At 51.8% G+C, this 115,343-nt stretch carries 107 protein-coding genes; 59 read left to right on the top strand and 48 right to left on the bottom strand.

Features of this window, described 5'->3' with window-relative positions:
- Window positions 1-15 precede the first annotated feature (15 nt).
- The gene (locus tag NR177_RS17135; RefSeq protein WP_063877658.1) at window positions 16-369 is read right to left on the bottom strand and encodes a YijD family membrane protein; all 354 of its coding nucleotides are present in this window, start codon (window positions 367-369) and stop codon (window positions 16-18) included.
- Between the two features lie 14 nt (window positions 370-383).
- Window positions 384-1,031 carry an HTH-type transcriptional repressor FabR gene (gene fabR / locus NR177_RS17130; protein WP_063877659.1) on the bottom strand — a complete coding sequence of 216 codons (648 nt, stop codon included), beginning with the start codon at window positions 1,029-1,031 and terminating at the stop codon, window positions 384-386.
- A 193-nt stretch (window positions 1,032-1,224) separates the two neighbouring features.
- On the opposite strand from fabR, the gene sthA reads away from it, so the two are divergent.
- Window positions 1,225-2,625 carry a Si-specific NAD(P)(+) transhydrogenase gene (sthA, locus tag NR177_RS17125; RefSeq protein WP_096011088.1) on the top strand — a complete coding sequence of 467 codons (1,401 nt, stop codon included), beginning with the start codon at window positions 1,225-1,227 and terminating at the stop codon, window positions 2,623-2,625.
- Here sthA and oxyR read toward each other — a convergent pair.
- The 5 genes from oxyR to argC form a co-directional block, all read right to left on the bottom strand.
- Window positions 2,608-3,525, bottom strand: a complete 918-nt coding sequence (oxyR, locus tag NR177_RS17120) for a DNA-binding transcriptional regulator OxyR (protein WP_063877661.1) — start codon at window positions 3,523-3,525, stop codon at window positions 2,608-2,610. The two genes, sthA and oxyR, sit on opposite strands and share 18 nt — an antisense overlap.
- Window positions 3,526-3,888: 363 nt before the next feature.
- Complete coding sequence (gene argH / locus NR177_RS17115) at window positions 3,889-5,262, bottom strand: argininosuccinate lyase (RefSeq protein WP_063877662.1); 1,374 nt, start codon at window positions 5,260-5,262, stop codon at window positions 3,889-3,891.
- Window positions 5,263-5,351: 89 nt separating this feature from the next.
- Entirely contained in the window at window positions 5,352-6,569 is a 1,218-nt protein-coding gene (locus NR177_RS17110; protein ID WP_063877663.1) for an argininosuccinate synthase, read from the bottom strand.
- 24 nt (window positions 6,570-6,593) lie between these two features.
- Window positions 6,594-7,370, bottom strand: coding sequence for an acetylglutamate kinase (gene argB / locus NR177_RS17105; protein WP_063877664.1), 777 nt, complete (start codon window positions 7,368-7,370; stop codon window positions 6,594-6,596).
- 14 nt (window positions 7,371-7,384) lie between these two features.
- Window positions 7,385-8,389, bottom strand: coding sequence for an N-acetyl-gamma-glutamyl-phosphate reductase (gene argC / locus NR177_RS17100; protein ID WP_063877665.1), 1,005 nt, complete (start codon window positions 8,387-8,389; stop codon window positions 7,385-7,387).
- A 168-nt stretch (window positions 8,390-8,557) separates the two neighbouring features.
- On the opposite strand from argC, the gene argE reads away from it, so the two are divergent.
- The 3 genes from argE to NR177_RS17085 all read left to right on the top strand — a co-directional run bounded on the left by argE (window position 8,558) and on the right by NR177_RS17085 (window position 14,711).
- A complete protein-coding gene (gene argE, locus NR177_RS17095; RefSeq protein ID WP_096011090.1) occupies window positions 8,558-9,706 on the top strand; it encodes an acetylornithine deacetylase in 1,149 nt (382 codons plus the stop codon).
- A 350-nt stretch (window positions 9,707-10,056) separates the two neighbouring features.
- The gene (gene ppc / locus NR177_RS17090) at window positions 10,057-12,705 is read left to right on the top strand and encodes a phosphoenolpyruvate carboxylase (protein WP_063877667.1); all 2,649 of its coding nucleotides are present in this window, start codon (window positions 10,057-10,059) and stop codon (window positions 12,703-12,705) included.
- 368 nt (window positions 12,706-13,073) lie between these two features.
- Complete coding sequence (locus NR177_RS17085; RefSeq protein ID WP_256853289.1) at window positions 13,074-14,711, top strand: methyl-accepting chemotaxis protein; 1,638 nt, start codon at window positions 13,074-13,076, stop codon at window positions 14,709-14,711.
- 148 nt (window positions 14,712-14,859) lie between these two features.
- On the opposite strand, the gene metF is transcribed toward NR177_RS17085, so the two are convergent.
- The 3 genes from metF to metB all read right to left on the bottom strand — a co-directional run bounded on the left by metF (window position 14,860) and on the right by metB (window position 19,562).
- The gene (gene metF / locus NR177_RS17080) at window positions 14,860-15,756 is read right to left on the bottom strand and encodes a methylenetetrahydrofolate reductase (protein WP_172896834.1); all 897 of its coding nucleotides are present in this window, start codon (window positions 15,754-15,756) and stop codon (window positions 14,860-14,862) included.
- A gap of 207 nt (window positions 15,757-15,963) precedes the next feature.
- Window positions 15,964-18,399, bottom strand: coding sequence for a bifunctional aspartate kinase/homoserine dehydrogenase II (locus NR177_RS17075; RefSeq protein WP_063877670.1), 2,436 nt, complete (start codon window positions 18,397-18,399; stop codon window positions 15,964-15,966).
- A 2-nt stretch (window positions 18,400-18,401) separates the two neighbouring features.
- Window positions 18,402-19,562 (bottom strand): cystathionine gamma-synthase, encoded by a 1,161-nt coding sequence (gene metB, locus NR177_RS17070; protein WP_256853288.1) that lies wholly within the window; start codon window positions 19,560-19,562, stop codon window positions 18,402-18,404.
- 271 nt (window positions 19,563-19,833) lie between these two features.
- Between metB and metJ the strand changes: the two genes are divergently transcribed.
- Window positions 19,834-20,151, top strand: coding sequence for a met regulon transcriptional regulator MetJ (gene metJ / locus NR177_RS17065; protein WP_013027687.1), 318 nt, complete (start codon window positions 19,834-19,836; stop codon window positions 20,149-20,151).
- A gap of 72 nt (window positions 20,152-20,223) precedes the next feature.
- Here the strand turns inward: metJ and rpmE are convergent, their stop codons facing one another.
- Complete coding sequence (gene rpmE / locus NR177_RS17060; RefSeq protein ID WP_006121308.1) at window positions 20,224-20,439, bottom strand: 50S ribosomal protein L31; 216 nt, start codon at window positions 20,437-20,439, stop codon at window positions 20,224-20,226.
- Between the two features lie 225 nt (window positions 20,440-20,664).
- Between rpmE and priA the strand changes: the two genes are divergently transcribed.
- From priA to rraA, 6 genes are all read left to right on the top strand, one after another.
- Complete coding sequence (gene priA / locus NR177_RS17055) at window positions 20,665-22,860, top strand: primosomal protein N' (protein WP_145395117.1); 2,196 nt, start codon at window positions 20,665-20,667, stop codon at window positions 22,858-22,860.
- Window positions 22,861-23,024: 164 nt separating this feature from the next.
- Complete coding sequence (gene cytR, locus NR177_RS17050) at window positions 23,025-24,059, top strand: DNA-binding transcriptional regulator CytR (RefSeq protein WP_063877674.1); 1,035 nt, start codon at window positions 23,025-23,027, stop codon at window positions 24,057-24,059.
- A 156-nt stretch (window positions 24,060-24,215) separates the two neighbouring features.
- A complete protein-coding gene (gene ftsN / locus NR177_RS17045; RefSeq protein ID WP_172896832.1) occupies window positions 24,216-25,199 on the top strand; it encodes a cell division protein FtsN in 984 nt (327 codons plus the stop codon).
- Between the two features lie 88 nt (window positions 25,200-25,287).
- The gene (hslV, locus tag NR177_RS17040; RefSeq protein WP_063877676.1) at window positions 25,288-25,818 is read left to right on the top strand and encodes an ATP-dependent protease subunit HslV; all 531 of its coding nucleotides are present in this window, start codon (window positions 25,288-25,290) and stop codon (window positions 25,816-25,818) included.
- A gap of 10 nt (window positions 25,819-25,828) precedes the next feature.
- Window positions 25,829-27,166, top strand: coding sequence for an HslU--HslV peptidase ATPase subunit (gene hslU, locus NR177_RS17035; RefSeq protein WP_063877677.1), 1,338 nt, complete (start codon window positions 25,829-25,831; stop codon window positions 27,164-27,166).
- A gap of 161 nt (window positions 27,167-27,327) precedes the next feature.
- Window positions 27,328-27,813 carry a ribonuclease E activity regulator RraA gene (rraA, locus tag NR177_RS17030; RefSeq protein ID WP_063877678.1) on the top strand — a complete coding sequence of 162 codons (486 nt, stop codon included), beginning with the start codon at window positions 27,328-27,330 and terminating at the stop codon, window positions 27,811-27,813.
- A gap of 53 nt (window positions 27,814-27,866) precedes the next feature.
- Here rraA and zapB read toward each other — a convergent pair whose 3' ends face one another.
- A complete protein-coding gene (gene zapB, locus NR177_RS17025; protein ID WP_063877679.1) occupies window positions 27,867-28,106 on the bottom strand; it encodes a cell division protein ZapB in 240 nt (79 codons plus the stop codon).
- Window positions 28,107-28,523: 417 nt separating this feature from the next.
- Here zapB and NR177_RS17020 point away from each other — a divergent pair, with 417 nt between their 5' ends.
- The 3 genes from NR177_RS17020 (at window position 28,524) to glpX (ending at window position 32,019) form a co-directional block, all read left to right on the top strand.
- Window positions 28,524-29,372: an MIP/aquaporin family protein gene (locus NR177_RS17020; protein ID WP_063877681.1), complete on the top strand. Its 849-nt coding sequence runs from the start codon at window positions 28,524-28,526 to the stop codon at window positions 29,370-29,372.
- A 30-nt stretch (window positions 29,373-29,402) separates the two neighbouring features.
- Window positions 29,403-30,914, top strand: a complete 1,512-nt coding sequence (glpK, locus tag NR177_RS17015) for a glycerol kinase GlpK (protein ID WP_109718192.1) — start codon at window positions 29,403-29,405, stop codon at window positions 30,912-30,914.
- Between the two features lie 94 nt (window positions 30,915-31,008).
- Window positions 31,009-32,019 (top strand): class II fructose-bisphosphatase, encoded by a 1,011-nt coding sequence (gene glpX, locus NR177_RS17010; RefSeq protein ID WP_063877683.1) that lies wholly within the window; start codon window positions 31,009-31,011, stop codon window positions 32,017-32,019.
- Here the strand turns inward: glpX and emrD are convergent.
- Entirely contained in the window at window positions 32,009-33,202 is a 1,194-nt protein-coding gene (gene emrD / locus NR177_RS17005) for a multidrug efflux MFS transporter EmrD (RefSeq protein ID WP_063877684.1), read from the bottom strand. The genes glpX and emrD overlap by 11 nt on opposite strands.
- Before the next feature lie 271 nt (window positions 33,203-33,473).
- On the opposite strand from emrD, the gene fpr reads away from it, so the two are divergent.
- The gene (gene fpr / locus NR177_RS17000; RefSeq protein WP_241568463.1) at window positions 33,474-34,220 is read left to right on the top strand and encodes a ferredoxin--NADP(+) reductase; all 747 of its coding nucleotides are present in this window, start codon (window positions 33,474-33,476) and stop codon (window positions 34,218-34,220) included.
- Here fpr and NR177_RS16995 read toward each other — a convergent pair.
- Entirely contained in the window at window positions 34,211-34,645 is a 435-nt protein-coding gene (locus NR177_RS16995; RefSeq protein ID WP_063877686.1) for a DUF805 domain-containing protein, read from the bottom strand. The two genes, fpr and NR177_RS16995, sit on opposite strands and share 10 nt — an antisense overlap.
- A gap of 99 nt (window positions 34,646-34,744) precedes the next feature.
- On the opposite strand from NR177_RS16995, the gene NR177_RS16990 reads away from it, so the two are divergent.
- Window positions 34,745-35,335, top strand: coding sequence for a DUF1454 family protein (locus NR177_RS16990; RefSeq protein WP_256853287.1), 591 nt, complete (start codon window positions 34,745-34,747; stop codon window positions 35,333-35,335).
- Between the two features lie 120 nt (window positions 35,336-35,455).
- Complete coding sequence (tpiA, locus tag NR177_RS16985) at window positions 35,456-36,223, top strand: triose-phosphate isomerase (protein ID WP_063877688.1); 768 nt, start codon at window positions 35,456-35,458, stop codon at window positions 36,221-36,223.
- A gap of 31 nt (window positions 36,224-36,254) precedes the next feature.
- Here tpiA and NR177_RS16980 read toward each other — a convergent pair whose 3' ends face one another.
- The 6 genes from NR177_RS16980 to cpxP form a co-directional block, all read right to left on the bottom strand.
- Entirely contained in the window at window positions 36,255-37,028 is a 774-nt protein-coding gene (locus NR177_RS16980; RefSeq protein WP_256853286.1) for a CDP-diacylglycerol diphosphatase, read from the bottom strand.
- A 108-nt stretch (window positions 37,029-37,136) separates the two neighbouring features.
- A complete protein-coding gene (locus NR177_RS16975) occupies window positions 37,137-38,126 on the bottom strand; it encodes a sulfate ABC transporter substrate-binding protein (RefSeq protein WP_063881059.1) in 990 nt (329 codons plus the stop codon).
- Between the two features lie 146 nt (window positions 38,127-38,272).
- Window positions 38,273-39,235, bottom strand: a complete 963-nt coding sequence (gene pfkA, locus NR177_RS16970) for a 6-phosphofructokinase (RefSeq protein WP_006121288.1) — start codon at window positions 39,233-39,235, stop codon at window positions 38,273-38,275.
- Between the two features lie 206 nt (window positions 39,236-39,441).
- Window positions 39,442-40,344 carry a CDF family cation-efflux transporter FieF gene (gene fieF, locus NR177_RS16965; protein ID WP_063877690.1) on the bottom strand — a complete coding sequence of 301 codons (903 nt, stop codon included), beginning with the start codon at window positions 40,342-40,344 and terminating at the stop codon, window positions 39,442-39,444.
- 240 nt (window positions 40,345-40,584) lie between these two features.
- A complete protein-coding gene (locus NR177_RS16960; RefSeq protein WP_028723167.1) occupies window positions 40,585-40,749 on the bottom strand; it encodes a KGG domain-containing protein in 165 nt (54 codons plus the stop codon).
- 428 nt (window positions 40,750-41,177) lie between these two features.
- Window positions 41,178-41,687 (bottom strand): cell-envelope stress modulator CpxP, encoded by a 510-nt coding sequence (gene cpxP, locus NR177_RS16955; RefSeq protein ID WP_256853285.1) that lies wholly within the window; start codon window positions 41,685-41,687, stop codon window positions 41,178-41,180.
- Window positions 41,688-41,835: 148 nt separating this feature from the next.
- On the opposite strand from cpxP, the gene cpxR reads away from it, so the two are divergent.
- From cpxR to trmL, 3 genes are read left to right on the top strand one after another with little or no spacing between them, the layout of a single operon-like run.
- Window positions 41,836-42,534, top strand: a complete 699-nt coding sequence (cpxR, locus tag NR177_RS16950) for an envelope stress response regulator transcription factor CpxR (protein WP_063877692.1) — start codon at window positions 41,836-41,838, stop codon at window positions 42,532-42,534.
- Entirely contained in the window at window positions 42,531-43,910 is a 1,380-nt protein-coding gene (gene cpxA / locus NR177_RS16945; protein ID WP_063877693.1) for an envelope stress sensor histidine kinase CpxA, read from the top strand. The genes cpxR and cpxA overlap by 4 nt, the downstream gene beginning before the upstream one ends.
- A 35-nt stretch (window positions 43,911-43,945) precedes the next feature.
- The gene (trmL, locus tag NR177_RS16940; RefSeq protein ID WP_096011103.1) at window positions 43,946-44,419 is read left to right on the top strand and encodes a tRNA (uridine(34)/cytosine(34)/5-carboxymethylaminomethyluridine(34)-2'-O)-methyltransferase TrmL; all 474 of its coding nucleotides are present in this window, start codon (window positions 43,946-43,948) and stop codon (window positions 44,417-44,419) included.
- On the opposite strand, the gene cysE is transcribed toward trmL, so the two are convergent.
- The 5 genes from cysE to NR177_RS16915 form a co-directional block, all read right to left on the bottom strand.
- A complete protein-coding gene (gene cysE / locus NR177_RS16935; RefSeq protein WP_063877695.1) occupies window positions 44,416-45,237 on the bottom strand; it encodes a serine O-acetyltransferase in 822 nt (273 codons plus the stop codon). The two genes, trmL and cysE, sit on opposite strands and share 4 nt — an antisense overlap.
- Window positions 45,238-45,304: 67 nt before the next feature.
- Window positions 45,305-46,321 (bottom strand): NAD(P)H-dependent glycerol-3-phosphate dehydrogenase, encoded by a 1,017-nt coding sequence (gene gpsA, locus NR177_RS16930; RefSeq protein WP_181377168.1) that lies wholly within the window; start codon window positions 46,319-46,321, stop codon window positions 45,305-45,307.
- Complete coding sequence (secB, locus tag NR177_RS16925; protein ID WP_063877697.1) at window positions 46,321-46,791, bottom strand: protein-export chaperone SecB; 471 nt, start codon at window positions 46,789-46,791, stop codon at window positions 46,321-46,323. Before secB ends, gpsA begins: the two co-directional genes overlap by 1 nt.
- A 38-nt stretch (window positions 46,792-46,829) precedes the next feature.
- Window positions 46,830-47,084, bottom strand: coding sequence for a glutaredoxin 3 (gene grxC, locus NR177_RS16920; protein ID WP_063877698.1), 255 nt, complete (start codon window positions 47,082-47,084; stop codon window positions 46,830-46,832).
- Between the two features lie 16 nt (window positions 47,085-47,100).
- The gene (locus tag NR177_RS16915; RefSeq protein ID WP_256853284.1) at window positions 47,101-47,532 is read right to left on the bottom strand and encodes a rhodanese-like domain-containing protein; all 432 of its coding nucleotides are present in this window, start codon (window positions 47,530-47,532) and stop codon (window positions 47,101-47,103) included.
- A 252-nt stretch (window positions 47,533-47,784) separates the two neighbouring features.
- On the opposite strand from NR177_RS16915, the gene envC reads away from it, so the two are divergent.
- The gene (envC, locus tag NR177_RS16910) at window positions 47,785-49,086 is read left to right on the top strand and encodes a murein hydrolase activator EnvC (RefSeq protein WP_096011137.1); all 1,302 of its coding nucleotides are present in this window, start codon (window positions 47,785-47,787) and stop codon (window positions 49,084-49,086) included.
- Complete coding sequence (locus NR177_RS16905; RefSeq protein WP_096011106.1) at window positions 49,087-49,998, top strand: divergent polysaccharide deacetylase family protein; 912 nt, start codon at window positions 49,087-49,089, stop codon at window positions 49,996-49,998.
- A 97-nt stretch (window positions 49,999-50,095) separates the two neighbouring features.
- Here the strand turns inward: NR177_RS16905 and tdh are convergent, their stop codons facing one another.
- Window positions 50,096-51,124: an L-threonine 3-dehydrogenase gene (gene tdh, locus NR177_RS16900; protein WP_063877701.1), complete on the bottom strand. Its 1,029-nt coding sequence runs from the start codon at window positions 51,122-51,124 to the stop codon at window positions 50,096-50,098.
- Between the two features lie 9 nt (window positions 51,125-51,133).
- Complete coding sequence (locus tag NR177_RS16895; protein ID WP_063877702.1) at window positions 51,134-52,330, bottom strand: glycine C-acetyltransferase; 1,197 nt, start codon at window positions 52,328-52,330, stop codon at window positions 51,134-51,136.
- Between the two features lie 228 nt (window positions 52,331-52,558).
- Here NR177_RS16895 and rfaD point away from each other — a divergent pair, with 228 nt between their 5' ends.
- Genes rfaD through NR177_RS16865 form a run of 6 tightly spaced genes read left to right on the top strand, consistent with a single transcriptional unit; the run spans window position 52,559 to window position 58,931 of the window.
- Window positions 52,559-53,491, top strand: a complete 933-nt coding sequence (rfaD, locus tag NR177_RS16890) for an ADP-glyceromanno-heptose 6-epimerase (protein ID WP_063877703.1) — start codon at window positions 52,559-52,561, stop codon at window positions 53,489-53,491.
- Window positions 53,492-53,508: 17 nt separating this feature from the next.
- Window positions 53,509-54,567 carry an ADP-heptose--LPS heptosyltransferase RfaF gene (gene rfaF, locus NR177_RS16885; protein ID WP_063877704.1) on the top strand — a complete coding sequence of 353 codons (1,059 nt, stop codon included), beginning with the start codon at window positions 53,509-53,511 and terminating at the stop codon, window positions 54,565-54,567.
- Entirely contained in the window at window positions 54,555-55,523 is a 969-nt protein-coding gene (gene rfaC / locus NR177_RS16880; protein WP_256853283.1) for a lipopolysaccharide heptosyltransferase RfaC, read from the top strand. Before rfaF ends, rfaC begins: the two co-directional genes overlap by 13 nt.
- Window positions 55,520-56,689, top strand: a complete 1,170-nt coding sequence (locus NR177_RS16875; protein WP_256853282.1) for a glycosyltransferase family 4 protein — start codon at window positions 55,520-55,522, stop codon at window positions 56,687-56,689. Before rfaC ends, NR177_RS16875 begins: the two co-directional genes overlap by 4 nt.
- Window positions 56,686-57,942, top strand: a complete 1,257-nt coding sequence (locus NR177_RS16870; protein ID WP_256853281.1) for an O-antigen ligase — start codon at window positions 56,686-56,688, stop codon at window positions 57,940-57,942. The genes NR177_RS16875 and NR177_RS16870 overlap by 4 nt, the downstream gene beginning before the upstream one ends.
- On the top strand, window positions 57,942-58,931 hold the full coding sequence (locus NR177_RS16865) for a glycosyltransferase (protein WP_172896819.1): 990 nt from the start codon (window positions 57,942-57,944) through the stop codon (window positions 58,929-58,931). The genes NR177_RS16870 and NR177_RS16865 overlap by 1 nt, the downstream gene beginning before the upstream one ends.
- On the opposite strand, the gene NR177_RS16860 is transcribed toward NR177_RS16865, so the two are convergent.
- On the bottom strand, window positions 58,912-59,901 hold the full coding sequence (locus tag NR177_RS16860; protein WP_256853280.1) for a deacetylase: 990 nt from the start codon (window positions 59,899-59,901) through the stop codon (window positions 58,912-58,914). The genes NR177_RS16865 and NR177_RS16860 overlap by 20 nt on opposite strands.
- A 330-nt stretch (window positions 59,902-60,231) precedes the next feature.
- Between NR177_RS16860 and NR177_RS16855 the strand changes: the two genes are divergently transcribed.
- Complete coding sequence (locus tag NR177_RS16855) at window positions 60,232-61,317, top strand: glycosyltransferase (protein ID WP_256853290.1); 1,086 nt, start codon at window positions 60,232-60,234, stop codon at window positions 61,315-61,317.
- A gap of 152 nt (window positions 61,318-61,469) precedes the next feature.
- On the opposite strand, the gene NR177_RS16850 is transcribed toward NR177_RS16855, so the two are convergent.
- The gene (locus NR177_RS16850) at window positions 61,470-62,507 is read right to left on the bottom strand and encodes a glycosyltransferase family 9 protein (protein WP_256853279.1); all 1,038 of its coding nucleotides are present in this window, start codon (window positions 62,505-62,507) and stop codon (window positions 61,470-61,472) included.
- A 176-nt stretch (window positions 62,508-62,683) separates the two neighbouring features.
- On the opposite strand from NR177_RS16850, the gene NR177_RS16845 reads away from it, so the two are divergent.
- From NR177_RS16845 to coaD, 6 genes are all read left to right on the top strand, one after another.
- The gene (locus NR177_RS16845; RefSeq protein WP_096011114.1) at window positions 62,684-63,673 is read left to right on the top strand and encodes a glycosyltransferase; all 990 of its coding nucleotides are present in this window, start codon (window positions 62,684-62,686) and stop codon (window positions 63,671-63,673) included.
- A 73-nt stretch (window positions 63,674-63,746) separates the two neighbouring features.
- Window positions 63,747-64,823: a putative lipopolysaccharide heptosyltransferase III gene (gene rfaQ, locus NR177_RS16840; protein WP_109718205.1), complete on the top strand. Its 1,077-nt coding sequence runs from the start codon at window positions 63,747-63,749 to the stop codon at window positions 64,821-64,823.
- Window positions 64,816-65,952 (top strand): glycosyltransferase family 4 protein, encoded by a 1,137-nt coding sequence (locus NR177_RS16835; RefSeq protein WP_145395137.1) that lies wholly within the window; start codon window positions 64,816-64,818, stop codon window positions 65,950-65,952. The genes rfaQ and NR177_RS16835 overlap by 8 nt, the downstream gene beginning before the upstream one ends.
- Window positions 65,953-66,042: 90 nt before the next feature.
- Entirely contained in the window at window positions 66,043-67,317 is a 1,275-nt protein-coding gene (waaA, locus tag NR177_RS16830; protein ID WP_063877714.1) for a lipid IV(A) 3-deoxy-D-manno-octulosonic acid transferase, read from the top strand.
- Entirely contained in the window at window positions 67,317-68,096 is a 780-nt protein-coding gene (locus NR177_RS16825) for a glycosyltransferase family 2 protein (RefSeq protein ID WP_109718207.1), read from the top strand. The genes waaA and NR177_RS16825 overlap by 1 nt, the downstream gene beginning before the upstream one ends.
- Entirely contained in the window at window positions 68,093-68,572 is a 480-nt protein-coding gene (gene coaD, locus NR177_RS16820) for a pantetheine-phosphate adenylyltransferase (RefSeq protein WP_063877716.1), read from the top strand. Before NR177_RS16825 ends, coaD begins: the two co-directional genes overlap by 4 nt.
- Here coaD and mutM read toward each other — a convergent pair.
- From mutM to radC, 4 genes are all read right to left on the bottom strand, one after another.
- The gene (mutM, locus tag NR177_RS16815) at window positions 68,569-69,378 is read right to left on the bottom strand and encodes a bifunctional DNA-formamidopyrimidine glycosylase/DNA-(apurinic or apyrimidinic site) lyase (RefSeq protein ID WP_096011118.1); all 810 of its coding nucleotides are present in this window, start codon (window positions 69,376-69,378) and stop codon (window positions 68,569-68,571) included. The genes coaD and mutM overlap by 4 nt on opposite strands.
- Window positions 69,379-69,447: 69 nt before the next feature.
- On the bottom strand, window positions 69,448-69,615 hold the full coding sequence (gene rpmG / locus NR177_RS16810; protein ID WP_001051798.1) for a 50S ribosomal protein L33: 168 nt from the start codon (window positions 69,613-69,615) through the stop codon (window positions 69,448-69,450).
- 20 nt (window positions 69,616-69,635) lie between these two features.
- Window positions 69,636-69,872: a 50S ribosomal protein L28 gene (gene rpmB, locus NR177_RS16805; protein ID WP_006121249.1), complete on the bottom strand. Its 237-nt coding sequence runs from the start codon at window positions 69,870-69,872 to the stop codon at window positions 69,636-69,638.
- A 238-nt stretch (window positions 69,873-70,110) separates the two neighbouring features.
- Window positions 70,111-70,797, bottom strand: coding sequence for a DNA repair protein RadC (gene radC / locus NR177_RS16800; RefSeq protein ID WP_082875154.1), 687 nt, complete (start codon window positions 70,795-70,797; stop codon window positions 70,111-70,113).
- A gap of 150 nt (window positions 70,798-70,947) precedes the next feature.
- Here radC and coaBC point away from each other — a divergent pair, with 150 nt between their 5' ends.
- The 3 genes from coaBC (at window position 70,948) to slmA (ending at window position 73,327) form a co-directional block, all read left to right on the top strand.
- Window positions 70,948-72,174 carry a bifunctional phosphopantothenoylcysteine decarboxylase/phosphopantothenate--cysteine ligase CoaBC gene (coaBC, locus tag NR177_RS16795; RefSeq protein WP_063877719.1) on the top strand — a complete coding sequence of 409 codons (1,227 nt, stop codon included), beginning with the start codon at window positions 70,948-70,950 and terminating at the stop codon, window positions 72,172-72,174.
- Window positions 72,152-72,610 (top strand): dUTP diphosphatase, encoded by a 459-nt coding sequence (dut, locus tag NR177_RS16790; protein ID WP_256853278.1) that lies wholly within the window; start codon window positions 72,152-72,154, stop codon window positions 72,608-72,610. Before coaBC ends, dut begins: the two co-directional genes overlap by 23 nt.
- A gap of 120 nt (window positions 72,611-72,730) precedes the next feature.
- A complete protein-coding gene (gene slmA / locus NR177_RS16785) occupies window positions 72,731-73,327 on the top strand; it encodes a nucleoid occlusion factor SlmA (protein ID WP_063877721.1) in 597 nt (198 codons plus the stop codon).
- Between the two features lie 29 nt (window positions 73,328-73,356).
- Here slmA and pyrE read toward each other — a convergent pair whose 3' ends face one another.
- Window positions 73,357-73,998: an orotate phosphoribosyltransferase gene (gene pyrE / locus NR177_RS16780; protein WP_063877722.1), complete on the bottom strand. Its 642-nt coding sequence runs from the start codon at window positions 73,996-73,998 to the stop codon at window positions 73,357-73,359.
- Window positions 73,999-74,045: 47 nt separating this feature from the next.
- Window positions 74,046-74,762, bottom strand: a complete 717-nt coding sequence (rph, locus tag NR177_RS16775) for a ribonuclease PH (RefSeq protein ID WP_013027743.1) — start codon at window positions 74,760-74,762, stop codon at window positions 74,046-74,048.
- A gap of 154 nt (window positions 74,763-74,916) precedes the next feature.
- Between rph and NR177_RS16770 the strand changes: the two genes are divergently transcribed.
- Complete coding sequence (locus tag NR177_RS16770; RefSeq protein ID WP_256853277.1) at window positions 74,917-76,101, top strand: NupC/NupG family nucleoside CNT transporter; 1,185 nt, start codon at window positions 74,917-74,919, stop codon at window positions 76,099-76,101.
- 35 nt (window positions 76,102-76,136) lie between these two features.
- Here the strand turns inward: NR177_RS16770 and NR177_RS16765 are convergent, their stop codons facing one another.
- On the bottom strand, window positions 76,137-76,589 hold the full coding sequence (locus tag NR177_RS16765; protein ID WP_096011121.1) for a DUF3574 domain-containing protein: 453 nt from the start codon (window positions 76,587-76,589) through the stop codon (window positions 76,137-76,139).
- Window positions 76,590-76,746: 157 nt separating this feature from the next.
- Between NR177_RS16765 and NR177_RS16760 the strand changes: the two genes are divergently transcribed.
- From NR177_RS16760 to NR177_RS16730, 7 genes are all read left to right on the top strand, one after another.
- Complete coding sequence (locus NR177_RS16760) at window positions 76,747-77,610, top strand: YicC/YloC family endoribonuclease (protein ID WP_063877724.1); 864 nt, start codon at window positions 76,747-76,749, stop codon at window positions 77,608-77,610.
- Window positions 77,611-78,057: 447 nt separating this feature from the next.
- Window positions 78,058-78,867, top strand: a complete 810-nt coding sequence (locus tag NR177_RS16755; protein ID WP_256853276.1) for a DUF3289 family protein — start codon at window positions 78,058-78,060, stop codon at window positions 78,865-78,867.
- Window positions 78,854-79,300: a DUF943 family protein gene (locus NR177_RS16750; RefSeq protein WP_256853275.1), complete on the top strand. Its 447-nt coding sequence runs from the start codon at window positions 78,854-78,856 to the stop codon at window positions 79,298-79,300. The genes NR177_RS16755 and NR177_RS16750 overlap by 14 nt, the downstream gene beginning before the upstream one ends.
- A gap of 962 nt (window positions 79,301-80,262) precedes the next feature.
- The gene (locus NR177_RS16745; RefSeq protein ID WP_063877727.1) at window positions 80,263-80,538 is read left to right on the top strand and encodes a hypothetical protein; all 276 of its coding nucleotides are present in this window, start codon (window positions 80,263-80,265) and stop codon (window positions 80,536-80,538) included.
- Window positions 80,539-81,060: 522 nt separating this feature from the next.
- Window positions 81,061-81,984, top strand: a complete 924-nt coding sequence (lpxP, locus tag NR177_RS16740) for a kdo(2)-lipid IV(A) palmitoleoyltransferase (protein ID WP_063877728.1) — start codon at window positions 81,061-81,063, stop codon at window positions 81,982-81,984.
- Window positions 81,985-82,761: 777 nt separating this feature from the next.
- On the top strand, window positions 82,762-83,406 hold the full coding sequence (locus tag NR177_RS16735) for an oligosaccharide flippase family protein (RefSeq protein WP_256853274.1): 645 nt from the start codon (window positions 82,762-82,764) through the stop codon (window positions 83,404-83,406).
- A gap of 447 nt (window positions 83,407-83,853) precedes the next feature.
- Window positions 83,854-84,471 carry a trimeric intracellular cation channel family protein gene (locus NR177_RS16730; RefSeq protein WP_109718212.1) on the top strand — a complete coding sequence of 206 codons (618 nt, stop codon included), beginning with the start codon at window positions 83,854-83,856 and terminating at the stop codon, window positions 84,469-84,471.
- Here NR177_RS16730 and ligB read toward each other — a convergent pair.
- Window positions 84,385-86,154, bottom strand: a complete 1,770-nt coding sequence (ligB, locus tag NR177_RS16725; protein WP_256853273.1) for an NAD-dependent DNA ligase LigB — start codon at window positions 86,152-86,154, stop codon at window positions 84,385-84,387. The two genes, NR177_RS16730 and ligB, sit on opposite strands and share 87 nt — an antisense overlap.
- 240 nt (window positions 86,155-86,394) lie before the next feature.
- On the opposite strand from ligB, the gene gmk reads away from it, so the two are divergent.
- The 7 genes from gmk to NR177_RS16690 all read left to right on the top strand — a co-directional run bounded on the left by gmk (window position 86,395) and on the right by NR177_RS16690 (window position 95,515).
- Complete coding sequence (gene gmk / locus NR177_RS16720) at window positions 86,395-87,018, top strand: guanylate kinase (RefSeq protein WP_063877732.1); 624 nt, start codon at window positions 86,395-86,397, stop codon at window positions 87,016-87,018.
- Window positions 87,019-87,072: 54 nt separating this feature from the next.
- Window positions 87,073-87,348: a DNA-directed RNA polymerase subunit omega gene (gene rpoZ / locus NR177_RS16715; protein WP_063877733.1), complete on the top strand. Its 276-nt coding sequence runs from the start codon at window positions 87,073-87,075 to the stop codon at window positions 87,346-87,348.
- 20 nt (window positions 87,349-87,368) lie between these two features.
- Entirely contained in the window at window positions 87,369-89,477 is a 2,109-nt protein-coding gene (gene spoT, locus NR177_RS16710; protein ID WP_063877734.1) for a bifunctional GTP diphosphokinase/guanosine-3',5'-bis pyrophosphate 3'-pyrophosphohydrolase, read from the top strand.
- Window positions 89,478-89,480: 3 nt separating this feature from the next.
- Complete coding sequence (gene trmH / locus NR177_RS16705; protein ID WP_063877735.1) at window positions 89,481-90,182, top strand: tRNA (guanosine(18)-2'-O)-methyltransferase TrmH; 702 nt, start codon at window positions 89,481-89,483, stop codon at window positions 90,180-90,182.
- Window positions 90,179-92,257, top strand: a complete 2,079-nt coding sequence (recG, locus tag NR177_RS16700) for an ATP-dependent DNA helicase RecG (protein ID WP_256853272.1) — start codon at window positions 90,179-90,181, stop codon at window positions 92,255-92,257. The genes trmH and recG overlap by 4 nt, the downstream gene beginning before the upstream one ends.
- Window positions 92,258-92,343: 86 nt before the next feature.
- Window positions 92,344-93,717 carry an NCS2 family protein gene (locus NR177_RS16695; RefSeq protein ID WP_241568479.1) on the top strand — a complete coding sequence of 458 codons (1,374 nt, stop codon included), beginning with the start codon at window positions 92,344-92,346 and terminating at the stop codon, window positions 93,715-93,717.
- A gap of 118 nt (window positions 93,718-93,835) precedes the next feature.
- Complete coding sequence (locus tag NR177_RS16690; RefSeq protein WP_256853271.1) at window positions 93,836-95,515, top strand: AsmA family protein; 1,680 nt, start codon at window positions 93,836-93,838, stop codon at window positions 95,513-95,515.
- A 33-nt stretch (window positions 95,516-95,548) separates the two neighbouring features.
- On the opposite strand, the gene fabY is transcribed toward NR177_RS16690, so the two are convergent.
- The 5 genes from fabY to typA form a co-directional block, all read right to left on the bottom strand.
- Window positions 95,549-96,496, bottom strand: coding sequence for a fatty acid biosynthesis protein FabY (gene fabY / locus NR177_RS16685; protein WP_026020958.1), 948 nt, complete (start codon window positions 96,494-96,496; stop codon window positions 95,549-95,551).
- Between the two features lie 59 nt (window positions 96,497-96,555).
- Window positions 96,556-96,993 carry a D-aminoacyl-tRNA deacylase gene (dtd, locus tag NR177_RS16680; RefSeq protein ID WP_063877738.1) on the bottom strand — a complete coding sequence of 146 codons (438 nt, stop codon included), beginning with the start codon at window positions 96,991-96,993 and terminating at the stop codon, window positions 96,556-96,558.
- Entirely contained in the window at window positions 96,990-97,859 is an 870-nt protein-coding gene (locus NR177_RS16675) for a virulence factor BrkB family protein (protein WP_096011127.1), read from the bottom strand. Before NR177_RS16675 ends, dtd begins: the two co-directional genes overlap by 4 nt.
- Before the next feature lie 3 nt (window positions 97,860-97,862).
- Entirely contained in the window at window positions 97,863-98,459 is a 597-nt protein-coding gene (gene yihX, locus NR177_RS16670) for a glucose-1-phosphatase (protein ID WP_256853270.1), read from the bottom strand.
- Between the two features lie 223 nt (window positions 98,460-98,682).
- Entirely contained in the window at window positions 98,683-100,506 is a 1,824-nt protein-coding gene (gene typA / locus NR177_RS16665; RefSeq protein WP_063877741.1) for a ribosome-dependent GTPase TypA, read from the bottom strand.
- A 432-nt stretch (window positions 100,507-100,938) separates the two neighbouring features.
- Between typA and glnA the strand changes: the two genes are divergently transcribed.
- The 3 genes from glnA (at window position 100,939) to glnG (ending at window position 105,008) form a co-directional block, all read left to right on the top strand.
- Window positions 100,939-102,348 carry a glutamate--ammonia ligase gene (gene glnA / locus NR177_RS16660; protein WP_063877742.1) on the top strand — a complete coding sequence of 470 codons (1,410 nt, stop codon included), beginning with the start codon at window positions 100,939-100,941 and terminating at the stop codon, window positions 102,346-102,348.
- Window positions 102,349-102,541: 193 nt separating this feature from the next.
- Window positions 102,542-103,591: a nitrogen regulation protein NR(II) gene (gene glnL / locus NR177_RS16655; RefSeq protein ID WP_063877743.1), complete on the top strand. Its 1,050-nt coding sequence runs from the start codon at window positions 102,542-102,544 to the stop codon at window positions 103,589-103,591.
- 7 nt (window positions 103,592-103,598) lie between these two features.
- The gene (glnG, locus tag NR177_RS16650; RefSeq protein WP_014332989.1) at window positions 103,599-105,008 is read left to right on the top strand and encodes a nitrogen regulation protein NR(I); all 1,410 of its coding nucleotides are present in this window, start codon (window positions 103,599-103,601) and stop codon (window positions 105,006-105,008) included.
- A 39-nt stretch (window positions 105,009-105,047) separates the two neighbouring features.
- On the opposite strand, the gene hemN is transcribed toward glnG, so the two are convergent.
- Together hemN and yihI are read right to left on the bottom strand one after the other, a co-directional pair.
- Window positions 105,048-106,421, bottom strand: coding sequence for an oxygen-independent coproporphyrinogen III oxidase (gene hemN / locus NR177_RS16645; RefSeq protein ID WP_063877744.1), 1,374 nt, complete (start codon window positions 106,419-106,421; stop codon window positions 105,048-105,050).
- Between the two features lie 234 nt (window positions 106,422-106,655).
- Window positions 106,656-107,177 carry a Der GTPase-activating protein YihI gene (gene yihI, locus NR177_RS16640; RefSeq protein WP_256853269.1) on the bottom strand — a complete coding sequence of 174 codons (522 nt, stop codon included), beginning with the start codon at window positions 107,175-107,177 and terminating at the stop codon, window positions 106,656-106,658.
- Between the two features lie 551 nt (window positions 107,178-107,728).
- On the opposite strand from yihI, the gene yihA reads away from it, so the two are divergent.
- Window positions 107,729-108,364: a ribosome biogenesis GTP-binding protein YihA/YsxC gene (yihA, locus tag NR177_RS16635; protein ID WP_096011138.1), complete on the top strand. Its 636-nt coding sequence runs from the start codon at window positions 107,729-107,731 to the stop codon at window positions 108,362-108,364.
- Between the two features lie 398 nt (window positions 108,365-108,762).
- On the opposite strand, the gene polA is transcribed toward yihA, so the two are convergent.
- The 4 genes from polA to NR177_RS16615 all read right to left on the bottom strand — a co-directional run bounded on the left by polA (window position 108,763) and on the right by NR177_RS16615 (window position 113,892).
- Window positions 108,763-111,549, bottom strand: coding sequence for a DNA polymerase I (polA, locus tag NR177_RS16630; protein WP_256853268.1), 2,787 nt, complete (start codon window positions 111,547-111,549; stop codon window positions 108,763-108,765).
- 380 nt (window positions 111,550-111,929) lie between these two features.
- A complete protein-coding gene (gene dsbA / locus NR177_RS16625) occupies window positions 111,930-112,559 on the bottom strand; it encodes a thiol:disulfide interchange protein DsbA (RefSeq protein WP_063877747.1) in 630 nt (209 codons plus the stop codon).
- Between the two features lie 25 nt (window positions 112,560-112,584).
- The gene (locus NR177_RS16620) at window positions 112,585-113,571 is read right to left on the bottom strand and encodes a serine/threonine protein kinase (RefSeq protein WP_096011133.1); all 987 of its coding nucleotides are present in this window, start codon (window positions 113,569-113,571) and stop codon (window positions 112,585-112,587) included.
- A gap of 45 nt (window positions 113,572-113,616) precedes the next feature.
- Window positions 113,617-113,892 carry a YihD family protein gene (locus NR177_RS16615; protein WP_256853267.1) on the bottom strand — a complete coding sequence of 92 codons (276 nt, stop codon included), beginning with the start codon at window positions 113,890-113,892 and terminating at the stop codon, window positions 113,617-113,619.
- Between the two features lie 54 nt (window positions 113,893-113,946).
- On the opposite strand from NR177_RS16615, the gene mobA reads away from it, so the two are divergent.
- Both mobA and mobB read left to right on the top strand, forming a co-directional pair.
- Window positions 113,947-114,519: a molybdenum cofactor guanylyltransferase MobA gene (gene mobA, locus NR177_RS16610; RefSeq protein WP_109718222.1), complete on the top strand. Its 573-nt coding sequence runs from the start codon at window positions 113,947-113,949 to the stop codon at window positions 114,517-114,519.
- Window positions 114,519-115,031 (top strand): molybdopterin-guanine dinucleotide biosynthesis protein MobB, encoded by a 513-nt coding sequence (gene mobB, locus NR177_RS16605; protein ID WP_256853266.1) that lies wholly within the window; start codon window positions 114,519-114,521, stop codon window positions 115,029-115,031. The genes mobA and mobB overlap by 1 nt, the downstream gene beginning before the upstream one ends.
- Window positions 115,032-115,343: the final 312 nt, after the last annotated feature.

The raw sequence follows: 115,343 nt of genomic DNA, 5'->3' as shown, positions 1-115,343 counted from the left end.
TTCCCGTTTTCGTTATTACCGATTGCGGTTGCGCTTGTAACGCAGGGCAATCCAGAACACCAGCCCGACCATCAGGATGGTCGGGATAAAATTAGAACCGATTTCCGGGTATTCAGCCCTGACCAGCGCGCTATACACCAGAATGCCCAGCAGGAAAAAAGCGGCTGCCAGGCCTGGTACGCCATCCGGCATGCTTTTGTTCAGATAGCGCTGATGCAGGCACCAGGCCGACAGCCCCAGCGCAATCAGTGGGAAAATAGAAAAAGGGACAAAAGCACTAAACAGCACGGAGAACGAGCCGTTCATAGCAAGGCCGGTAATAAAAGCCAGCAACATCGTGCCTTTATCACGGGAGCTTGGGTGGGTCATGTCGGGGTCCTTATTCATAACTCTTCAGGTTTATCCAGGGTTACCGCCAGACGTTCTTGCTCCCGGCGATACCAGTAATAAGCGCCTTTGGCGATCATACGTAACTGCAGTACCAAACGATCTTCCAGCTTACGTCGCTGTTCAATATCGATGTCCACCGCTTCGGCACCCGCGCTGAAAACGATAGTGACCATCGCTTCAGCCTGCGCTTCGGTAAAACTGCGCGGCATGCGATTTTCGACCTCAAGATAATCAGCCAGTTCAGCAATAAAATGTTGAATTTCACGTGCCACGGCCGCGCGAAAGGCAGCAGAGGTTCCGGAACGCTCACGCAGCAGCAGACGAAACGCGTTAGGGTTATTCTCAATGAACTCCATGAACGTCGCGATGGAGGTTTTAATGATGCTGCCGCCTTTGGCGATACGCTGGCGCGCCTGGCGCATCAGCTGGCGCAACATCAGCCCACTTTCGTCGACCATCGTCAGACCCAGCTCATCAACATCTTTAAAATGCCGATAAAAAGAGGTGGGTGCGATACCGGCTTCACGGGCGACCTCACGTAAACTCAGGCTGGCAAAACTGCGTTCGGCGCTGAGCTGGCTGAAAGCGGCTTCGATGAGTGTACGCCGTGTACGTTCTTTTTGTTGCGCTCTGACGCCCATTCTGTCTGCCTTGTGAGGTTCTGAAACAGCACTATAACAAAATATTCAGCGTACAGTCGGGCAAACTTTGTGACGGCTTGTTAAACACCACTGAAAGGCAAAACGTGATGAAAATCGCTGTTAGAATTTAGAAGTGCGCGGCGAGATGTTAGAATCTCGTTGTAAAAATGTATAAATAATAGGACGTATCGGTATGCAAAAGTCTTACGATTACGATGTCATAGTGATTGGCTCAGGACCGGGCGGCGAAGGTGCGGCGATGGGACTGGTCAAGCAAGGCGCACGCATCGCGGTTATCGAACGCTATCACAACATTGGCGGCGGCTGTACTCACTGGGGAACCATTCCCTCAAAAGCCCTCCGTCACGCCGTTAGCCGCATCATCGAATTCAACCAGAATCCCCTTTACAGCGACCATACCCGACTGCTTCGCTCATCCTTTGCCGATATCCTCAATCACACAGAAAGCGTGATCAGCCAGCAAACGGCGATGCGTCAGGGCTTTTATGAGCGCAACCGCTGTGAACTTTTTCAGGGCGATGCCCACTTTGTTGATGCCAATACTGTTGAGGTGGAACATCACGACGGGACACGCGAAAAACTGACCGCCGAGAAGTTTATTATTGCCTGCGGTTCACGCCCTTATCATCCCCATGACGTCGACTTTACGCATCCACGCATTTACGACTCCGATTCGATTCTCAACCTGCATCATGAACCCGGCCACGTCATTATTTATGGCGCTGGCGTGATTGGCTGCGAATATGCGTCAATTTTCCGTGGGCTCAATGTCAAAGTTGATCTGATTAACACCCGTGACCGGTTGCTGGCGTTTCTTGATCAGGAGATGTCCGATTCGCTGTCTTATCACTTCTGGAACAGCGGTGTGGTGATTCGTCACAACGAAGAGTTTGAGAAGATTGAAGGCGTTGATGACGGCGTGATCATGCACCTTAAATCGGGCAAGAAAGTGAAAGCGGACTGCCTGCTTTACGCGAACGGTCGTACCGGTAATACCGACTCACTGTCGCTGGACAATGTCGGTCTGGAAGCGGACGGACGTGGCCTGCTGAAAGTGAACAGCATGTACCAGACAGCACAGCCGCATATCTATGCAGTGGGCGACGTGATTGGTTATCCAAGCCTGGCGTCAGCCGCTTACGATCAGGGCCGTATTGCCGCGCAGGCGATCATGAAAGGTGAAGCCTCGGCGCATCTGATAGAAGACATCCCGACCGGTATTTATACCATTCCGGAAATCAGCTCTGTAGGTAAAACCGAGCAGCAGTTGACCGCGATGAAAGTCCCCTATGAAGTCGGTCGGGCGCAGTTCAAGCATCTGGCGCGTGCGCAAATCGTCGGGATGAATGTGGGCAGCCTGAAGATTCTGTTCCATCGCGACACCAAAGAAATCTTAGGGATTCACTGCTTTGGGGAACGTGCGGCGGAGATCATTCACATCGGCCAGGCGATTATGGAACAAAAAAATGGTGGCAACACAATTGAGTACTTTGTGAATACCACCTTTAACTATCCGACTATGGCCGAAGCCTACCGCGTTGCTGCATTAAACGGCTTAAACCGCCTGTTTTAACGTCGTGTCGAAATAGCCTTGCATGTGCGTTCGGATTGCCTCTGCCAGTTGTTCATAACGACTGCGCAGGGGTGAACCGGGACGGTACACCAGCGCGATAGTACGTTGTGGTACTGGCTTGTAACACGGCAGGTAACAAACACCGTCGCGAATGCGCTGCTGGGGCACGGCTAATGCTGGCAGTAGCGTAATCCCGCTTCCCGCCGCGACCATATTGCGCAATGTTTCCAGACTGGTGGCACGGAAATGCGTATCTTCGTCCGCGCCCGCTTCAAAGCAAAAGCCCATCGCCTGATCGCGCAGGCAGTGACCGTCTTCCAGCATCAGCAGTTTTTCGCCGGCCAGATCGGACATCGGTACGCGGTCACGATCACGCCATGGATGATCCTCATAGACCGCCAGCTTCATCGGCTCATCAAACAGCGGAACTTCAATAAAGGCTTCGCTCTCTTTGACCAGCGCCAGAATCGCGCAATCCAGTTTACCGCTGTCGAGTTGAGCCAGCAGCTGCTGCGTTTGCGCTTCATGCAGATACATTTCCAGCTTTGGAAAGGTCTGATGCAGCATAGGAATGATTTGCGGGAGCAAATAAGGACCGGTCGTGGGGATAAGCCCAATATGCAGTGGCCCTGACATCGCTTCACCTTGCTGACTGGCCATCTCTTTCAGCACTTTGACTTCACGCAGAACGGTACGCGCCTGGTCGACCAGCAACAGGCCAGCCTGAGTAAACAGCACTTTGCGGCTGGTGCGTTCCAGCAGCATGACACCTAATTCGTCTTCTAATTTACGGATCTGTCCGCTCAACGTGGGCTGACTGACATGGCAGGCATCCGCAGCACGTCGGAAATGACGATGTTCAGCAAGCGAAACCAGATATTCAAGATCACGGATATTCATTATTACCCTCCATTCCACGATAGCTCGTGGCGATAGATAGAATAGCAACCAACGATTGGCCCTATCAAGAGCGGATGGGAATAATGCCCGCATCAAATTCAGAATCATGGCCACCCAGGGAAATGTATTTCTGAACGTTGAAGGCAGTGCTTATCCCTGTTTTCAACGCGCGTGAAACCTTCTGCAAAACGCAAAAAGACAGAAAGCCTTATCCGGCTTTCATACAACAGGCAGAGGATAAACGTAACGAATCTGAGCATCGGCCGGGAGCGCCGCTGTTCTGATGATGTGCCTAAAATAAAAGTAGTTTTTGAAGCTAGAGGTTGGCGGGCATTTGATGCCCGCTCTTTTTTTGCCTGCCGTTTACGCTAAACGCGTTTTGGCTTCTGCAATAGCACGGGCAACCTGTTCGGGCGAAACGCCACCCTGCGCATTACGCTTATCCAGACAGGATTTCAGGGCCAGAACAGGATAAACATCGTCTTCAATCGCAGTGCTGAACTGCTTCAACTGCGCCAGCGTCAGTGCTTCCAGTGCTACGCCCTGCTTAATTGCCTCAACGACCGTTTCACCCACAATATGGTGCGCTTCACGGAAAGGCACGCCTTTGGCAACCAGGTAATCAGCCAGTTCGGTTGAGTTGGCATAGCCCTGCTCTGCCGCTTCCTTGCAGCGTGGACGTTTTACCTGCAGGCCATCAAGGACCAGTACCGACATATGCAGGCAGTCCAGCCAGGTATCAAGCGCATCAAAGAGCCCTTCTTTGTCTTCCTGCATGTCTTTGTTGTAGGCAAGCGGCAGACCTTTCAGCGTCATCATCATGCCGGTTAATGCGCCCTGAACACGACCACACTTGCCGCGGATCAGCTCCAGCGCATCGGGATTTTTCTTCTGTGGCATCAGGGATGAACCTGAGGTGACTTTATCCGCGAGTTCGATAAAGCCAGCTTCGCCCGTGTTGAAGAAAATCATGTCTTCCGCAAAGCGCGACAGATGTACCATACCGATTGACGCATCAGAGAGCAGCTCCAGAACATGGTCGCGATCGGACACCGTATCCAGGCTGTTACGCGTGGCAGAGGCAAAGCCTAACCAGCCAGCTAACTGCTCACGGTCAATATCATAAGCGGTTCCGGCCAGCGCGCCACAACCCAGCGGACTGACGTCAAGACGCTTTAGCGTATCCTGCAAACGGCTTTCATCGCGCGCCAGCATTTCAACATAGGCGAGGCACCAGTGAGCAAAGGTCACCGGCTGCGCACGCTGCAGATGCGTATAGCCCGGCATCACCGCATCCTGGTTCACTTCCGCGGTGGCCACCAGCGCCTGCTGCAGTTCACGCGTAGCGCCCAATAACGCGGCAACCTGCTCTTTACACCACAGTTTCAGGTCAGTCGCCACCTGGTCATTACGACTCCGACCGGTATGCAGTTTTTTGCCTAACGCGCCGACTTTATCGATCAACTGGCCTTCAACCCAGCTGTGAATATCTTCGGCATCGCTTTGCAGAATTTGCTCAGGATTAGCACGTACCTCTTCCAGTAACGCGTTGAGCGCCGCTTCCAACTGCTGCTGCTCATCACGGGTCAGTACGTTGACGGTCACCAGCGCTTTGGACCAGGCCACAGAGCCAATGATGTCCTGCTCAGCCAGGCGATAATCAAAGCGCAGCGAGTCGTTGAACTGTTTGAAACGTTGATCTGCTGCCTGGGTAAAGCGTCCACCCCAAAGTGCCATGTGAATCTCCTTCAAGTCGTTAAACCAGGGGCGGCATAATAGCCGCCCCTGATGTCATACCGAGAGGCGAGGCGATCCTCGCCTGCTTATTACTTCTTCTGCTCGTTCAGTGCGCGGATGCGTGAAGAGAGCGAGAACAGACGGATAAAGCCGCCTGCATGACGATGATCGTACACTTCATCTTCGCCGAAGGTCGCGAACTCTTCAGAATACAGGCTGTTGGCTGAACGTTTCTGGGTCGCGGTAGCCTGGCCTTTGTAGAGTTGCAGTACCACTTCGCCGTTCACCTCTTCTGCCAACGACTCTGCCGCCGCCTGAATAGACTTACGCAGCGGTGCAAACCAGCGACCATCGTAAACCACATACGACATTTCATGGCCCAACTGCTCACGCCATTTAAAGCTGTCACGATCCAGAACCAGCTGTTCAACTGCACGCAGCGCGTTAACCATAATGGTGCCGCCCGGGGTTTCGTAACAGCCGCGTGATTTAATGCCTACCAGACGGTTCTCAACGATATCGATACGACCCACACCGTGTTTAGCGCCCAACACGTTCAGTTTTTCCAGGCACTGGAACGGACTCAGTTTCTCGCCGTTCACTGCGACTACGCGGCCTTTTTCAACGGTCACGGTCACGTCTTCTGGCTGATCGGGGGCTTCCAGTGGATCAACGGTCCAGACCCAGCAATCTTTGTTTGGTGCATTAGACGGGCTTTCCAGCACGCCACCTTCGGTAGAAATATGCCAGGCGTTTTCATCACGGCTGTAGATTTTTTCCAGCGAGGCGGTGGTAGGGATATTGCGTTCTTTCAGATAATCCAGCAGCGCTTCACGTGAACGCAGGTTCCACTCACGCCATGGCGCAACGACTTTCAGCTGAGGGGCCAGTGCGGTATAGGTGGTTTCAAAACGGACCTGGTCATTGCCTTTACCGGTCGCACCGTGGCACAGGGCGTCCGCACCCACTTTCAGCGCCAGCTCAACCTGCGCTTTAGCGATGATAGGACGCGCCATTGAAGTGCCCAGCAGGTAAGTTCCTTCATACAGCGCACCGGTCTGCAGCACCGGATAAACGTACTCGCTGATAAACTCTTCACGCAGATCAACAACGTGACATTCTGATGCACCCGACTGCAGCGCTTTCTTCTCAACGCCTTCCAGATCGCTGCGTTCCTGACCGATATCAGCCACAAACGCGACCACTTCACAGCCGCCATAGTTTTCTTTCAGCCATGGAATAATGGCGGAAGTATCCAGACCACCAGAGTAAGCCAGAACGATTTTTTTGATGTTTTGCGTTTGCATTTCGTAATCCTTGAATCTGAGTCGTTAAGCGAGAATCCGGGTGCCAATGGACACACCGTTGAAAAGGTCAGGCAGTTGCTCGGCATGACGCCAACTGGCGATATCGACCGGGCGGCCCAGTGTGCGCGCAGCATCCAGCGCGGCGTTCACTTTCACAATCATGCCATCGGTAATGATGCCCTGCGCAATCAACTGCTCTGCTTTGTCAGCGGTCATTTCTTCAATGCGCTGGCCTTTACCGTCAAGAATGCCACTGACATCCGATAACAAGACTAAATCAGCACCCAGCGTAGATGCCAGCGCCGTTGCGGCCTGATCGGCATTGACGTTCATTAACTGGCCGTCATCGGTGATGCCGATTGAGCTGACCACAGGCATATATCCCGCAGCCAGCAGCGTGTTGACCAACGCAGGATTACCCGGTGTGGCATGACCGACATGGCCCAGCGCTTCATCCAGCTGCGTCACATTCACCAGGCCCGCATCACCCAGGCAAAGGCCAACCGCATGAATGCCATATTTTTTTGCCCATGCCAGCAGGGTTTTGTTTGCCGTACCCGCCAGCGCACCGGTAATGATGTCAATCTGGTCGGCAGGCGTCACGCGTAAGCCGTTCTTTTTTTGCACTGGCAGCGCCAGTTTTTTCATCAGTTCATCAACCAGGCAGCCGCCGCCGTGAACGACGATCAGTGGGCGCTGATGCGCTGAGCGATAGGCCAGCAACGCGTCAAATAAACGGGCCAGCGCTTCTTCGCTGTCTAACAGCACGCCGCCCAGCTTGATAATCAATGGATTGGTCATGGTTTACTCGTCCGTTAAATCAGTGACTGCGTTTCAGGGAAACCGAAACGAATATTAAGGCACTGCACCGCCTGGGAAGCCGCCCCTTTGAGCAGGTTATCTTCTGCAGCCACGACAATCAGATGTTCGCCCTGAACGGCAAAACCGATATCGCAGTACGGCAGTCCGACCACTGCCTTCAGTGCCGGCACGCCCTGTTCGTAAACGCGTACCAGCGGCTTATCGTGGTAGGCATTGTGAAAAGCTTCAGCCACATCATCACGGCTTACACCAGCCTTCAAACGGCAGGTGACCGTCGCCAGAATCCCACGCGGGAAACTGCCCAAATGCGGCGTAAAAATCACCGGTGTGCCCAGGTGCGCCACAATTTCAGGATAATGACGATGATTAAAAATACCGTAAGGTTGCAGGCTGACTTCGCAGAAGCTGGTGCCGATGTTGGCTTTACGTCCCGCACCACTCACGCCGCTGGTGGCGTTAATCACCGGCCACTGCGCGTCATTCAGCAAACCCGCATCTAACACGGGCTTCAGCGCCAGCTGGGAGGCGGTTGGGTAGCAGCCCGGCACGGCCACCAGCTGGGCTTCTTTGATTTTTTCCTGCTGAAACTCTGCAAGGCCGTAAACGGCTTTATCCAGCCAGTCACCATGCTGGTGAGTGAAGCCATAAAACTGCGTGTAAAAGTCGCCATCGTTGACGCGAAACGCGCCTGACAGATCGAACACCACACAGCCAGCTTTGAGAAATTCAGGGGCCAGATCGTGACTGACTTCGTGGGCGGTCGCCAGAAACACCACATCCACTTTGTCTGCCCATTCGGCGGCATTGCTCAACGGCTGCAGTGGCAAATCCACCACGCCTTTCAGCTGTGGATGAAGATCAGACAGGCGCTTACCCGCATCGGGACTTTGCGCAGACACCGCCAAAGCGGTTATGTTGATATGTGGATGGCGATTAAGGAAGGTGGCAAGCTCTACGCCAGCATAACCACTGGCACCAACGATCAGCGTATTCAACATCAGGCTGTATACCTTTATTACAGTCACACGTTCCGGGTCGCGGCCTTGCCCCGTTGCCCACGATGTCGTTTGCAGCGATTTAAGGTTCACATGCACACGACGTTAATGTATTTTTATTCACTATTAATGCATGAATATTGATACATCCTAACTCAAGGACCGTCAACAGTGAAGACAAAATTACCGCCTTTTATCGAACTATACCGCCAGTTGATCGCAACGCCGTCAATCAGCGCAACCGATGCCGCGCTCGATCAGAGCAATGAAACTTTAATCAATTTACTGGCGGGCTGGTTCCGCGACCTGGGTTTTACTGTGGACGTGCAGCCCGTACCGGGAACGCGTCATAAATTTAATATGCTGGCCCGTACGGGAAGCGGTGCGGGCGGCCTGCTGCTTGCCGGACATACCGATACGGTTCCGTTTGATGATGGTCGCTGGACCCGCGATCCTTTTACCCTGACCGAGCACGACAATAAGCTTTACGGTCTGGGCACCGCCGATATGAAAGGCTTCTTTGCGTTTATTCTGGACACACTCCGTGATGTGGATGTGACAACCCTGAGTAAGCCGCTCTATATTTTGGCGACCGCAGATGAAGAAACGACGATGGCGGGCGCAAAATACTTTGCAGAATCCACACAGCTCCGTCCCGACTGCGCCATCATTGGTGAGCCGACCTCGCTGAAGCCGGTACGGGCGCACAAAGGCCACATTTCCAATGCAATTCGTATTCAGGGGCAATCAGGCCATTCGAGCGATCCCGGACGCGGCGTCAATGCCATTGAGCTGATGCATGAGTCGATCACCGAACTTATGCAGTTGCGTAATACGCTCAAATCACGTTATCACCACGATGGCTTTGCGATCCCCTACCCAACCATGAACTTTGGTCATATTCACGGCGGCGATGCGGCAAACCGTATTTGTGCCTGCTGCGAGTTGCATATGGATATCCGACCACTACCGGGACTGACCCTGAGCGATCTCGACGGCCTGTTAAATGAGGCACTGGCTCCCGTTAGCGAACGCTGGCCGGGACGGATTACCATTGAAGAGCTGCATCCACCGATCCCCGGCTACGAGTGCCCTGCTGACCATAAACTGGTCAAGGTCGTCGAAACACTGCTGGGTATCCAGACGGAAGTGGTCAATTACTGCACCGAAGCGCCTTTTATTCAGCAACTGTGTCCGACGCTGGTGCTGGGCCCGGGTTCGATCAATCAGGCCCATCAGCCAGATGAATTTATCGATACCGCATTTATTAAGCCAACACGCGCACTGATAAGCCAGGTTGTGCAGCATTTCTGTCACTAATTGTCATCAATCGGGGCATTTCACTGAATTAACAGCAAAATGCCCCGCCATTCTGCGGGATTTAATAATAAGAATAACTTATCCCACTTCTCCCCCATCAAATTCCATGAATTTCCGGCAGTTAGCTGCACGTTTCCTTCACTTTAAGTCAATTGACGAACGGAAGATTACGTGGCTAGATAAAAGACGATGTTATACCCGCAGGGCAATCATCCCACTTTATTCAGCTTGCGACAGGCAGCAACTGAAGAACCTCGGTCAGAGCCGAGAGGACAACGTTGCTGGCTTTTGTGCTGCCTGAAAAGGCCGGGTATAGAGGTTTATCAAGACGATAAGGGTGTCAGGGTCACATGAACGAACAATATTCCGCAATGCGAAGTAATGTCAGTATGCTCGGCAAACTGCTCGGGGATACGATCAAGGATGCGCTGGGAGAGAATATCCTGGACCAGGTGGAAACCATCCGTAAGCTCTCTAAATCATCCCGTGCAGGCAATGACACTCATCGTAAGGAGTTGCTGAACACACTGCAAAACCTGTCAAACGACGAGTTATTGCCCGTGGCACGTGCATTCAGTCAGTTCCTTAACCTCACTAACGTGGCGGAGCAGTATCAAACCATTTCCCGCAGCGGCGACGGCGCAAACCATCCCGAACTGTTGAAAAAGACCTTTGAAACGCTCAAACAAAACAATCTCAGTGAAAGTGCCATTCACGCCGCGATTGAATCACTGTCACTGGAGTTGGTGCTGACCGCCCATCCTACCGAAATCACCCGTCGTACGCTGATTCATAAACTGGGTGAGGTAAACAGCTGTCTTGAACAACTCGACCACAGCGATATTTCTGATTACGAACGTAACCAGATTATGCGCCGCCTGCGCCAGTTGGTTGCTCAGGCCTGGCATACGGATGAGATCCGTAAATATCGCCCAACGCCTGTGGATGAAGCCAAATGGGGCTTTGCCGTGGTTGAAAACAGCCTGTGGGAAGGCGTACCTGCATTTTTGCGTGAGCTGAATGAGCAGGTCGAAGAGACATTTGGCATCAAGCTGCCAGTGGATTTCGTGCCAGTGCAGTTCACCTCCTGGATGGGCGGTGACCGTGACGGCAACCCAAATGTCACCGCATCCATTACCCGCCATGTGATGCAGCTCAGCCGCTGGAAAGCCACTGACCTGTTCCTGCGTGACATTGGCGTCTTAATTTCAGAACTGTCGATGTCTGAATGCAGTCAGGAAGTGGCCGATCTCAGTGGCGATCCTGAAGCACTGGAACCATATCGGGTGATTTTAAAGCGTCTGCGTAGCCAGTTGATGACCACACAGGCTTACCTGGAACGTCGCCTCAAAGGCGAACGTTTACCGCGCCCTGCTGACTTACTGGTTTCTAACGCTCAGCTTTGGGAGCCACTGTACGCGATCTATCAGTCCCTGCAGCAGTGTGGCATGAGCATCATTGCCAACGGTCAGCTGCTGGACACGCTGCGCCGTGTGAAATGCTTTGGTGTTCCGCTGGTCCGTATGGACGTTCGTCAGGAAAGCACCCGTCATACCGAAGCGATTGCGGAAATTACCCGCTATCTGGGGCTGGGAGATTATGAAAGCTGGTCAGAAGCCGACAAGCAGGCATTTCTTATCCGTGAGCTGAACTCTAAACGCCCGTTGCTGCCGCGTAGCTGGGAACCCAGTGATGAAACCCGCGAAGTGCTGGAAACCTGCAAAGTCGTCGCCGAAGCACCGCAGGGTTCTATCGCTGCCTATGTGATTTCGATGGCCAAAACGCCGTCAGACGTGCTGGCAGTGCATCTGTTACTGAAAGAAGCCGGCATTCCTTTTGCGATGCCGGTCGCCCCGCTGTTTGAAACGCTTGATGACCTGAATAATGCCAATGACGTGATGAGCAAGCTGCTTAACATTGACTGGTATCGCGGTTTTATCCAGGGCAAACAGATGGTCATGATTGGCTATTCAGACTCAGCAAAAGATGCCGGGGTGATGGCCGCCAGTTGGGCGCAGTACCAGGCGCAGGACGCGCTGATTAAAACCTGTGAGAAAGCCGGGGTTTCCCTGACGCTGTTCCACGGACGTGGCGGCACTATTGGTCGCGGTGGCGCGCCGGCACATGCTGCGCTGCTGTCTCAGCCGCCAGGCAGCCTGAAAGGCGGCCTGCGCGTTACCGAGCAGGGCGAAATGATTCGCTTTAAGTACGGCCTGCCGGAAGTGACCATCGCCAGCCTGTCGCTCTATACCGGTGCGATACTGGAAGCTAACCTGATGCCACCACCGGAACCTAAACCGGAGTGGCGTAGCATTATGAATCAGCTTTCCGCCGATTCCTGTGCCATGTACCGTGGCTATGTGCGCGAAAATCCCGACTTCGTGCCCTACTTCCGTTCAGCGACGCCAGAGCAGGAACTGGGCAAGCTGCCACTGGGTTCACGCCCGGCCAAACGTCGTCCTACCGGCGGTGTGGAATCTCTGCGCGCCATCCCGTGGATCTTCGCCTGGACACAAAACCGTCTGATGCTCCCGGCATGGCTGGGTGCGGGTGCTGCACTGCAGCAGGCAATGCTGGCAGGTCATCAGGATCAGCTGGAAGCGATGTGCCGCGACTGGCCGTTTTTCTCCACCCGTCTCGGTATGCTGGAAATGGTGTTCTCCAAAGCCGACCTGTGGCTGGCGGAATATTACGACCAGCGCCTGGTGGATAAGTCGCTGTGGCCGCTGGGTAAACAGCTACGTGAACAGTTAGATGCGGATATTAAAGCGGTACTCACCATCGCTAACGATTCCCACCTGATGGCGGATCAGCCGTGGATTGCCGAATCCATTGCCCTGCGCAACGTGTATACCGATCCCCTCAACGTGCTGCAGGCTGAGCTGCTACACCGTTCACGTGCGCAGGAAGCGCGCGGCGATGAGCCCGATGCCCGCGTCGAGCAGGCGTTAATGGTGACCATTGCCGGCGTCGCGGCGGGTATGCGTAATACGGGCTAAAAACCCGCCAGGGCGGTTGCGGTTGCTGCGTGACCGCCCTTTTTTACGATGGCCTTAAACGGGCAAACCACACTGCAGGTTACTCTTACGTTCGTGTTCACCTTACTTCTCTGATATGCCCCGCGAAGCCCAGGCCACCTTTCAGTATCAACAGAACGTTCTTACCTGAGATTTTAACTCAGCAATTATTACAATTTAATTACAACTCAAATATAAACCTTCCTGCTTTGAGGTCGTTACTCTTTCTACGGGTTAAAAAACACCCGTTCGATGAATAAATACCAAAACATTCTTTACAGCCCTCTCTGTTGAGGGCTGAACAGGTGTCGTAGCTTCTCCATGCTGGCGATTAATATCAGGAAAAAATTATGAATAACATCAGAATAGGTATAAGGCTCGTGGCAGCATTTGGCTTCATGGGCATGCTCGTCATCTTCATGGTCCTGATTGGCATTACGAAAACAAGTTCGCTGGGAGATGCAAACAGCGAGATCGCCGGAGGGTTGTACTCAAAAGCCTCGGCCTCTGCTTTACTGGGCTTTTATACACAGGACATGAGCCGTCTTGCGCGCATTGCGGTGCTCCAGCAGGATGATCCCGCGCAGGTAGAAAAGACCGTCGCCAGCTATCAGTCACAAAGAAACAAAGCCAACAGTCTTATTCAACGGCTTGATAAAGAAGTCGCCTCAGCCTCCGGCAGACAACTTTTTACACAGCTGCAGTCCCACGCTGCGCTTTATCAGCCTTTTATGGACAAGGTTGTCGCGCTTGCCCAACAGGGTAAAAAAGAGCAAGCGGAGAAGCTGCTGTCGGACTCTGGAGACACGATTCAGAATGAATATATGGCGTCGTTGCAGGCATTAAAACAGCATCAGGAAACGCGGATGCAGGTTGCTGAACAAACGTCCCATGAAGACAGGACCGACGCGCTGAGGTTACTGACGGGTGCCGGTGCGATTGCTCTGGTACTGGCCGGGTTATCCGCCTGGCTCATCACCCGCAGCATTACACGGCCGATTAATATGGCGCTGGTTGCCGCACAGCGCGTGGCGCGCGGTGACCTTAGTGAGCCCGTACTGGTGACTCACAACGATGAGACGGGCAAGCTGCTGTCGGCGATACGTGATATGCAGGATGCACTGGTTCAAACCGTCAGTCTGGTCAGATCCAATGCGGAGAGCGTTGCCTCTGCCAGTAACCAGATAGCCCAGGGCAATGCCGATCTGTCGCAGCGAACAGAAGAACAGGCCAGCGCGCTGGAACAGACTGCCGCCACGATGACGGAGCTGGGAATGACGGTGAAAAACAATGCCAGCAACGCACAACAGGCAAGCCAGCTTGCGACTAACGTCCGTAATGTCGCGCACAAAGGCAACGAAGCGACAGAAGCTATCACTGGCACGATGCGAACAATCAAAGACAGCTCGGGAAAAATCGCGGAAATTACCACGGTTATTGACAGTATCGCTTTTCAAACCAATATTCTTGCCTTAAACGCTGCGGTTGAAGCTGCGCGAGCAGGTGAGCATGGCAAGGGCTTTGCCGTGGTGGCAAGCGAAGTCCGGACGCTGGCTCAACGTAGCAGCACCGCAGCTGGCGAGATTCGTCAGTTAATTGAGGCTAATGCTCGCAGTGTGGGACAGGGCGATGAGCTGGTTGCCAATGCCTCCGCAACGATGCAGAGCATTGTGACTGCCGTTGGGCATCTCAGTGACACCGTAGAAGAAATTACGTCTGCCAGCGCTGAGCAGGCCAGAGGTGTGGAACAAGTAGGCATTGCCGTAACCGAGATGGACAGTACGACGCAGCAGAACGCCGCGCTGGTTGAAGAGTCCGCATCGGCCGCTAACAGCCTCAGGGAACAGGCCAAACAGCTGTTGCAGGCGGTTTCTGTTTTCCGCCTCAACTACGATCAGAAGCGAGTTCATGTCCCGCAAACGAGTAAAACACCAACATTGCCAAAATCGAATCAGCCATTGACTGATGAGGGCTGGACGCATTTTTAATGCACGGCACTCGCGGTGGGAGACACTATGAATAAAAGACGGCCATCGGTTCTGCCCGTCTTTTATTCATACCTTAATGCGGTTTATCTCTCTGTTGCTGCCTTTCTAAACCGACGCACCCGCGTCGTTTTGTATGCGTCTGCCACTATCAGGCCGCCAGTGTAGGACGTACACCTAACGTATGACATATGGCATAGCTCATTTCTGCCCGGTTGAGAGTATAGAAATGGAAATCTTTTACGCCTTCGCGTGACAGAATTTTCACCATGTCCATGGCGATATTCGCCCCCACCATTTTGCGCGTTTCAGGATCGTCATCCAGCCCTGCAAACATCGCATTCATCCAGCCCGGCACACGCACGTTAGTCATGGTGGCGAAGCGCTGCAATTGTTTGAAGTTAGAGACGGGCAGAATGCCCGGCACAATCTCGACATCAATACCGGTGGAAACACAGCGGTCACGAAAACGCAGGTAGCTTTCAACATCAAAAAAGAACTGGGTGATGGCACGGTTAGCGCCAGCATCGATTTTGCGTTTCAGGTTGATCAGGTCGGCCTGCGCACTCTTCGCTTCCGGATGGACTTCCGGGTAGGCTGCAACGGATATATCAAACTCCCCCACGTCTTTGAGCAGAGACACCAGATCGGAGCCATACATGTCCGGCTTGCCGCTGCCCGGAGGCAGATCACCACGCAGCGCAACAATATGGCGAATGCCGTTGTTCCAGTAATCCTGAGCAATATCACGTAGCTCATCGCGGCTGGCATCAACACAAGTCAGATGCGGTGCCGCTTCCAGGCCGGTACGATCTTTAATGCCTTTGATAATGCTGTGCGTGCGGTCGCGCTCACCCGAGTTCGCACCATAGGTCACGGAGACAAATTTGGGTTTCAGGCTGCTCAGGCGATGGATGGAGTTCCACAGCGTTTCTTCCATTTCGCTGGTACGTGGCGGAAAAAACTCAAAAGAGACATTAATCCGACCATTTAGCTCTGCCAGGCTCTGATTGAGTGCCTCGCGCTGATTGGCATGAAAGAAACTCATCCTGCTACCTCCGACCACATCGGTTAACTATTCACCCGAACACATCTATACGTTTAGACGTCCAGACATTCAAAATGAACGATTCACGCATTAGCGTCAACATATAAATCATCACTGCAGGTGACAAATCTTCACGCAACGTGAAAAGGCTTCATGTAGGAGGATTCATTGCAGGACAGGCGCCGAAGCGCCTGAAGAAAAGTGGGGTCAGAGCAGGTGTGCGAGGCGATTAATATCAGACTGGATAGCGCCGGCAGTGACATCACGGCCCGCACCAGGCCCGCGAATCACCAACGGGTTATCGCGGTACCAGCGGCTGTCGATGGCAAACACATTATCGCAGGGCAGTAATGCGGCCAGCGGATGCTCCAGGCGCACCGCTTCGACGCCCACGCGTGCTTTGCCGTTGGCATCAAACCGCGCCACGTAACGCAGAACCAGCCCCATTTCCTGCGCGGCTTCAAACCGTTGCAGCATCTGTTCGTTCAGCTCATCCGCATTCTCGAAAAAGTGATCGACTGATTCACCTTCGCAATTCTGTGGGACCAGCGATTCGACGCGCACCTGATCCGGCTCGATGTTATACCCGGCCTCACGGGCCAGAATAACCAGTTTACGCATCACGTCCTGACCCGACAGATCGACGCGCGGGTCCGGCTCTGTTAATCCCTGCTGCCACGCCTGATCCACCAGCTCGGTGAACGGTACCGTGCCATCAAACTGTAAAAACAGCCAGGACAGGGTGCCGGAGAAAATGCCGCTAATCGACAGAATGGTATCGCCGCTTTCACGTAAATCGCGCACCGTATGGTTTATCGGCAGCCCGGCTCCCACGGTGGCGTTATACAACCAGTGACGACCGGTTTTTTCAAAGGCATCCCGAATCTCACGCCAGGTTTGCGTATCCGATGCGCCCGCCACCTTATTCGCGCTGATCACATGAAACCCATGGCTGGCAAAATCCAGGTACTGCAGTGCCAGCGGCTGACTGGCCGTCACATCCAGCACCACCAGGTCATCATACGGATGGGCCCGCATCCACAGAAACAGCGATTCTTCATCGCGCGCTTCGGCTTCATCGTCAAAGAAGGCCAGTGCACGGCTGGCATCCAGACCGTCATAGCTCAGCAGGCTGCGTTGACTGTCCACGACACCTGCCAGCACAAACTCAAAACCGGTGCGTGCCGACAACGTTTCCTGCTCACGGGCAAACAACTCCAGCCAGCGTGAACCGATATTGCCCTTGCCGAACAGCATCAGGCCAATGCGTTTTTCCGCACGAAACAGCGAGCTGTGCAGCCCCTGAATGAGATGCTGAGTGGGGCCAACGCGCAGCACCGCAACCACGCTGATGTGCTCCGGCGACTGGCTGATGAATTCCACTGGCTGATCTTTCAACTGCTGCCAGAAACGGTGCGTGTGCAACGGATTGCGGGTAACGCCAGCTCCGACCAGGGCGACCAACGCTAAACCCTCGCGTAACTGCAAATGTCCGGGCAAGCCTGCATCCTGCAACAGGGCAAAGGCACTGTTTACCACTTCAGAGGTGTAGCAAAGTTGCAGCAATTGACGGTCAGGATGGATGCCCATCGCCAGCGGCCGCATCTGCGCGCGCGTCAGGAGTTGATCGATCTCTTTTTTGAAGAGAGCAAAATCGTGCTGCCCGGGAAGCTGGATCTCAACCAGGCACACATCGTCGTGACTGGTGACAATGCGGGCACCCGTACCGGACGCAAGGACGCGCTCGATGCGGGTTGAGCCTTGCTCAGGCTGATAGCTACAGCGCAGTTGCAAATCAATATCACTGCCCGAAACTGGTTGTAAGGTGCGGGTGTGCAGCACTGGCGCGGCAAGGCGCGCCAGCTCACTGGCCTCATCCAGACGCAGCAGCGGCAGCAGACAGGCATCAGAGACTTTGCGTGGATCGGCGCTGTAAACGCCCGCCACATCACTCCAGATAGTGACGCGTCCCACGCCCGCCAGCGCGCCAATCTGAGTGGCTGAATAGTCAGACCCGTTGCGCCCCAGCAGGACCGTTTCACCGGCATCGTTGCCGCTGATAAAACCGGTCACCACGATGCGTTTATGCGGATGCTGGGCCAGCAGCGTTTGTAACAAGGGCCAGGATTTACCTTCGTCCACCTGAGGCTGCGCGGCACGTTCCGCCCGCAGAAAATCGCGCGCGTCCAGCCAGCAGGCATGGAGATCCTGCTGGTTCAGCACCGCTGACATTAAACGTGCCGACCAGATTTCACCATGCCCAACCACTTCCGCATACACCGCTTCTGTGATGTCACCATCCAGTAGCGCGGCCAGTTTTTCGAGATCGCGAATAAAGGCGGTAATTAAGGGCTCGGCTATTTCAGCAGGCAACAGTGCACTGATTAGCTCACTCTGATAGCGACGTAATGTCTGCTGCACCTGATGTGCGGACAGGCGGTCACTTTGGCTCAGTTTCAGCCAGCTAATCAGCTGATTGGTCGTCGACCCTGCGGCCGATACCACCATCATATCGCCAGGCTGGCTGTAATCCGCCATGATGCTGGCAACACGCTGATAGCAGCGTGCATCTGCAAGGCTGCTGCCACCAAACTTGTGGAGCTGTCTGTTGTTTGGCGTTCCTGCGCCTGCTGAAATCGTCATGATCAATCCTCGGCTGCGATCCGGAATGCATTATCCAAATCGGCAATTAAATCGTCGTGGTCTTCAATACCTACTGAAATACGGAGCAAGGTTTCAGAGATACCTGCTGCGGCACGGGCCTCTGCAGACATGCCTGCATGCGTCATGGTCGCAGTATGTGAAATTAAGCTCTCAACGCCACCCAGCGATTCCGCCAGCGTAAACAACTCAAGTGCTTTAAGAAAACGGCGCAACCGGGCTTCGTCACCCTTCAGCTCAAAGCTGAGCATGGCACCGAATCCGCGCTGCTGACGCGCGGCGAATTCATGACCCACGTTTTCAGGCAGTGACGGATGATACAACTTTTTCACCAGTGGCTGTTGCTTGAGATAATCAACAATGGCTAACGCATTACGCTGCGCGGCTGCCATACGCGGCCCCAGGGTGCGCATTCCGCGCAACAGCAGATAGCTGTCAAAGGCGGAACCGGTGACGCCAATGTTATTTGCCCACCAGGCTAAATCAGTCGCCACTTGCGGATCTTTGGCAATCACGGCACCGGCCACCACATCGGAATGACCATTTAAGTATTTAGTGCAGGAGTGAATCACCAGATCGGCACCCAGTGCCAGCGGATTTTGCAGGGCCGGGCTCATAAAGGTGTTATCCACAACGCTGACGGCACCCGCAGCCTGCGCAGCTTCGCAAATCGAGGCAATATCAACGACGCGCAACAAAGGATTGCTGGGACTTTCAATCAGCACCAGTTTAGGTTTCTCGTCCAGCGCCGCCTGCAGTGCGGCTTTATCGCCTTGATCGACAAATTTCACCCGGTAGGCACCGCGTTTGCTCAGACTGTCGAACAGACGATAGCTGCCACCATAGCAATCGTGTGGCGCAACCAGCAGATCGCCTGGCTTCAGGAACACCGTGGTGACCAGATGAATGGCCGACATGCCGGTATTAGTGAGTACCGCCCCCGCTCCGCCTTCCAGTTCTGCCAGCGCGCGTTGCACCACATCGCGCGTTGGGTTACCGCGCCGGGAATAATCATGGGCACGGGGTTCATTGAAGTCATGAAAGTTATAGGTGCTGGAAAGGTGGATGGGCGGGACAACGCAGCCGTATTGCTCGTCGTCATTCAAACCGCTGCGCACTGCGATGGTTGCCTGTTTACGCGTCATAGGGCTAACTGTTCCTGAAGTGTGAAATAATCTGACGACAGGATATCACCTTGCTTTTAGACGTCAATACATCTGGACATCCAAATGTCTTTGCGTATAGATTGAGCATCGTCGCAATAACCGCTAAAATTATGCGCCCATACTTGGCGTTCAACCACATTTGTCGCAGAAGTTGAACGAAGAAACCCGCCAGAGAAGGGGTCAGGTAGAAGAAAATCAGGCATAATCGGCTGATTTCGTAACTTTTAACATTTATTGATTAAGGTATCCCATGGCTGAATGGAACGGCGAATATATCAGCCCGTACGCTGAGCACGGCAAAAAGAGCGAACAGGTTAAAAAAATTACGGTGTCAATTCCGTTAAGCGTGCTGAAAATTCTGACTGACGAACGCACACGTCGTCAGGTCAATAACCTGCGTCACGCAACGAACAGTGAACTCCTGTGCGAAGCCTTCTTGCATGCTTTTACCGGGCAACCGTTACCCAATGATGTCGATCTTCGTAAAGAACGTAACGATGAAATACCGGAAGCTGCGAAAAAAATCATGCGCGACATGGGCATCGACCCGGATACCTGGGAATACTGATTTTCAGACATAAAAAAACCCAGCCTGAGCTGGGTTTTTCTTGCCGCCGAACAGATGTTCGAATGCCGTTTCTTATTTTTTGGTGCCTGGCACGCTGAAACGCTTGTTGAAGCGGTCAACGCGGCCACCAGTGGCAACTTCACGCTGCTTACCGGTGTAGAACGGGTGGCACTTACCACAAACGTCCAGGTTCAGTTCGTGAGTCAGCGTAGAGCGAGTGTGAATCACGTTGCCGCAAGTACAGTTGATGGTAACTGCTTCGTATTTTGGGTGAATACCTTGTTTCATGGGAAACCTCATATAAGGCCGTGTCGCTCTCCGCGCCAGGATTTGAACCTGCGCAGCACCACACGCGATTGAACATTAATGGTGTACTCCGGCAAGGTCTTTCTTACCGAAGGCGGCATATTATACAGGCTAATGTTTGATGCTGCAAATGTCACCTGAGATACACCCCGCGCGTGCCAGCGTGTACACTAACCGCCCTGCTAGATGAACCGGAAAGAGATTGCTATGCCCGTTGTTCAGGTTGCCCTGCCCGTTCCCCTTCCTCGCCTGTTTGACTATCTGCCTCCTGACGGCGTGCAGCCAGTCATCGGTGGTCGGGTGATCGTGCCTTTTGGCAACCGAAAAATGACCGGCATTGTGGTCGCGTTACCTGACAAAAGCGACCTGCCGGCAGCACAGCTCAAGCAGGTCATTGCCGTACTGGACAGCGAATCGCTATTTCCGCCCTCGCTGTGGCGGATTCTTCACTGGGCCGCGAACTACTATCATTCGCCTCTCGGCGAGGTACTGAGCCATGCCATACCGGTGCTGCTGAGGCAAGGTAAACCCGCTCAGGATAATCCTTTATGGCGCTGGGAAATTACCGAGCAGGGCCGCGCCACCGCGCCGGAAAGCCTTAAGCGGGCGCCTAAACAACAGCAAGGGCTTGCAACGCTCAGACAGCAGCCGCTTTATCGCCACGAAGTGAGTGAGCATGACCTTACCGATGCTGCCATGCAGGCACTGCGCGCCAAAGGATTGTGTGAACTGCATGAGCATCAGCCACAGATGCATGACTGGCGCAGCAGCTTTGCCGTTAAAGGTGAACGTCTTCGGCTGAACACCGATCAGGCGACGGCGGTCGGCGCGATGCGAAGTGAAGATGAACACTATGCGGCCTGGCTGCTGGCAGGGATTACCGGTTCAGGTAAGACCGAAGTGTATCTCAGCGTACTGGAAAACGTGCTGGCCAGAGGCAGGCAGGCGTTGGTGCTGGTACCGGAGATTGGGTTGACGCCACAAACGATTGCCCGTTTCCGCGAGCGTTTTGATGCCCCGGTGGATGTGCTGCATTCCGCCCTGAATGACAGCGAGCGCCTTTCTGTATGGTTGCGGGCGCGCAGGGGCGAAAATGCCATCATCATTGGCACACGTTCAGCCCTGTTTACACCGATGGCACGTCCGGGCGTGATCATTATTGATGAAGAGCACGACAGCTCTTACAAACAGCAGGAAGGCTGGCGCTATCAGGCACGCGATCTGGCCGTGTTCCGCGCCCATGAAGAAAATATTCCTATTATCATGGGGTCCGCCACACCGGCGCTGGAAACACTGCATAACGTTCGTAACGGGAAATACCGTCAGCTTGACCTGATGAAACGCGCCGGTAATGCCAAACCTGCTCTGCAGCAGCTTATCGATTTGAAAGGCGCACAACTGGTCGGCGGCCTCGCACCTGCCTTGATCGCTAAAATGCGTCAGCACCTGAAAGCAGATAACCAGGTATTGCTGTTTCTTAACCGCCGTGGTTTTTCACCAGCGCTGCTCTGCCACGATTGCGGTTGGATTGCTGAGTGCCAACGCTGCGATCGCTATTACACCCTGCATCAGCATCATCGCCAACTGCGCTGCCACCATTGCGACAGCCAGCGGCCGTTGCCCAATCAGTGCCCACAATGTGGTTCCACCCATTTACTCCCCGTGGGCGTCGGGACGGAACAGCTTGAGCAACAATTGGGAACATTATTCCCCGGCGTGCCGGTTTCGCGTATCGATCGTGATACCACCAGCCGTAAAGGCGCGCTCGAACAGCATCTGGCCGATGTGCATCGCGGCGGCGCGCGTATTCTCGTGGGGACGCAGATGCTGGCAAAAGGGCATCATTTTCCTGATGTCACCCTGGTGTCGCTGCTGGACGTGGATGGTGCACTGTTTTCCGCTGACTTCCGGGCCGCGGAACGCTTCGCTCAGCTCTATACTCAGGTTGCCGGCCGCGCAGGGCGAGCCGGTAAGCAGGGCGAGGTCTTGCTGCAAACTCACCATCCTGAGCACCCGCTTCTGCAAACCCTGCTTCACAAGGGTTACTTCGCTTTCGCACAACAAACCCTGCTGGAACGTCAGTCGGTGTTTTTACCACCGTGGACGCATCATGCCCTGTTCCGTGCAGAAGATTTAGATAATCATCAGGCTGCAGAATTTCTGCAACAGCTACGCAATATGCTGGAATCCAGCCCGCTTAAGGACGCGTCAATGTGGTTCATGGGGCCGCTGCCTGCGCTGCAACCTAAGCGAAGTGGCCGCTGGCGTTGGCAGTTACTGGTACAACATCCGTCCCGGAAACGCCTGCAACAGCTGTTGAGCAGTTCGTTACCGCTGATAAGTACGTTACCTGCATCGCGCAAGGTAAAGTGGACGCTGGATGTTGATCCGACCGAAAGCTGAGTCCGGTGAGGTTGTGAGAGGGATCGAAATACGTCGCATAAGTCACAATTTTTATGCAAATTAAGTAACGGCCCTGCCGCCCAATCGATAACAATAGTGCCAGGCTTGTTTTCACATCAGACGATACGAACGTTGAATGCGCGATTACGCATCAGGAGCATGTGTTGGATCAGAATCAACCGTCGGCCGCCGCCACGATGAAAGACGTCGCAGAAAAAGCCGGCGTCTCGACCGCCACCGTGTCGCGTGCGCTAATGAATCCGGAAAAAGTCTCTTCGGCGACGCGTCAGAAAGTCGAACAGGCCGTCGCTGCCGTCGGTTATACCGCTCAGAGTGTAACCCGCAATGCCCGACGCAACGACACACAAACTATTCTGCTGATCGTCCCCAACATCTGCGATCCCTTTTTTAGTGAAATTATTCGGGGCGTCGAGATAGCCGCGTCGAAGGCCGGCTATCTGGTGCTTATCGGCGACTGTGCTCATCAAAAACCGCAGGAATGGACGTTTTTAAACCTGATGCTGACTCGTCAGATCGACGGCATTGTGCTGCTCGGCGCGCAGTTACCTTTCGATGTGAGTCCTGATGAACAGCGCAATCTCCCACCGATGGTGATGGCGATTGAATTTGCGCCCGAAATGTCATTGCCAACAGTCAATATCGACAACCTGACGGCCTCGTTTGTAGCAGTCAATCATCTGCTGCAGCTTGGTCATAAACGTATTGCCTGTCTGACCGGCCCGGAAGACGTTGCGCTCTGTCAGTATCGCCTGCAGGGCTATGTACAGGCGTTACGCCGCAGTGGGATCAGCGTGGAACCGACTTATATCGTCCGAGGCGACTTCACCTTTGAATCGGGTGTTGCCGCCATGAATCAGCTGCTGGCTTTACCGCAACCGCCGCGCGCCCTGTTTTGTCATAGCGATATCATGGCCATTGGCGCTATCAGTCAGGCAAAACGCATGGGCCTGCGCGTGCCCGAAGACCTGTCGGTAGTGGGTTTTGATGATATTGAACTGTCGCGCTACTGCGAGCCACCGCTCACCACGGTGAAACAACCGTGTTTTGAAATTGGTCGTGAAGCCGTACGGCTGTTACTGAATGAATTACAGGGTCATGGCGTTCACAATGGTTCGACATTGCTGGATGCTGAACTGGTGGTCCGTGGTAGCACAACATTGGCAAAAAAGGATGAGTGATAAGTAAAATGTTCCGCTATTTTCAGGGGATTCTTAAGGCTATCATTGCTGGTCAAAGTTCCAGCCCTTAAGTAACATGGCGGGCTCCTTGCCGGGCGTGCAGTAACAACGGATTCGCCTACGTGGCATCATATTTTCAAGGGTATCAGGACGAGAGTGGCACAAAAAGATTATGTAGGCCGCGGGCGTTCAACAGGGACGCGTCGCAAAAAAAGCCCCAGCCGTGGCAAAAAAACAAAAAGCGGTTCAGGCACCTCTAAAATAATGATTGTACTGGCGGTTGCTGTATTAGTGACCTTTGCCGGTGGTTTATGGTTCCTGGCGCATCATAAAAAAGAAGATGTGCCGGTTATTACGGATCATAAAGCCAACGGGAATGGCTTACCGCCAAAGCCTGAAGAGCGCTGGAAGTACATAAAAGAGCTGGAAAACCGCCAGGTCACTGTACCGACGCCAAGTGAACCGACCTCCGGTGGCGAAGTGCAGTCACATACACAGCTCACCGATGAGCAACGCCAGCTGCTTGAACAAATGCAGGCGGATATGCGCCAGCAACCCACCCAACTGAATGAAGTGCCGTGGAACGAGCAGACGCCTGCACAACGTCAGCAAACGCTGCAACTCCAGCGACAACAGCAACTTCAACAGCAGCAACTGCAGTCGCAGCAGCGTCAGCAGCAGATACAACAACAGCAGCAGCAACGCCAGCAGCAGGTACAACAACAGCAACAACAACGCCAGCAACAGGTACAGCAGCAGCATCAGCAGCCGTTGCAGGAACAGCATACTCAGCGTCAGCAACAGCCCACGCAGAACGTGCAACAGACACAACCTGCTCCTGTCACGCGTGAACCTGCCGCTCAGCCTAAAACGCAGGAAACCGCGAAAGCGAAACCGGCCGAAAAAGCCGCTACGCAGCGCTGGATGGTGCAGTGTGGCTCTTTCAAGGGAACAGAACAGGCGGAATCGGTGCGCGCTGCGCTGGCGTTTGAAGGTTTTGAAAGCCGTCTGACGTCCGGCGGCGGATGGAATCGTGTCGTGGTAGGGCCCTTCAAAGACCGCGCCAGCGCAGACAGCACGCTAAAACGTCTGCGCGCTTCAGGACATTCCGGCTGCATTCCGCTCGCCGTTGGGGGTTGAAACCCGTCAAACCTACCCCATATCTGTCTGCATGATCCTCCGCGCCTTGGGCGCGGAGCTTTTTTCCGACAGTAAAAGGGGTCTGCCCGTGACAACAATAGTAAGTGTTCGACGCAACGGCCAGGTAGTGATTGGCGGTGATGGCCAGGCTACGCTCGGTAATACCGTAATGAAAGGCAACGTCAAAAAAGTGCGTCGTCTTTACAACGATAAAGTGATTGCCGGCTTTGCTGGCGGCACCGCAGATGCCTTTACCCTGTTTGAACTCTTCGAACGCAAACTTGAAATGCATCAGGGCCATTTGGTGAAAGCAGCCGTTGAGCTGGCCAAAGACTGGCGCACCGACAGAATGTTGCGCCGTCTGGAAGCCCTGCTGGCAGTGGCGGACGAATCGGCATCACTGATTATCAGTGGTAACGGTGACGTCATTCAGCCTGAAAACGACCTTATTGCTATCGGTTCTGGCGGTCCCTTCGCCCAGGCAGCTGCGCGTGCGCTGTTAGAAAACTCTGACTTAGGCGCACGCGACATCGTTGAGAAATCGCTGAATATCGCTGGCGATATTTGCATCTACACCAACCACAACGTTAATTTTGAAGAATTAACGTCCAAGTCGTAAGGATCTAAACATGTCTGAGATGACTCCACGCGAAATCGTCAGCGAGCTGAACCGCTTTATTATTGGCCAGGACAGCGCCAAGCGCGCCGTGGCTATTGCCCTGCGTAACCGCTGGCGCCGTATGCAGCTGGACGAAGAGCTGCGTCACGAAGTGACACCCAAAAATATTCTGATGATCGGCCCGACCGGTGTCGGTAAAACCGAAATCGCCCGTCGTCTGGCGAAGCTGGCCAACGCGCCGTTTATCAAGGTTGAGGCCACGAAATTCACTGAAGTGGGTTACGTGGGTAAAGAAGTTGATTCCATTATTCGTGACCTGACTGACTCCGCCATCAAAATGGTGCGCAGCCAGGCTATCGAAAAGAACAAATACCGTGCAGAAGAAATGGCGGAAGAACGCATCCTTGATGTGCTGATTCCACCGGCTAAAAACAACTGGGGACAAGCCGAACAAGCCAGCGAGCCCTCTTCTGCTCGTCAGGCTTTCCGTAAAAAACTGCGTGAAGGCCAACTCGACGACAAAGAAATCGAGATCGACTTAGCCGCAACCGGCCCTGGCGTTGAAATCATGGCACCGCCGGGAATGGAAGAAATGACCAGCCAGTTGCAGTCGATGTTCCAGAATCTGGGCGGTCAGAAACAGAAGCCGCGTAAGCTGAAAATCAAAGAAGCCTTGAAGCTGCTGATTGAAGAAGAAGCCGCCAAGCTGGTGAACCCGGAAGAGCTGAAACAGGATGCTATCGACGCGGTTGAACAGCACGGCATCGTCTTCATTGATGAGATAGACAAGATCTGTAAGCGCGGCGGACAAAACGCGGGCGGCCCGGATGTATCTCGTGAAGGTGTACAGCGCGATCTTTTGCCACTAGTGGAAGGCTGTACCGTATCGACCAAGCACGGCATGGTCAAAACTGACCATATCCTGTTTATCGCGTCGGGTGCGTTCCAGGTTGCCAGCCCGTCAGATTTGATTCCTGAGCTGCAAGGCCGTTTACCGATCCGTGTTGAACTCCAGGCGTTGACGGTTAATGATTTCGAACGCATCCTGACCGAACCTAATGCCTCGGTTACGGTACAGTACAAAGCACTGATGAATACCGAAGGCGTGAGTATCCATTTCACGGATGACGGTATCCGCCGTATCGCCGAAGCGGCATGGCAGGTAAACGAAACCACCGAGAATATCGGTGCACGTCGTTTACATACCGTGCTGGAACGCTTGATGGAAGACGTCTCCTATGACGCCAGCGATCGTAGCGGCGAATCCGTCACCATCGACGCAGAGTACGTCGGCAAGCATCTGGATGAACTGGTGGCAGATGAAGATTTGAGCCGCTTTATTCTGTAACGCTCGCCTGTCCATGTGTTGTATCAAGGCCCAGCCCGTTTGGTTGGGCTTTTTTCTGCATGCGCTTGATGCAATACAGGTCTTTTAAAGCTGATGATTTTGCCAACAATTGACATAAAGCGATATACTTAGCGCTCCTGTGGCAAACAGACGAAACCCTTATGAAATACGATACTTCTGAACTCTGCGACATCTACCACGAAGACGTGAATGTTGTTGAACCGCTTTTTTCAAATTTCGGTGGGCGGACCTCATTCGGCGGTCAGATAACCACAGTGAAATGTTTTGAAGACAACGGTCTGCTTTACGATCTGTTGGAAGAAAACGGTCGGGGCCGCGTGTTGCTGATTGATGGCGGTGGTTCGGTACGCCGCGCCTTAGTGGACGCACAACTTGCCCGGCTGGCGACGCAAAACGAGTGGGAAGGCATCGTGGTTTACGGTTCAGTGCGTCAGGTGGACGAGCTGGAAGAGCTGGAGATTGGCATTCAGGCTATCGCCGCTATTCCGGCAGGCGCTGCAGGTGAAGGCATTGGCGAAAGCGATGTGCGCGTCAATTTTGGTGGCGTCACCTTCTTCTCAGGCGACCATCTCTATGCCGATAATACCGGTATGATTTTATCGGAAGATCCGCTCGACATAGAATAATGTCGGCAAACGAAAACGGGTGCTTAGCACCCGTTTTTCGCATTAGTTGAGGCTTATACCTCTTCCATTTTTCCCAACAGCGCACGCAGGCGTTCTTGCCAGACATGCTGCTCCTCTTTCAGATGCTGATTTTCGCGCACCAGTGCTTCATGGTTGCCAGCAGCATTCTGCGCGTCGTTACGCAGGTTGTTGTTCTGCTCTTTCAGCTCTTCAATTTCCATCTGCAGCAAGGTGATAGTATCAATCGCCTGCTGTACTTTTGCTTCCAGTTTCTCAAACACTTCAAATGACATCTTTCTGACCTCTCCTAAAATCCTGCAAGGCGTTGATGATGCCAGCTTTCGCACAAAAGGCGTTTACCAGCAACGTTGTCCCGATTGTATGTAGCCTCATCACGCAAGTCCAGCAACGCGGGCCTGCAGACCGCCGTCAGTAACATTTTTCAGCCTATCCCTAAAATGTTCCTTTTCCGTACGTTTGCTTAGCGAAGCCGGAATAACGCTGCTGAAAACGGCCTGAATGGCGCTTAAGGAAAACCAAAACACGCGAAAACGCGCATTTTTTTGACAGACCACACAAAAATCGATTTCGCTATTTCTCGTTTATGCTCGTTAACGATAAATTAACATCAGCCCTACATTAAAGATGGGCGGCTCAAGGAATGAGAACAAAAACTGATAAAATTTAACCTCGCTTCAGGAACAACTATCATGAGTCAGACTACAACCACACTCAAAGGTCAGTGTATTGCCGAATTTCTGGGTACCGGTTTGATCCTGTTTTTTGGCGCGGGTTGCGTTGCCGCGCTTAAGCTGGCTGGTGCCACGTTTGGCCAATGGGAAATCTGTATCATCTGGGGGCTGGCCGTTTCTATGGCGGTTTACCTCAGCGCAGGTGTGTCAGGTGCCCATCTCAACCCCGCCGTTACTGTCGCACTCTGCCTTTTCGCGAATTTCGAAGGTCGTAAGGTATTGCCTTATATCCTGTCTCAGGTTGCGGGTGCCTTCTGTGGCGCGGCGCTGGTTTACGGACTTTACTACAGCTTGTTTATCAATTTCGAACAAAGTCATAACATGGTACGGGGTTCAGTTGAAAGCCTGAGCCTGGCGGGCATTTTTTCTACCTACCCTAATCCACAGATTGGCGTAGGTCAGGCCTTCCTGGTAGAGATGGTGATCACTGCTGTCTTGATGTCCGTGATTATGGCGCTGACCGATGATGGCAATGGCGTACCGCGTGGCCCGATGGCACCGCTGTTGATTGGCCTTCTGGTTGCCGTTATTGGCGGCTCTATGGGTCCCCTGACCGGCTTTGCCCTTAACCCGGCACGTGACTTCGGTCCGAAAGTATTTGAGTGGCTGGCTGGCTGGGGCACCATTGCCTTCACTGGCGGTCATCAGATTCCTTATTTCCTTGTGCCAATTTTTGGCCCACTGGTCGGTGCTTGCCTGGGTGCCTTTGGTTATCGCGCCCTGATTGGCCGCCATTTACCGGGTGCGGTGATCGCCACACCAACCAGTGACAAACCGATTGCGTCCGCGCATGAACGTAAAGCGTAAGTTACACTTTTTATCATCAGGAATGAATTTATGACTACCACCGATAAAAAATACATCGTCGCTCTCGATCAGGGCACTACCAGTTCACGTGCTGTTGTGCTGGATCATGACGCGAACATTGTGGCGGTATCGCAACGCGAATTTACCCAAATCTATCCGAAAGCGGGCTGGGTAGAGCACGACCCAATGGATATCTGGGCATCACAGAGTTCTACACTGGTTGAAGTCCTTGCCCATGCCGATATTCGTTCTGATGAAATTGCGGCCATTGGTATTACGAACCAACGTGAAACCGCCATTGTCTGGGATAAAGAAACCGGTAAGCCGGTCTACAACGCCATCGTCTGGCAGGACCCGCGTACTGCTGACTACTGTAATAAGCTTAAGAAAGAAGGTCTGGAAGAGTATATTCAGAAAACCACCGGTCTGGTGATTAACCCTTACTTCTCCGGCACCAAAGTTAAGTGGATTCTGGATAACGTTGAAGGCGCGCGTGATCGTGCAAAACGTGGCGAGCTGCTGTTTGGTACGGTTGACACCTGGCTGGTGTGGAAGATGACCCAGGGCCGTGTCCATATCACCGATTACACCAACGCCTCACGTACCATGCTGTTCAACATCCATAAGCTTGAGTGGGATGAGCGCATGCTGGAGATCCTTGATATTCCGCGTGAGATGCTGCCAGAAGTGAAATCCTCGTCTGAGGTTTACGGGCAGACGAACATTGGTGGTAAAGGCGGTACGCGTATTCCTATCGCGGGTATTGCAGGCGACCAGCAGGCGGCGCTTTACGGCCAGTTGTGCGTCCAGCCGGGTATGGCGAAAAACACCTATGGTACCGGTTGCTTTATGCTGATGAATACCGGCACCGAAGCGGTCACCTCAACGCATGGCCTGCTGACGACTATCGCCTGCGGTCCGCGTGGCGAAGTCAACTACGCACTGGAAGGCGCGGTCTTTATCGGTGGCGCGGCCATTCAGTGGCTTCGCGATGAGATGAAGCTGATCAGCGATTCCGCTGACTCTGAATACTTTGCAATGAAAGTGAAAGATTCTAACGGTGTGTATATGGTTCCCGCCTTCACCGGCCTGGGCGCACCTTACTGGGACCCCTATGCACGTGGCGCGCTGTTCGGCCTGACTCGTGGTGCCAATGCTAACCACATCATCCGTGCAACGCTGGAGTCCATTGCTTACCAAACGCGTGACGTCCTGGAAGCCATGCAGAATGATGCCAACACGCGCCTGCAGGCACTGCGTGTGGACGGTGGTGCGGTTGCCAACAACTTCCTGATGCAGTTCCAGTCAGACATTCTTGGTACACGCGTTGAGCGTCCTGAAGTGCGTGAAGTGACTGCACTGGGTGCCGCGTATCTGGCGGGTCTGGCCGTGGGCTTCTGGCAGGATCTGGAAGAAGTCCGCGCCAAAGCCGTTATTGAGCGCGAATTCCGTCCAACCCTGGAAACCACAGAGCGTAACTTCCGTTATGCTGGCTGGAAGAAAGCGGTTGCTCGCGCGCAAGCGTGGGAAGAACAAGAGTAATACGCACTACGCCCGCGACGTCCACCGTCGCGGGTCTTTTCCCCGCCTCCTCCCTCCGCTAAACTGCCAGCCTGTTTTTTGTCAGGTACATGCAATGAAACGAGAACTTGCCATTGAATTTTCCCGCGTAACCGAAGCTGCTGCACTGGCTGGTTATAAATGGTTAGGGCGCGGCGACAAGAATGAAGCCGACGGTGCAGCCGTCCACGCCATGCGCCATGTTTTAAATACCATCCAGATCGACGGCCAGATTGTGATTGGCGAAGGGGAAATTGATGAAGCCCCGATGCTCTACATCGGCGAAAAAGTCGGTACCGGCCAGGGCGATGCGGTGGATATTGCCGTTGATCCTATTGAAGGCACCCGTATGACGGCCATGGGACAGGCGAATGCGCTTGCCGTTATGGCTGTCGGGGACAGAGGCAGTTTTCTTCATGCGCCTGACATGTATATGGAGAAGCTTATCGTCGGCCCGGCGGCGCGCGGTCATATCAATCTGGATCTGCCGCTTGAGATCAATCTGCGCAATATTGCCATCGCCATGAATAAGCCGTTGTCACAGCTCACCGTGTCCATTCTGGCGAAGCCGCGCCATGACGCCGTTATCCAACAGCTTAAGCAGCTGGGCGTACGGATATTCGCTTTCCCGGATGGGGACGTGGCGGCCTCCATTCTTACCTGTATGCCCGACAGTGAAGTTGACGTGATGTACGGCATTGGCGGTGCGCCTGAAGGCGTGGTGTCCGCTGCGGTGATTCGTGCGCTGGATGGGGATATGCAGGGCAGATTACTGGCCCGGCATGATGTAAAAGGTGACAGCGAAGAGAACCGGCGGATTGGGGAATATGAGCTGAAGCGTTGTGCCGGCATGGGGATTGAAGCCGGCAAGGTGCTGCCACTCCAGGCGATGGCGCGTAACGATAACGTGATCTTTGCCGCCACCGGCATCACCAGCGGCGACCTGCTGAAAGGCATTACCCGTCAGGGCAATATGGCCACCAGCGAAACCCTGTTAATTCGCGGCAAATCGCGCACGATTCGCCGCATCCAGTCAGTGCATTATCTTGACCGCAAAGATCCCGCACTGCACCCCTTTATCCTGTAACCGCATGATTTTCGCCGGCTGGCTGCCGTGAAAGCGGGAGCCAGCATAGCAACATCACCAGGGCAGTAATAAACATCAGCATGCCAAGGCTGAACTGATCGCGCTGTGGCATGAGCGCCGACAGCGAAGCCACCAGCCCGGAACCCAGGTTCTGCAGACCACCAATCAATGCGCCCGCGCTTCCTGCCAGCCAGGCATAAGGTTCCATTGCGCCGGATGTCGCCAGGGGAAACAACATACCCGCACCAAAGAAGAACAGCGATGCCGGTACCAACAGTGTCCAGATAGTCATGATGCCAAACCAGGCCGGTACCCACATGAGCACCGCCGCCAGCAGGCAACTGTTTACCCCAAACCACATCAGGCTGTGCCAGGAACGCTGCTCGCGCCCGGCGAACCAGGCACCAAAGAAGGCGGCCGGGATAGGCAAGATAAACAAAATACTCACGGTGAAACTGTTCAGGCCAAGCACGCCACCGAGAAGTACGCCACAGCTGGCCTCAAATACGGCAATGCCCGACAGCGCGCCAACCAACAGCAGCAGATAGCGAACGAAATTCGCATCGCGTAACAACCGGATATAGCGCGTAAAGAACGGCGTGACTTCGGTAGTGACGGGGCGCGTTTCCGGTAGCCAGCGCGCCATAGCAATCGTCACGATCAGACACAGCACCAGCAGAAAAGCGAAACAGGCATGCCAGCCAAACAGCTGCGTTAACAGCGCGCCAATAACCGGTGCGACTAAGGGGCTGGCGAGCACGCCCATGTTGAGCCAGCTGTTCGCCTGACGTAAGGCATGACCGTTATAGAGGTCGCGCGGCATAGTACGCGCCATCACGCCAGCCACGCCGGTGCCCGCGCCCTGAATCGCACTGCCGAGCACCAGCATATCCAGCGACGAGGCCATCATGGCGGTGATCGAGCCGATCATAAAGATCGCCATTCCTGCTAGGATCACCGGGCGACGTCCAACGCTGTCAGACAGCGGTCCGTAGATCAGCTGCGATCCGCCATAGGTGATTAAATACGCCGCCATCACATGCTGCATCATGCCATTACGCACCTGCAGCGCATCCGCCATCGCCGCCATGGCGGGCACATAGATGGTCTGCGCCATTTGCCCTACTGCAACCAGCGCAATGAGCATGACCAGCAACGGACGATTTTCTATTTTTTTCATCATGATTGAACAAAAGGTCTGTATGAACATGAACGTTTAAGCAGCACAAATAACGGCTGAAACGGGTTGTGGCAGGAAAATATCAGGATTTCATGACAAAGCGAGTCATTAATGAAAAGTGAGTGTTCAATTCACGTCAATAATGGCTACCAGGTTGTAAACTTAACAATACAGTTTGTCGATTAGAGCCTTTGCAGCCTGACACACTGGTAATCTGCCAGTGCAGTAGAGAAGATGCTTATTCGCCTGACGATTCAACGCTGAAGGAGTAACCATGGCCGAGTGGATCAATGCTCAAGTAAAGGAAGTGAAAAACTGGACCGACGCGCTGTTTAGCCTACGGATTAAGGCACCCATTGCTCCGTTTAGCGCTGGCCAGTATGCAAAGCTGGCGCTGGAGATCGAGGGCGAACGCGTGCAACGTGCCTACTCTTACGTCAATGCACCGAATGACGACCTGCTTGAGTTCTACTTAGTCACCGTGCCTGACGGTAAGCTAAGCCCCCATCTTCAGGCGCTGCGTCCCGGCGAGCAGGTCATGATTACCAAAGATGCTGCGGGCTTTTTTATCCTGGATGAAGTGCCGGACTGTCAGACCTTATGGATGCTGGCAACCGGTACGGCCGTCGGTCCTTATCTGTCGATTTTGCAGCAGGGCGAAGGTCTGGATCGCTTCGATAACATCGTGTTAGTGCATGCCGCGCGTTACGCAGCCGACCTCAGCTTTTTGCCCCTCATGCAGCAACTTCAGCAAATCTACAACGGCAAGCTGCAGGTAATTACGGTCGTCAGCCGTGAAGAAAGTATGGGCTCATTGACCGGTCGTGTGCCGGCATTAATCGAAAGTGGCGAGCTGGAGCGGGCGGCCGGTTTACCTATAGAGGCAGAAACCAGCCACGTGATGGTCTGCGGCAACCCGCAGATGGTACGTGACACGCAGCAGTTGTTGAAAGAGACACGTGGCATGCGCAAGCACCTCAAGCGCAAGCCCGGTCATATCACCAGTGAGAACTACTGGTAACTCGCACGTTTCAGACGTAAAGGCACCGGCGTGGCACCAAAGCGGTTGTCGCCAGCGGTGCCACGAAACACGCCCAGGTCCAGAATGAATCCTGCCAGAATGATAAAAGGCAGCACGCGCCCGATCACCCACTGCAGGATATCGCCGGTCATGCTCCAGTTGCCCGCCATCAGCAGCCAGGCGGCAATCAGTAACAGCGCCCAATAACCCCGGCGATCGCGATCGTGCAGGCGCTTAACCAGGATGGCGCTGGCGGGCCACAATAAACACACGATGCCAAACGCGGCCATTTGTGTATCCACCAGATCGTTACCGGCCAGAAAAAACAGCACGCTGGTTAACAATAACCAGATCGCCTGCCAGAGCCAGAAATCCCGGCGCCCGATGCGGCCCCGAAAAGAGAAAAACCATTGCTGTAATATCATGCACGTTCCTCCAGACAAAATTTTACGCTGCACGCTTTTGACCTTGAAGGTAAAAACCGTTCTAATTTGATATCGAGTTTATTGGTCAGGGCCGACAACATGAAGAATTTGCCAGGCGTACTGTTGCTGAGTCTTGCGCTAACGGTTCCGGTTTTTGCTGCCGATCCGTCACCCCTCGACAAGGCAGAACATATGCCTACCGCGCCCTACCTGTTAACGGGTGCGCCCACGCTGGATATGACTATCGGCCAGTTTCGTGAAAAATATAATCTGGCGAATCCACAACTGCCGCTGCTGGAGTACCGCGCCATTGATTCCCGCGATGAAAAAACCGATCTGACGCGGGCAGCCACCAAGATTAACGAAACGCTTTACTCTTCCACGGCGCTTGAGCCTGGCACGGGTAAAATTAAAACGCTGCAGATCACCTGGCTCCCGGTACCTGGCCCTGATCAGAGTGCGTCCCAGGCCAAAGCCATGGATTATATGACCGCTCTGTTACGTTTTTTTGTGCCGGGACTCACGCCAGAAGAGGGACGTAAAAAGCTGGAAACGCTGCTTAAATCGGGCAAAGGCTCACGATACTACGAGCACGTTGAAGGTGCACTGCGTTTTGTGGTTTCCGACAACGGGGATAAAGGATTAACCTTTGCCATTGAGCCGGTAAAACTTGCGCTCGCCGCGCCCTGATGGTCGGGGCAAAAATGACGAAAAGCAAAGCCACGACGTTATTTGATCTCTATACTGTCTGGCAGACAACGTTGCCCCGGGGCAGCGCCATTTCATGTATCGCGTTATGCGGAGGATAGAATGCGACATCCACTGGTTATGGGTAACTGGAAGTTGAATGGCAGCAAGCATATGACAGCCGAACTGATCGACGGTCTGCGTAAAGAACTGTCGGGCGTTGAGGGTTGTGGCGTTGCTATCGCCCCGCCCGCGCTCTATCTTGATCAGGCGAAACATGCCATCTCCGGTAGCCACATCGCACTGGGTGCTCAAAACGTTGATGTGAACCTCTCTGGCGCATTCACCGGCGAAGTGTCCGCTGAAATGCTGAAAGATATCGGCGCGAAATACATCATCATTGGTCACTCAGAACGTCGCACTTATCATAAAGAAAGTGACGAGTTCATTGCGAAAAAATATGCCGTGTTGAAAGCGACGGGCCTGGTGCCGGTTCTTTGCATCGGTGAAACCGAAGCAGAAAACGAAGCGGGCAAAACGGAAGAAGTCTGTGCACGTCAGCTTGATGCTGTGCTGACCACTCAAGGCGCTGAAGCGTTTAAAGACGCGGTCATCGCTTACGAACCGGTATGGGCGATCGGTACCGGGAAGTCAGCCACACCTGCTCAGGCGCAGGCGGTTCACAAATTTATTCGTGACCATATTGCCAAAAAAGATGCTGCCATCGCTGAGCAAGTGATTATTCAGTACGGTGGTTCAGTTAACGATAAAAATGCTGCCGAGCTGTTTACTCAGCCGGACATCGACGGTGCACTGGTTGGTGGCGCGTCACTGAAAGCCGATGCGTTTGCCGTAATCGTTAAAGCCGCTGCGGCGGCTAAACAACGCTAACCGGCGATTGAGCACAGCATAAGCGGCCTCATCAGGCCGCTTTTTTTATGGGTTGTAGCAGGGCGCAGTCGTGATCCTGCACCTCCTCTGCCGATCCCTTATTCAGCAAAAGCCAGTTGCGCTCTACCGCCATCAGCACCAGACGACCATCTGATAAGCCGGTCAGTGCCATGCCGAATTTCCCCATTGCATTCTTAGCATCCGGGACTTCAGACGCTAACCGGATAAAGACACTCTGTTGATCCAGTTCCGCCTGACTGAGCACCCGCACAATATAGTGATGGTTCAGAAAGGTAACATCCTTCCACTGCGCATTGAGAGTCGGTGCCAGTGCATCCAGTTGCTGACGGACATCGGGCCGTAAGCAGGAAATATGAATATGCAGCTGGTTTTGGGTACGCCCGTATTCGGAATTGATCGCCAGCGACAGCACAGTGTCTTTAATGGGCGAACCGAATTTCTGCGCCACTACGCCTCTGTCCTGCCAGGCAAAGCTGAAAAAATTGGGTGTGGCTGTGCTGAGCAACCGCGGGCTTTCGATGCCGGTTATCTTATCAACGGGAATTAACAGGTATTGCAAGGGGCCGTTACGGTCTTTGAGCAGTGTATAACGCTGCTGCAGATCGACTCGCTGGCAAGGCGCGGGTTGCCCGTTATTCTGCTGATTGGGTACGCACTTTTCGCTGACGATCTGCCAAAGCGCATCGGCATTGCCTTTAACATGAAGGGAAGCTATCCCCATTCCTGTCACGACAAGCACCAGCAGAAACGCAATGATGATGAAGGCCCGACGATTTGCCTGCATAGTTACCCTCTCCATACTGAATCAGTCAGCATCCTCGCCTGACAGTGCCGGAATGTCACGCATAAAAAAACCAGCGTTTCCGCTGGCTTAGATTGTGTCAGTCAATCGTTACGGCTTCATGACCTGGTCATAGGTGCCGCCGTCCGCGAAGTGGGTTTTTTGTGCTTTAGCCCAACCCCCGAATTTGTCGTCCACGGTAAACAGTTTTACAGGGGCAAAGGTGCTGGCGAACTTCTTCGCAACCTCAGCATTGCGCGGACGATAGTAGTTTTCGGCGGCAATCGTCTGTCCCTCGGTCGAGTAGAGGTACTTCAGATAGGCCTCAGCCACGGGACGAGTTCCCTTCTCATCAACCACCTTATCCACCACGGAAACCGTTGGCTCTGCCAGAATAGACTCGCTTGGGGTGACGATCTCAAATTTGTCTTTGCCCAGCTTATTCACGGCCAGGTACGCCTCATTTTCCCAGGCGATGAGAACATCACCGATGCCGCGCTCAACAAAGGTGTTGGTCGCGCCGCGCGCACCGGAGTCCTGGACTTCGACATTTTTAAACAGGGCTTTCACATAGCTCAGTGCTTTTGCCTGATCGCCGTTGTTGTGATCCAGCGCCCAGCCCCAGGCTGCCAGGTAATTCCAGCGAGCACCACCTGAAGTTTTGGGATTAGGCGTGATGACGGAAACACCGGGTTTAATCAGATCGTTCCAGTCATGAATCCCTTTGGGGTTGCCTTTACGAACCAGGAACACAATCGTGGATGTATAAGGTGCCGAATTATCCGGCAGACGCTTAATCCAGTTCTTATCAATACGACCGCGTTCAGCAATGGCATCGATATCAGACTGCAGCGCCAGCGTCACAACGTCAGCGCGAATGCCGTTTATGACGGATGTCGCCTGTTTGCCTGAACCACCATGCGACTGGCGGACCACCACGTCATCGCCCGTTTCCTGTTTGTAGTGCGCACTGAAGGCCTTGTTGTATTGCTCATACAGTTCACGGGTGGGATCGTAAGAAACGTTTAACAGCTGGATATCCTTCGCCAGAACACTGCCTGATGCCAGTAACAAGCTAATACCAATGGCCCATTTATTCATTACGCACTCTCCCAGTTCATTATGGGACAAGCGTGACATAAACTTTTTCAGAGCTAAAAGAATTAAAAATAAGCGGTTATAACTTTGGGGAATATAGGAAAGGCGTAAGGGCATACCGTTAAGCATGCCCGTTAAGGCTGAGAAAATCAGTAAAGCTGTTTCGCCGTATCCATCCAGTCACGCTTGAACGGACGCTTCATGTTCTCAATCGCATCGATGATATCGTGATGAACCATCTTGTCGTTCTGGATACCTACGCAACGGCCACCGTAGCCCTGCATGAGCAGTTCGATGGAATAGGCACCCATACGGGACGCCAGAATGCGGTCATAGGCACAAGGCGCGCCGCCACGTTGAATGTGGCCCAGAACCGTGGCGCGCGTTTCGCGTTTGGTTTCAGTCTCAATAAAGCGCGCCAGATCGTCGATGTCACAAATGTGCTCAGTGATGGCAACAATCGCATGCTTTTTGCCTTTCGCAATACCGGCTTTAATTTCTGCCACCAGCTCTTCGCGGGTGTATGGAATTTCTGGCAACACAATAAATTCGCACCCGCCGGCAATGGCGGCAGCCAGGGTCAAATCACCACAATAACGGCCCATCACTTCGACGATGGAGATACGCTGGTGTGATGAAGAGGTATCGCGCAGGCGGTCAATGGCTTCAACCACCGTCTCCAGTGCCGTAAAGTAGCCAATGGTGTAATCAGTACCGGCAACATCATTATCGATAGTGCCTGGCAGGCCAATACAGGGGAACCCCATCTCGGTCAGTCGCTTCGCCCCCATATAGGAGCCATCTCCGCCAATAACGACGAGCGCATCAATACCGCGTTTTTTCAGGTTTTCAATGGCCACCTGGCGAACATCATCATTACGAAACTCAGGAAAGCGCGCTGAACCCAGAAAAGTGCCGCCGCGATTAATCATATCGGACACGCTGTAACGGTCGAGATTGATCATGCGATCTTCGTACAAACCCTGATAGCCGTCATAGATACCAAAAACTTCCAGCCCTTCACTTAATGCGGACCGAACTACGCCGCGAATGGCTGCGTTCATGCCTGGGGCGTCACCGCCGCTGGTCAGTACACCAATTTTTTTGATCATGACAACCTCTGGATTGTTCAAAGCTAAGGGTTAATCCGGCCTGTTCAACGCTGATAAACACGATTGTGATGAGCGCGACATATGATGGCAGATAGTATATCAAAGGCCTGCGGCTGAATTGATTCAGGTCAGACAACTTTTCACTAATTTTTTGCAGTAATGTTAACGATATGCCGTTTCCATTTTGTTAACTTAATTCATGTAAGTTAAAAGTTAAAAGAATCCTGCTTTTCAAACGGTACCACAGAACAGGGATCCTGATGAATAATGACATCCGAACCGGGAAAAGCTTTTCGCAGCGCTTTCTCTACCTGATCGGCGATACGATGTGCCTGGACGAGCGGTAGTTGATCTTCGAGCTCAACGTGAAGCTGGATGAACTTTGTCGGGCCAGACTGACGCGTTCGCACATCGTGTATCCCCTGCACGCCCGGCCAGTTGGATGAAATCGAAATGATTTGTTGCCGCTCTTCGTCGGGTAAGGCTCTGTCGAGTAACGACTGTACCGCCTCATAACCCATACGCAATGCACTAAAAAGAATATAGACACCAATGCCGAGCGCAAACAGCGCATCGGCACGCGTGAAACCGTAGCTGCTTAATATCAGCGCCACCAGAATAGCGCCGTTCATAAACACATCGGACTGATAGTGCAGCATATCTGCCCGAATGGCCTGGCTGCGGGTTTTTCGCACGACCCAGCGTTGAAAGGTGACCAGAAATAACGTCGAAACCAGAGCCACCAGGGTCACAATGATCCCGATGCCGGGCGAGCGCAGTTCATTGGGGGACGCGAGATGCTGAATACCGGTGAGAAAGAGGAAGAGTGCTGAACCCGAAATAAACATGCTTTGTGCCAGTGCCGCCAGTGATTCGGCTTTACCATGACCAAACGTATGGTCCGCATCGGCAGGCTGTAAGGAATAACGCACCACCAGCAGGTTAGTAAGAGAAGCGGCGATATCAACCAATGAATCCACCAGCGCTGCCAGCAAACTCACCGATCCGGTGTACCACCAGGCAAAAATCTTCACGATCAACAGGATGGAAGCAAGCAGCGTCGCCGCAACTGCCGCAGATTGTATTAACTTTCCGTACGAAGCCTGCATGCCATCACTCCATGGACATCATTACTGAGAACGTAAAGCAGAATGAGAGAAGGGATAAGTTTAACACCATAGGCAGCGTCGCGCCTGACTGTTCAACTGCCATGGAGAGTCATGAGGAAGGTGTATTTCGGAAGGGAATTAGCCTGGTACTTCGCCCCATCCTGATGTAAGACGGGGCGAATTGCCTGTCTGAACAGGCGCCAAATCAACGTGCAGATTTGGTTCAGTGCTTAGCAGCCGTTACTTTTTGCCGCCTTTCTTGCCCGCTTCGGAGGCTTTTTCGGGGTTATTTTTGAAATTACCGCCGCCGCCATTGCCGCTGCTCTTACCGCCTTTCTTACCGGCTTCAGACGCTTTTTGCGGGTTGTCTGCGAAATTACCTGAACCACCACGATGCTCTGCCATAATTTACTCCGTTAATAGATTAATTCGGACTACATGATGTGGTTGCTGCTCTCCGTTAATTTCGTAAGTACATCGGCGTCCATGCTGAGACAATTTAAGTGTAGGTGGGGGCAATTAACGTGCAAGCGGAACGGGATATTTCCAGCTAATTGAAATATAAATGAAATTAAATCGAATTCGAAAATAACACATAAATATCAGCAAGTTGAAAACTTTAAAGAAAAATGAAATATGCGCACTGAGGGAAAGCAGCAAAAAGCGGAATGAATAAAAAACAGGAAGAAAACCAAAGGCATTTCATATTTACCCGGTTCGGGGCAGGAATTGTAAGTTTATCGTAAATGATAAATAACAGATAAAAAAACCCCCTCATCATGAGGGGGAAGACAGGGATGTGTCTATGGCAAGGAAAACAGGGATACTATTTACTACTGGTTACTACTGGTACGACTCACGGGTTGCAGCGATGATGCTGGCTGCAGATTCGAGAGCTTGCGTAATGTGTTTAAACGCTGCTCGTAATTCTTCTGTAACGCGGCTTGCTGCTCAGGCGTTAACAGGCGATACATCTGATTGCGGACCCGCGCCATCTCAACCTGCTGTTCGACCTGAACTCTGGCAATGGCTTCGGCTTTATTGCGGATGGCCGCTTCGTTAAATTTATCTGCAGTCACCAGATCGTGCATGGCTGCGATATCATCAATGTTCGTTGCAGGACGCTCATGTCGGGCTTGCTGCATAAGGTCACGCATCTGCTGTCTTTGATGTTCCGTCAACTCAATGCCGTCGAACATGTGACTTTGCGAATTTTGCGTCATACTGCCTGTCGTAAATCCGCCGTGATGCACCTCATCAAGCGCCATCGACTCTGCTGCTCTTGCGCTGGCGTTACAGAGAACCATCGCTGAGGCAATAACGACGGCGGTTAATTTGCGCATCGTTTACTCCAGTTCGTTCTGTTTTGCGATTCAACGATAGCCAGTGTACGGCGACAGCTGCAAACATCCGTCAGGGGGTGTAAAAGTACGTAAAGCGATGGATTGGTATCATAGGAACACGCTATTTTGCCTGCGGAGGGCTACAAAAATGAATAAAATCCTGTTGGTAGATGATGACCGCGAATTAACTTCGCTTTTGAAAGAGCTGTTAGAAATGGAAGGGTTTGAAGTTGTGGTCGCCAGTGATGGTGAGCAAGCGTTGAACCTGCTCGATAACTCAATTGATTTGCTTTTACTGGACGTCATGATGCCGAAGAAAAACGGCATCGACACCCTGAAAGAATTACGCCAGCAATACCAGACGCCCGTCATTATGCTCACCGCACGTGGAAGCGAGCTGGATCGCGTGCTGGGCCTTGAACTGGGTGCTGATGACTATCTGCCAAAACCCTTCAACGATCGTGAGCTGGTCGCGCGTATCCGCGCTATCCTGCGCCGCTCGAACTGGAGTGAACAACAGCAGCAACACGACAACAGTTCACCGACGCTCGAAGTTGACTGTCTGCGCCTGAATCCGGGTCGTCAGGAAGCCAGTTTCGACAGTGAAACGCTGGATCTCACCGGCACGGAATTCACCCTGCTTTATCTTTTGGCACAGCATTTGGGCCAGGTTGTCTCTCGCGAGCACCTTAGCCAGGAAGTTCTGGGTAAGCGCCTTACGCCTTTTGACCGCGCCATTGATATGCACATCTCCAACCTGCGTCGTAAGCTTCCCGAACGCCGTGACGGCCACCCGTGGTTTAAAACCTTACGTGGCCGCGGCTACCTGATGGTTTCTGCATCATGATAGGAAGTTTGACTACCCGCATCTTTGCTATCTTCTGGCTGACGCTGGCGCTGGTATTGATGCTGGTGCTCATGGTACCCAAGCTCGACTCACGTCAGATGACGGCGCTACTGGAAAGCGAGCAGCGTCAGGGGACGATGATAGAGCAGCACGTTGAAGCAGAGCTATCGCGCGATCCCCCGAATGATTTGATGTGGTGGCGGCGCTTATTTCGGGCTATTGAGAAATGGGCACCGCCCGGTCAGCGCTTGCTGTTAGTCACCAGCGAAGGCCGGGTCATTGGCGCGCAGCATAATGAAATGCAGGTTATCCGTAACTTTATCGGTCAATCAGATAATGCCGACCATCCGCAGAAGAAAAAGTATGGTCGGGTCGAGATGGTCGGCCCCTTCGCTGTACGCGATGGGGAAGATAATTATCAGCTCTATCTGATCCGTCCCGCCAGCAGCTCTCAACTGGACTTTATTAACCTGCTGTTTGACCGGCCTCTACTGTTGCTTATCGTTACCATGCTGATTAGCTCACCGCTTCTGCTCTGGCTGGCATGGAGCCTGGCGCGTCCAGCGCGAAAACTCAAATACGCGGCGGATGAAGTCGCCAGCGGCAACCTGCGCCAGCATCCAGAACTGGAATCTGGCCCGCAGGAGTTTCTGGCCGCGGGCTCCAGCTTCAACCAGATGGTCAGTGCGCTGGAACGTATGATGAACGGTCAGCAACGCTTACTGTCCGATATCAGCCACGAATTGCGTACGCCACTGACGCGATTACAGCTGGCTACGGCTCTGCTGCGTCGCCGTCATGGCGAAGGCAAAGAGCTGGAGCGCATTGAGATGGAAGCTCAGCGACTGGATGGCATGATTAATGACCTGCTTGTGCTGTCGAGAACGCAGCACAAGAATGCGCTGGTGAGCGAAGCCATGAAGGCGAATCAACTCTGGAACGACGTGCTGGAAGATGCCAGGTTTGAAGCGGAGCAAATGGGTAAAACCCTGGAGATTCCTTATCCTCCTGGCCCCTGGCCGCTTTACGGTAATCCGCATGCGCTCGAAAGCGCCCTGGAGAACATTGTGCGTAATGCTTTACGCTACTCACATACGCATATCAGCGTCAGTTTTTCAGTCGATATTTCGGGCATTACGGTGCACGTTGATGACGATGGTCCTGGCGTGAGCCCGGAAGATCGCGAGCAGATATTCCGCCCTTTCTACCGAACGGATGAAGCCCGGGACAGGGAATCCGGCGGCACAGGTCTGGGGCTGGCGATTGTGGAAACGGCCATACAGCAACATCGTGGATGGGTCAAAGCGGATGACAGCCCACTCGGTGGCTTGCGTCTTACTATCTGGCTCCCACTCTACTCCTCTGCAAGGCAATAATTTGCTATGCTTCGGCCCTCGTTATCGGGGGCCTTATGCTTAACATCGTATTATTTGAACCAGAAATCCCACCTAACACAGGCAATATTATTCGCCTGTGTGCGAATACCGGTTTCCAGCTCCACCTGATTGAGCCGCTTGGCTTTGCCTGGGACGATAAACGTCTTCGCCGTGCGGGGCTGGATTACCACGAATTTACCGCCATCAAATTTCATGCTGATTATCCGGCTTTTCTCGCAACAGAGCAGCCTGAGCGCCTGTTTGCGCTAACCACGAAAGGCACACCGGCACACAGTGCGGTCAGCTATCAGCGAGGTGATTATTTGCTGTTTGGCCCGGAAAGCCGTGGGTTACCTGCAGAGGTGTTGCAGGCATTGCCTGCAGAGCAAAAAATACGCATTCCCATGATGGCGGAAAGCCGCAGCATGAACCTGTCTAATGCGGTATCGGTTGTGGTGTACGAAGCGTGGCGCCAACTCGACTATGCTGGCGCACTGATCAAATCCTAAATGCCATCACCAAACTGGAAGCCGGCACCATTGCCGTTAAAGTGTTGATCCATATCCATTGACGGCTTTTCACTGCCGGGCTTACCGACGATGCGGGCAGGGACACCGGCAGCAGTCGTATGCGGTGGAATAGATTGCAATACGACAGAACCGGCCCCAATTTTGGCACCGCGCCCTACCTCGATATTGCCCAGGATTTTTGCACCTGCACCAATCATCACGCCTTCACGAATTTTCGGATGGCGGTCTCCGCTGGTTTTACCGGTGCCGCCAAGCGTGACTGACTGCAAAATTGAGACATCGTTTTCCACAACGGCTGTCTCACCGATCACAATGCCGGTCGCATGATCCAGCATGATCCCGTGACCGATTTTTGCAGCCGGATGAATATCCACCGCAAACGAGACAGACACTTCGTTCTGCAGATAAACCGCTAAGGCGCGTCGACCTTCATTCCACAGCCAGTGTCCAATGCGATGTGCCTGAAGAGCATGAAATCCTTTCAGATAAAGCAGTGGCGTGGAATATTTATCAACCGCGGGATCGCGCAGACGTACCGCCTGAATATCACAGGCCGCAGAGGCAATCATTGAGGGATCTTCACGGTATGCTTCTTCGACCACTTCACGAATCGCGATAGCAGGCATAATTGGATTAGCCAGTTTATTCGCCAGCATATAGCTCAGGGCACTGCCAAGATTCTCGTGCTTGAGCAATGTCGCGTGGTAAAAGCTGGCCAGCATCGGCTCGCAGTCTGCCAGCGCTCGTGCTTCTGCCTTGATATTATTCCAGACCAGTTCTAACTCATCAGACGACATGCTGTTTTCTCCCGATAAAAAAAGCGCCTTAACCGGCGCTACAGGTGATGATGCCTGGCTTCCTGCTTTAGTTTGTACTGTTTTCGTCCTTCCTTGAACGCCCCAGCAGGCTTAATGCTGCATCTCGTGCCGGTTTTCCGCAATAGAGCACCTGATAAATCTGTTCGGTAATCGGCATTTCGACCCCGACGCGTGCGGCCAGTGCTTTGACTTCTTTGGTGTTTCTGTAACCTTCTACAACTTGTCCGATAATGCGCTGCGCACCATCAACATCTTCGCCCTGTCCGAGCATCATGCCAAAACGGCGGTTGCGCGACTGATTATCGGTACAGGTTAGCACCAGGTCACCCAGACCGGCCATGCCCATAAACGTCGTCGGATCGGCACCCAGCGCCGCGCCAAGACGACTCATCTCAGCCAGTCCGCGGGTGATTAAGGCTGTTCGGGCGTTTGCGCCAAAACCGATGCCATCTGACATCCCGGCACCAATCGCAATCACGTTTTTCACTGCGCCGCCCAGCTGAACCCCAATAAAATCGGGATTACTGTATACGCGAAAGCTTTTGCCGCAGTGCAGTCGCGCCTGCAAATCATCCGCAAATTGTGAATCGGTGGCCGCCAGAGCAATCGCCGTCGGTAAACCCGCAGCCAACTCTTTCGCAAACGTTGGGCCGGAGATCACCGCCAGTGGAATCGCCTCACCCAGGATTTCCCGTGCAACATCCTGCAGCAGACGACCGGTTTCTTTTTCCAGCCCTTTCGTCGCCCAGACAATGCGTGAGTCATCGCGCAAACCGGGTTTGATCTGCGTCAGCACATCGCCAAAAACGTGGCTGGGCACGACAACCAGCAGATCGCGGCTGGCAGCGATGACACTCGCCAGATCGGGTTCAACAGTCAGATTATCGGGAAAAGGAACATCAGGCAGGAAAGCAAGATTGCAGCGGTCGGACTGCAGTTGTGCCATATGAGCGGGATTGTGGCCCCACAACAACACCGGATGGCCATTGCGGGCCAGCGTAATCGCCAAAGCGGTGCCGTATGAACCGGCACCGATGACGCTAATCGAAGCGTGAGTACTCATCAGGCATCCTGATGTTGCGCAGCACCTTCTTCGCCTTGCTGCTGCTGCAGATAGTTCATGAACAGCGCATCAAAGTTCACTGGCGCAAGGTTGAGTTGCGGGAACGTTCCACGGGAAACAAGGCTGGTGATACATTCACGGGCATACGGGAACAGGATATTCGGACAGTAAGCGCCCAGGCAATGCGCCATCTGAGTACCGTCAATGCCGCCGATGGTGAAAATACCGGCCTGCTGAACTTCACACAGGAAAGCGGTCTCTTCGCCAACGGTCGCGGTTACGGTCACACGCAGCACCACTTCATACACTTCATCAGCCAGCTGCGAAGAAGCAGTATCCAGATCCAGCTTAACGTCTGGTTCCCACTCTTTCTGAAACACTTGTGGCGCGTTCGGCGCTTCAAAAGAAATATCTTTCGTGTAAACGCGCTGAATCTGGAATTGCATTTCGTTAGTGTTATGTTCTGACATGTGACTAAGTCCTGTAAGTTAAAATGTCTGGCGTAAAACTACGCCTGAAGTAACGGATCTAAACCTTCACGATCGTTCAGCGCCATCAGATCGTCGCAGCCACCAATATGCTGACCGTCGATAAAAATCTGCGGGACGGTAGTCCGGCCACTGCGCTTAATCATCTCTTCGCGTTTTGCCATGTCCCCATCGATGGGAATCTCCTGGAACGCCACGCCTTTTTGACTCAGTAGCGCTTTTGCCCGGTGGCAATAAGGACAGGTTGCTTTAATGTAAATCTCAACGTTTGCCATAGGGACCTCAGGATGATTATTTACCGCGAACCAGCGGCAGATTTTCGCCGCTCCAACCGCTGATACCGTCTTTCAGAACGGACACCTGGTTGAATCCGGCCGCACTCAGATTTGCAGCAGGTTCGGCTGCGCTTTGTCCGGTTGCACATACCACAATTATGGGCTGTGGTTTGTGCTTTTCCAACTCACCCAGGCTGCCTTTCTTGATATCTGCGGCAGCCACATTAATCGCGCCCGAAATATGACCCTTGCGGTAATCGTCACGCGAACGCACGTCTACTACCACCGCGTCCTCTTTGTTAATAAGTCGGGTTGCTTCACCTCGACTGATCGTTTTTACTTTAGAGAACATTCCTTTAACGGTGGTCACAATCACCAATATAAGTAATACGACCCATGCCAGACTCAGGACGGGGTGATTGCTTGCAAACTGCATAATTTCTTGCATGAGGGGTAACGACTCCAGACCGGGCTAATAAGCTAAAACAAGGCTTCTGAGTATACCTGCGCCACTTCGCATGTACAGACGCTAAGCGGACAGAGTGAAGATTTGTGCGTCATTTTCCAAAAAAATGAGCGGAATGGCAAAAATGACGTGACGCTGGTGCCTTGTCCTGATGAAAATGGATCACTCTGGGAAAGCAAAAGCCGGTCGGCAATGCTGGTAAGCAACTGTTCATCGTGGAATAATCATCGACCTATGAAGGGAAAGATAACCGTTCTACCAACATGGACTCGTTACAACGGTCGCATCCTGCCGTTGTTCACCCGCTTGTCCGCCCTGTCTTTTAGCCTGCTTTATGCGGGCCTGTTGCTTTTCCCTGCGCCCGGCGTAGCCGCAGATGACAATAAAGCGCAACTGAAATCTATTCAGCAAGAAATTGCAGAAAAAGAAAAAAGCGTAAAAGCGCAAAAAGTTCAGCGTAGTCAGTTGCTCAATCAGTTGCAGAGTCAGGAAAAAATCATTGCTCAGGCAAGTCGACAGTTGCGGGAAACCCGTAACAGCCTGTCGGCCCTGAATGGTGAAATCACGCAGGTCACCGCCTCGGTTTCCCGCCTTGAGAAACAGCAGGCTCAACAGGAAAAGCTGCTTGCAGAACAGTTGGACGCGGCTTTCCGCCAGGGCCAGCATAAAGGCCTGCAACTCCTGTTAGGGGGCGAAGAGAGCCAGCGCAGCGAACGTATTCTGGCTTACTTTGGTTATCTGAATACCGCACGCCAGGAAAATATCACCGCCCTGCAAACCACCCGTCAGGAATTAGCCCAACAGCGCGCGTCACTGGAACAAAAGCAGCAGCAACAGAAATCGTTGTTAACACAGCAGCAAGAACAACAAGACAAACTCCAGCAAGCCAGCGCAGCCCGTAAAAAAACCCTGACCTCTCTGGAAAGTGCCCTGCAGAAAGATCAGGCTGACCTGGTTGAGATGCGTCAGAACGAAAGCCGTCTGCAAGATAAAATTGCCCGTGCCGAACGTGAAGCCCGTGAGCGCGCAGCCCGTGAAGCACGCGAGGCAGAAAAAGTGCGTCAGCGTCAGGTGCAGGCTAAAGCCAAAGGCTCCAGCTATCAGCCAACACAAAGCGAGCGCGAACTGATGGCGCGAACAGGTGGACTGGGCCGTCCCAACGGTCAGGATATCTGGCCAGTACGGGGCCGCGTCGAGCATCGCTTTGGCGAGGAGCTCCAGGGTGAATTACGCTGGAAAGGCCTGGTCATTGCCGCCCCAGAGGGCACAGAAGTCAAAGCCATTGCCGATGGTCGTGTGTTGATGGCCGACTGGTTGCAAGGTTATGGCCTGGTCGTGGTCATCGAGCATGGTAAAGGGGATATGAGCCTGTATGGTTATAACCAAAGTGCGCTGGTCAGCGTGGGTGCCCAAGTGAAAGCAGGCCAGCCTGTTGCGCTGGTCGGCACCAGCGGTGGTCGCGGAACGCCTTCGCTCTACTTTGAAATCCGACGTCAGGGCAAGGCGGTCAACCCCATTCCGTGGTTAGGGAAATAAGTGCTACATCATCGTCATAAGATCACCGCGTTGTTGTGCGGCTTGCTGCTCAGTTGCGCGGCCCAGGCTGCTAAGCTCGCCATCGTTATTGATGATTTCGGCTACCGGCCAACGGAAGAGAATAAAGTACTGCAAATGCCGCGGGCGATTTCTATTGCCGTGCTTCCCGATGCGCCTTATGCCCGCCAGATGGCGACCAAAGCGCATAACGGCGGGCGTGAAGTGCTGATTCACCTGCCTATGGCACCGTTAAGTAAGCAACCGCTGGAAAAAAACACCTTAACGCCCGAAATGAGCAGCGCGGAAATTGAGCGCATCATTCGGAGTGCGGTGAATAATGTCCCCTATGCGGTGGGGCTGAATAACCATATGGGCAGCAAAATGACTTCCAGCCTGCCCGGTATGCAAAAAGTCATGCAGGTGCTTAATCAGTACAACCTGTATTTCCTCGACAGCATGACGATTGGTAACAGCCAGTCACTGCAGGCCGCGCAGGGAACGCACGTCAGAGTACTCAAGCGCCGCGTATTCCTGGATGACAGTCAGGACATCAATTCTATTCGTCAGCAATTTAGCCGGGCAGTCAAGCTAGCCCAGCGGGATGGCTACGCTATTGCGATCGGTCATCCGCATCCTAATACCGTGCGTGTGCTGCAACAAATGTTGCCCTCCTTGCCGGCGGATATCACCCTGGTGACACCGGGTCAGTTACTGAATGAGCCGATGCGCAACGGCAACACCTCGCCGACTAACACTCCGCCACGCAGCAAGCCATCGCAGGGTTTCCAGCCGCCGGGTGAATGTAAAGTGAAGCAGCCGCTGGCGCCCGTACCGGCTACGCGCGCGCTGGGCGTGATTGGAGAAAGCATCACAGAAAGTCCGCTTTATCACCGGCTCGATGAACTCTTCTGAAATATGCTGCACCCGGCATTAAACCGGGTGCAGCATATTTACACTACGCAAACTTACGTCATCTCACCCTGTGTTTGATGAGCACTCGCGGGCTCAATTATGCCCAGTTCAAAATCACCTTTCCCGACTGCCCCGAGCGCATTTCGTCGAACCCCTGCTGGAAATCATCGATAGCATAACGATGGGTAATGATTGGTGTAAGATCTAACCCTGACTGAATCAGTGCAGCCATTTTATACCAGGTTTCAAACATCTCTCGTCCGTATATCCCTTTGATAAACAGCCCTTTGAATATCACCTGGTTCCAGTCAATGGCCATTTCTCCGGGAGGAATGCCCAGCAAGGCGAGCCGACCGCCGTGATTCATCACCTCAAGCAGGGTTCGAAAAGCAGGTGGTGCGCCTGACATTTCTAATCCCACGTCGAAGCCTTCTTTCATATCCAGTGACTGCATGACCTCACGCAGATCTTGTTTTGCGACATTGACTGCACGGGTTACACCCATTTTGCGGGCCAGCTCAAGGCGATAATCATTAATGTCCGTAATCACGACATTACGCGCACCGACATGCCGGCACACGGCCGCGGCCATAATACCGATAGGGCCGGCACCGGAAATAAGCACGTCTTCTCCGACCAGGTCGAAAGATAAAGCGGTATGTACCGCGTTGCCGAAAGGATCAAAAATCGCCGCCAGTTCGTCGGAGATATTGTCAGGGATTTTGAACGCATTAAAGGCGGGAATAACCAGATATTCAGCAAAACACCCTTGCCGGTTAACGCCCACGCCTTGAGTATTGCGACACAGATGGGTACGACCGGCACGGCAGTTGCGACAGTGCCCGCACGTTATGTGGCCTTCGCCAGAAACCCGATCGCCAATGTTAAATCCCTTGACCTCCTGACCAATAGCGACGACCTCGCCCACATATTCATGGCCGACAATCATAGGCACCGGAATCGTTTTACGTGACCAGTCGTCCCAGTTATAGATATGTACGTCAGTCCCGCAGATGGCGGTTTTGCGAATTTTTATCAATAAATCGTTATGACCCGGCTCGGGAACCGGCGCATCAGTCACCATCCAGATGCCCTGCTCTTTTTTCAACTTAGCCAGTGCTTTCATGGTCAATCCTCAGGCGATGACGCCAAGTTGTTTACCAATACGCGTGAAAGCCGCCACCGCCGTTTCCAGTTGCTGCTGGCTGTGTGCTGCTGAAATTTGGGTTCGGATTCGCGCCTGACCTTTTGGCACAACCGGATAGAAAAACCCGGTAACATAGATACCTTCATGTTGTAACAGCTGAGCAAATTCCTGCGCGACGCTGGCTTCTCCCAGCATGACGGGAATGATGGCGTGATCGGCACCAGCCAGCGTAAAACCTGCCGATGTCATTTTTTCACGGAAGAAGCGTGCGTTGTCCCACAGGCGCTGACGCAGACCGTCGCCTTCGCTTAATAAATCCAGTACGCGAATAGAGGCCGCCACAATCGCCGGTGCCAGGGAGTTAGAGAACAGGTAAGGTCGTGAGCGCTGGCGTAACCATTCCACTACCTCTGCTTTTGCCGCGGTGTATCCGCCCGATGCACCGCCCAGCGCCTTGCCCAGAGTGCCGGTGATAATGTCTACCCTGCCCATGACCTCGCAATACTCATGGGTTCCACGACCGGCGTTACCCACAAAACCCACCGCATGGGAATCATCCACCATGACCAGCGCTGAATATTCGTCTGCCAGATCGCAAATGGCTTTCAGATTGGCGATCACGCCGTCCATTGAAAACACACCATCCGTCGCAATCATCACTGTCTGCGCACCGTTATCCCTGGCTTCCTGAAGGCGGGCGCGCAGTTGGGTCATGTCATTGTTGGCATAACGATAGCGCTGTGCTTTGCACAGGCGGACACCATCGATAATCGACGCATGATTAAGCGCATCTGAGATGATGGCATCTTCCGCGCCCAGTAAGGTTTCAAACAGCCCACCGTTGGCATCAAAACAGGAGGAATAAAGAATGGCGTCCTCCATGCCAAGAAAGTCAGCCAGTTTTTTTTCCAGTTGTTTGTGCATATCCTGCGTACCGCAGATAAAGCGCACCGACGCCATGCCAAAGCCGTGTGAATCCATGCCCTCTTTAGCGGCCTGGATTAAGGCTGGATGGTTAGCCAGGCCAAGATAGTTATTGGCGCAAAAGTTAATGACAGGATGGTTATGTCCGACCTCAATCTCCGCCTGTTGCGCGGAGGTAATGATGCGTTCTTTTTTAAATAAACCTTCACGCTGGGCGGCGTCGAGTTGCTGTCGGATATGTTGGTAAAAATGCACTGGCATTATTCTGCTCCTGATAAGGTAGGAATTAGGCAAATATTACTGAACATATCGCCTTTCTACGCTTAATCGACCAACAGAATGTTAATTTTGCAGCATAGTTCACGTCGTTAAGAGGTATGAGTAACGCCTTACAGAGTCATCTGGCTGTCTGTGACGGGATGAAATGTTATGATGTAAGCAATACGTGTGAAACGTCCCGTTTCACCCCAAAACTTCAAAGGTAACAGTATGATTATCGTCACCGGTGGCGCAGGAATGATCGGCAGCAATATCGTTAAAACGCTGAACGATCGCGGTCACAACGACATTCTGGTCGTGGATAACCTGAAAGATGGCACCAAGTTCGTGAATCTTGCCGATCTGGACATCGCTGATTACATGGATAAAGAAGAATTTTTGACCTACATCATGTCCGGTGAAGACCTCGGTCCGATTGAAGCGGTTTTCCATGAAGGTGCCTGCTCAGCCACCACTGAGTGGGATGGCAAGTACATGATGGACAACAACTATCAGTACTCTAAAGATCTGCTGCACTTCTGTCTGGAGCGTGAAATTCCGTTCCTTTACGCGTCGTCGGCCGCCACCTACGGCGGACGTAACGAGAATTTTATTGAAGAGCGTCAGTATGAGCAGCCGCTAAACGTTTACGGCTACTCCAAAATGCTGTTCGACCACTATGTTCGTCAGATCCTGCCTGAAGCCACCTCGCCGGTATGCGGTTTTCGCTACTTCAACGTTTACGGCCCGCGTGAAGGTCACAAAGGCAGCATGGCAAGCGTGGCATTTCATCTGAACACGCAGATCAGTAATGATGAAAATCCAAAACTGTTTGAAGGCAGCGACAGCTTTAAACGTGATTTCATCCATGTTGATGATGTGGTGTCCGTGAATTTGTGGTGCTGGGAGAATGGGATTTCCGGCATTTATAACTGCGGAACAGGCCGTGCCGAATCCTTCCAGGAAGTGGCCGATGCCGTGCTTAACTTTCACCAGAAAGGCCAGATTGAATACATTCCATTCCCTGACAAATTGAAAGGCCGCTACCAGGCTTACACACAGGCCGACCTGTCAAAATTACGCGCAGCGGGTTATGACAAACCGTTTAAAACCGTGGCACAGGGTGTGTCTGAATATATGGTTTGGTTAAACCGTAACGTCTAAAGGAACGGATACCCGCGATGAAAATTCTGGTGATCGGCCCATCGTGGGTCGGCGATATGATGATGTCGCAAAGTCTCTATCGTACGCTCAAGGCCGAACATCCTGATGCGGTGATCGATGTGATGGCACCGGCCTGGTGCCGTCCGCTACTTTCACGGATGCCTGAAGTCAATCAGGCACTGGCGATGCCGCTGGGTCATGGCGCATTGGGGATTGGCGAACGCCGCCGACTGGGCAAATCGCTGCGCGCCAGCGGTTACGATCGCGCCTATGTTCTCCCCAACTCTTTCAAATCCGCGCTGGTGCCCTTTTTTGCCGGGATTAAACGCCGTATCGGCTGGCGCGGAGAAATGCGTTATGGCCTGTTAAACGATCTTCGGGTGCTGGATAAAGAGGCGTTTCCGCTGATGGTCGAGCGGTATGTGGCTTTAGCTTATGACGCGCCAGTCCGTTCAGCCCGGCAATTGCCACAGCCCTTGCTAACGCCTCAACTGCAGGTTAGCGAACAGGAAAAAACAGAAACTGCCGCGCAGTTTCAGCTCGCTGCTGAGCGCCCGACGATTGGTTTTTGCCCCGGTGCAGAGTTTGGCCCGGCGAAGCGCTGGCCACATTTTCATTATGCTGCCCTTGCGCAGCAGTTAATCAGCGAAGGTTTTCAGGTCTTGCTATTCGGTTCGGCGAAAGATCATCCGACCGGTGAAGATATCATCTCTTCTCTGCCTGAAGATAGCCGGGCACACTGCCGTAATCTGGCCGGCGAAACTCAGCTTGAGCAGGCCGTTATTCTTCTGGCACTGTGCCGCGCAGTCGTCAGTAATGATTCGGGCCTGATGCACATCGCCGCAGCGTTAAATCGACCGCTGGTCGCCTTATATGGCCCCAGCAGCCCTGACTTCACGCCACCACTCTCCGATCGGGCGCGGATTATCCGTTTGATTAGCGGCTATCACCGCGTACGTAAAGGGGATGCTGAGCAAGGCTACCATCAAAGTCTTATCGATATTCAGCCCGCACAGGTCCATGAAACACTGAGCACGCTATTGCGTGAAGCCCAGGAGGGGACATGCACGTCCTGATTGTTAAAACCTCTTCTATGGGCGACGTGCTGCATACGCTTCCGGCACTGACCGATGCCATGTATGCCCTACCCGGCATACGCTTTGATTGGGTGGTAGAAGAAAACTTTGCGCAAATCCCGACCTGGCATCCGGCAGTGGACAAGGTTCTGCCCGTCGCCATCCGTCGCTGGCGTAAACATTGGTTTGGCAGCCAACAGCGTGAAGAACGCGTTCAGTTTAAACGTGAGCTGCAGTCTCATGAATATGATGTGGTGATCGATGCTCAGGGCCTGATTAAAAGTGCCGCGCTCGTCACCCGACTGGCTAAAGGCGTTAAGCACGGCCTGGACAATCGCAGCGCGCGTGAACCTTTTGCCAGTTGGTGGTATGACAAAAAACATGATGTCAGCAAGAAGCAACATGCGGTTGAAAGAACGCGTGAGCTGTTTGCAAAAAGTCTGGGTTACGATAAACCGCACACTCAGGGCGATTATGCGATTGCCGAACATTTCCAGAAACACGTAGCATCGCGTGAAAACCCTTATCTGGTATTTCTTCATGCTACGACACGTGATAATAAACACTGGCCTGAAGCCCATTGGCGAGACTTAATTGAACGCATCCAGCCAACAGGTTTACGCGTGAAGTTGCCGTGGGGTGCCGAACATGAGCACCAGCGTGCGCTACGTCTGGCTGAAGGTTTTGAGCACGTAGAAGTCTTGCCAAAGCTTTCTCTTGAAGCTGTGGCACAGCAGTTGGCAGGTGCGGATGCCGTGGTGTCAGTGGACACGGGCCTGAGTCATCTGACAGCCGCGCTGGACAGGCCTAATATCACTTTATATGGTCCGACCGACCCGGGTTTGATTGGCGGTTACGGGCAAAATCAGCATATTTTGCGCCCTGTTGAGGGCAGCAAATTAGCAGACATCAGCGCGAAGGACGTCGCAGATATGGTCTTTGAGATTCTTGCATGAAGAAACTCCACATAATTAATCTTGGCAAAATGGGTGGCGTTGAGCGTCTGTTCTTGCAGTACATCAATGACTTTTCTGACGGGCATGACGATGTGATTTGCATCAGCAATGAGATAGACGACGACATTCGTCGCCATATTCCTCAACAAAAAATCACCTTTGCCAATCGTTGGATTAATGGCCTGAAATTAAAAGTCCCACAATTTCTTCGGAAATATGTACTACAAAAACGGATAGAAGCCAGCGATGCCGATGTGATTGTAGTTTGGGATTTGATTCCGGGACTGGCAGCCAAACCCAGGCGCGCTGCTCTGGTCTATTACGACCACGGCTGCTCATGGCGCTATCCCAAGAATAAAAAAACGCTTAACTTTATGGCGATGCTGGATGGCGTTATTTCAGCCTCTTATGCTTCAAACCGCGTGATGCAGCATCGTTTTAATTTGCCTTGCCCACATCATGTCGTTATTAACCGAATCATGGTGCCACAGGGAATTAACCCCGCAACCAGAACGCTGAAAAATCCGATCAAACTGGGGACCGCATCACGCCAGGTTAGCCTTAAAGGTATTAGCGTAGCGCTACTGACGTTAAAAGAATTACGTCAACGTGGGCACAATGTTGTGCTGGAAATCGCGGGTAAAGGACCTGACCACGACGCCTTTGTGGGGCTCGCAGAGCGCTTAAATATTAGTGAGTTTGTCACCTTTAGCGGTTTTCAGCATGACATAAGCACCTTTTTCAACCGCATTGATCTCTATCTCAGTACGCCCGTCACTGAGCCATTTGGTCTTTCTTGTATGGAAGCGCTTTATTTTGGTGTACCGGTCATTTTTCCAATGATCGATGGCCAACCAGAAGTAGTCAGCCATCAACAGTGTGGAATAGGTTTAATGCCCTCAGTGACGATTGATGAACATGAGAAATTAACTGGCATACGCGTTGATTTCCCTTATCAGATCTACGATCCTGTCCACGATGTTATGGAAGAGGCCAAACTGGTTTCTCATATTGATTGCGCCAACGCGGTTGAAATATTATCCGGACATGAAACCTACCAACGATTTAGTGAAACCGCCAAAGCCTGGACAGCAGAGCATTTCGACTATGCGCTGTTTAAGACAGAATTCAATGATGCTTTGATGGACGTAATCAGTAAAAAATGAAACTTAATCATTTAATCTTAAAAAAAGATGCACCTGCCAACGTTCTTAACCAGCTGATTTTTATCGGATGTGCGATAGCCTTTATTACATCGCCATTTGGGGGAGATTTTGGCAAGAATGTTTTTTATCTATCGAGCTATCTGGCCTTTCTGGTCGTCATTTTCCATTTCAGATTTTACACCACCAATAAAAAAAATTTGATTCTTCCCGGTGCTCTTTTGGTTGTCGGTATCATCAGTATTATCTGGACAGCCATATATAAACAGCCTGGCGATTTCATCAGCCTTTACCGACAGTATCAGTCAACCGGAAGATTGCAGATCGCCGCAGCGTTTATCTTACTGACAATGCTCAATATTAAAATCGCACTGCAAAAACACACCGTGTTGACCGCCATTATTTGCGGACTTGCGGTAAATGGCTATGCCATTTACCAGGGTGTTTTCTTACATATAGACCGTGTAGAGCTTAATTTTGATCGGGCGACGGTTGCCGCCTATATTATTACCTCGGTTAATCTAATTTTTATTAAAGCCGTTTTACTCTTAAAGAACCGACATAGTGTGCTGCTTTTTTTAGCCGCTTTCGCCTTTACCTATGCTTCCATTGTGCTGACCGGAACGCGTGCAGCGATGCTGGCTTATCCTGTGTTGACCTTAATGATTGTACTGATGAGTACACATGTCATTAGTCGTCGACATAAAATGACGCTGTTCACTTTGGTGCCGGTGATGATTTTGCTGAGCGCCGCGCTATTTCATAACCTCATTGCGACACGTATACAGCAGTTCAATCAGGACATTGCTCACATGCATGAGAAAACTGGTGAGAATTCAATAGCTTCTCGCTTAAGCATGCAAATCATTGCATTTCGTACCGGCTCAGAGGCCCCATGGGGAGAGTCCGCTGAGCAACGCGCGGAAGAGGCAAAGGCAATCGTGGCAAAAGAGCCTTCGCTTTATGGGGCGTTAACCTATCTTACCGTTCACATGCACAATGAACTGATGGAAAATTTCTCAATTAAAGGTATTGTGGGGCTGTTGGCGATGGTCGGTTTATATCTCTGCTTAGTGCGTAATGCATTCACACCTTGCCATAATCCTGCACTCCTTGCCGTGACTGTATCATTAATAACATATGGCTTGAGCGACGTGATCTTTTTTAGTACTGAGGGCACACTAGCCTATTGTCTGGCTGTGATTATTAGCGGCTTGTTGGTCAATACCTCCGTTACATTACAGGACGCAGCATAATGCAAACCCGCGACTGGCTGCTAAGCGTAATTATCCCTTTGTACAATAGTGAACGTTATATTATCCCCTGCCTGAATTCACTATTTACGCAGATCGATGACGATATTCAGGTCATCATTATCGACGATGGTTCGACAGATCTTTCTTCGCAGCGCGTAAAAGATTTTCTGAGCGGTTATCCCTCAGCTTCTGTCGAATTCATCCAACAGGCTAACCAGGGCGTTGCCGCAGCCCGGAATGCCGGACTGCTCAAAGCCAGAGGAAAATTCATTACCTTCCTGGACGCTGACGATCTCCTCAGTAAAAACTATCTGTCGATTATCAAGCCATTATTATTATCCGATCAGGACGATCTGATTGATTTTAATTATGCCCGATTTGAACATACGGTGCCTGAAGCGTCAGAAAACGAATCGCCTCAGCGTGTTGCTTATGATTTTTCAGGGCGGGGACTGGATTGTCTTCATCCTCTTTTTATCCGATCGATGTGGCATCTGTGGAACCGGGTATACAGAAATAGCTTACTGGAAGGAGACGCGTTTGAGGTGGGAAGGCGCTATGAAGACGTTATCTTTACGCCTTTTCAGTATCTTAAGACGCAAAAGATCGCTCATCTTGAGAATACGCTCTACTATTACCGCGATAATCAGCAAGGTATTACGCGTAATGTTCGTGAGAGCGATATTCAGGACATGCTGTTCGCCATGAATAAAATGTGTGCCATCGCGCAGACAAACAGTGAACGGCGTCGGTTGGCGGCAGGCATGATAGTGAACTGTTTTAATGAAGTAAAAAGCATGTCGAAAGCGGTTTTTGGCTATTACCATTACGATAAACAAACAAAACTGGCGCTTAAGTCAGCAGCACGCCTTTGTAAGGGCCATTGCAAAACGAAAAAGTTTTGGCAAATGCGCTATCCCGAAGTCGACACGCTTTTTTCGTGGTTGCGATTTAAAACCCGTAAACCGGCTACTGGTGTGAATCGGTGACGGCTCCGAGTGCCGTTTTTTTCTTCAGGGCATATTCGGTTAATGTCATGCCCTGAGTGCGCACCTGAAGCCAGCTAAACAGCTGCTCTAAATCATCATAAAGACGGTCAATATCTGCGTCATTTTTAAACGTTGGACTGCCATCAGGCATAAACTCAGAAGAGTGCAGCATAAATTCAACATAATCGTTTCCCTGCGACAGTGTTTGTTCAACGACCTGCTTCATTTGCGCCAGATTTCCGCCTATGGGTCGTAACCAGTTGACCCGAGCCCCTCTCGATTTACCCCGAACAGTGTCACAGGCTTTTTTAAACTGATTTTTCAATCGGCCATGTCGATACTGAATGCTCATCGGCAATTCCAGTAAGGTTGAGTGGCCAGGTTTTGAAATATCGTTGATATCGACGTAATAGGCACAGTCCGGAAACCGGCTGTAATCTGTACCACCTTTACCCTGGGGTGCACCAGGTGAGCCACGCCAGTCGACACGCGGCGTAACGGAGCAGTCAACCAGATAACCATTGTCGATCAATGCGCGCGCATAAACTTCATTAAAGGCCCAGCGACCAGCACGATGACTGCGCATTTTGGTATCAAATGCCGTTTCAAGCAGATCAGTCATGTAGGCGACTTTATCGCGCAGGACCGCCTCTGGGTACTCAATCAGATAAGGCTGGTAACGCCAGTCATCCTCCGTGAGTGCGAAATCAGGAGGGCTGTACCAGGCATGTAAATGCATGCCTATTTCACCCTGATTACGATCAAGGAGGTCGCGGCCAAACTCCACATAGGCAGGATCGCTGACCATCTCATAGTTAGTGAGCCAGGTGGGTTTGAACGCATATTTTTCGCACAACGACTGAAAACGCGGTAAAAAGCGAACATTATGCGTGGTGACATTGCCGCTGCGATTGCGCCAGAGGTTGTCACCTTCTGTATCAAGGGTAATTAAAAATGCTGGTTTATCCATGACTTATCCAACAATCAGTAGAGATTCTCTTTACCATGTTACGCAGGGTGCGCAATCCGCGCAAAAATATAATTGCGGTGAGTTTGGTTTTTATTCGTAGTCATCTATGCGCCGATAACCTAAAATCATTATCTTAATCCAAGGGGCATTTCGTTTATAAGCCATTGAATAACAGAGCGTTGTAATGTTTTTTATATTTGAAAAATTATTTGAAACTGCACTCACTATTTTACTCTGTTACGACTTGTTTAATGCCTGTGAGTCACATAATTAAGACCACGCACAGCGCAGGCGAGTCTTTGAGGTGAAAATTTGTCCAAGCGTATTTTGATGATAATTGACGGGCTGCCAGGCGGCGGTGCTGAAAAGGTCGTGCTGACGCTGGCACAGGGCCTGATAAATGACGGGCACCAGGTAGCACTTTTTTCTTTGCGTAACGTCTGCGATTACCCCCTACCTGCAGAACTCGATTACCAGATAATTAACGACGCTAGCCGTAGCCCATGGCGTAAGCTCACTGAAACATCGCGTCGCGCCAGACTCCTGGATAAGGCCGTCCGTGCCAGTGAGACCCGGTATGGCAAATTTGATTTGGTACTGTCCCATCTGCATAAAACTGACCGCATTGTATCTTCCTCGCGTGCGCTCGATCCGTTAAAAACCTGGTACTGCATCCATGGCGTTTTTTCGGCCTCTTATCTGGCGCGCAAATCAGGTTTTGCGTTTTGGCTTAAGCGCCAGAAAATCCGTCACGTCTACCGTAATCGTCAGGTGGTCGCGGTTTCTCAATATGTACTGGATGATTTGATCCGTTGTGTCGGCGTGAAACCCTCGCGAACCAACGTGATTTTTAACCCTTTTGATTTTGATGAAATCCGCCAGCTTTCTCAGGAACCTTGTCCGCTCGCAGGCACAGATTTTCTGGTACATGTTGGTCGTTTTCATGAAACAAAACGGCATGATCGCCTGCTGGAAGCTTACGCACAAAGTGGCATCCAGGCTCCTCTGGTCTTACTGGGGCAAGGCAGCCCTGCAACGAAAGAGAAGTTACATCGACTGACTGAACAACTGGGCATTTCAGATCGCGTGCGCTTTGAAGGTTTCCAGCGTAATCCCTATCCCTGGATTCGTCATGCCAGGATGTTGATTCTGAGCTCAGACAGTGAAGGGTTTGGCAACGTTTTGATTGAAGCGATGAGTTGTGGAACACCGGTGGTGAGTACGCGTTGTCCTGGCGGACCAGCAAGTATTTTAACCGGTGACCTGGGACGCGGACTGTCTGAGATGAATGCAGCCTCTTTAGCGGAAAAAATGCGTGAAATCCACGATAATCCCCCTGATTTGCATCAACTTGATTTGAACATCTACAGCCTGTCGGTTATTTGCCAGCAATATTTGCATCTGGCTGACACCTGATTTGAACGCCCACATTTCTGCCGTTGAGCACACATCCTGTTAACCAGCCGTTCCTTAAATCACCGAACAGATTAAGGGAACGGCAGGTTTGGCCGTTGTTTGCGCAACAAAAGACGCCTTTAGTCTCAGACGTTCAGTAAATGATAAGATCGCTACGCGACAACGGCTTCAGGACTGCCTTTGAGCTGTTGCCACGCATCAATAACGCTTTCCAGCGTCACGTCATTACATTCCCCGGAAGGCGTCTGCAGGATTTTATATTCACCTGACCATGGGTGCCATCCGGGGGCATCAGTATCGCCAAAAAACACCACCTGCTTTTTATGTAAACCTGCAGCGATATGCATTTGGCCACCATCGCTACACAGAATTTGGTCACAGCAACTAAAGCCCGCCATTAAATCACGCACCGACGTTGTCGAGTAGGCGGCGACACGAGAGGAATTGATTAACTCAAGGAGGCTCTCTGCACGGGCATCATCCCCCCTGTCATCCGGCCCCAGTGCACCCTGCGGAGACCAAAAGATCAGCACACTCGCTTGCTCATCCTCTAACAGATAATGGATAAAAGCCGCATAGCTTTCCAGATCCCAACGTCGCTTCGGGCTACGGCTGCTGATGTGTATACCGTAAGTTTGGCCGGATACGGAAAACATGGAATTGACACGTTTTTTTGCCTGCTCTCGCTCTTTATGAGTTAAATAAACTCTTACCGGCGGAACTGCAGGCAAATGATCGGTCAGCGCTGAGAGATACGAGTAAGTGTGTTCGACCTGGTGGTTGCCAGAAAAATCGTCTCTGCCAAAGATTCTTGTCAGCCCGTTACTGGCTTCGCCCGCCCCAATAATATGGGTGGCTCCCGCCATACGCGCCAGACGTAAGCTGTATTTGCAGGGGACCGGGTTCGCCAGTACCGCCGCATCAAACTTCGTTTTACGTAAAGCCCAAAAAATTTTTAAACGGTGCCAGTAAACGCCAATTGCGGTCTCATTCTTGCCACGGTGCTTGGCTTTCTTATAGACATGAAGCGCATCAACATGGGGGTTATGCAGTATCACATCCTGCGCCACTTTATTTACCAACAGCGTCAGTTTAGCTTCGGGAAAGGCCGTTTTGATGCCTTCGAGCAACGGCGTGGTACAAACCATATCACCAATGTTGTCGCGCCTGATGACGAGGATATTTTTCATACAATACTCGGTTTAGGGATACCTGTCCTGGCTGTAAAGCACCCGGCATTGAGAGTGGCGAAAAAATAAATTTCTGCTACACAGAGTATTTGACCCGTAATGTAAAAAAAGTTCTGAGTGCTTGAGTAATAATTTTGTTAAAAACTTGCTCCATTTTCATTTGAACTCATGATGCCGTGTCACAGAATTTGCCTTTATTATCAATAATCACACCAATGTTTAACGCTGGTGCCATGTTTGAGACATTTATCCAGTCTTTGCTGGCTCAGACGCTGACATCTCTGGAAATCATCCTCGTCGATGATGGCTCCACTGACGGCTCGGGTGAGAAGGCTGACGGCTATGCACAGTGCTACCCCCACATTCAGGTCATCCACCAGCCCAACGGTGGCGTCTCACGTGCGCGCAATGCCGGGCTGGCGGTCGCTCGCGGCAAGTATGTGACCTTTCCAGACGCTGACGACACCATGAAGCCCGAGATGTACCAGACGCTGGTAGATATGGCAGAGTCAGACAATCTGGATGCGGCACAATGTAACGCCGAGTGGTTTTTCCAGGCGGATGGGAACGTTCAGCCACTTATTCCCCCGGACAGGCTCACCAGCACAGCCGTGTTGAGCGGACCAGAATGGCTCAACAAGGCGCTGAAGACTCATCGCTATAAACATGTTGTCTGGCTCGGTATTTACCGACGCGAACTGATTGAAAAACTGAAGCTAAATTTTGAACCCGGCCTGCACCATCAGGATATTCCGTGGACCACAGAGTTCATGCTGAATGTAGAGCGCGTACGCTATACCGATAAACAGCTGTATCGCTACTATCTGCACGATGCTTCAATCAGTAACCGTAAGCGTACCGGCCTGCGCAATGTTGAATATCAACGTCACTACCTGAAAATTGCCCAAATGCTGGAAGCGATCAATGCGCGCTATCGCCATAAAGTCAAAATCTACCCGGCATTCCACTATCAGATCACTTACGAAGCACTCAGCGTATGCCACAGTATCCGACGCGAACCTGAGGAATCAGCCCGTCAGGCGATGATTGCGGATCTCTTCGCTACCCAGACACACAAACGTATGCTGCGTAATGCGCGTGGTGTAAAACAGTGGTATCAGCTGCTACTCTGGCTGAGCCGTATTTATTACTGGCGCAGGAAATAAGCGACGTCACTTGCTTTAACCCCTTCAGGGTTTGCCCTACAATCAGCTCACTGAATTCTGAGAGCATTTGAGTATGACAAGCCCGATTCCAGCCCAGTTTGCACCGAAAAAAATTCTGTTAATCAAACTGCGTCATCACGGCGACATGCTGCTGACTACGCCTGTCATCAATGCTTTGCATCAGCATTATCCGCAGGCCACCCTTGATGTCCTGCTTTATAAAGAAACACGCCCCATGCTGGAAGCGCATCCTTCCATACATCACCTGCATATCATCGATCGCAACTGGAAAAAGGAAGGCGGCTGGCAGAAGTTGCGCCATGAAATGGCCCTGCTCTCAGCAGTGCGATCCCGTCATTACGATGTGGTGATTAACCTTGCCGATCAGTGGCGCAGTGCGATTATTACCCGGCTGTCTGGCGCGCCGGTGCGCATTGGCTTTGCGTTTAAGAAACGCGATAACGCCTTCTGGAGCTGGTGCCACAATCATTTGGTCACCACAGAAAATCACGATCGGTTGCACACGGTGGAGCAGAACCTGTCAGCCCTGTCACCGCTGCAGATTTCAACCGAGGGCGCCAAAGCCTCTATGCATTTCAGCCCGAACGACGATCGGAAAGTGCAGGATATGCTGCTCCAGCAACAGATAAATAGCCCTTTTATCGTACTGCAACCTACGTCGCGCTGGCAGTTTAAATGTTGGGAAGAAGATAAGGTTGCAGCCACTATCGACCAACTGGCTCAAGCCGACCGAAAAGTCATCCTGACAGCAGGACCGGATGATAGCGAGCTGGCGATGGTTGAGCGGATTCTTGCGCAGTGCCATTCTCCGCATGTTATCTCCCTGGCAGGCCAGCTGACGCTGCCTCAGTTGGCCGCGCTTATCGCTCGCGCCAGGCTTTTTATTGGCGTGGACTCGGCCCCCATGCATATGGCCGCCGCGCTGGACACACCGTGCATTGCGCTGTTTGGTCCCACTAAGCTGCAACACTGGCGTCCATGGGGTGACAACAATCGGGTCATCTGGGCTGGCGATTATGCTCCCCTTCCTCCGCCAGACTCCATTGATACGCGCACCGAGCAACGTTATTTATCCGTTATTCCGGTTGAGGACGTGGTGACCGCCGCAAGGAGCTATTTAAATGAGTAAGTTACGTCTGGCGATTGTCCGGCAAAAATACCGCCCCGATGGCGGGGCCGAGCGTTTTATTTCACGCGCACTGGAAGCCCTGGGTAGCGAACAGTTAGATCTCAATATCATCACCCGAAGCTGGCAAGGAAAACCCAATCCGGACTGGCATCTGCATATCTGCAATCCTGCTAAACTGGGACGGGTTTCGCGTGAACGGGGTTTTGCCCATGCTGCACGGGCCTGCTGGGAACGGGAGAAGTTTGATATTGTCCAGAGCCATGAGCGTATAGCGGGCTGTGACATATTTCGGGCTGGTGACGGTGTACATCGTGTCTGGCTTGAGCAACGGGCACGCATTGTTTCTCCGCTGCAGCGCTTGAGTGCCGCAATAAGTCCTTATCATCGCTACGTCCTGCAGGCGGAAACGGATATGTTTCATTCCCCCTCGCTGAAAGCGGTGATATGTAATTCTGAGATGGTGAAAAAAGACATCCTGCGCTGCTTTACGCTGCAGGCAGAGAAAATACATGTCATTTACAACGCTATCGATTCAACGCGCTTTCAGCCGGCCACTGAGGCCTCTCGTCATGCTGTGCGTACACAGCTGAACCTGCCCACTAACGCAACCGTACTGATTTATGTGGGTTCTGGATTTGAACGTAAAGGCCTGAAAGCCGCCATTGAAGCGCTGGCCAAAAGTAATCGCTATCTGATTGTGGTCGGTCAGGATAAACAGGTGAAACGTTATCAGCAGTTAGCCAACCAGCTCAACTGTCTTGAACGGTTACGTTTTGTCGGCGTACAGCAGGATGTGCAGCCCTTTTACCATGCTGCTGATGGTTTGCTACTGCCAACGCTCTACGATCCTTTTCCCAATGTTGTGCTGGAAGCGATGGCATGTGGTTTGCCCGTGATTACCAGTACGGGCTGTGGCGGCGCGGAATTTATTCGCGAAGGCCAGGAAGGCTTTGTGCGCGATGCGCTAGACATCACAGGCCTTAACCAGGCTATTAACGCCCTTTCTATGCTGACCGTCGATATGAGGATGGGAGAAGCGGCGCGGCGCAGGATCGAACCCTACAGTCCACAGAACCTGGCGAATTCACTGAATACGCTTTATCAGCAGGTGCTGAATAGCCACTCATGATGTGGGATGAGTGATTATGCTGTTTCTGATAAGATGCAGTAATCTGACTTTAATCTGTTTTTTTGACGCCAACGTGTCATAACGGTAACTATGACGACCATTTACACCGCATTGCTCTATTTTATTCAGCCACTGATTTGGCTGCGCCTGTGGCTGCGTGGTCGTAAAGCCCCTGCCTACCGTAAACGCTGGGCAGAGCGTTATGGCTATTGCGCCGGAAAAGTAAAACCTGAAGGCATAGTTTTGCATTCCGTCTCCGTGGGTGAAACCCTGGCGGCGGTGCCTCTGGTGCGCGCACTACGTCATCGTTATCCTACGCTGCCTATTACCGTAACAACCATGACGCCAACCGGCTCTGAACGCGCGCAGTCTGCATTTGGCAAAGATGTGCATCACGTCTATTTGCCCTACGACCTGCCAGGCTCCATCAATCGCTTTCTTGATACGGTTAATCCGCGCCTGGTGATCATTATGGAAACGGAGTTGTGGCCAAACATCATCCGCATTCTGCATGAGCGCCATATTCCGCTGGTGATCGCCAATGCCCGGCTGTCGGAACGTTCTGCAAAAGGCTATCGCAAGCTGGGCAAGTTTATGCGTAACCTGTTACAGAGCATCACGCTGATTGCCGCTCAGAACGCCGAGGACGGGGAGCGTTTTCTTCAGCTCGGCCTGAAACGTTCTCACCTGTCGATTACCGGTAGCCTGAAGTTTGATATTTCTGTTACGCCAGAGCTGGCCGCAAGAGCGATAACGCTGCGGCGTCAATGGGCGCCCCGCCGCCCGGTTTGGATTGCCACCAGCACTCATGAAGGCGAAGAGGCGATTCTGCTGGATACGCACCGCCGTTTATTACAAACCTTTCCGGATCTGCTGCTTATTCTGGTGCCACGTCATCCGGAGCGTTTCAACGATGCCCGCGAGCTGACGCAAAAACGCCAGTTCAGTTTTACCTTGCGCAGCAGCGGTGAAATCCCATCCAGTTCAACGCAGGTCGTCATTGGCGACTCGATGGGGGAACTGATGCTGCTGTATGGCATTGCCGATCTGGCATTTGTGGGCGGCAGTCTGGTTGAGCGCGGCGGTCATAATCCGCTTGAACCTGCAGCCCATGCTATTCCGGTGCTGATGGGCCCGCACACCTGGAACTTCAAAGATATTTGCAGCAAGTTGCAGCAGGCACAGGGACTGATCACCGTCACCGATGCTGCGTCACTGGAAAAAGAAGTGACGAATCTGCTGCAGGACGATGATTATCGTCGCTACTACGGACGCCATGCCGTAGAAGTGCTCCACCAAAATCAGGGAGCCATACAGCGTCTGCTACAGTTACTTGAACCCCATTTACCGCCACGAGCTCATTGATGACTTCAACGCGCCAACGCCTGTCAGTGGTGATGATTGCCAAAAATGAAGCAGAGCTGCTGCCTGACTGTCTTGCATCCGTACATTGGGCCGATGAAATCATCGTGCTGGATTCCGGCAGTACGGATAACACCATAGCGCTGGCCCGTGAAGCAGGTGCTCAGGTTTATCAGGCGACGGAATGGCAGGGCTATGGCAAGCAGCGTCAGCGGGCGCAGAGTTTTGCCCGTTGCGACATGATTTTGATGATCGATGCCGACGAGCGTGTAACGCCAGCGTTACGTCGGGCGATTGAGCAGGTACTGGACGCGCCGCCGGGCCGCACCGTTTACAGCCTCAGCCGAAGTAATCTTTTTTTAGGGCGTTTCATGCGCCATAGCGGCTGGTACCCTGACCGGGTAATGCGACTGTATCCGCATACGTTACGCTATAACGACAATCTGGTGCATGAGTCGCTGAACACCGAAGGCGCGCCAGTCAAGGTCCTTGACGGGGATTTGCAGCACCTGACCTGCCGCGACCTGATGGCATTTCAACGCAAACAGCTGGCCTACGCGGAAGCCTGGGCACAGGAAAGATTCCTGCGCGGAAAAGCGTGCAGTCTGTTTTCTGTCTTCACGCATACGCTGGGTGCCTTCATTAAAACGCTACTGCTGCGTGCCGGGTTCCTTGATGGCAAACAGGGTTGGCTGCTGGCGGTCGTTAATGCCCAGTACACGTTCAACAAATATGCGGCGCTATGGGCGCTGAATAATGCTTCGGCGAAAGGGCGCACATGACCACTAAAGCTATCTATCCAGGCACCTTCGATCCCATCACATTAGGCCATATTGATATTGTGACGCGTGCTGCACAGATGTTTGACTGGCTTGTCGTGGCGATTGCGGCCAGCCCAGGCAAAAAACCCTTGTTTACGCTGGATGAAAGGGTTGCGTTGGCGCGTCAGGCAACCGCCCATTTATCGAATGTTGAGGTGGTGGGTTTTAGCGATCTGATGGCCAATTTTGCCCGCGCGCAGCAGGCAAATGTCTTAGTACGCGGATTACGTGCGATATCGGATTTCGAGTATGAGATGCAGCTGGCGCGTATGAACCGGCATTTGTTGCCGACGCTGGAAAGCGTGTTTTTGATGCCGTCAGAAGACTTTTCTTTTATCTCTTCTACGCTGGTAAAAGAAGTGGCGCGGCATGGCGGCGATGTTTCGGCCTTCCTCCCCGCGCCTGTTCACCAGGCGTTACTGGCTAAGCTACCTTAGCGCTGACAGTTTGGGCACCAGTAAGTACTGCGTTGCCCATGCTTACCGCTGACAATGGGCGTGCCACATGCCCGGCACGGCTCACCCGCACGACCATAAACCTGTAGCTCTTGTGCAAAATAGCCGGGCTTACCATCACTTTGCAAAAAGTCGCGTAATGTCGTCCCACCCTGCTCGATTGAGCGTAGCAACACCGCTTTGATGGTATTAGCCAAAAGCGCGGCGTCTTCATGGGACAGACTCATTGCGGGGCGATCAGGAACGATCCCGGCGGTAAACAGCGACTCACTGGCATAAATGTTACCCACGCCAACCACAACTTTATTGTCCATCAGCCACTGCTTAATCACCGTTCGCTTACCACGGGATTTTTCGAACAGATAGTCGCCATTGAACAGTTCACTCAGCGGCTCTGGGCCGAGGTGTGCCAGTACGCTACTGCCGGCCAGGTCACTGCTCCACAGCCAGGCCCCAAAACGCCGGGGATCGGTATAGCGCAGCACTTTACCGTTGCTCATCACCAGGTCGACATGATCGTGTTTGGCGGCAGGCAACTCTTCTGAAAGCACGCGCAAACTGCCAGACATACCCAGATGGATAATGATCCAGCCGTGCGGCAACTCCAGCAAAAGGTATTTGGCGCGACGTTGAACACTCAGCACAGGCTGATCGCTTAGCGCCAAAATTTCTTGTGAGACCGGCCAACGCAATCGCGCGTTACGCACAACCGCGTGAAGAATTGTTTGACCAACCAGATGTGGCTCAATGCCGCGTCGGCTGGTTTCTACCTCTGGCAACTCAGGCATAACCTCTCCCCTGCGCATTACACAAACAAAAAACCCGGCCTGAGCCGGGTTTTTTGCAGAAAACCAAAATTACTTAATTTTGGCTTCTTTGTAGATCACATGCTGACGTACAACCGGATCGAACTTTTTCAGTTCAAGTTTCTCTGGTTTAGTACGTTTGTTCTTCGTGGTGGTATAGAAGTGACCTGTACCAGCAGAGGAAACCAGCTTGATCTTCTCACGAATACCTTTAGCCATGATTCAGTTCCTTAGTACTATTAGTACTTCTCACCACGGGCACGCATGTCGGCTAACACCGTATCAATGCCCTTTTTATCAATAATACGCATACCTTTTACAGATACACGCAGAGTAACGAAGCGCTTCTCGCTCTCAACCCAAAAACGGTGTGAGTGCAGGTTCGGAAGGAAACGGCGTTTCGTCGCGTTCATTGCGTGGGAACGGTTGTTACCGGTCACCGGACGCTTTCCAGTTACCTGGCAGACTCGTGACATGTCTATTCTCCAAAAATCAAATCAGCTCGAGCTTTAAAAATTAGGTTTTGGCCGCCTCGTCAGGCTTACAGCCCGCCAGGCGAGTTCCATGGAACCCGCTAAGCTGGCCTAACCGCCAAACCCGAGATTCTCAAAGGTGGCGTAGTATACGCCGCTCGGCCCAAGTGCTCAAGTCCCGAACAGATAAAGATCCCGAATGATCGTGTAAAAAGCCGTCATCTGGACCAGATTTTCAGGCTCAGAGCCATCCCCGTTCGGTAAATGAGACAGATTCACCATGTCCAATCACCAGATGATCGAGCACGCGAATGTTTACCAGGCGACAAGCTTCGCAGATTTTCACCGTAATGTCGCGGTCAGCCTTACTGGGCTCGGCTTTTCCCGACGGATGGTTATGCGCGATGATCAACGCTGCAGCGTTAATTTTAAGCGCCTCGCGCACAATCTCTCGTGGATGAACCTCCACACTATTAATGGAGCCAGAGAACATTTGCCGGGCGGTTATCACCCGATGTTGATTATCTAAAAACATCACGATAAAAATCTCACGTTCCTGTTCCGCCAACAGCATTTGCAGATACTGGCGTGTTGCAATGGGGCTATCGAGCGTATTTTCACGGGCCAGTTGGCTGGCAAAAAAGCGTTTAGCCAGCTCAGCAACGGCCCGGAGCTGGATTAACTTAATTTCGCCCGCCCCTTTAATGCCTTTAAAATCCTCGGCACTGGCGTTCACGATGTTGTATAGCGAGCCCAACTCTTGCAACATCTGCTGTGCCAGCTTCATCACCGGTACGCCTCTTGAACCGGTGCGCAAAAAGATGGCTAACAGTTCTGCATCACTTAATGCATCTGCGCCCAGTAGCTTAAGTTTTTCCCGTGGTAGAAAATGATTCATTGCTGCTCTCCCTGTCGCCCCCTGTATCATCCCCTGTCAGTGAAAACGCCACCAGTGAGCAAACGTGATTCTTCGGCACATCTCGCAAACGCAGTCATTGAAAAGGTGCCTGAGAGGTTTTGTGATAAAATTCGACCATTCCGCCGTCCCGAAACGGCAATTGAAAATGAGGTTAGCTGCATGATGGGATTAGCCGGTAAAAAAGTGCTGTTAGGCGTAAGTGGTGGTATTGCGGCCTATAAAACACCCGAGCTGGTGCGCCGTCTTCGCGATCGCGGTGCCGATGTGCGCGTGATGATGACCCATGCAGCAAAAGCGTTTATTACGCCGCTCAGCCTCCAGGCGGTATCGGGCTATCCGGTAATGGACGATCTGCTCGACCCAGCAGCCGAGGCAGCAATGGGTCATATTGAGTTGGCCAAATGGGCCGATCTGATTCTACTGGCACCGGCATCAGCAGATGTAATTGCGCGAATGACGGCCGGTATGGCGAATGATTTAGTGACGACCGCCGTGCTGGCTACCGCGTCACCTGTCGCGATTGTGCCCGCAATGAATCAGCAGATGTACCGCGCAGCCGTCACGCAAGCAAACCTCGCGACACTTCAGTCGCGTGGCGTGTTGATCTGGGGGCCTGACAGCGGCAGCCAGGCGTGCGGCGATGTCGGGCCGGGTCGTATGCTCGACCCGCTGGCTATCGTGGACTACGCGGTGCAGTGGGCAAGCCCCGTCAACGATCTGCAACATCTCAACATTATGATTACCGCCGGTCCTACCCGTGAAGCCATCGACCCTGTGCGTTATATCAGCAATCACAGTTCCGGAAAAATGGGCTTTGCCATCGCGACAGCCGCTGCCAGCCGTGGTGCAAATGTCACGCTGGTTTGTGGCCCGGTGACCTTACCTACGCCCACCGGAGTTAAGCGGGTTGATGTGACATCGGCACTGGACATGCAGGCTGCAGTGATGGGCGAGATAAACAAACAACATATTTTCATTGCAAGCGCTGCCGTGGCAGACTACCGGGCAGCCAACATTGCGGATGAGAAAATCAAGAAACAGGATGACGATAATGATGATAATGTCACCCTGCAACTCATCAAAAATCCCGATATTGTCGCGGGCGTTGCCGCGTTACCGCAGGGCCGACCGTTTGTGGTTGGATTTGCGGCTGAAACCCAGAATGTGGAAGAATACGCCCGGAAAAAACGCGCGCGTAAAAAGCTGGACCTGATCTGTGCTAACGACGTGTCAAAAGCAGGACAAGGGTTCAATAGCGACACCAATGCTCTTCACCTTTTTTGGCAGGAAGGAGAAAAGACCTTACCGCTCAGCGATAAGTCACTCCTTGGTCAACTTTTAATAGACGAGATTGTCAGCCGTTATGATGAAAAAAATAGACGTTAAAATTCTCGATGCGCGCGTCGGCAAGGATTTCCCATTGCCGACTTATGCGACACCGGGTTCCGCTGGGTTAGATCTGCGTGCCTGTATTGATGATGCGATGGAAATCGAACCGGGCACCACAACACTGGTCCCTACCGGACTGGCTATTCACATTGCCGATCCGAGCCTTGCTGCTGTTATTCTCCCGCGCTCAGGCCTGGGTCATAAACATGGCATCGTACTGGGTAACCTGGTCGGCCTTATTGATGCCGATTATCAGGGACAACTGATGGTATCGGTATGGAATCGTGGGCAGGAAAGCTTTACGCTACAGCCGGGCGACCGCATGGCCCAGCTGGTTTTTGTACCTGTCGTCCAGGCCGAATTCAATCTGGTGGAAACGTTTGACGCCAGCTTGCGCGGCGAAGGTGGCTTCGGTCACTCAGGCCGTCAGTAACCAGCACTACCGATTTTCACTTACGCCAATCATTTTATTTCTCATCGCCATAAGTTTTTCTCTTGTGGCTGATGCGTAGGTGTTGCCTGTTTATGGTGAAATTCAGGGGTTTTTAAGGGCATGGCAGAAAAAAAAGTCGTAAAGCGGAATCGTCGCGAAGAGATTTTGCAGGCGCTGGCACAGATGCTCGAATCCAGCGATGGCAGCCAACGTATTACTACCGCAAAACTCGCGGCTAACGTCGGTGTTTCGGAAGCGGCGCTTTATCGTCATTTTCCCAGCAAAACACGCATGTTCGACAGCCTGATCGAATTTATTGAAGACAGTCTGATTACCCGCATCAATCTCATCCTTAAAGATGAAAAAGAAACGATGGCGCGCCTGCGTCTTATCGTGCAGCTGATTCTGGGGTTTGGTGAGCGTAATCCGGGGTTGACGCGTATTTTAACGGGTCATGCGCTGATGTTTGAACAGGACCGCCTTCAGGGGCGTATTAATCAGCTGTTTGAGCGGATTGAAGTCCAGCTACGTCAGGTGATGCGTGAACGAAAAATGCGAGAAGGTGAAGGCTTTCACACTGATGAAGCACTATTAGCCAGTCAGTTACTGGCGCTGTGCGAAGGATTATTATCGCGTTACGTTCGTTCCGAGTTCCGCTTTAGTCCTACTGCCGAGTTCGACACCCGCTGGCCGCTGATCGCGGCACAACTGGTGTAATACGCTGGCGGGCTCTGGCCCGCCGGCGATCAGACGCCGTACGCTTTTTGATACGCACGCACCTGGGCTAAGTGGTCAGCCATGTGCGTTTTTTCAGCCAGGTAGTCAATCAGGTCGTTGAGCGTAATAATGGCGGTCACCTTGCAGCCGTAGTCACGTTCCACTTCCTGAATGGCGGAAAGTTCACCACGGCCACGCTCCTGGCGATCCAGTGAAATCAGCACCCCAGCCAGACTCGCATCATGTGCATTAATGATATCCATGGATTCACGAATCGCGGTTCCTGCCGTGATGACGTCGTCGACCAGCATAATTTTACCCTGCAGCGGGCTTCCCACCAGCAGACCGCCCTCACCGTGATCTTTGGCCTCTTTCCGGTTAAAGCAGTAAGGCACATCCCGGTCATGATGATCGGCTAAGGCAACAGCCGTTGTGGTCGCGATAGGAATCCCTTTATAGGCCGGTCCAAACAGCAAATCGAAATCAACACCGCTGTCGACTAATGCCTGCGCATAGAAACGCCCCAGCAACGCTAAATCCCGCCCACTGTTAAACAGACCGGCATTAAAGAAATAGGGACTTTTACGACCCGACTTTAACGTAAACTCACCAAATTTAAGCACCTGCTTATTCAGTGCGAATTCAATAAACTGCCGTTGCCAGGCTTTCATGTCTTACTCCTCAGATAAAAAAGGCGACTCTGTGGTCGCCTGTTACTTTACTTTTCCAGCGCTGCTTTTTGCGCCTGAATTAATTCTTCGATACCGCCGCGCGCTAACGCCAGCAGTGCCAGTAACTCTTCATGACTGAAAGGTTCGCCTTCGGCAGTGCCCTGCACTTCGATCATGCGCCCATCTTCCATCATTACCACGTTCATATCGGTTTCAGCGGCGGAGTCTTCGACATATTCAAGGTCGCACAGGGCTTCACCGTTAACGATGCCCACGGATACGGCCGCGACCATCCCTTTCATCGGGTTCGCTTTCAGCTTACCGCTGGCCACCAGCTTGTTTAGCGCGTCGGCCAGTGCCACACATGCGCCGGTAATCGAGGCTGTCCGGGTACCGCCATCGGCCTGAATCACGTCGCAATCAAGCGTGATGGTGTATTCACCCAGCACCTTGAGATCGACAGCGGCACGCAATGACCGGGCAATAAGTCGTTGAATCTCAAGTGTGCGCCCGCCTTGTTTCCCTTTTGCGGCTTCACGCGCCATACGGCTGTGCGTTGAACGCGGCAACATGCCATATTCGGCGGTGACCCAGCCCTGGCCCTGCCCTTTGAGGAAACGCGGAACACCTTCATCCACCGTTGCAGTGCAGAGCACTTTGGTTTCACCGAACTCCACCAGAACGGAACCCTCTGCGTGTTTGGTGTAATTGCGGGTCAATGTGACGGGACGCACCTGATGTGCGCTACGGCCTGCTGGACGCATGGTTATCTCCGGCTTGCAAATGGTTGGCTGCGTATTATACGGACTTCCTGGCCTGCTGTCTCTTGCCCTGGCCCGTCAGGCTCATGATGAAATTCATGTTGGAGTATGGCTAAATGCCTTACCTTTTGCCGCATATTTGCTAACTGATAAAACTATGGCCGCTATTTTTCATTTCCTGCTGGCGCTGGTGGTGATTTTCGCCCTTGCGTTACTGGTCAGTCATGACCGTAAACACATTCGCCCACGCTATATTATTCAACTTATTGTCGTTGAAGCCGCACTGGGCTGGTTCTTTCTTCATTCTGCCGGTGGACTGGCGCTCGTGGGTGCGGTGGGCCGCTTTTTTGAAACGCTGCTTGGTTTTGCTGCGCAAGGCACAGAGTTTGTTTTTGGCGGCATGAGTCAACAAGGCCTGGCCTTTATCTTTCTTGGCGTACTCTGCCCGATCGTTTTTATTTCCGCCCTGATTGGTATTTTGCAGCACTGGCGCATTCTGCCATTGCTGATCCGGCTCGTGGGAACGGTCCTGTCCAAAATCAACGGCATGGGAAAGCTGGAGTCCTTTAACGCAGTCAGTACGCTGGTACTGGGCCAGTCTGAAAACTTTATTGCTTATAAAGGTATTCTGGCCGATATCCCACCTAAGCGCCTTTACACGATGGCCGCAACCGCCATGTCCACCGTTTCGCTGTCCATTGTCGGTGCTTACATGTCGATGATTGAGGCTCGATATGTTGTGGCTGCGTTACTGCTCAATATGTTCAGCACCTTTATCATCCTGTCGATTATTAATCCCGGCAAGGAAAGTGATGAGCAGCCTGTCGCACTGGACAAGTTGCATGAAGAACAGAGTTTCTTCGAAATGTTGGGTGAGTACATCCTGGCAGGCTTTAAAGTGGCCATGATCATCCTGGCGATGCTGATTGGTTTTATTGCCTTGATCGCGGCCATCAACGCCCTGTTCGCCGCCGTGTTTGGATACAGTTTCCAGCAGCTTCTAGGCTATGTTTTTTATCCCTTTGCCTGGCTAATTGGTATTCCTGCCGCCGACGCCCTCCAGGCTGGCAGCATTATGGCAACCAAACTGGTCGCCAATGAATTCGTCGCCATGATCGAGCTGAAGAAAGTCGCGGCAGGCATGACGCCACGAGGATTAGGCATCCTGTCGGTGTGCCTGGTGTCTTTTGCTAACTTTGCGTCAATTGGCATTGTGGCAGGCGCGATTAAGGGGCTAAACGAACGGCAGGGGAACATCGTTTCCCGATTTGGCTGGAAACTGGTTTATGGTTCAACCCTGGTAAGCCTGCTTTCGGCGGCGTTCGCCGGACTGTTTATCTGATTCTTTCACGGCGGCCAATGCCGCCGTTAATGGCATCAGAAACTCACGCAGGAAGGCGAATCGACGCGCATGACCGATTCCTGACCAAACTCTTTTTTATACTGCTCGCGCAGTGCTTCAACACGGCTGTTGCTATCGCTGTCAAAATTATAAATGAGCACCAACGCTTTACTTTTCTCACGCGCCAGTTGACCGTTTTCACTCAGCCATTGCCCCTGGGCATCATAAACCGACAATCCAGATTTAAAGCGCGGGGTCACTTCTTTATCGATAAAACGCATCCAGTCCTGTGAACTCACGCTGCCACCTTTTGGCTTGCTGAGACCAAACCACAATGTGGTTTGCATCATCACTTCACCGCCAGCGCAAATGGGAACGGGCCGGGTAGAGGGCGCAAGTTGCAGTGCAGACGGCGGAGGCGGAGGCGGCGAGTGGCAGCCAGCCAACAGCAAGGTCAGCAGTACAGGAAAGCACAATACACGAGACATAAAAGGGATCCTCGATGAGTAAACCAGTAAACAGCATAAGTGCCTGTTGCTAAAAGCGGAAATAATTTGTTATCTCATCCTGTTCACGCTTACACCTGTTATGGTTAGCCTTGCCTCGTTATACTGACGCTAATCTTTCTGAAAATGAGTAACGCTTATGATCCGCAGTATGACCGCCTATGCCCGCCGTGAAGTCAAAGGCGACTGGGGCAGCGCCGCCTGGGAGCTGCGTTCCGTTAATCAACGTTATCTTGAAACCTACATCCGTCTGCCGGAGCAGTTCCGCGGGCTGGAGCCGATGATTCGGGAACGCATTCGTCAGCGTCTGACGCGCGGTAAAATCGAATGTAATCTGCGCTTTGATGCTGACCCGGGCGCGCAAGGCGAGCTGATGCTGAACGAGTCGTTGGCTAAACAGCTGGTGCAGGCCGCTAACTGGGTAAAAATGCAGAGCGACGAAGGCTCGATCAATCCGCTGGATATTTTGCGCTGGCCGGGCGTGATGTCTGCGCAAGAGCAGGATCTGGATACGATCAACACACAGCTGATCCAGGCGCTGGATGGCGCGCTGGATGATTTCATCGACGCACGCGAAAGCGAAGGTAGTGCATTAAAAGCGATGATTGAGCAGCGGCTGGAAGCGGTGACGCATGAGGTAAGTAAAGTGCGTGCTCAACTGCCCGACGTGATCAAGTGGCAGCGTGAACGTCTGATCGCCAAACTGGAAGACGCCGAAGTACAGTTGGAAAACAACCGTCTGGAGCAGGAACTGGTCATGATGGCGCAGCGTGTGGATGTCGCAGAAGAGCTGGATCGTCTGGATGCGCATGTCAAAGAGACGTACAACATTCTGAAGAAAAAAGAAGCCGTAGGACGTCGCCTCGACTTTATGATGCAGGAATTCAACCGCGAGTCGAATACGCTGGCCTCTAAATCAATCAATGCAGAGATCACCAACTCAGCGATTGAGTTAAAAGTGTTGATTGAACAGATGCGTGAGCAGATTCAGAATATCGAGTAATCTCCGCTACTCGCCAAAAACCTCTACAAGCCCACGTTACATGGGCTTTTTTATTCAAACTACAGTCTATTGAAGACCACTTAGATTCATTAGAAACCACTACCAAGTGGGGAGTAAAACGGGGAGCGTTTTTGGTTTACTAGTCTCATCCGGCAGTTTATAACCATATCCTCACCACAACGATTTTTCATCAGGATAGGTGTATTTTGATGAAAGAAAAGAAGCCTTACAAAGAGTTGCAGCGAAAATAAGATTTATTAATGAGCGTTAGGTTTAATCAACTTTGTTCGCTAGCAATTGTTTACTTTACAGGCGTAGTAATATAACCCGCATTAGAAGGAACAACCTGTCTGATTTTTTGAAAAAACGTTAAGAAAAATCTTAATTGCACTACAAAAATATAGTTGTATAGTAGTTGTACATTTGAGTGTAAGGGATTTATTTCGAATGAATGCAATCGACAGTAAACTGATAATCTTTACAACCAAAAAAAAATTCAATGACAGAAATGCCGATGATATGCAAAGCGGTGATATTGATGTTGATACACTAAAAAAACATTACCATCTTGGGCAAGTATCAACTTTCATTGACTGGACAACTTTCGGTCCTTCCTATAAACATCCCTATCTGAATTCAATACCGCCAGTAAGCAAAGAAAAAGCCATTGCAATGTTATATGATGAATTAAGATCTCAATCATATGTATTTTCTTTCCAAGGGCCATACCGGGATTTAATCAAAGATCTTTTCAATCACATGCAACGAAATAATGGAAGAGATTATCAAAATCCCGCGATGAACAATGCGTACAGAAATCTAATTTTGGCTGACGATTCACCGAACAGCAGCAGATACATAATTAAAAGAGCTATCGAACAGTTTGATTTTAGCAAATCGAAACTGACAAAAGAAAATTTCATCAATGATTTATATAACAGTTATTTGCCAAAATACACAAGATGGAAAGATTGGGTTAATGGAATGGGTATTACCGTTCATGACGTAAACAGTACAGAGATTTCCATTGAAAGTCTCGTAATTGAAGGAAATAAATATACTGCGGTTATCAAATACAGAGCACAGGACCATTTTGGGTTAGACAGAGAAGACATACTAAAACCTAAATTTAATTCGATTGCCTTTTTCAGGATATGGTTTGTACTTCAGCGGGCAAAGCATTTAGCACAAAAACCTTTTTTCACTAACTTTGAAGCTTCTATAACATTGACAGGAGAAACAAATGTTAAAATATAAAAGGATTGTAGTGATTGTATTTTTTTTAATCATTACATATTGCACATGGATTGTTTTAAGACCAATAAAAATAGTCAGAGTGGATAATGGTGTTGTTTTTGTAGAACATTTACCAATGACAACAGAGGGAAAATTAGAATGGTGGATGAATAACAAAGAATTATTACAGAAAAAATATCATATTATCAATAAACAGTATAACTTCACGGTTACTATCATGAATTTTAATGGTTATGAAGAATTACCTAAAGGGACAATGGACGGGTCTATCGATGACTATACCTGCTTTGATGATACTGATGAAAAGCATGAAAAATGTGTGTATAAAAACATAGCAATAATTATTAGAGGCAACCTTAATGGAAAACAATTTATAAATATTGATGGTAAAACATATATCCAGACAGATGATAAAAAAGTCGAATTAGAATGAGCATCATTTCCTATATCTAGCTATAGATTGAGATGAAATAATGGGATTCTAAAATATTTTCAAACATAACCCAACGAGGGATTATTCATCCAACAGTGATGTTTAAATCTTTAAATTTGAAAAAATAAATCTATATAATTACAAAAAATTAATTAGGTATTTTGTAATGGCACCCTGAATTTGGCCACCTGAACAGAGGTGATATGCTCACCTCACAACATTACAGGTGCCCCAATGAAAAGAAGAAGTTTCAGCGCAGAATTTAAACCCTGCCTACCTATAGATTGATATCATGACGTATTAACGTATCAGGAGTCTGTATAACGCCATCTTCATTTATCACCCTTGAGGTGAAAATAATTAAGCATGCATAACGCTATCTATCATGCGACTTCCTAACCTTATAGCGACTAATTTTGCACGCTTGCTAAAAGTTATTGTCTTCACACGATATAAGTAACCATTCCATTATAAGCATTTGCGCTTCATCTCGTTAACCTCCTGAAAAGAAAACCTCTCTGTTAAAAAACGTCATCACTAATCATAGAAGCGTGACAGCCGACAACTCAGGTAAAAAATAAGAATGAGGAAAATTCTTATGTATGTAAAATCAGTACATGACGTTACGTGTTAGCCTACCTCAATGAGGTATCACTCAGAATGCTTATGTAAGGAATTTGATACGCTTTGATAAGTACGATTAGTTTTAAGTTGTCTTTCATTACCCAGAATGCGTTATTCCGAAAGAAATCATTAATTAAAAGCCAGATGCGCAAAAACGTTAAGAAACGATAAGCCTGCTTATTTTTAATACTCGGTATTATAACACAACAAAAAAACACCAATCCGCTCACATTTTCGTATTAAAAAAGCAAAGATGAGAAATAAAAAACGAATGTTCTACTAAAGTTTTATTTTTAAATGCCGTTCTTTCTTTGTGAAACCAATCAGAGACTGAAGCCATGAAAAAATTAACTTTTGTGTTTGTATTAATGACGTTATCGCCATTGTCTTTTGCCACTGGCGGACAAATCAATTTCAAAGGTTCAATTGTGGAACCCGGTTGTGACACGCTTATTGTTAATTCTCAGATTAAACAAAGTTGCACGAGAGGAGGTAAAACTGAAGCCACAACCCTGCGTATGAATGACAGCCAACAATCTTTGCCGCTTAAGCTGGGTAAGGTGCAGTTAAAAAAAGTCGGTGATTTTCGCCTGATGACGATTACCTATAACTAGGATTTTTCTTTTCCAGACCCCGTTTTTCTCTTAAGCCATACACGTTACGTATGTGGGTAAACGTGTATCGCTTGTGAGGATAATTTCCGCTGAATTTCCAGTTCTCAAACATCCTGAACAGTGCGCACGCATTCATCATGTAGCTTTTCACAAGAAGCCTGTGCATACTCATGCATAGTCATTTTTTAGATTTTTGCCACTAAGAATGTAAATTTATCGAAAAGATGGTGGCTGTTGAGTACAGAACTGTCTTAATTTCCAGACGCCTGTTTTGCTATCCTCAACACACAACCGAAAAAATAAGACATTGTTTTATAAAAATAAAATTTTTTCACATCACCATTTCTTGCTCGATGACGCCCCGATGCAATCGATCATCCTAATCCTGAAGATGACGAAAGCTCACTGTGACAGAGGGCACTTTTTGATAAAGTGCTGGTCGTAGTTAGTACAGCCGTACCGCTTGGGAACTTAAGGAATGGGTCTTTTTGCGTTACATCCATCAATCCTTTAAGGTCAATGATGAAAAACACCAGGCAGTTCAGCAGCACCCTTTTACATCCCCGTTATTGGTTTACATGGTTTGGTCTTGGCATTCTCTGGCTCTTAGTTCAACTTCCCTATCCTGTCCTGATGCGACTTGGCGCAGGTGCCGGTAAACTTTCCCGTCATTTCCTTCAGCGTCGAGAGCGCATTACCCGTCGTAACATTGAACTTTGTTTTCCTGGCATCAGTGATGAAGACAAAGAAAGCATGATTGCGGGAAACTTTGCTTCTCTTGGTATGGCGCTGCTTGAAACGGGCATTGCCTGGTTCTGGCCAGACCACGCCGTTAAGCGCCTGTTTACTGTCTCAGGGCTTGCAAACCTCTATTCTGCTCAGAATGAAGGCCGGGGCGTGATGTTAATCGGCATCCATTTTATGTCTCTGGAGCTGGGTGGCCGCATCAGCGGATTGTGTCAGCCGATGATGGCAATGTACCGACCACATAATAACCGCGCGATGGAGTACGTTCAGACCAAAGGCCGCATGCGATCCAATAAAGCGATGATTGACCGTCGCGATCTGCGCGGGATGGTACAGGCGCTTAAGCAGGGCGAATCCGTCTGGTTTGCACCGGACCAGGATTACGGCCCAAAAGGCAGTACTTTCGCACCGCTGTTCGCCGTTGAGAAAGCAGCGACAACAAACGGCACATACGTTTTATCTCGCCTGGCCAAGCCTGCGATGGTGCCGATCATGCTGATTCGTAATCCAGGCAACGATGGTTATAAACTGATTATCGAACCGATTCTGGAAAACTACCCCCATACGGATGAATCAGCCGCCGCTGCCTATATGAATAAAGTGATTGAGAGCCAAATCATGCGAGCGCCTGACCAGTACCTTTGGCTGCATCGCCGATTTAAAACGCGTCCACCAGGTGAAGCGTCTCTCTACGTATAACGATAAAGCAGGCTCAAGCCTGCTTTATTTTTTCATACTGCCGCTATCGCCCCTTCTCCGTTACGACTCACAGTACGTGCTCATCCAGCGTGCAGATATCAATATTCTGTCCTGACCATAAAACGGCCGCACCCGCATCTGCCATACCTCCTCTCATGACGTTGTGCCTCTCTACCATGAACATATTCTGACGCCTGGGAAATTTTTACGTTCAGAATGGATAAGCGCTACGACCATTGCTTACATAACCACCTTGCACTTTCTTTGCCCCAGCTTAAGTGTTTCATACGGGAAAAATCCTGGGTCATCGCCTTAAAACGACGCTATGTATAACGTTTCAAAGCCTTTTTTATTTTGTATTGTTTACTACTGAATAGTCATACGTGACTTTGCCACAAGTCGTTATGAAGCGTTTATTTAGCAAGTGAGAAATATCATCCAGACAATAAACATTATCGCCTTTCTCAAATCACATATCAGATTTTCCTTATGATGTTAACCTCATTAAAAAGCGTTATAAATTATCTACACACAGCAAAACCTTTATAACGATATAACAGGGATCGTTTTTAATGTTCATCGTTAAATGAAGAAAAGAAGAACAGGTTTGGGCATTAAACATAAAAAAGCATTTAGCACTACGCGTGATTTTTATGCAGTGCTGATGTGCTCAAGGCCGTGTTTACTAAAAAAATACAATAAAATATAAATAACCCCGAGGGTAAGCAGGCATCACTGTCTGCTTACCGTCATAACAATTTACCCGGCGGGAATATTATGGCGATACGTAAAATAAATCTTATACACGTTAATTGGCCGCTTCTTTCATCGTTTAAAATATTAAGCATTGGCGTATTGCAACTTTCCCTGCTGGGTAAAATCCTGCAGGCTGAAGCCTTTAATTTGTTGGCTGTTGTCATTGCTGGATTGCTGGTCATTGACACACTGGCGGATCGCGGGTTCTCAAACAGCGTGATTCGTTATTCGACACTCTCAGTCAATAGGTTATCGGTTATTTACTGGGGCAACATACTGCTGGGACTGATCATTTTTGCTGTTTTTTTTATTTCCGGCATTGTTGTCGATCGGCTGTTTAATCAGCCACAGATAACCATGATGCTTGAGATGGCTGCCGTCATCTTTATCATCATTCCTCAGGGGCAACACTATCGCGCGATATTGCAGCGCGAAAAACAATTTTCCGATATCGCATTTTGCGAAATATCATCCGTATTCGTGGGCCTGGTCATTACACTGCTGACGGTATGGAGCACACCTTCGGTTTTGTGCGCACTATGGGGCTACCTGGCAATGGTGTCAGTAAGAATGCTGGCTTACTGCTGTTATGGCCGTATATGGTTTCAACCGGTATATCAATTCAGTCTGAAAACATTCCTCCAGATCTGCCTCAGGAAAATATAATGCACTTACTGGATGCCGGACACCTGAAAAAGGTCTTGCCGTGTTGTCGATCAGCACGGTTTTTATAAGACCAGGCACGTTGCATCAACAGCCTTCTCCGCTCGCTTATCCCACATTTCACTTGCGCTCATCCCACATACGGGCTGCCATTAATCAGCCCTGTAGATTCCCGGCTTACGCTGTTTCCTTTCTCTGTTTATACCAACATAATGTCGTCTCAAAGAGCCTGAGCCGTGCAATACGTCAACGGGGAGTAAGGCTGACCCGGTTTATCCAATAGAATTTGTGTTGATACAGGCCCTTAATTTTCCATAAATTATTGATTAATAAAATCTTAGCCTGAAAGGGTGAGTTTTTACTGATACTTTTAAAGCTATTAACAGAAAATCTCAGTCGCGCCGTTCTCTTCAGTGGCGTAGCCTTGCCGCCGTCTTCCTGGAGCCTGCTATGTTACTTACTGTTCTCTATATCCTTGGTATCACCGCTGAGGCAATGACGGGGGCGCTTGCCGCTGGCCGTCGTAAAATGGACCTGTTTGGTGTGATCATCATTGCTTCTGTTACCGCGATAGGCGGGGGTTCAGTGCGCGATATTCTCCTTGGTCATTATCCGCTGGGTTGGGTAAAGCATCCTGAATACATCATGATCGTAGCCGCTGCTGCCGTGGTGACCACGTTTGTCGCGCCGTTAATGCCCCATCTACGAAAGGTGTTTCTGGTACTGGATGCGCTTGGTCTGGTGGTGTTTTCTATTATCGGTGCGCAGGTTGCCCTGGATTCGGGCCATGCCATGATTATTGCCGCGATCAGTGCGGTTATTACCGGCGTCTTTGGCGGCGTTTTGCGCGATATGTTTTGTAATCGTATCCCGTTGGTGTTTCAAAAAGAGTTATATGCCGGTATCGCGTTCGCATCAGGCTGGATGTACATCCTGCTGCTGAAAACCCCTCTGGCACATGAGGTTGTGATTATTATCACCTTACTCTTTGGCTTTTTTGCCCGCCTGCTGGCCCTGCGATTTCGCCTCGGTTTGCCCATCTTCAATTATCCCCATCCCGATCATTGATGAGGAAGGGATACCCTGCTGCTGTAAAAAGGTAATCAACGTTCGCAGCTCGGCATCCTTAAGATGTGAGGTAATACGTTCTGCCCGCAATGCGCCCACGCCGGGCAGAGATTGCCAGCCTTTTACATCACGAGTCAGCACAGCGTCCCACGCTTTATCGTCTAGTGCGCGCAGTGCCTTTTGCGGCAGTTCAATGCCTAACGCATTGAGCCAGCGACGCAAAGGTTGTTTCCGGGTCAAATCAAACCGATGCCAGATGTGTTGTGCTCTCTCGGATGAAATACCCGCTGCGGTGGCGATTTGTTCTGGCGTAATGGTCAGCCAGGAAAACAGATGCGTAATACAGCCGGTTTCCAGTAGCCGTTGCCAGGTACTGCGTTGCACACCAGGAATATCGAGCACTGACTTTTGGCTCAGCCAACTCAAACGCGCCAGTAACTGGCGATGGCAATCCGGCGTTAAGGTATAACAACTTAGTCGCGTGAATTGCTCAGGTTCAGGCGGTTCAGGGTAATCCCGCTGCGCCACGCGCCAGATAACGCGATCAAGCCGTGGAATGCCCTGACCCGCAAGGCTAATCGTCACCTGATCGCCTGCGATAATATCCTGCTCACGCCAGCGTTTTAGCGACCCTATACTGACTCGCCTGACGGTTTTATCATCCAACTGCACAGGTTGCAGGTTCAGTACCACTGCGACTTTTCCCGTGCGCCCTATCGAAAAATCAACGGAGCGTACCTCACTGCTGACCGCCGGTGGCTGGTATTTCCAGGCGATAGCCCATTCTCCCTCACCTGGCTGCCAGTATTTTCCCGCCGGACGAGTTGCCTGATGCACGACAACGCCATCGGTGACAAAAGGCAAAGGTGCATGAAACCAGCGATCACGCCAGCTTTCAGCCTCCTCTTCATCCTGAACGGGTTGGGTCCAGTGACTGGCAAGATCGAATCCCCATGCAGCCAATCGGGTCAGGCGTTCATGCATACTGGCTGGCCCGTCAGGCCAGCCCCAGATAAAAATATCCAGTTGTTCCAGCAGCGGCGAGTCTTCCTGACTCATCATTGCCCCCGCAACGCGGGCTCTGGCGTTCTTGCCGCCATTGGTCGCCTGTTGATGACCGGTCATCCGCAAAAAAAGCTCGCCCTGTAAGACAACGGTAGCGTCATCACTGTCAATCATCGCCGGAATGGCAGGAATCCGTCTGGCTTTCGCCAGCCACTGCTCACCGTGTAAACCATCTCCACGGCTAATTAACGACACCAGTTTTCCCTGTCGATAGATTAGCGAGACGGCAACACCATCGATTTTCGGTTGGACCCAAAGGTCTTGCCGCGTCTGCATCCAGTAACCCAGTGCACGTTTATCCTGTACTTTTTTTACGCCCGTATGCGCAACCGGATGCCACAAGGTACCGTCCCCCGGCAAAGCAGGCACATAGTCGCCCGCCGTCTGCGTAAAACAGCGCTGCCAGTGGTTAAGCCGTTGCTGCAAACTATCGTAATCTGCATCCGCAACCAGCGAATGCCCCTGCTGGTAATACGCGTTATCCCAGTGCCGAAGCTGTTGTTGCAGGTGACCGATCTCACTCACCGCACGTGCAGGCGTCCATGCAGGACACAAGGCCCCAAAGGAATAAATAGGGCTGAATAACAGCATCAGCCCGGCAGTTAACATCCCTTTCATCCGTCACCTCCTGATTTTTTATCATTCAAGCGCTGAACGTCAGGCTGAGCCAGCTGCATTCGCGCATTCTGGGACGGCTTGTGTGAACATTGAGGTGTGTTTTCAGATGCGAAAAGCGGCTTTGCGTACCTGGTCGCATAAACTTTTCGCCGCGATGGCGGCGCAAACGCTGCGTGGCGCGGGGAAGCTGTGTATACTGTGCAGGAAATCGACTCCGCACTTAATCAATTCAAGAAAATCATGGCCCAAGGTACGCTCTATATTGTTTCTGCTCCCAGTGGCGCAGGGAAATCCAGTCTGATTCAGGCGCTGTTAAAAACGCAGCCGCTGTATGATACGCAAGTGTCTGTTTCACATACCACGCGCGGCATGCGGCCGGGCGAGGCACATGGTGAACATTACTTCTTTGTTCAGCAGCATGAGTTCGAAAAGATGATCGAGGAAGATGCCTTCCTTGAGCACGCGAAAGTTTTCGACAACTATTACGGCACCGCGCGTAAGACGATTGAACAAGTTCTGGCGACCGGCGTAGACGTTTTTCTTGATATTGACTGGCAAGGTGCGCAGCAAATTCGCGCTAAAATGCCCGACGCGCGCAGTATATTTGTATTGCCTCCTTCTAAAGAAGAGCTGGATCGTCGCCTGCGTGGTCGCGGTCAGGACAGCGAAGAGGTCATTGCACGTCGTATGGCACAGGCCGTGGCAGAAATGAGCCACTATGCCGAATACGACTATTTAATCGTGAATGATGATTTTGATTTGGCGTTATCCGATCTGAAAACCATTATTCGCGCAGAACGTCTGCGCATGGCCCGTCAGAAAGCGCGCCATGACGCTTTGATCAGCAAACTGTTGGCAGTCTGAACCCAGTTTCAGTATGATGCCGAGTCATTTCTTCATCTGTGGAGTAGCACACCTATGGCACGCGTAACCGTTCAGGACGCAGTAGAAAAAGTGGGTAATCGTTTTGACCTGGTGTTGGTCGCTGCACGTCGTGCACGTCAGATGCAGGTAGGCGGAAAAGATCCGCTGGTTCCCGAAGAGAACGATAAACACACCGTTATCGCATTGCGCGAAATCGAAGAAGGTTTGGTCACCAATCAGATTTTAGATGTGCGTGATCGTCAGGAGCAGCAAGAGCAGGAAGCCGCGGAGTTACAGGCCGTTACCGCTATCGCTGAAGGTCGTCGTTAACAGCTAGCTGCAGGTCAACCTTGTATCTGTTTGAAAGTCTCAATCAACTGATTGAACAATACTTGCCTGAGGACCAGATTAAGCGCCTCAAGCAAGCCTATCTCGTATCACGTGATGCCCACGAGGGACAGACACGCTCCAGCGGCGAGCCTTACATCACGCATCCTGTCGCGGTAGCCTGTATTTTGGCAGAAATGAAGCTCGACCATGAAACCCTCATGGCCGCGCTTTTGCATGACGTCATTGAAGACACGCCTGCCACCTATCAGGATATGGAACAGCTGTTTGGTAAGAGCGTTGCCGAGCTGGTTGAAGGCGTTTCAAAGCTGGATAAGCTGAAATTCCGTGATAAGAAAGAGGCGCAGGCAGAGAACTTCCGCAAGATGATTATGGCGATGGTGCAGGATATCCGCGTCATTCTCATCAAGCTGGCTGACCGCACCCATAACATGCGTACGCTCGGGTCGTTACGTCCTGATAAACGCCGTCGCATCGCGCTGGAAACGCTGGAAATATACAGTCCTCTGGCACATCGCCTGGGGATTCATCACCTAAAAACGGAACTGGAAGAGCTGGGCTTTGAAGCGCTCTATCCCAATCGTTTTCGGGTGATTAAAGAGGTCGTGAAAGCGGCCCGTGGCAACCGTAAAGAGATGATTCAAAAAATCCTCTCTGAGATCGACGGTCGCCTGCAGGAAGCCGGTATTCCCTGCCGGGTAAGTGGGCGCGAAAAGCACCTTTACTCGATTTACCGCAAAATGACGCTGAAAGAGCAGCGTTTTCACTCGATCATGGATATTTACGCCTTTCGCGTTATCGTGAAAGATCTGGATACCTGCTACCGCGTCCTGGGCCAGATGCACAGCTTATACAAGCCACGTCCGGGCCGGGTGAAAGACTATATTGCCATTCCCAAAGCTAACGGCTATCAATCTCTGCATACCTCTATGATCGGGCCGCATGGCGTACCGGTTGAGGTGCAAATCCGTACCGAAGATATGGATCAGATGGCCGAAATGGGGGTTGCCGCACACTGGGCATATAAACAAGCTGGCGAAAGCGGCACCACGGCGCAAATTCGTGCCCAGCGCTGGCTGCAAAGCCTGCTGGAGCTGCAACAGAGCGCCGGTAGCTCATTTGAATTCATTGAAAGCGTGAAGTCCGATCTCTTTCCGGATGAGATCTACGTCTTTACGCCAGAAGGCCGCATCGTCGAATTGCCGACCGGCTCCACACCGGTCGATTTTGCCTATGCAGTACATACCGATATTGGTCATGCCTGTGTGGGCGCGCGCGTTGACCGTCAGCCTTATCCGCTGTCCCAGACGCTCACCAGCGGCCAGACCATTGAGATTATTACTGCGCCCGGCGCACGTCCTAACGCCGCCTGGCTCAACTTTGTGGTCAGTTCCAAAGCGCGCGCTAAGATTCGTCAGCTTCTGAAAAACCTCAAGCGTGAAGACTCGGTAAATCTGGGACGTCGCCTGCTCAGCCATGCGATGGGCGGCAGTCGTAAACTGGCGGAAGTGCCGGCTGAAAACATCAAGCATGAGCTTGACCGCATGAAGCTGACCTCACTGGACGATCTGTTAGCAGAAATCGGCCTGGGGAATGCAATGAGCGTGGTGGTGGCCAAAAACCTGCTTCAAACTGACACTAACGCGCTCAATAACAACAAAAAACAGGGCAAGCTGCCCATCAAAGGCGCAGACGGCGTACTCATTACCTTTGCGAAATGCTGTCGTCCTATTCCCGGCGATCCGATTGTTGCACACGTCAGTCCGGGTAAAGGCCTGGTTGTTCACCATGAATCCTGTCGAAATATTCGCGGCTATCAAAAAGAGCCAGAAAAATTCATGCCGGTGGAGTGGGATAAAGTCACTGAGCAAGAGTTTGTGGCTGAGATCAAGGTCGATATGTTTAATCACCAGGGCGCACTGGCGAACCTGACGGCAGCGATCAACACGGCGGGCTCCAATATTCAGAGCCTGAATACTGAAGAACGCGATGGCCGCGTTTACAGTGCCTTTATCCGTCTGACCGCACGCGATCGCGTCCACCTGGCGAATATCATGCGTAAAATTCGTGTGATGCCGGATGTGATTAAAGTTCACCGCAACCGTAACTAGTGCATGAATCCTCAACGCTTTTCTCGTATTCAGGAAATGCTGGCCCTGCGTCAGCATGACCTTACCGTCTGCATGGAGCAGGTGCATAAACCGCACAACGTTTCCGCGGTGATCCGCACTGCGGATGCAGTGGGGATTCATGAGGTCCATGCCGTGTGGCCAAGCCAACGCATGCGAACCCAGGCTTCGGCTTCGGCCGGCAGCAATAGCTGGGTAAAGGTTGTGACGCACCGTTCAATCACCGACGCTATTGGCCATCTTAAAACGCAAAAGATGCAGATACTGGCGACAAACCTCTCTGCTGACGCTGTGGATTTTCGTGAGATTGATTACACCAAACCCACGTGCATTTTGATGGGTCAGGAAAAAACCGGTATCACAGATGAAGCCCTGGCTCTGGCCGATCGTCACATCATTATTCCGATGGTGGGAATGGTTCAGTCACTCAACGTTTCTGTTGCGTCCGCGCTGATTCTTTATGAAGCCCAGCGCCAGCGGCAAAATGCCGGTATGTATCAACGCCAGTCCAGCCTTCTGGATTACGAAGAACAACAGCGCCTGCTGTTTGAAGGGGGCTATCCTGTTCTGGCGCGCGTGGCAAAACATAAACGGATGCCCTATCCCCATATCAACGCGCAGGGCGAGATAGAAGCCGATGACAGTTGGTGGGCAACGATGCAAGCAACAGGCAGAAGTAAGAAATGAAAGGCCGTCTGCTGGATGCCATACCGCTCAGTACCCTGACCGGCGTCGGCGCCAGCCAGGCAGCAAAGCTGGCTAAAATTGGCCTGCATACTATCCAGGATTTACTGCTACACCTTCCTCTGCGTTATGAAGATCGCACCCAGCTTTATGCTATCAACGACCTGTTACCGGGAATTTGGGCAACGGTCGAAGGCGACGTGCTGCATACCGACATTACTTTTGGCCGCCGACGTATGATGGTGTGCCAGATCGGCGATGGCAGCGGCGTATTAACCATGCGCTTCTTCAACTTCAATGCCGGTATGAAAAACAGCCTCGCACCCGGCCGCCGGGTAACCGCCTGGGGCGAAATTAAACGCGGGCAGCGCGGCGCCGAAATTATCCATCCGGAATACCGCGTACAGGGCGAGCACAGCCATGTGATGCTGGAAGAAACCCTGACGCCGGTCTATCCCACAACCGAAGGCATTCGTCAGGCAACACTGCGCAATCTTACCGACCAGGCATTAACTCTGCTGGAAAACTGCCCTATTACGGAACTGTTGCCGCAAGCGTTAAGCGGCGGACTGATCAGCCTGCCCGACGCCTTACGCACGCTGCATCGTCCCCCACCCGATGTCAAACTCAGCGAACTTGAAAGTGGCCAGCATCCCGCTCAGCGCAGGCTGATTCTTGAAGAACTGCTGGCGCATAATCTCAGTATGCTGGCGGTTCGGGCCGGTGCGCAGCGCCATTACGCGCTGCCGATGCCCGCCCGTCATACGTTGAGTGACCGCTTACTGGCCGCCCTGCCTTTTTCCCCCACTGCCGCCCAAAAACGCGTCGTGGCAGAAATTGAAAAAGACTTAGCGCACGATTATCCCATGTTGCGGCTTGTCCAGGGTGACGTGGGATCGGGTAAAACGCTGGTCGCGGCCCTTGCGGCCCTGAACGTTATCGCCCACGGCAAACAGGTGGCGCTGATGGCACCGACAGAGTTGCTGGCTGAGCAGCATGCCAATAATTTCCGTCAGTGGCTTGCGCCACTTGGCCTGGAAGTCGGCTGGCTGGCAGGCAAACAAAAAGGGAAAGCGCGTCAGGCACAGCAAGATGCTATTGCCAGCGGCAACGTAGCCATGGTGGTCGGTACGCATGCCCTGTTTCAGGAGCAGGTGAAGTTCAACGGTCTGGCGCTGGTGATTATTGATGAACAACACCGTTTTGGGGTTCACCAGCGGCTGGCGCTGTGGGAAAAAGGGGAAGAGCAGGGTTTCCATCCTCACCAGTTGATCATGACCGCCACACCGATTCCGCGTACCCTGGCGATGACCGCTTATGCCGATCTCGATACCTCAACCATTGATGAGCTGCCGCCGGGCAGAACGCCGGTGACGACTGTGGCCATTCCTGACAGCCGTCGCAGTGAGATCATTGCCCGGGTGCAAAGCGCTTGCCATGAAGGTCGTCAGGCTTACTGGGTCTGTACGCTGATTGAAGAGTCCGATCTGCTCGAAGCCCAGGCCGCAGAAGCGACATGGGAAGAGTTAAAAATCGCGCTGCCGGACTTGCAGGTAGGGCTGGTGCACGGCCGCATGAAGCCAGCGGAGAAACTGGCGGTGATGCAGGCCTTCAAAGCGAACGAGATACAGCTGCTGATCGCCACGACCGTTATTGAGGTTGGCGTGGATGTGCCAAACGCCAGCCTGATGATCATTGAAAATCCAGAACGCCTCGGTCTTGCCCAGCTTCACCAGCTGCGCGGGCGCGTAGGCCGTGGCGCAGTCGCGTCTCACTGCGTACTGCTGTATAAAGCGCCGCTAAGCAAAACGGCACAGAAGCGTTTGCAGGTGCTGCGCGACAGCAACGACGGCTTTGTGATTGCCCAACACGATCTGGAGATCCGCGGGCCGGGCGAACTGCTGGGTACGCGCCAAACCGGTAATGCGGAGTTTAAGGTCGCCGATCTCCTGCGCGATCAGGCTATGATTCCTGAAGTACAACGCGTCGCGCGGCACATCCACCAGCACTATCCCGAACAGGCCCAGGCACTGATCGAGCGCTGGCTACCGGAAACCGGCCGCTACAGCAACGCCTGACGCCTTTTTTTGCACCACCAGGCAAACGTTTGCTTTTGATCCGTGGACGATTACAATCGCCACACTTTTTTTTGGGAACCGTTACGATGTCAACCAATCAGCAGCTTAACCCGACTACCGCCAGTAAAAGTGAACTGATTTACCGTCTGGAAGATCGTCCGCCACTTACGCAAACCCTGTTTGCGGCCGGTCAGCATCTGCTGGCCATGTTTGTCGCCGTGATTACGCCCGCGCTGTTGATCTGCCAGGCATTGGGTTTACCGGCGCAGGACACGCAGCACATTATCAGCATGTCCCTGTTCGCCTCTGGCGTGGCATCCGTTCTGCAAATCAAAACCTGGGGGCCGGTCGGCTCAGGCTTGCTGTCCATTCAGGGCACCAGCTTTAACTTTGTGACGCCGCTGATTATGGGCGGCATGGCGCTGAAAAATGGCGGCGCAGATGTGCCCACCATGATGGCAGCGCTGTTTGGCACCTTGATGGTGGCATCCTGCACAGAAATGGTACTGTCGCGGGTGCTGCATCTGGCACGCCGTATCATCACGCCTCTGGTATCTGGTATTGTCGTGATGATCATTGGATTGTCCCTTATTCAGGTTGGCCTGACGTCCGTCGGTGGTGGTTTCGCCGCCATGAACGACCACAGCTTCGGCGCGCCTAAAAACCTGCTACTGGCCGGTGCGGTCTTGTTGGTTATTATCCTTCTGAACCGTCAGAAAAATGCTTACCTGCGCGTCGCCTCACTGGTGATTGCCATGGCGGTTGGCTACCTGCTCGCCTGGGCGCTGGATATGCTGCCATCCATCAATACGCCCGCAAACCAGCCACTGATTGCGCTACCGACTCCGCTCTATTACGGCCTGGGGTTTGACTGGAACCTGCTCATCCCGCTGATGCTGGTGTTTATGGTGACCTCGCTGGAAACCATTGGTGATATCACCGCCACCTCTGACGTGTCGGAGCAGCCGGTGAGCGGTCCTTTGTATATGAAGCGACTGAAAGGCGGCGTGCTGGCGAATGGCCTTAACTCGTTTGTGTCTGCCCTGTTTAATACCTTCCCCAACTCCTGCTTTGGACAGAATAACGGCGTTATCCAACTTACCGGTGTTGCCAGCCGCTATGTTGGTTTTGTCGTGGCGCTGATGCTTATCCTGCTGGGCCTGTTCCCGGCGGTCAGTGGACTGGTACAGCATATTCCTGAGCCGGTTCTGGGCGGTGCCACTATTGTGATGTTTGGGACCATCGCAGCATCCGGCGTGCGTATTGTCTCCAGAGAGCCGCTGAACCGACGCGCCATCATGATTATCGCCCTCTCGCTGGCCGCAGGACTTGGCGTGTCACAGCAACCGCTGATTCTGCAGTTTGCGCCTGACTGGCTGAAAACCTTGCTCTCCTCGGGTATTGCCGCAGGCGGTATTACGGCGATTGTGCTTAATCTGATTTTCCCACCGGAAAAGTGATTTTTAAGGCAGGTCAGGACCTGCCTGCTATTTATACTGATTTACATCCAGGCGGTTGAGCTATAACGCTAATTCAGGCATAACAACCTTTCAGCGGACTGAACCCGGGAAGGATACGATGAAATTTATAGGAAAGTTTTTCCTCACCTTATTGTTACTACTACTGTTTGCGTTAGTGGTGCTGTATGTACTGCTGCAGACACAGTGGGGCGCGGGCTGGTTTAGCCGTTGGGTGAGCGATAAAACGGAATGGCATCTGTCGCTGAGTAAAATCGAACATAACTTTTCATCACCTTCGCACATTATTCTGGATGATTTCAGTTTTGGTCATGATGGACAGCCGGCTGTGCTGGTCGCCAGGCGCGTCGACTTGGGCATTGCCCTGTTGCAGTTCAGCGATCCTTTTCACTTTGCCAGCATAGAATTACGTGACGGTGAGGTTAATCTTGCTAACCTGGCAACGAATAGCGCATTACCCGTGCAGGCTAACCGTCTGCAACTGAACAATATGCGCATCGACAGCCCCTCTTCGGCGTTACCGCTTTCAGCCCTGCAGGTGAATGGCGGTATAGTGCCGTGGGCCCCGTTGACTGGCGATGTGCTGGGACGGGATGCGCAGTTCCAGATGAGCGCAGGCAAGATGACGCTAAACAGCGTTGCGGGTGAAAATGTGCTGATTCAGGGCAATGTGTCACAGGGCCGCATGGTGTTTAGCAACATCGGTGCTGATTTAGCCCGCGGTTCCATGACCGGTAACGGAGAGCGTGATGCGCAGGGAAACTGGAAGATCACTCAACTCCGCCTGAACGATATCCGTTTGCAAACCGCCAGCACGCTTGTTGATTTCCTGAAACCCTTTGAAGAAGTGCAGTCGGTGACGCTAAACCGCGTCGACATTACCGATGCCCGGCTGCAGGGCCCTGACTGGGCGGTAACCGATCTCGATCTGACACTGAAAAATCTCAGTTGGAAAGGCCGGGACTGGCAGAGTCAGGATGGTTCACTGGCGATGAACGCCGGTAACTTTATCAACGGCAAATTCGAGCTTAACGATCCCATCATCAACATGGACTTCTCGCCACAGGGGATTGCCCTGACCCAGTTCAGCTCGCGCTGGGCCAACGGCGTCATCCGTGCCGACGGAAACTGGTCGCGTAACGACAAGCAATTGACGCTGAATAATCTTGCCGTCGCGGGCCTGGAATATACGCTGCCGCAGAACTGGCGGGCGTTATGGCAGGCTCCCCTTCCCGACTGGCTGGGCGGCCTTACCGTGAACCGTTTCACCTCAAACCGTAATTTGATCATCGATATCAACCCTGCGTTTCCTTTCCAGCTCACCTCACTGGATGGCAGCGGGGAGAATCTGCAGCTGGCCCGTCAGCATCAATGGGGAATCTGGTCAGGTAAACTCAGCCTGAACGCTGCGGAATCGACCTTTAACCGCACCGATCTGCGCCATCCGTCCATTGCGCTGGAGGCTGACGATCAACAAATCAAGGTGACGGAACTGAGCGCGTTTAGTGGTAAAGGTTTACTGGAAGGCACGGCAACGGTAGGACAGCAAGCCGTCCGCCCTCTCAGCCTGAATCTCTCGGGGCGCGGCGTACCGGTCAATGTCTTGCAGAACTGGGGCTGGCCCGCGCTTCCACTGGAAGGTGACAGCAATTTTCAGTTGCGACTCAATGCCTCACTGAAGGACGGGCAGCCGTTAGCCCCCTCAGTTAATGCCACGCTGTCGGTGAATACAGACAGCCAGCAACTGCAGCAAACCATGCAGGCAGGACAGGTGAAGTAAAAACACACAGGGCCGCAATCGCGGCCCTGTTGTTTAATTGATGCGTGCCCCTGAGCCGCCTTCTTCCAGCGGCCCGTCAGGATCAACGGGCAACACGATGTAGACCGCTTCAAACACCGCGCCACACTCATCATCACCAAATAACTGCACATCAAGCTGAACCCGGGCTTTACGGCCTCGCGCCAGGCGATCGAGATCGCCACTCAATGATCCGAGGTCGGCAATGGCACCCGGCCTGCCCGTAATCGGACGGCTGTAGCGTATGTGCGCATCAGCCAGAATAATGGTGCCGCCCAGGTGGCGCTCACGCAGCAACAGCCAGATCAGTCCCCAGCCGGTAAGCGTTGCCAGCGAAAACAGACTTCCGGCAAACAGGGTATGGTGCGGATTTTGGTTGCCGGTTTCCGGCATGGTGGTAATAAATTTTTGCCCGGTGTATTGCAGGATGCGCACGCCCATTTTCTCACTCAACGGAATGTGCTCATACCAGGCCTGCTGCAACTGACCGCACCAGTCAGCACGGTGTAAAATATCATCCAGCGTGACAACCGGTTTAATCATCAGGAAGTGACGCACTGGCGTGGTTTGCGGTGCGGTAATCTCGCCCTGATTGACGTATCCGAGCTTGGCGAAGAACGCCACCGCGTCCTCACGCGCGCTGCACGTCACGCGCTTTACGCCTTCCTGACGCGCTACCGACTCCAGCGTCATCGCCACCAGCGTGCCCAGACCTTTTCCCTGGACGGTAGGATGTACAGCAAGGAAGCGGATAGCCGCCTCATTATCCGCATTGATGTAAAGTCGCCCTACCGCAACGGGTTTACCTTGTTCATCCACCACCATTTGATGATGCGCTAACGCATCCCAGGCATCACGCTCAGAACCCTGCGGCTGATGCAGCGGCTTTCGTAACATTTCCCAGCGGAACTGATAATACACATCCAGCTCTTCCGCCGTTTGTGGCACACGAAGATGATACATAAAGTGTTTCTCTCGTTCTGATGCGGGGTTGCGGATGTTTAGCCGCGCGGTATGCGGCGTCATACCTGTAACCAGAAGGTTACCGGCCCGTCGTTAACCAACGCCACCTGCATATCAGCAGCAAAGCGGCCATTGGCGGTCGTCACATCATGGCGACGGCAACACGCGCTGAAATAGTCGTAGAGACGTTCCGCTTCTTGTGGCTCTGCCCCACCAGAAAATGAGGGGCGCATGCCCTTTTGCGTATCGGCAGCCAGCGTAAACTGTGACACCACCAGCGCACTCCCGCCCGCCTGTTTGACGTTCAGGTTCATCTTGCCCTGTTCATCACTGAAAATGCGATAACCCAGTACGCGCTCCGCCAGCCGCTCGGCGTGCTTTTCATCATCACCTTTTTCAACACCCAACAGAATCAACAACCCCTGTCCGATTTCACCCACAACCGCGTTATCGATACTGACGCTGGCACGCTGTACGCGTTGAATTAAAGCAATCATCCGTCCTCTCGTTCTTTTTCTCTTTCCTGCCGTTTGAACTGGCGGTAGTCATCTAAGGTGACGGTAATCTCTGCGCCGAGGAGTACGATACACCAGGTCCAGTAAACCCACAGGAATAAAATGGGGATCACCGCCAGCACACCATAGATCAGTTGGTATGACGGGAACATCGTAACATACAGCGCAAAGCCCTTTTTCCCCAGTTCAAATAACAGCCCGGCGACCAGCGCCCCCGTAAGCGCATCGCGCGCGGGCACCCGCTGTGTCGGGACAATACTGTATAGCAGCCAAAACGATAGCCATGATAAGAGCAACGGAAAGAAACGCAGCATCTGATCGACCAGACTGGTTACCCCCGTCACATTTATCCACTTCAACGACAGCAGATAAGAGCTGATGGCTAAACTGGCACCCGCCAGTAACGGCCCGAGCGTTAATATCATCCAGTACACCGCAAAGGAATAGACCAGCGGCCGCTTTTTGTCGCTGCGCCAGATAGCATTCAGGGCAGAATCAACGGAATGCATCAGCAACAGCGCCGTCACGATCAGGCCGACGGCACCCACGGCCGTCATACGATGGACGTTGGCCACAAACTGCTCAAGATAACGTTGTAGCGTATTACCTGCAGCCGGCATGAAGTTGGTAAAAATAAAATTCTTAAGCTGGACGCTGATGTCAGAGAACACAGGAAACGCCGCAAACAGCGCAAAGACCACGGCAATCAGCGGAACCAGCGCCAGTAACGACACAAAAGCCAGGTTACCGGCCTGCGTCGTCATGGCGTCATTATCAATGCGTTTCCACAGCAGCTTGAGCCACAGCCAGAACGCATGAAACCCGGGGCGAAAATGACGTAACTTCATGGCTTAATGCCGACCCGCGAACCAGTCAGGTACGGTGGTGCTATCGGTCACCAGCACTGTCTCAATCCCCAAGGCGCGTGCACCCTCAATGTTCTGCGCGTTGTCATCGAAGAACACGGCCTGATCGGCGCTAAAGCCTTCAGCGGCCAAAACATGCTGATAGATTCTCGCTTCGGGTTTGCGCATGCCTAGCTCCTGCGACAAATAGATCTTGTCGGCCGCCTGCTGCACGTCAGGATACTGCGTCGGCCAGAAGGTACAATGCAGCGCATTGGTGTTGGAGAGAATCACCACTCGATGTCCCTCCTGCCGCAGTTGATGCATTATCGCCAGCGTATCCGGGCGGACACCAACGAATATTGCCTGCCAGCCTGTCGCAAACTGTTCATAGCTCAGTGCGATATCCAGCTTTTCACACAGGGCTTCAGCGAAGGCTTCGTCACTGATTTCACCACGCTCATGCTGCTCAAATGCCTCATCCATATGGAAGTGACTTTGAAGTGATGCCAGTGGCACGCGGCTAAGGTCACTCCAGACACCTAACACGCGGTTAAAGTCGATATCAATAATCACATTGCCCAAATCAAAGATATAAAGCATGGTGCCTCCTCGGGTTCCCTGGATCATTCACTCTAGCGGTAAAAGCGCAGCCTGAACAGGCAGCCTGGACGAGAAAAATATAAACGCTAAGTTAAGGCACGACGGCACGACGTTGAAAGGGGATAGAGAAGAAGTTACGGGCTGGTTTAGGCTGGATTTAACTCTGTATGACAATCGCGCAGGCAAAAAAAAAGCCCCGTTAAACGGGGCTTCTTACATGCATTTACGCGTCTTTAGGACCGCGTGAAGCACGCTTACGATCGTTCTCGGTCAGGTGACGTTTACGGATACGCACGGACTGAGGGGTAACTTCGACCAGTTCGTCGTCATCAATGAACTCGATAGCCTGCTCAAGTGTCATTTTGATCGGTGGAACCAGTGTCGTTGCTTCGTCTGTACCGGAAGCACGCATGTTAGTCAGCTTCTTACCGGTCAGGCAGTTTACGGTCAGGTCGTTAGAACGACTGTGAATACCGATGATCTGGCCTTCATAGACTTCTGCACCGTGACCCAGGAACAGCTTACCGCGATCCTGCAGACCGAACAGGGCGAAAGCAACCGCTTTACCCTGACCGTTGGAAATCAGAACGCCGTTCTGACGCTGGCCCACTTCGCCCGGACGAATATCATCGTAGTGGCTAAAGGTGGAGTACAGCAGACCGGTACCTGATGTCATGGTCATAAATTCGTTACGGAAACCGATCAGACCACGGCTTGGGATCACGTAGTCAAGACGTACGCGGCCTTTACCATCTGGGTCCATGTTTTTCAGGTCGCCTTTACGCTCGCCCATGGCTTGCATAACGGAACCCTGATGCGTTTCTTCGATATCCAGCGTCACGTTCTCGAACGGCTCTTGCTTACGGCCTTCGAATTCGCGGAAGATAACTTTCGGACGGGATACCGCCAGTTCGAAACCTTCACGACGCATGTTCTCGATCAGAACGGACAGGTGCAGCTCACCACGGCCCGATACACGGAACGCGTCAGCATCTTCAGTTTCTTCAACACGCAGTGCCACGTTGTGAACCAGTTCTTTGTTCAGACGCTCAAGGATCTGACGTGACGTCACGTACTTACCTTCTTTACCGCAGAACGGTGAGGTGTTGACGTTAAAGAACATCGTGACCGTTGGCTCATCCACGCTCAGTGCTGGCAGGGCCTGCACATTCTGCGGATCACAAATGGTGTCAGAAATGTTCAGTTCACCCAGACCGGTGATAGCAATGATATCGCCCGCTTCTGCCATGTCGCTGTCAATACGCTCCAGGCCCAGGTGAGTCAGCACTTTACCGACTTTACCGTTACGCGTTTTACCTTCGCTATCAATGATAGTGACTTGCTGGTTAGGCTTCACTTTACCGCGCTTGATGCGGCCGATGCCGATAACGCCCAGGTAGTTGTTGTAGTCCAGCTGAGAGATTTGCATCTGCAGCGGCGCGTCAGCTTCAACCTGTGGAGGCGATACGTGGTCAACGATAGCCTGATACAGCGGGGTCATATCGTCAGCCATGTCTGTATGCTCAAGACCGGCAATACCATTCAGCGCAGAGGCAAAAATGATAGGGAAGTCTAACTGCTCGTCAGTCGCATCCAGGTTAACGAACAGGTCAAAGACCTGATCAACAACCCAGTCAGGACGTGCGCCAGGACGGTCGACTTTGTTGATAACCACAATCGGCTTCAAACCATGCGCGAACGCTTTTTTGGTTACGAAGCGGGTTTGCGGCATAGGGCCATCCATCGCATCTACAACCAACAGTACCGAATCCACCATAGACATTACGCGTTCAACTTCACCACCGAAGTCGGCGTGTCCTGGGGTATCAACGATGTTGATACGGTAGTCGTTCCATTTAATGGCGGTATTTTTTGCGAGGATGGTAATCCCACGCTCTTTCTCCAAATCATTGGAGTCCATCACACGCTCGGTGGCTTCAGTACGGGCATCAAAAGTACCAGACTGTTGCAGCAGTTTATCAACCAGGGTGGTCTTTCCATGGTCAACGTGCGCGATGATGGCGATGTTACGCAAATTTTCGATCACAGCTTTTTTGCCTCAGGCATTAGAAATAACGCGGTATTGTACACGGATTAAGCGGGAGACTGAACACGATCACACTTTTCACTGAAAGTTTATTGCATTGTCGCAAAATCGCACTATTAGCCGTGCAAAATTTGCACTGCATCGAGGTTTTGCACCAAAAAAGTGCTCACTTTCAACTCAGATGCACACAAACAGTGCGTTGCGACTATCATGGTGCATGACTTATATGACAAAAAGGTGCATGACAGCGCGATTTTGTGCAAAGAAATAAAGTTGGCACAGAATTCGCTTTGTATTATCCAGACGAAAACGATGTAAGACAACGGTTGCAGAGCTGGTCAGGATCAGATTCAGGAATGGTCGTTAACAGTCGTTCATTCCGTAACCCGGTTCTCACTATGTAGACAATGACCATTTCCAGGAGAGTTGAGTATGTCCGCTGAACACGTTCTCTCGATGATGAACGAGCATGAAGTTAAGTTTGTTGACCTGCGTTTTACCGATACCAAAGGTAAAGAACAGCACGTTACTATTCCGGCTCACCAGGTTAACGCTGACTTCTTCGAAGAAGGCAAAATGTTCGATGGCTCTTCCATCGGCGGCTGGAAAGGGATTAATGAATCAGACATGGTACTGATGCCTGATGCAACCACGGCGGTGATGGACCCTTTCTTTGAAGATTCTACGCTGATTATTCGTTGCGACATCCTTGAGCCAGGCACCATGCAGGGCTATGACCGTGACCCACGCTCTATCGCTAAGCGTGCTGAAGACTACCTGCGCGCTTCAGGCATTGCGGACACCGTTCTGTTTGGCCCAGAGCCAGAATTCTTCCTGTTCGACGATATCCGTTTTGGTTCTTCAACGTCTGGCTCACATGTTGCCATCGACGATATCGAAGCGGCATGGAACACCAGTAAAGAATACGAAGGCGGTAACAAAGGTCACCGTCCAGGTCTGAAAGGCGGTTACTTCCCAGTGCCACCGGTTGACTCATCACAGGACATCCGTTCTGCCATGTGTCTGACCATGGAGCAAATGGGCCTGGTGGTTGAAGCCCATCACCATGAAGTCGCAACAGCAGGTCAGAACGAAGTGGCAACGCGCTTCAATACTATGACCAAAAAAGCTGACGAAATTCAGATCTACAAATATGTCGTGCACAACGTCGCTCATGCCTACGGCAAAACCGCGACCTTTATGCCAAAACCTATGTTTGGTGACAACGGTTCCGGTATGCACTGCCACATGTCGCTGTCTAAAGGCGGTCAGAACCTGTTCTCTGGCGATAAGTACGGCGGCCTGTCTGAAATGGCACTGTTCTACATCGGCGGTATCATCAAACACGCTAAAGCCATTAACGCCCTGGCAAACCCAACCACCAACTCGTACAAACGTCTGGTGCCCGGTTATGAAGCCCCGGTCATGCTGGCCTACTCAGCCCGTAACCGTTCAGCCTCAATCCGTATCCCGGTGGTTGCCAGCCCGAAAGCGCGTCGTATTGAAGCCCGCTTCCCGGACCCGGCTGCTAACCCATACCTGGCGTTCACCGCCCTGCTGATGGCTGGCCTTGATGGCATCATCAACAAAATCCATCCTGGTGACGCGATGGACAAAAACCTGTATGACCTGCCACCGGAAGAAGAAGCTGAGATTCCAAAAGTTGCAGGTTCACTGGAAGAAGCGCTGATTGCCCTGAACGAAGACCGCGAGTTCCTGACCCGTGGCGGCGTGTTCACTGATGATGCTATCGATGCCTACATCGAACTGCGTAAATCAGAAAACGATCGTGTTCGCATGACGCCGCACCCGGTTGAGTTCGAACTGTACTACAGCGTTTAATTTCAGAGTAAGCAAATGGGTGCCGCAGATAAACATTGCAAAGGCGGCACCGAGAGTCTGAAACGTTTTTTTGTTGCCGTGGAAACTTTAGCCCATCTTCGGATGGGCTTTTTTCTCCGCGAATTCATCGTTCATTCGCTTTAATTCCGGCTTAAAGATTACAATGCACTAAATTAGTGCAGAGGAACGCTGTATGGCAACTGCCTCACTGCCCGATGCAGGGCAGATTCTCAATACCTTAATCAACAGTATTTTGTTGGTGGATAACGATTTGGTTATTCATTATGCCAATCCTGCGGCACAGCAATTACTGGCGCAAAGTTCACGTAAATTATTCGGTACGCCGTTACCTGAATTGACCGGCTATTTTTCGCTGAATGTCGAGGTAATGCGCGAGAGTCTTGAGGCGGGCCAGGGCTTTACTGACAGTGAAGTCACTCTGGTGGTCGATGGCCGGGCACACATTATGTCACTCACGGCACAACGGTTGCCTGATGGCTTAATTTTGCTGGAAATGGCGCCCATGGATAATCAGCGTCGTTTGAGTCAGGAACAATTACAGCATGCTCAGCAGGTTGCGGCTCGCGATCTGGTGCGTGGACTGGCCCATGAGATTAAAAATCCGTTAGGGGGATTGCGTGGCGCCGCTCAGCTGCTGTCCCGCGCCCTGCCCGATCCCGCGCTGAACGAATATACCAAAGTTATTATCGAACAGGCCGACCGCCTGCGGAATCTGGTCGATCGCTTATTAGGGCCTCAACAACCGGGTATGCACATTACCCAGAGCATTCATCAGGTCGCTGAACGGGTGGTTAACCTGGTCTCGATGGAGCTGCCCGAAAACGTGTCTCTGGTCCGCGATTACGATCCCAGTCTGCCGGAGTTACCTCACGATCCTGACCAGATTGAACAGGTTCTGCTGAATGTCGTGCGTAATGCGCTACAGGCGTTAGGCGAGGACGGCGGCACGATCGTGATTCGCACCCGTACGGCCTTTCAGCTAACGCTGCATGGCACGCGGTATCGTCTGGTCGCCCGTATTGATATTGAAGATGACGGCCCCGGCATTCCGGCCCTGCTCCAGGATACGCTGTTTTATCCCATGGTGAGCGGACGTGAAGGCGGAACCGGTTTAGGTCTTTCTATTGCCCGTAGCCTGATTGATCAGCATTCAGGAAAAATTGAGTTTAACAGTTGGCCGGGTCATACCGAATTTTCGGTTTACCTGCCTATTCGCCAGTGAGGTTTCTATGCAACGAGGGATAGTCTGGATCGTCGATGACGATAGCTCCATCCGCTGGGTGCTTGAACGCGCGCTCACTGGAGCCGGTTTGAGCTGTGCGACCTTTGACAGCGCGAATGACGTGCTGAACGCATTAGCGACGAAAACCCCGGACGTTTTATTATCAGACATTCGTATGCCAGGTATGGATGGTCTGACGCTGCTAAAACAGATTAAACAGCGTCATCCTATGCTTCCGGTCATCATTATGACGGCGCACTCCGATCTGGATGCCGCGGTCAGTGCCTATCAGCAAGGGGCATTTGATTATCTGCCGAAGCCGTTCGATATCGACGAAGCTGTCGCGCTGGTTGAGCGCGCCATCAGTCACTATCAGGAACAGCAGCAGCCACGCAATCAACCCGTCAGCGGCCCAACGACCGATATTATCGGTGAAGCACCCGCCATGCAGGACGTGTTTCGTATCATTGGCCGTCTTTCCCGCTCGTCGATCAGCGTTCTGATCAACGGTGAATCCGGGACGGGTAAAGAACTGGTTGCACATGCGCTGCATCGCCACAGCCCTCGTAGTAAGGCTCCTTTTATTGCCTTAAACATGGCTGCGATTCCAAAGGATTTGATTGAATCTGAACTGTTTGGCCATGAAAAAGGGGCGTTTACCGGTGCCAATCAAATCCGCCAGGGCCGTTTTGAACAGGCAGATGGTGGCACGCTGTTTTTAGATGAAATCGGCGATATGCCGCTGGATGTTCAGACTCGCCTGCTGCGCGTCCTGGCTGATGGACAATTTTATCGTGTTGGCGGCTATGCGCCGGTCAAAGTTGACGTACGTATCATTGCCGCAACGCACCAGAACCTTGAGCTGCGGGTGCAGGAAGGCAAGTTCCGTGAGGATTTGTTCCACCGCCTGAACGTTATTCGCGTGCATCTCCCGCCTTTGCGTGAGCGCCGTGAAGATATTCCTCGTCTGGCTCGTTATTTCCTCCAAGTGGCTGCACGGGAGCTTGGCGTTGAAGCCAAGATTCTGCACGCGGAAACCGAAACCGCGCTAACGCGTCTGCACTGGTCGGGTAACGTGCGTCAGTTGGAGAACACCTGCCGTTGGTTAACCGTTATGGCGGCGGGGCAGGAAGTGCTGATCCAGGATTTACCGCCTGAACTGTTTGAATCCAGCACGCCAGAAAGCCCGACGCAGTCGTTGCCTGACAACTGGGCGACACTGCTGGCGCAGTGGGCGGATCGTGCACTGCGTTCCGGTCATCAAAATCTGCTGTCTGAAGCTCAGCCGGAGATGGAGCGCACATTACTCACCACAGCGCTACGTCATACCCAAGGGCACAAGCAGGAAGCAGCACGTTTGCTCGGCTGGGGAAGAAATACCCTGACGCGTAAGCTTAAAGAACTGGGCATGGAATAAGAAACTAACCCGCCGGGACAGCCTGTGCTGTTCCGGCTTTTATATCACGCGTGAAAACGGCTGTTGCCGCGCTTTTTGTCGTAAACAGGCATCGAAGCACATACAAATATTACGAATCAGTAACCGTCCGATCCCCGTCACTCTCAGGCCGGTTGCGTCCTGCTCCACCAGCCCGTCAGCCACCAGCGGTTTTAACAGCGCCAGGTCTTGCGCAAAATACGTTTCAAAGTGAAGGTTCCACTGGGCTTCCACCGCGCTGAAGTCGAGCGAGAAGTTGCAGATCAGCGCTTTGATCACATCACGACGTAAGCAATCATCATCACGTAGCGTTAAACCCCGCCACAACCCATGACCCTGTTTTTCGACCTGGCTGTACCAGTCGTTAAGGCCTTTCTGGTTTTGTGCATAGCTGTCGCCAATCATGCTAATGGCAGATACGCCGAGACCCAGTAAGTCGCTGTCGCCCTGGGTGGTATAACCCTGAAAGTTACGGTGCAGTTTCCCCTCGCGCTGTGCCACTGCCAGCTCGTCCTGGGGTTTCGCAAAATGATCCATGCCGATGAACTGGTAGCCATGCTGAGTCAGCGTTGCGATAGTTTGTTGCAGGATGTCCAGCTTCTGCTGTGGCGACGGCAGCTCATCGTCTTTAATTTTACGCTGTGCGGCGAACAGTGCGGGCAGATGGGCGTAATTGAAGACGCTGAGACGATCGGGATCGAGTGCGATAACGCGCTGCAGGGTATAAGCAAAACTTTCGGGCGTTTGCAGCGGCAGCCCGTAAATCAGATCAATGCTGGTTGAACGAAATCCCTGCTCGCGTGCCCGCGCCATTAAGGCAAAAATAACCGCTTCATCCTGAACCCGATTAACCCGCTCCTGCACCGCTTTATTAAAATCCTGTACGCCCATGCTCAGGCGATTGAAACCGCACGCACGCAGATGATCGATCACATCCAGTTCAATTTCACGCGGATCGACCTCAATCGACATCTCCGCGTCATCGACAAAGGTAAAGTGCTGTTTCAGCAGCGCCACCAGCCGGCTGATCTGCTGTTTATTGAGAAACGTGGGCGTCCCGCCGCCCCAGTGCAACTGGCTGACCTGACGACCACGAAACAGCGGTGCGCGAGCAACGATCTCCTGCTCAAGCGCATCCAGATAACGGTCGGCTTTGTGCAGCTGACGCGTGACAATCTTATTGCAGCCACAGAAATAGCACAGGCGATGACAGAACGGGATGTGGATATACAGCGATAACGAACGTTGTGGATAGCGCTCGGTCGCCCGTCTGAAGTCATCGGCGGTAAAGTTATCGCTGAACGCTAATGCGGTGGGATAAGACGTGTAGCGCGGCCCGGCATAGTTATACTTTTCAATTAACGCCGGGTCCCACTCAAGCTGCATTGCTGACATGCTTACTCCTTCCGTTTACGTCGCCGTTGTAAAGGTCGCGATACAGAAGGAAAGAGAGGAGAGCGGGCGGGAACCCGACGTAAACGCTGCTTCAGACGCGACAGTCGTTGTAGTTTAAACATTAACCACAGCAGATAACATGTCATCAACAACCATAAAATTGATCCAGGCCAAAACATTGTCGTTTACCTGTTAAGCGGGGCATGCGGATTAACGCATGCCGATCAAAAATGCTTAATTACCTTTAAGCAGGCGGTACATATCTTCTTCCGCCTCCTTGTCCTCTTCTTCGTCCATCTCAATGCCAAGCTGTTCCATCAGTTCGTCAATGCGATCCAGGGTGACGTCGAGCCAGCCCTGATCATCAGATGACAGCGTCTCACCTTTTTCAAGACGATCCAGCAGCGCATCAAGGCGCTCACTGTTCTCCAGCTGCGCCAGCTCTTCTTCAGGCGTGAGCGCGGCTTTTTTCTCTGCGGCCGGTTTCGCCGCGACTTTTTTCACTTTCGCCGGTGTGGCGTTTTCGCCAGCAATCAATGACACCGGCTTTTTGCTGCCAATGCGTGGATCTTTCGCGGCATCACTTTGCTTGCTGGTGTTGCTCTGAGTTTGCGGGTTAGCACGGCTGCCAGACGCATGACCGCGATGCTTTTTGTCGCGTTTACGATCGCGCGCTTCATGATTGATATCGTCACGCGATTTGCGTTTAGCTTTGGCGACAGGCTTACCTTTCGCAGCGCTTGCAGGTTGCTTCATAATATTGGGTCCCGGTGTTTTTTATTCAGTATAGAATTGCGGCGAAATCTAGCAGAAACCAGACAAAGAAAAAAGGCGACAGCTCAAGCTGTCGCCTTATTTCATACCTTCGGCAGAAGGAATCATGTTTCAAATCCGTTTCGGCTCACAACATCCCGGTTAATCCTGCGCCTGCTCAACTCTTGAGCCTGTCCTTTTCCTTTTCCGGTCCGACATCCCTGACCATTTCCACTCCAGCCGCTCTTCGTCATCCCGACGTTCCTGAGCGCATCATCCTGATGAGTGCGTCCTGCACTGCTGAATAATGTAGACCATCTGGTAAAACCCTCAAGTAACACTTGCGGGGTATTTGAGCGTAAAAACCTATACTTAAGTATAATGCCCTGAATTTTAATCATTTATTTTTTTAATTATTTAATTAAAAAGAGACATAACTGGCAAGATTTATGGCAAATGTCTCACAACCTTACCTGACCAATGGTATTGAGCACTTTCACGCCATAACGCGTATAATCAGCGCCATTGCCCTAATGCGTTCCTGGAGTATTACCTTGTCTGAACTGAATTACCATGTCACCCGCTTCATTCTTAGTGCACCGGACATCCGCCATTTGCCTTCTGATACCGGCATCGAAGTGGCGTTTGCTGGCCGTTCAAACGCGGGTAAATCCAGCGCCTTAAATACGTTGACCAATCAAAAAGGCCTGGCGCGAACCAGTAAAACGCCCGGTCGTACGCAGTTGATTAACCTGTTTGAAGTCGCAGAAGGTAAACGCCTCGTCGACTTACCGGGTTATGGCTATGCCGAAGTGCCAGAAGAGATGAAACTTAAATGGCAGCGGGCGCTAGGTGAGTACCTGCAAAAACGGCAGGCGCTCAAAGGCCTGGTGATACTGATGGATATTCGCCATCCGCTTAAAGATCTGGATCAGCAAATGATTCAATGGGCGGTAGAGAGCGGCATCCCTGTTTTACTGCTGCTGACTAAAGCTGACAAGCTTGCTTCCGGCGCACGTAAAGCCCAGCTCAATGTGGTGAAAGAAGCCTCAATGGCGTTTATGGGTGATGTGCAGGTAGAAATTTTCTCATCGCTGAAAAAAATTGGCGTTGATAAAGTGCGTCAAAAGCTGGATAGCTGGTTTAGTGAGCTTGAGCCTGCTGTAGAAGATCAGGACACTGAGGCATAAGCGAAGCGATGTGCTACGTATTTTTAGCGTTTTTCCAATAAAAAACGCCCCAGTCACAGAATGACTGGGGCGGCTAAATTCAGCCAAATCCGATTACGTGAAGTAAAAGGTCTGAAAGATAGAACATCTTACCTCTGTACCCTACGCCTCGAACTTTACCTGATTTTTTGTGAGCGACAAAGGGTTTTTTGTTGCTCCCTTTCATTTTTAATCACTTTTTTTACCGCACTCGTCACAAAAACGAGAGTGGGATGTAGTTAAATTACAAAAAAAGTGCTTAGGCCATAATAAGTTACTGCACCGTTTTGCGGCTTCAGCGAGGGCCGACGCCTGTTCCCTGCCTGCCCACGGGACATCGCATAACAGGTGGCGCGTTAACGCCACCTGTTATGGCCGTATCAGTGCGCCTGTTCCCAATTATCTCCGACACCGATTTCGACCAGTAAGGGCACATCTAACGCCATACTGCCTTCCATCAGCGTGCGAATCTGCTTGCTGGCCTCATCAACGGCATCGGCTTTAATTTCAAACACCAGTTCATCGTGCACTTGCATGATCATCCTTACCGCATCATCGTTCTGCTTCTGCAGCCAGCTATCAACCGCAATCATGGCGCGTTTGATGATATCTGCAGCCGTCCCCTGCATCGGCGCATTAATCGCCGCGCGTTCAGCCGCCTTACGACGAATGGCGTTACTGGACTTGATGTCAGGCAACCACAGACGACGTCCATCCAGCGTTTCAACATAACCGTTACTGGCCGCGAGCTGGCGCGTGTTTTCCATATAACGCAGCACGCCGGGATAGCGTTCAAAGTACAAATCCATATACTTTTTCGCTTCGCCTGCGCCAATGTTTAGCTGGCGAGATAACCCAAATGCACTCATGCCATAGATAAGACCAAAGTTGATGGCCTTGGCACTACGGCGTTGTTCGCCCGTAACCTTACTGAGCGGCACGCCAAAGACTTCTGAGGCGGTGGCGCGGTGGATATCCTCACCTTGGGAAAAAGCATCCAGCAGGCCTTTATCCTGCGACAGGTGCGCCATGATGCGCAGTTCAATCTGCGAATAGTCCGCCGCGACAATGCGGTTGCCCTTGTCTGCGATGAAGGCCTGACGAATGCGGCGTCCTTCATCGTTGCGCACCGGAATGTTTTGCAGATTAGGATCGGTTGAAGAAAGGCGTCCGGTTGCCGTCACCGCCTGATGATAAGACGTGTGCACGCGCCCGCTAACGGGATTTATCATCAGCGGCAGCTTGTCGGTGTAAGTTGACTTCAGTTTCGAGAGTCCACGGTGCTCCAGAATCACCTTCGGCAGGGGATAGTCCAGAGCCAGCTCTGCCAACACTTCTTCACTGGTAGAGGGCGCGCCACCCGGTGTTTTTTTCGTGGGCTTAATTCCCTGCTTTTCAAACAGAATGACCTGCAGCTGTTTCGTCGAAGAAAGATTGAAGGGCTCACCCGCCAGCTCATGTGCTTTAAGCTCAAGCTCAGCCAGACGCGATGTCAGCTCTTTCGAGTGCTGCGCCAGGATAGCCTGATCGATCAACACGCCATTACGTTCTATACGTGAAATCACTTTAAGCAGCGGCATTTCAATCTGTTCAAAAACCTTTTTAGGTCCGGCTTCTTTTTCAAGCTCTGGCCACATCTTCAGATGCAGCTGTAAGGTCACATCGGCGTCTTCTGCTGCGTAGTGCGCGGCCTGCTCAAGGGCTATCTGATTAAAGGTAAGCTGATTTTTACCTTTACCGGCGATCTCTTGAAAGGTGACGGTTTTATGATTCAGCCAGCGCGCAGAGAGGCTGTCCATATCATGCTTGCCTACCACGCTATTCAGGATGTAGGACTCCAGCATGGTGTCGTATTTGATACCGGCAAGTTCTATATCGTAGTTTTTCAGGACGCCACGATCGTATTTGAGATTTTGGCCGACTTTGCTGGCGTTAGGATCTTCCAGCAGCGGCTTGAGTTGCGCCAGTACGGCATCGCGGTCGAGCTGCTCCGGCGCATCCAGGTAATCATGTGCCACAGGCAGATATGCCGCATCACCCGGCGCTACCGCAAAGCTGAGACCGATAATGTTGGCCGTTAACGTGTCCAGGCCATCGGTTTCCAGATCAAACGCAAAGACCTCGCTGTTTTTCAGCTTTTCAGCCCAGGTGTCTAAGGTTTGCTGATCCAGAATGGTGACATAGCCGTCAGTTGATAACAGGCTGGTCGCCTCAACGCTCGCCGCCGGCTCATCAGCAAGGGCCTGCTGGGATTGTCGGTTGCTCTTATTACCTTGCAACCATTTTCCCTCTTGCAGGTCAGTCAACCAGCGCTTGAATTCGAAACGGCTAAACAGTGCCTGCAGTGCTTTGACATCAGGTTCACTGACCGTGAGCGCTTCGCACGGCTGCTCAAGCTCAACGTCAGTTTTGATGGTGGCAAGCTGATACGAGAGAAAAGCAACATCGCGATTCTGTTCCAGCTTAGCGGCCATGGTTTTTGCACCACGGAATGAGAGATCGGCGACTTTATCGAGATTATCGTAAATCGACTGCATCCCACCTAACCCCTGCAGCAGCGCCTGGGCCGTTTTTTCACCCACGCCCGGCACGCCAGGAATGTTATCTGAGCTGTCCCCCATCATCGCCAGAAAATCGATGATTAAAGCGGGCGGCACACCATACTTTTGTTCCACTTCTTCCGGCCCGAGAATGGTGTTGGTCATCGTATTAATCAGGGTAATCGCCGGCGTGACCAGTTGCGCCATATCCTTATCGCCTGTACTGATCAGGACAGAATAGCCTTTTTTCTCCGCCTCTAACGCCAGCGTGCCAATCACATCATCCGCTTCGACACCGCTTACGGCTAACAACGGCAATCCCATCGCGCGCACCATTTCATGCAGCGGTTCTATTTGTGACCGCAAATCATCGGGCATCGGTGGGCGGTGGGATTTGTAATGTTCAAACAGCTCATCCCTGAAAGTTTTGCCTTTAGCGTCAAAGACCACAGCAACATGTGTAGGGCTGTATTGTGCCAACAGGCTTTTCAGCATGTTCAGCACACCATACATAGCACCAGTAGGCTCACCTGCAGTGTTGGTTAGCGGCGGGAAAGCGTGGTACGCGCGATAAAGATAGGATGAGCCATCAACCAAAATCAGGGGGTTTTCTGCTATTTGCGCCATATGTCTGTGTATTCTTCATTGCCATGGATTGGTCTATAAGGATGCCACACCTTGGCGAAAAGGGTTAATCAAGACAAACCGAGATCGGCGTTTTTCGTGCTTCTGTAATCGGGATCGCAACGATCTTTCTGTGGATAACTTTGTGCGTAAAAATTATATCAATAGTTTATTTATAGTATAAAAAAGATTGAGGCTAAATTTAATCACATAAAAACAATGAGTTAATTTAAATCCGTGATGCGATCGTGATTTTTAATGGCATGTTTGCTTGTGTGGATAGAAAAACTGTGCTTCCTCAACCTGCCAGCGATGTGCGTAGTGATTACAAATGAAAACGCCAGCGTATGCTGGCGTTATGCAGGGTACTCAGCGTAAAACGCTTATTTTTTCTCAACCAGGAACTTAACCACGTTGGCATAATCCGCCACAAAGTTCGCCATCGAGCTGGTATCCAGACCACCGTTATTAACCATGTATTTACCGTTAATAAAGATCGCTGGCACACCTCGCAGATCAACATCAGAGGCCGCTTTTTGCTGCTGGGCCACCAACGCTTTTACCGCAAAGCTGTTCCAGGCCGCATCGTATTGCTCAGAGGAAATGCCCGCTGCTTTAATGAATACCTCTTTCAGGCTGGCTGCGTCAGTAATCGTCTGGGTTTTCTGGATGCCATCAAAAATAGGTGACGTGACTTTATCTTCTACGCCCAGCGCCATAGCCACTGCCCACGCATGGGTAACAACCGGACCTAAGTCGCCACCAAGGAAATCGACATGGTATTTAACCATCTTGGTATCAGCTGGCAGATTTTTTTTCACTGCATCACTGACATGGTAGATTTGCTCGAACTGGTAGCAGTGCGGACAGAAAAAAGAGAAAAACTCCATGACCTGCGGCTCACCTGCTATAGGCTTAGGCAGGCTAACGTACTGTTTACCTTCAGAAAACTGTGCAGCAGATGCGCTAAACGCCAGCACCAAACCAATCAGTGCAAAAAATATTTTCTTCATTGGGGAAAACTCTCCTGACTTTTCATTAAAATTGCGGGGCCAGCTGCAACGGCGGTTCCCGTAACACCTTTTCCTGCTCGATAAACTGCAAAATTTGCCTGCGCCAGAAATCCTCATCCGTCATCCAGGGGAAGGCGCGCGGAAAAGCAGGATCCTGCCAACGGCGAACCACCCAGGCCAGATAATAAATCATGCGCATGGCACGTAAAGGCTCAATCAGTGACAATTCATTAATATCGAAGTCGCTGAATTCACTGTAGGCGTCCAGTAAAATATCCCACTGAATACGCTGTTCCTGTCTGTCGCCACTGATTAACATCCACAAGTCCTGAATGGCCGGACCATTGCGGGCATCATCAAGATCGACAAACAGCGGACCATCACGCCACAAAATATTACCCGGATGGCAATCACCATGTAATCGTAGCGGCTGCCAGTCACTGTGCCAGCTTTTGCGCAACGTCACGCCGAGTTTATCGACGGCTTCGAGCAGTGCATTGCGAAGTGAGGCTGGCACGAGCCTGGTTTTTGCCAGTTCGTCCCGCGGCTGATCCAGATATTCTTCAAGCCCTATCGATGGACGTTGCTGAAACAGGCTTTTGCGGCCAGTTTGATGAATACGTCCCAGGAAACGGCCTACCCATTCCATCTGATCTTCGTTGTCAGTTTCATACTGCCGTCCACCCAGGCTGGGAAAGACTGCATAGTAAAAGCCAGCATGACGTTGCAGCGTATCGCCCTGCAAAACTAACGGCGCGGCAATCGGCACCTCATCGTCCAGCAAATCCTGGGAAAACCGATGCTCTTCGGTGATCTGTTCTGCACTCCAGCGCTGAGGGCGATAAAACTTAGCAACGTAGCGGCGTTTTTCATCGTCGCTAAACTGATAAACACGATTTTCATAGCTGTTCAGGGCGGTTAAACCAGAATCCACCCGAATACCCGTTTCCCAAAGCGCATCCAACAGGACATCAGGATTGAGCGTCTGGAAGTTAAAGGCGGCATCACTCATGGTTATCCCTGTGCTTATCTTTACGGTTAATCGCCAAGGATAACACTACTCGTCATTTTTGATGACACCGCGTGTTCGTAGCAGGGCTGTTTTAAAATCAACTTCATAATCTTTTTTCAGGCCTGGAATCTGATCGTCGCTGGCTGAATCACGCATTTTTAGATGATAAATCAATACGTCATCGCTTAATTCACTTAATGGGCCAATGAAACCGGACTCTTGTGCCAGTTTTTGTAAAAATGCCAACAGGTTAAGATCGGGTTCTTTTTCCCACGCCGGTAGCAGGAGTTCAAGCAATTCAGTCAGCCGATGCGTTTTCATGACGATTCCTTAATGCAGGGTGCGTTATATCCAGAATGAAGCAAGGAGACAAAAATGACAGCATTCACCGGTGTAATCCTTGCTGGCGGACAAGGTAGCCGTATGGGTGGGCAGGATAAAGGGTTACTCATCATGCGAGGTGAACCACTTTATCAGCACGTTTTGCAGCGGTTGAGGCCACAGGTAGACATTGTGTTAATAAGTGCTAACCGCAACATTGATCATTATCAGCTAAGTGGTTGTCAGGTCGTAACAGATTCGATTAAAGACTACCCTGGACCGCTGGCAGGTATGCTGAGTGGTTTGCGGAACAGTCCCACAGAGTGGGTGGTATTTTGTGCCTGTGATACACCCAATATCCCTGGCGATCTTGTCGCACGTCTATGGCAGCAGCGTAACAACGCTCTTGTCGTGTGGGTCAAATCGTCACAGCGAGATCATCCCACCCTGGCGTTAATGAATAAGGCGATCGCCGACGATCTTGAAGCCTGGTTGATGCGCGGTGAGCGCCGACTGATGCAATTTATGCGTGAGCATGGTGGGCATTCGGTGTCGTTTAGCGACCCGGAGTCGGCTTTTAGCAACATCAATACGCCTGACGACCTTGTGGAGCAGGAGAAATCATAATGTGTGTTCCGTTGTTGGCCATTGTCGCCTGGAGTGGGACCGGTAAAACCACACTTCTTGAGCAGGTTATACCCTTGTTAAGGGCGCAGGAGATACGTGCAGGATTGATTAAGCATGCCCACCATGACATGGACGTAGATACGCCAGGCAAGGACAGTTATCGACTGCGCCAGGCCGGAGCCGATCAGGTTATTGTCGCCAGCGACCGTCGTTGGGCGCTGATGTGTGAAACGCCCGAGCAGCCTGTGAGTTTAATGGCGTTAGCACGGCAAATGGACAGCAGACAACTGGATGTGGTGTTGGTAGAAGGGTTTAAAGGTGAACCAATACCAAAGATTGTGCTTTGGCGATCGGGCGTGAAAGGTGAGCTTGCAGCACTACTGGATGAGAACGTCGTGGCTGTCGCCACTGACGACATGACACTAAAGCTGGACGTGCCTGCCATGAATATCAACCAGCCAGAAGCAGTGGCCGCGTTTATCATGACATGGCTGGGTAAAAAGAAGCATTAAGGGCAGAGAGGTAGGGAGTGAGAGCGTCTGTGAGCAAGTTTTACCCAGATCAGCGGCGTTCTCTGCAGGGCTTTTTCATCTTCGGACGGAGAAAGTGACGTAAATTCCGTTATGACGGACAGGCCATCCGGCTTTCTCACTCGCCGTTTCATCCCATCCCGGCCCGGCGGTTTGAATGACGCGGACGGCGCTCGCGCAGTCCCGGACGCGCAGGAAAGCCGGCCTGACGCCCCGCTTTCCGCAGGTTACGGACGTAAAAAAGCCCTGAACTTTCGTTCAGGGCTTCTTCACTTGTTTGATGCCTGGCAGTTC

This window comes from Pantoea sp. Fr+CA_20, from assembly GCF_024520835.1.
GTDB lineage: Bacteria > Pseudomonadota > Gammaproteobacteria > Enterobacterales > Enterobacteriaceae > Pantoea > Pantoea allii.
The sequence above is the reverse complement of the archived record's forward strand: the minus strand, read 5'-3'. Positions and strand labels throughout refer to the sequence as shown.

What these genes read in the sequence shown, in the direction of transcription:
- dsbA (WP_063877747.1), bottom strand. Translation starts at nt 112,559, where the DNA reads ATGAAGAAAATATTTTTTGCACTGATTGGTTTGGTGCTGGCGTTTAGC.
- priA (WP_145395117.1), top strand. Translation starts at nt 20,665, where the DNA reads ATGCCCGTTGTTCAGGTTGCCCTGCCCGTTCCCCTTCCTCGCCTGTTT.
- rraA (WP_063877678.1), top strand. Translation starts at nt 27,328, where the DNA reads ATGAAATACGATACTTCTGAACTCTGCGACATCTACCACGAAGACGTG.
- rfaD (WP_063877703.1), top strand. Translation starts at nt 52,559, where the DNA reads ATGATTATCGTCACCGGTGGCGCAGGAATGATCGGCAGCAATATCGTT.
- oxyR (WP_063877661.1), bottom strand. Translation starts at nt 3,525, where the DNA reads ATGAATATCCGTGATCTTGAATATCTGGTTTCGCTTGCTGAACATCGT.
- NR177_RS16755 (WP_256853276.1), top strand. Translation starts at nt 78,058, where the DNA reads ATGAATGCAATCGACAGTAAACTGATAATCTTTACAACCAAAAAAAAA.
- cysE (WP_063877695.1), bottom strand. Translation starts at nt 45,237, where the DNA reads ATGTCGTCTGATGAGTTAGAACTGGTCTGGAATAATATCAAGGCAGAA.
- glnG (WP_014332989.1), top strand. Translation starts at nt 103,599, where the DNA reads ATGCAACGAGGGATAGTCTGGATCGTCGATGACGATAGCTCCATCCGC.
- NR177_RS16870 (WP_256853281.1), top strand. Translation starts at nt 56,686, where the DNA reads ATGAAACTTAATCATTTAATCTTAAAAAAAGATGCACCTGCCAACGTT.
- slmA (WP_063877721.1), top strand. Translation starts at nt 72,731, where the DNA reads ATGGCAGAAAAAAAAGTCGTAAAGCGGAATCGTCGCGAAGAGATTTTG.
- cpxR (WP_063877692.1), top strand. Translation starts at nt 41,836, where the DNA reads ATGAATAAAATCCTGTTGGTAGATGATGACCGCGAATTAACTTCGCTT.
- glnA (WP_063877742.1), top strand. Translation starts at nt 100,939, where the DNA reads ATGTCCGCTGAACACGTTCTCTCGATGATGAACGAGCATGAAGTTAAG.
- tpiA (WP_063877688.1), top strand. Translation starts at nt 35,456, where the DNA reads ATGCGACATCCACTGGTTATGGGTAACTGGAAGTTGAATGGCAGCAAG.
- NR177_RS16615 (WP_256853267.1), bottom strand. Translation starts at nt 113,892, where the DNA reads ATGAAAACGCATCGGCTGACTGAATTGCTTGAACTCCTGCTACCGGCG.
- rpoZ (WP_063877733.1), top strand. Translation starts at nt 87,073, where the DNA reads ATGGCACGCGTAACCGTTCAGGACGCAGTAGAAAAAGTGGGTAATCGT.
- NR177_RS16765 (WP_096011121.1), bottom strand. Translation starts at nt 76,589, where the DNA reads ATGTCTCGTGTATTGTGCTTTCCTGTACTGCTGACCTTGCTGTTGGCT.
- NR177_RS16760 (WP_063877724.1), top strand. Translation starts at nt 76,747, where the DNA reads ATGATCCGCAGTATGACCGCCTATGCCCGCCGTGAAGTCAAAGGCGAC.
- pfkA (WP_006121288.1), bottom strand. Translation starts at nt 39,235, where the DNA reads ATGATCAAAAAAATTGGTGTACTGACCAGCGGCGGTGACGCCCCAGGC.
- secB (WP_063877697.1), bottom strand. Translation starts at nt 46,791, where the DNA reads ATGTCAGAACATAACACTAACGAAATGCAATTCCAGATTCAGCGCGTT.
- NR177_RS16770 (WP_256853277.1), top strand. Translation starts at nt 74,917, where the DNA reads ATGGCCGCTATTTTTCATTTCCTGCTGGCGCTGGTGGTGATTTTCGCC.
- NR177_RS17020 (WP_063877681.1), top strand. Translation starts at nt 28,524, where the DNA reads ATGAGTCAGACTACAACCACACTCAAAGGTCAGTGTATTGCCGAATTT.
- NR177_RS16865 (WP_172896819.1), top strand. Translation starts at nt 57,942, where the DNA reads ATGCAAACCCGCGACTGGCTGCTAAGCGTAATTATCCCTTTGTACAAT.
- NR177_RS16975 (WP_063881059.1), bottom strand. Translation starts at nt 38,126, where the DNA reads ATGAATAAATGGGCCATTGGTATTAGCTTGTTACTGGCATCAGGCAGT.
- glpX (WP_063877683.1), top strand. Translation starts at nt 31,009, where the DNA reads ATGAAACGAGAACTTGCCATTGAATTTTCCCGCGTAACCGAAGCTGCT.
- NR177_RS16735 (WP_256853274.1), top strand. Translation starts at nt 82,762, where the DNA reads ATGGCGATACGTAAAATAAATCTTATACACGTTAATTGGCCGCTTCTT.
- sthA (WP_096011088.1), top strand. Translation starts at nt 1,225, where the DNA reads ATGCAAAAGTCTTACGATTACGATGTCATAGTGATTGGCTCAGGACCG.
- trmH (WP_063877735.1), top strand. Translation starts at nt 89,481, where the DNA reads ATGAATCCTCAACGCTTTTCTCGTATTCAGGAAATGCTGGCCCTGCGT.
- argH (WP_063877662.1), bottom strand. Translation starts at nt 5,262, where the DNA reads ATGGCACTTTGGGGTGGACGCTTTACCCAGGCAGCAGATCAACGTTTC.
- mutM (WP_096011118.1), bottom strand. Translation starts at nt 69,378, where the DNA reads ATGCCTGAGTTGCCAGAGGTAGAAACCAGCCGACGCGGCATTGAGCCA.
- argC (WP_063877665.1), bottom strand. Translation starts at nt 8,389, where the DNA reads ATGTTGAATACGCTGATCGTTGGTGCCAGTGGTTATGCTGGCGTAGAG.
- yihX (WP_256853270.1), bottom strand. Translation starts at nt 98,459, where the DNA reads ATGCTTTATATCTTTGATTTGGGCAATGTGATTATTGATATCGACTTT.
- gmk (WP_063877732.1), top strand. Translation starts at nt 86,395, where the DNA reads ATGGCCCAAGGTACGCTCTATATTGTTTCTGCTCCCAGTGGCGCAGGG.
- fieF (WP_063877690.1), bottom strand. Translation starts at nt 40,344, where the DNA reads ATGCAGGCTTCGTACGGAAAGTTAATACAATCTGCGGCAGTTGCGGCG.
- NR177_RS16690 (WP_256853271.1), top strand. Translation starts at nt 93,836, where the DNA reads ATGAAATTTATAGGAAAGTTTTTCCTCACCTTATTGTTACTACTACTG.
- dut (WP_256853278.1), top strand. Translation starts at nt 72,152, where the DNA reads ATGATGAAAAAAATAGACGTTAAAATTCTCGATGCGCGCGTCGGCAAG.
- NR177_RS16980 (WP_256853286.1), bottom strand. Translation starts at nt 37,028, where the DNA reads ATGCAGGCAAATCGTCGGGCCTTCATCATCATTGCGTTTCTGCTGGTG.
- NR177_RS17110 (WP_063877663.1), bottom strand. Translation starts at nt 6,569, where the DNA reads ATGCAAACGCAAAACATCAAAAAAATCGTTCTGGCTTACTCTGGTGGT.
- NR177_RS16895 (WP_063877702.1), bottom strand. Translation starts at nt 52,330, where the DNA reads ATGCCAGTGCATTTTTACCAACATATCCGACAGCAACTCGACGCCGCC.
- radC (WP_082875154.1), bottom strand. Translation starts at nt 70,797, where the DNA reads ATGATACAGGGGGCGACAGGGAGAGCAGCAATGAATCATTTTCTACCA.
- NR177_RS16960 (WP_028723167.1), bottom strand. Translation starts at nt 40,749, where the DNA reads ATGGCAGAGCATCGTGGTGGTTCAGGTAATTTCGCAGACAACCCGCAA.
- mobA (WP_109718222.1), top strand. Translation starts at nt 113,947, where the DNA reads ATGACAGCATTCACCGGTGTAATCCTTGCTGGCGGACAAGGTAGCCGT.
- rpmE (WP_006121308.1), bottom strand. Translation starts at nt 20,439, where the DNA reads ATGAAACAAGGTATTCACCCAAAATACGAAGCAGTTACCATCAACTGT.
- NR177_RS16990 (WP_256853287.1), top strand. Translation starts at nt 34,745, where the DNA reads ATGAAGAATTTGCCAGGCGTACTGTTGCTGAGTCTTGCGCTAACGGTT.
- glpK (WP_109718192.1), top strand. Translation starts at nt 29,403, where the DNA reads ATGACTACCACCGATAAAAAATACATCGTCGCTCTCGATCAGGGCACT.
- fpr (WP_241568463.1), top strand. Translation starts at nt 33,474, where the DNA reads ATGGCCGAGTGGATCAATGCTCAAGTAAAGGAAGTGAAAAACTGGACC.
- metF (WP_172896834.1), bottom strand. Translation starts at nt 15,756, where the DNA reads ATGAGTTTCTTTCATGCCAATCAGCGCGAGGCACTCAATCAGAGCCTG.
- envC (WP_096011137.1), top strand. Translation starts at nt 47,785, where the DNA reads ATGAAGGGAAAGATAACCGTTCTACCAACATGGACTCGTTACAACGGT.
- rfaF (WP_063877704.1), top strand. Translation starts at nt 53,509, where the DNA reads ATGAAAATTCTGGTGATCGGCCCATCGTGGGTCGGCGATATGATGATG.
- rph (WP_013027743.1), bottom strand. Translation starts at nt 74,762, where the DNA reads ATGCGTCCAGCAGGCCGTAGCGCACATCAGGTGCGTCCCGTCACATTG.
- polA (WP_256853268.1), bottom strand. Translation starts at nt 111,549, where the DNA reads ATGGCGCAAATAGCAGAAAACCCCCTGATTTTGGTTGATGGCTCATCC.
- NR177_RS17075 (WP_063877670.1), bottom strand. Translation starts at nt 18,399, where the DNA reads ATGACGATTTCAGCAGGCGCAGGAACGCCAAACAACAGACAGCTCCAC.
- metB (WP_256853288.1), bottom strand. Translation starts at nt 19,562, where the DNA reads ATGACGCGTAAACAGGCAACCATCGCAGTGCGCAGCGGTTTGAATGAC.
- NR177_RS16860 (WP_256853280.1), bottom strand. Translation starts at nt 59,901, where the DNA reads ATGGATAAACCAGCATTTTTAATTACCCTTGATACAGAAGGTGACAAC.
- yihI (WP_256853269.1), bottom strand. Translation starts at nt 107,177, where the DNA reads ATGAAGCAACCTGCAAGCGCTGCGAAAGGTAAGCCTGTCGCCAAAGCT.
- ligB (WP_256853273.1), bottom strand. Translation starts at nt 86,154, where the DNA reads ATGAAAGGGATGTTAACTGCCGGGCTGATGCTGTTATTCAGCCCTATT.
- NR177_RS17135 (WP_063877658.1), bottom strand. Translation starts at nt 369, where the DNA reads ATGACCCACCCAAGCTCCCGTGATAAAGGCACGATGTTGCTGGCTTTT.
- fabY (WP_026020958.1), bottom strand. Translation starts at nt 96,496, where the DNA reads ATGTATCATCTTCGTGTGCCACAAACGGCGGAAGAGCTGGATGTGTAT.
- tdh (WP_063877701.1), bottom strand. Translation starts at nt 51,124, where the DNA reads ATGAAAGCACTGGCTAAGTTGAAAAAAGAGCAGGGCATCTGGATGGTG.
- NR177_RS16915 (WP_256853284.1), bottom strand. Translation starts at nt 47,532, where the DNA reads ATGCAAGAAATTATGCAGTTTGCAAGCAATCACCCCGTCCTGAGTCTG.
- NR177_RS16875 (WP_256853282.1), top strand. Translation starts at nt 55,520, where the DNA reads ATGAAGAAACTCCACATAATTAATCTTGGCAAAATGGGTGGCGTTGAG.
- coaD (WP_063877716.1), top strand. Translation starts at nt 68,093, where the DNA reads ATGACCACTAAAGCTATCTATCCAGGCACCTTCGATCCCATCACATTA.
- NR177_RS16750 (WP_256853275.1), top strand. Translation starts at nt 78,854, where the DNA reads ATGTTAAAATATAAAAGGATTGTAGTGATTGTATTTTTTTTAATCATT.
- NR177_RS16855 (WP_256853290.1), top strand. Translation starts at nt 60,232, where the DNA reads ATGATAATTGACGGGCTGCCAGGCGGCGGTGCTGAAAAGGTCGTGCTG.
- waaA (WP_063877714.1), top strand. Translation starts at nt 66,043, where the DNA reads ATGACGACCATTTACACCGCATTGCTCTATTTTATTCAGCCACTGATT.
- grxC (WP_063877698.1), bottom strand. Translation starts at nt 47,084, where the DNA reads ATGGCAAACGTTGAGATTTACATTAAAGCAACCTGTCCTTATTGCCAC.
- NR177_RS16835 (WP_145395137.1), top strand. Translation starts at nt 64,816, where the DNA reads ATGAGTAAGTTACGTCTGGCGATTGTCCGGCAAAAATACCGCCCCGAT.
- zapB (WP_063877679.1), bottom strand. Translation starts at nt 28,106, where the DNA reads ATGTCATTTGAAGTGTTTGAGAAACTGGAAGCAAAAGTACAGCAGGCG.
- cpxA (WP_063877693.1), top strand. Translation starts at nt 42,531, where the DNA reads ATGATAGGAAGTTTGACTACCCGCATCTTTGCTATCTTCTGGCTGACG.
- hemN (WP_063877744.1), bottom strand. Translation starts at nt 106,421, where the DNA reads ATGTCAGCAATGCAGCTTGAGTGGGACCCGGCGTTAATTGAAAAGTAT.
- hslU (WP_063877677.1), top strand. Translation starts at nt 25,829, where the DNA reads ATGTCTGAGATGACTCCACGCGAAATCGTCAGCGAGCTGAACCGCTTT.
- recG (WP_256853272.1), top strand. Translation starts at nt 90,179, where the DNA reads ATGAAAGGCCGTCTGCTGGATGCCATACCGCTCAGTACCCTGACCGGC.
- NR177_RS16675 (WP_096011127.1), bottom strand. Translation starts at nt 97,859, where the DNA reads ATGAAGTTACGTCATTTTCGCCCCGGGTTTCATGCGTTCTGGCTGTGG.
- pyrE (WP_063877722.1), bottom strand. Translation starts at nt 73,998, where the DNA reads ATGAAAGCCTGGCAACGGCAGTTTATTGAATTCGCACTGAATAAGCAG.
- ppc (WP_063877667.1), top strand. Translation starts at nt 10,057, where the DNA reads ATGAACGAACAATATTCCGCAATGCGAAGTAATGTCAGTATGCTCGGC.
- NR177_RS17085 (WP_256853289.1), top strand. Translation starts at nt 13,074, where the DNA reads ATGAATAACATCAGAATAGGTATAAGGCTCGTGGCAGCATTTGGCTTC.
- emrD (WP_063877684.1), bottom strand. Translation starts at nt 33,202, where the DNA reads ATGATGAAAAAAATAGAAAATCGTCCGTTGCTGGTCATGCTCATTGCG.
- trmL (WP_096011103.1), top strand. Translation starts at nt 43,946, where the DNA reads ATGCTTAACATCGTATTATTTGAACCAGAAATCCCACCTAACACAGGC.
- dtd (WP_063877738.1), bottom strand. Translation starts at nt 96,993, where the DNA reads ATGATTGCTTTAATTCAACGCGTACAGCGTGCCAGCGTCAGTATCGAT.
- coaBC (WP_063877719.1), top strand. Translation starts at nt 70,948, where the DNA reads ATGATGGGATTAGCCGGTAAAAAAGTGCTGTTAGGCGTAAGTGGTGGT.
- NR177_RS16825 (WP_109718207.1), top strand. Translation starts at nt 67,317, where the DNA reads ATGACTTCAACGCGCCAACGCCTGTCAGTGGTGATGATTGCCAAAAAT.
- fabR (WP_063877659.1), bottom strand. Translation starts at nt 1,031, where the DNA reads ATGGGCGTCAGAGCGCAACAAAAAGAACGTACACGGCGTACACTCATC.
- NR177_RS16620 (WP_096011133.1), bottom strand. Translation starts at nt 113,571, where the DNA reads ATGAGTGATGCCGCCTTTAACTTCCAGACGCTCAATCCTGATGTCCTG.
- NR177_RS16995 (WP_063877686.1), bottom strand. Translation starts at nt 34,645, where the DNA reads ATGATATTACAGCAATGGTTTTTCTCTTTTCGGGGCCGCATCGGGCGC.
- rpmB (WP_006121249.1), bottom strand. Translation starts at nt 69,872, where the DNA reads ATGTCACGAGTCTGCCAGGTAACTGGAAAGCGTCCGGTGACCGGTAAC.
- NR177_RS16695 (WP_241568479.1), top strand. Translation starts at nt 92,344, where the DNA reads ATGTCAACCAATCAGCAGCTTAACCCGACTACCGCCAGTAAAAGTGAA.
- metJ (WP_013027687.1), top strand. Translation starts at nt 19,834, where the DNA reads ATGGCTGAATGGAACGGCGAATATATCAGCCCGTACGCTGAGCACGGC.
- rfaC (WP_256853283.1), top strand. Translation starts at nt 54,555, where the DNA reads ATGCACGTCCTGATTGTTAAAACCTCTTCTATGGGCGACGTGCTGCAT.
- cpxP (WP_256853285.1), bottom strand. Translation starts at nt 41,687, where the DNA reads ATGCGCAAATTAACCGCCGTCGTTATTGCCTCAGCGATGGTTCTCTGT.
- rpmG (WP_001051798.1), bottom strand. Translation starts at nt 69,615, where the DNA reads ATGGCTAAAGGTATTCGTGAGAAGATCAAGCTGGTTTCCTCTGCTGGT.
- lpxP (WP_063877728.1), top strand. Translation starts at nt 81,061, where the DNA reads ATGAAAAACACCAGGCAGTTCAGCAGCACCCTTTTACATCCCCGTTAT.
- rfaQ (WP_109718205.1), top strand. Translation starts at nt 63,747, where the DNA reads ATGACAAGCCCGATTCCAGCCCAGTTTGCACCGAAAAAAATTCTGTTA.
- glnL (WP_063877743.1), top strand. Translation starts at nt 102,542, where the DNA reads ATGGCAACTGCCTCACTGCCCGATGCAGGGCAGATTCTCAATACCTTA.
- NR177_RS16745 (WP_063877727.1), top strand. Translation starts at nt 80,263, where the DNA reads ATGAAAAAATTAACTTTTGTGTTTGTATTAATGACGTTATCGCCATTG.
- gpsA (WP_181377168.1), bottom strand. Translation starts at nt 46,321, where the DNA reads ATGAGTACTCACGCTTCGATTAGCGTCATCGGTGCCGGTTCATACGGC.
- mobB (WP_256853266.1), top strand. Translation starts at nt 114,519, where the DNA reads ATGTGTGTTCCGTTGTTGGCCATTGTCGCCTGGAGTGGGACCGGTAAA.
- NR177_RS16850 (WP_256853279.1), bottom strand. Translation starts at nt 62,507, where the DNA reads ATGAAAAATATCCTCGTCATCAGGCGCGACAACATTGGTGATATGGTT.
- argB (WP_063877664.1), bottom strand. Translation starts at nt 7,370, where the DNA reads ATGACCAATCCATTGATTATCAAGCTGGGCGGCGTGCTGTTAGACAGC.
- NR177_RS16730 (WP_109718212.1), top strand. Translation starts at nt 83,854, where the DNA reads ATGTTACTTACTGTTCTCTATATCCTTGGTATCACCGCTGAGGCAATG.